This window comes from Candidatus Saccharimonadales bacterium (genome assembly GCA_035317825.1).
Classification (GTDB): domain Bacteria; phylum Patescibacteriota; class Saccharimonadia; order Saccharimonadales; family Saccharimonadaceae; genus DATHGB01.
In genome coordinates this window covers 1-102909 of sequence record DATHGB010000009.1, presented here as the reverse complement: position 1 = coordinate 102909, position 102909 = coordinate 1, and the positions used below count along the sequence as shown (strand labels likewise).

Genomic DNA, 102909 nt, shown 5'->3' with positions numbered 1-102909 from the left:
TATTGTTTACGATGCAGATGCAGCCACTTATCCAAGTGTTCTTGCCAAAATGCGAGCGTCTGACATTGGCTGGGTCTATATTACTGACGATGTATTGCCAAATCCATACGATGGAGCTGTGAGTTATTGGAATACGGAAGTGAGTGATGTTGCAACACTACCTCCAAGCCTAATACCTAATCGTGGTCCAAGTAACGTGCCAACAGGTTGTATCGATTTGCAGAGCGCAGTGTCACAGAACGCGCCTGGTCCTAATACACCTACATCCAGTCTATTAAATGCTAACCTTACGATTGATAATGACGCTGCCGCAGAGCAAATCGCATACAGCTCAAGCCGCGTCGCCTTTACGTTACCGGCTGGCGTAACGCTTGCGAGCGCAAGCGGAACTAGCTGGACGTGTGCTGGAAACTCCTGCACCTACGCTGCAAACCTTGCGCCAGGTGTCTCGTCGACTGCGCTTGCGGCTCAGTTTACGACTGATTGTAGCTTTACGAGCGGGTCAATCGATTACTCGATTACTGGATTTAACAATCAAGTATTTGATACGGGGTCGTTGGCCGTGCAGCCGCCTGCCTGTCCGAATGGAACGATGGCAAACGCTACACTAGCTGAGACGGGCGGGCCACTGTCGCTACCTATTGCTATCGGAGCGGGAATGTTAGCTCTAGGCATGATTATCAAGATACTTCCTGTTCTAAAGCGAAATAATAAATAGTTTAAACCTATGCAAAAAGGCATCCGATTAACGAATGCCTTGTGCATCACCTTCCGCGGTGAATGTTCGTGTCAGTTCATGCTGTCTGTGTGATCCTTCCACTTTCGTGTATGGGCAGAGTGTAATCTGCTGCCTCGTAGTCTTCGTTCGGATCAGGCTGATCCGGAAGATCGACGAGACTACCGTCAGGTAGACGCCCGGGCGTTGGAGGTAGTTTGTCGCTACAACCGAGGTGCTCGGCGATGACGACAAGGCTCAGGACGATCCACCGCGCCCACTGGCAGGTCAGACCCACGACCCAGAACAGCCACTCCTGCTCGCGGTGGGTGAAGACGCTCAGCTTCTTGAAGATCTTCATCAAGATGTGGGCGCCGATGGCAAGCCCGCAGTAGAAGATCCAGAAGTGCTGAAAACCGTCCGCAAGAATTCTGCCGACCGACGTTTTGGGGTAGAAATCGCCGTAGCCGATCGTAAGGGCAGCCACGCCGGACCACCAGTACGCTTCGACAAAGCTCCACTTCTCGACGAAGTGAAATATCAAAATCGCAAGAATGCGTGTCAGGACATACGCTAGGAGGACCCAGCGCAGTTTGCTCGTCATGGCCAGGACGAAGTGCGTGAACTTCTTGGTTGCAGGAAGCTTCGCAATCCGTTCAACTGCCCAGGTAGTTCCCTGGACAAAAGCCATGACAATCCAGGCGACTCCTCGCAGGACCAGTTTTGCTGCATTGACAATGAACATAAACCTCAACCTCTTTTTGTCGTGGTGGAAGGGATGCTTAAGTATTTATAACATTAAAATGCTAAAAAGTAAACAATTCTAAGACGTATCATTGACAAAAATGCTAAAAAATACTACAATACATCAGATTAATTTGTGTTGAAATATGTCAATTCTTATCTGTAATTATGGCGGTGATTACTAATAAGAGGGGATATTCCTCTCTCCCGATGAATATCGGTGCACCTTAACAAGGGAGAACAGTTGATCTAACAACTACCATAGACTTTTAAAACCGACAATCGCTTTACGAAAAGGAAGTGGCATGTCAAAAAAGTTGGGTACATTGAAGCTCGCTGGCGTCTTAACGTCTAGCGCGCTGGTGGCAGCCAGTCTGACTGGCTGTTCACCCTCCGGAAATTCCGATGATGCAGAGGACGAACAGGTCTACTGCGCCCTAGAAGATGGCACGATCCTCGACCCTTCTGAATGCGAGAGGAGGAACAGCTCCGGTGGGGGCAGCAGCATCTTCATCTGGCACGCCCCCGGCGCTACCTACAGGGACAACTTCAAGCCTGGGGACAAGCTGCCGACGGGAGGGAGCAAGTTCCCTTACAACGACTCAGCTTCCCGCACGGCAATGAAGCTTCCCGCGACCGGGAAGATCACTACGGGTGGCTTTGGAACCAAGGTGAGCGGGAGTGGTGGCTTCGGCAAGGGCTTCGGCGTCTCAAGGGGGGGCTGAAATGCAGCGAGTCGACAATGGCAAGATCCGGCCTGGATGGCAGAAGCTCATCTATGACCACGGTCTTGTCTACAACCCCACGGAGATGCCTGACGGAACCGTTAAGTCCTACTGGCGGGAGGGGAAGTTCTACACCTTCACTCTCCCCCAGGTGGAACGAATGGAAAAGGACGCCGTCACCGTTTTCAAGATGGTGGAGGCGGCCGGCTGGTACATTCTGCGTCACCCCGAAATCCTGCGCAAGATGGGAATTCCCGAACTTGCGTGGCCGATGATCAAAAACAGCTGGAGGCGCGAACCCGATTGGGGGAGTGTCTATGGCCGTTTCGATTTTCGGTACGACGGTGAACAGCTGAGTCTGCTAGAGTTCAATGCTGACACCCCAACTTCGCTTTTGGAGTCGGCGATTGCCCAGCATTACTGGCACACTCAGACTGGACAGGGCACTGATCAGTGGAATCGGATTTTCGAAGCCCTGGTCGAAGCCTGGGGGCGTAACCTGCTACAAATCAAGGAACACCTCGGCTACAAGCCCACGGTGGTCTTTGTCTACGACGAAACAGACGAGTCTGGAGAAGACTACGGCAACATTCTCACCAACGAGGATGCCTGCCGAGCTGCGGGGTACAATACTCGCAACATGTCGATCCAAGATATCTGCTACAACTCGGAGGATGGGCGATTCTATGAGTCGGCCGATGGACCCCACCTTGATGTAGTGTTCAAGCTTTACCCGTGGGAAATGATGGTGGAGGATGACTTCGCCGAAGCAGCATTTCGTGATATGGCACGACCAGGTGGAACTATCTGGATCGAGCCACCTTACAAGATGCTGTGGTCAAACAAGGGCATCCTTGCGGTGCTCTGGAAGCTGTTTGGCACCGACCCCGAAAAGAGCCAGCTGCTTTTGCCAGCTTACTTCGAGGACGAAATGCCTGAGGACTGGAAGACCTATGTCCTCAAACCGCTTCTTGGCCGCGAAGGTGCCAATGTCAGGATCGTCAAAAACGGTGAAGTGATTGTTGACATGGAAGGTCCGTACGACGGACCGGCCATCGTTCAGGCATTCGCTCCGTTGCCAAACTTTCCTGGGTTCAACGACAAGGGTGTGCACGAAGCCAACCATCCAGTGCTAGGCATTTGGATGATCGACGGCGTGCCCGCGGGTCTAGGAATCCGTGAAAGTTCTGGCCTGGTGACTGATAACCTCAGTCACTTTGTTCCGCACGTAATCGACTATGAAGACGAAAGTCGTCTTCGGAAGTGGTGGAAATATGTTTCTCGACTTTTTGCGAGCGTTTCGCGAGAGTGCTCCCGGCGTTGCGATTCCGTTCGCAACCGCAACGCTGTTCGTGGTCGTGCTGTGGCACACCGTGAACAAGATCACCCCGTTCAACGTCAACGAAGTGCTGTTCAGCAAGGGCGGCACTGCTTACACCATTCAACGCCTATCACTGGTCGTCGGTCAAGCGATCGGCATGCTCCACATCTTCAAGTACTCCATTCACGACGATGGCTATGGGGTCATCGGATGGATGTTACTGGAAGGTGCGTGGGTATTCGCCGCGCTTTTGTTGGTGCGTCCGGTCGTCGACTGGGTCGTGCTGCGCAAAGTGCGCAATATCGACGAGCTCCTGAAGGGCAACAAGGCTGTCGGGGCGGTCGAGGCAGGGTTCTACATCTGCGCCGGCTTCGCTCTGAACGGTTCGCTTGATGGTCAGGCATCGTCGGTGTTAAAGAGTATGGAAAGCACGGTAGTCTTCGGAGTGCTCGGCTTGCTGCTGGTCGTGGGGGTGTTCGTGTTCATTCACGAACGGATCACCCGCTTTCAGCTCCGTAAGGTTCTGCGAGACGGGGGTAAGCGGTACAACCTGCAAGACGAGATCGCGCAGGGCAACCTGGCGGCGGCCTACGAGGTCGCCGGCATGTTGATCGGCACATCCATGGTGGTACGTGAGGGTGTTGCCGGCGACTTCAGTGGGTGGCGTTCCGGTTTTGCCGGGTTCTTCGCTACGACGTTGGTCGCCGTGATCGGTCTGTACTTGGCCCGCTGGCTCATCGACCGCCTGGTGCTCACCAACTGCACCGTCAAGGAGATCCTGGAGCAGAACCAGATCAACGCCGGCGCCGTCATGATGGCGCTGGTGATCGTGATGGCGCTCTTTCTCTCTACGGCGATCAGGTTGCAACTGTAGCGACCTGACTGTTCTCCCTGCCCAACCTGGGCCCGATTCCTCTTCGTGAGTGAGTCGGGCCCAGGAGGCCTTACAACTTTTGTATGAGTAACTAATTTTAGTTATTGATCTAAGAGCTGAACGAATTTGCTCCTTTGCCTACCTATCGTTTATGATAGGGGTAAGCATGTTCAAAAAAATCATCCAAAAACGTCTTGAAGATTATGTTCGAAAATATTTCCGTAAACACCCGGAGGTAAAACTCGTTGTCGTTACGGGTAGTGTCGGTAAAACCAGCACGAAACGCGCCATTGCGACGCTACTATCTACACGCTATCGGGTTGCACTACATGAGGGAAACCACAATACCGACATGAGTGTCCCACTCGCCATCTTGGGAGTTGAGTATCCTGCATTAGATAAGCTCAAAAATCCTTTTGCATGGCTGTCTATTTTTGCGGCTGCCCGCAAGCGTATCAACCAACCTACGGGAGTAGACGTTATCGTGCAAGAGCTTGGATCAGACAAGCCGGGTGACATTGCCGCATTTGGCAAGTATATGCGGCCGTATATCGGTGTCGTTACTGCTGTTACTGCTGAACACATGGAGTTTTTCAAAACTATGGATGTGGTCGCAGAAGAAGAACTAACAGCTGCTAACTTTTCTGAAATTGCCATCATTAACCGGGACGATGTTGATGGTGGGTATGCAAAATACCTAATCAACTCAAATGTTGATACGTACGGTACGACAGGTCTGGCCGAGTATCGTTTCGAAGAAGAAGATTTTGCTCTGGAAACAGGCTATAAAGGACAGGTAATCACCCCCGAATTCGACCAATCTATACAGGCAACTATTAAAGTTGTGGGCGAGCATAGTCTTCGTCCCGCGATGGGGGCTGTAGCTGTAGCGGTGAAACTAGGGCTAACAATCGACGAGATAGCAAAAGGCCTAGGGCTAATTCGAGCCGTTCCAGGCCGTATGAATTTACTGCGTGGAATTGATGACACGATTATTATTGATGATACGTATAATTCTAGTCCGGTTGCGGCTAGTTCGGCATTACAGACGCTGTACAGTCTTCAAGTTCCTCAACGGGTTGTTATTTTAGGATCGATGAATGAACTTGGTGAGTCTTCTGAGGGCGAGCATCAAAAATTGGGCGCACTATGTGATGCAAGTCTGTTGTCTTGGGTAGTGACCGTTGGCGACGACGCAGAGAAATACCTTGCCCCTGCGGCACGCGCACGGGGATGCCAGGTTAAAAGTTTCAAAAGCGCAATCGATGCTGGTGGTTTTGTCCGTAGCGTCGTAGAACCTGGTGCGGCAATCCTTGCAAAAGGCTCGCAAAATGGCGGCTACGTCGAAGAAGCAGTGAAGGTTTTGTGTGTTCTTAGTGAAGAAGATGAGCTAGTACGGCAATCAGCTGACTGGATGAGAGTTAAGAACGCATTCTTTTCTAAATTCTGATACTCTCCTTTTTGCACATGATATGCTATAAATATAAGCATAATGCGTGTACGTGCAAGGAGTATGCATGAAAAACGACGAATTCAACTCTTTTGACAGACATAGTAGGCAAGAAAAGATACCTATACCTATGCCTTTTCAATCCAATACTCCTGGCGAACCTACTCCTGCGCCCACAGTTCCCAAGCGCCGCAGTAAAAAACTTATTATTATCGGTATCATCATTGCTATTGTTGCCGTTATTCTTGGCGCAGGCAGCGTACTCGCATATAATTTCTGGTATCAGAACCCTGAAAAGGTGGTGGCCGATAGCGTTATGAACGCGATTAAAGCAAAAACACTTACCTTTACTGGGTTAATGGACGTGACAAATGGTGCGACTAAAGTAAAAATAGAGATTGATGGTGCGACCGACCGAGCCAAGGGAAACGTAAACGTTAAGGCTACTCTTGATATGGGAGGACGGCCGGTTACGGTAAATGGCAGCGGGCTCATAGATGGTGAAGGCACTCTTTATTTCAAGGTCAAGAATGTAAAAGATGTCGTTAAGGCATACAGCGGGGTTATTCTTCCAGGGTCTCAAGACGTTTTTGACCAGTTAATTGCTAAAATTGATGATCGTTGGGTCAAGATAAGTGCTGCTGATACGAAACAATTCAGCGTAGCAACCAGCAAAATGCAAAAATGTATCGGCGATACGATCACTAAGTTCCAAAGTGACAAAGCAGCTACGGACGAGGTTGCAAATATCTACAAGAAAAATAAATTCCTAACTATCGAACAAAACCTCGGGACTAAAGACGGCAGCCTCGGGTATACGATTAAAAGCAACAACGAGGGGGCAAAAGGCTTTGCCCGAGAACTAAAAAATACCCGTGTGTTTAAATCGCTGCAGGATTGTGATCCAAACATTACGATTGATGAAAATAATGCGGTAGCATCTGACAAAAATGCCGCGAACGAAACGCGAATGGAAGTATGGGTGAGTCAATGGTCGCACGAAATTACAAAGTTTAGCACCAAGGACGAAACTGGTCCTGAAAAAAGAACCTTCGTTTTTGAACCAGTCTTTAATAAAACAGCTAATGTGACTGTACCAGAAAAATCGGTGACAATTGACGAACTCAAAACCGAAATTGAGACACTTATACAATCCGTCTATGCCGGTATGGCTAAAGCGCAAATACAAAGCTAAGATCTGTAACGCTTTTTCCTACCAGGGGTGAAAAGTTTGTTATACTAGAACGCATGAAGCGTTACAATCCCTCCGATATTGAACCCAAGTGGCAGGTTATTTGGGAAGACCAAAAAACATACGATGTCGAAGAGGATCTTAGCAAGCAAAAACTCTATATTTCCTGTATGTTTCCATACCCAAGTGGCGCAGGTATGCACACGGGCCATGCGTTCGAACATGCAATTGTCGATTCAATCGCTCGCTTTCACCGAGCGCACGGCAAAAACGTTCTTAATCCAATGGGTTGGGACTCATTCGGGCTGCCTGCGGAAAACTATGCTATTAAAACGGGGACAGCACCTGCAGTTGTTACGAAAACGAATATCGCAAACTTCAAAAACCAGCTAAAACGCATGGGCGTCAGTATCGACTGGTCGCGTGAGATTAATACATCCGACCCCGAATATTACCGCTGGACCCAGTGGATCTTTACGAAGTTTTTTGAACGCGGACTCGCCTACCAAAAAGAGAGTTTGCAATGGTGGTGTCCGGTAGATAAAACAGTACTCGCAAACGAACAAGTCGAAGGTGGCAAATGCTGGCGTTGTGGCAGCGAAGTTATCAAAAAATCCATGAACCAATGGTTCTTCAAGATCACGGATTATGCTGACGCGCTTTTAGATGAAATCGAAGATTTAGACTGGCCACAAAAGATTAAAACTGCTCAAACAAACTGGATTGGCCGTTCTCAAGGTGCCGAAATTGAATTTGTGGTTGACGATACGAAAGATATAATCACTGTTTTTTCAACTCGACCAGATACGATTTTTGGTGCGACGTTTGTTGTCCTTGCACCCGAACACGAGCTCGCTAAAAAACTTGCAGCAAGTGAATTTAAAGAATCAGTTGAGAAGTATATTACCGAGTCTGTTAAAAAATCCGAAATCGAGCGCATGACCGATAGTAAAGATAAAACAGGCGTCTTCACGGGAAGCTATGCAATTAACCCGACAACAGGTGAAAAAGTGCCTATTTGGATCGCCGATTACGTACTTGCTGGCTATGGAACGGGTGCAGTTATGGCGGTACCAGCACATGATGAGCGCGACTTTGCGTTTGCAGAAAAATTCAATCTTCCAATCGTTGAAGTTATTGAAAAACCTGAATCTGACGAAGAAATAGGAATATACCACGGCGAAGGCCCACTTATTAACAGCGGAACGTTTGATGGTATGGAAAGTAGCGAAGCTCGCGAAGAGATCGTTGCCTGGCTAGAGCAAGAGAGTAGGGGCAAAAGCAAAGTTACCTACAAAATGCGCGACTGGCTTATTAGTCGTCAGCGCTATTGGGGTGCACCTATCCCGATTATTCACTGTCCCGAACACGGTGCTGTTCCCGTTCCGGAGGATCAATTACCTGTGGTGCTACCAGAACTAAAAGATTTCGCGCCAAAAGGTGATGGCAAATCAACACTTGCCGGTGTAACAGACTGGGTGAACACCGTCTGTCCAACCTGTGGCGGTCCTGCCGAGCGCGAGACCGATACGATGGATGGCTATGCATGTAGCAGCTGGTATCTTTTGCGTTATGCTGATCCACACAATGACAAACAAGCGTGGAATCCTGAAAAAGCCAATTACTGGTCACCTGTTGATTATTACGTAGGTGGCGATCACGCGGTAGCCCATTTACTATACGTTCGTTTTTGGACGCATGTGTTCAAAGACATGGGGCTAACGAATTTCCGTGAACCGGTCAAGAAACTTGTCTACCATGGCTATATTAATGCCGAAGACGGTCGCAAAATGAGCAAGAGCCTGGGGAATGTCATTGATCCGCTTGACATTATCGACCAGGGTTACGGTGCCGATGCACTCCGCACCTATGTGTTGTTCATGGGGCCGATCGAGCTTGATGCACCATGGGACTCGCGTGGAATCGCCGGAATTTACCGTTTCCTTAACCGTGTTTGGGTGCTTAACCAAGAATTCCTAGAAAGTAGCAAGCAATTTACTGGTCACGATGATGAAATAAAGCGTCTGCAGCACAAAACGATTAAAAAAGTGACTGACGATTATCACCGGCTTAGCTTTAATACAGCTATCTCTGCGTTAATGGAATATGTGAACGAACTATATAAATTCAAAGTCGATGGTTTTTCAGATGAAGTATGGCATGAGGCTCTAGGTGCGCTTAACCGTATGCTTGCACCATTCGCACCGCACATAAGCGCTGAATTATGGCAACAGCTCGGCAATGATACGATGATCGAGTCTGCCGGTTGGCCGCAGTGGGACGATGCTTTGACTAAGAGCGAGTCCTCGACGATTATCGTTCAGGTAAATGGCAAATTACGAGCTAAGCTAGAAGTTGCGACGGACGCAACACAGGAAGATGTGACCGCAGAGGCGCTAGAACAAGAAAATGTCACCAAATTTATTGGCGACAAAAAACCAGCCAAGGTGATTTATATCCCTGGCCGGCTGATTAATATTGTCGTTTAGCCTAATGGCTAGAACGGGACACCGTACGAGTGTCAATCTTAGATGTATCCCGACGATGCTTAGGGGCTAGTACATGTTTACCTTTTTTTGGAGTCGTAATCTTATCAAAAGGAAACCGAATAAGAAGTGCTGAGCGACCAATCTGAGCATTTGTTGCCGACGCTAGGGCATTTGCGGCATACGTAAGCTTTTCCGCTACTAGACCTCGCAAGGGTTTGGCTTGATGTTCTGCAGCGTGGGGCAAAAAAGGATTCTCTTGCCCTTGTGCGTAATTTGCATGCGTGTGCGCACTCTGATAATCAAGATCTGTATCGAGCATATCTTGCACTAAGACATATGCCCTGTAGGGTGCTTGTTTCTTAGCCAATGCTAGTAACTGCGTATCTTCACTGCCGAGTTCGATATCAGGAAGAGGGATTGTAGGCGGTACTTCTTCTAAAGCGGGTGGCTCCGAAGAATAGTATCCAGGTAAGGCAAGCTCCCTGAGAGCTCCGCTTGGAGGGAGATTATGCGGAGAAGAGTAGTTTGCGTATTCACTTCTGTTGAAAGTCATTTATATATGATAACACTTATGTATATTTATGTCAATACTCTCTTGAGAAATTTAACTAACTTCGCTATAATAGCACCAAGTTATATAATAAAAACCTGAAAAAGGAGAACTTTACCATGGGACAACCTAAAAAGCAAAGCAGCCCGCGCAAGACTGGTCTACGTCGTAGCCACCTTGTTCTAAAGCTTGCTCGTCGTGTAAACGGCAAATCACCAGTCAAGGTACGCACTACAAAGCGTGAAACTGGCAAAGTCACAAAATAACTCTCGTTTGACTACGAGTGATCTTAAAAAAACCTAAAGATAACGAAAGAACCAAACACTATGGCTTCTAACCGCCACCTTGGACGTATTGTTGCACTTCAAACCCTTTACGAGTATGAGTTTCGTACTCAGTCGGAAGATGCTTCTGTCGATATTGACGAAATACTTGGGCGCAATCTGGAACGTTACGAGACCGCGATTGACGATAAACCGTTTGTTAGTGATTTAGTAAAAGGTGTTATTGCCAACCAGGTGGATTTGGATGAAAAAATTCAGCCGATTGCTCCTGATTGGCCAATTGAACAAATTGCGCGTATTGATCGTTCAGTACTGCGTATTGGCCTATATGAACTTCTCTACCTTGCAACTGTCGTGCCGCCAAAAGTGGCGATTAACGAAGCGGTTGAATTAGCTAAAGCGTTTGGTTCTGATAACTCAAGCAAGTTTATTAACGGAGTGCTGGGGACAGCTTACCGTACACTTGTTGAGGGGGAGTCAGGCGATGCAAAATCCAAAGTTTGAACGCTTTAAAAAATATTTCAACCGCCATCGTGCTTCTATTCAAGAAATCGTTCGCGAACCAACAGCTGGTGGTATAGTATTTCGCCGTAATAAAGCAGGCGATGTAGAAATATTATTAATCCAAGATGCCAAAGACCGTTGGACTATTCCAAAAGGTCATATTGAAGAAGGCGAAACAGCACAGCAAACAGCCAAGCGTGAAATTGGTGAAGAAGCAGGACTCCATGATACGGAAGTCCTTGGCTGGCTGGGCAAAATTCATTTTCGCTACCGTCGGATTGACAAACTTGTCCTTATGACAACCCAAATCTACCTTGTCCGCGCCAAAGGCGACACCGATGCTATCCAAAAAGAAGAGTGGATGAACGGTATTAGGTGGTTCAAATTTCACGATGCACTAGATGAAATTGAATACGAAGATATTGGAAAACTGATGTTACTCGCAATGAAAAAAATTCGCCAGGAGAAGCTATAATGAGCGGGATGCAAACGGCGCCATATCAGGATTTTGCCCTAAAAAATTTTGGGTTTGAGTTTAAGAACATCGATCTTCTTATTACTGCGCTGACACACCGTAGCTACGTTAACGAACATAAAAAGAGTGTTAGTGAACACAATGAGCGTCTCGAGTTCTTAGGTGATGCCGTTTTGGAACTTGTCGTGACCGACTCCTTATTCCGTAATCATAGTGAACCGGAAGGTATTTTAACCAGCTGGCGTGCGTCGCTAGTCCGTACTGAAAGTATTAGCGAAGCTGGCCAAAGCCTTGGGTTCGAACCCTTGATGCGCATGAGCAAAGGTGAAAAAAATGGCAGTACCCGTGCACGCGAGCAAATTCTTGCGAATGCTTTCGAAGCTGTCATAGGTTCGATTTACCTTGAACGTGGTTACGAAGATGCGGCCGTCTTTATTGAAAAGCATATTCTTTCTAAATTGGATTCTATTTTAGAGTCTGGTAGCTGGCGCGATCCAAAATCACATCTGCAAGAAGTATCCCAGCGGATTGACGGCCAAACACCGCAGTATAAGGTGTTAGAAGAGGTTGGACCTGATCACGACAAGATATTTAAACTAGGTGTATTCGTTGGTAATAAGAAAATGGGCGAAGGCAGCGGACCAAGCAAGCAGGTAGCCCAACAGCAGGCGGCCAAGACGGCACTTGAAACATACGAGAAACGCACTAAAACAGATTGACGTACGGCCAAAAGTAGTGTAAACTTGGTCAAGAACTAATACAAATTCTATCGTGAAGTAAAGGAAGTTTAATTTATATGCTCGCAATTCGTTTGCAACGTGTTGGCCGTAAAGGCTACCCAGTCTACCGCCTTGCCGTGCAAGAAGCACAACGCCACCCGTCAAGTGGTCGCGTCGTCGCTTATGTCGGCAGCTACAACCCTCATACTAAAGAGGCCACTATTCAAGCTGAAGTAGCTCAGAAATACTTGGACAATGGCGCTCAGCCATCACCTCGTGTCGTTAAACTGCTAAAAGACGGCGGCGTTAAACTTCCTAAATGGGTTCAGGAAGTAACATCTGACAAGCAAAAAACTATTCGTAACGCAGAAAAGCTACGAAAAAACCAGCCAAAAGAAGAAGTGGTTGAAACTCCGGCTGAAGAGCCAGCAGAAGAATCAGCTGAATAATCAATACGATTTTCCTATAAATACCCGTCGCTTTGGCGGGTATTTTTCGTGCTACAATAGAAATACGATATCAATTACGGAATTTACGTACTGAAGACTAAAGCGGAGGGCCAGATGTCAACAATAGACCAGCAATTTGTAGAATATATCGTGAAGTCACTCGTCGGACATCCAGATGATGTTGTCGTTGAACGATTGATTGACGAAAAAGGAGTACTCCTTACTCTTACGGTTAACCCCGAAGACCTCGGGCGTGTTATCGGTAAACGCGGCGTTACCGCACAAAGTTTACGAACACTTTTACGTGCGCTTGGCACGAAAAACGATGCTCGTTATAACCTAAAAATCGTCAATAATGATGATGAGCGCGAAAACTATAGTATCTCATCAGATACTGCATCTGACGACCTTGTGGAAAACGTAACAGATGAGAGTGTGGACAATGAATCTAGTCTTGCAAAGAATACACGAAAAGAGCTTGCAGAACTAGACGACCTCGATATATAATCATAAACAGTTCAATGACACTGAACTGCGAGAAAGCTCTATGCGAGCAACAAAATCACCATATTTGTTGAGAGCCTTGTATGTGTCACTAAACCCGTCTGTAATATGGCGGGTTTTGTGATTCTTGGAATATTGTCCTATAGGGATAAGACGATAGTAGTAAGAATAGTTCCTGCGACAACAAGGGCGGTAATAACAAGAATAACCTTCTTACTCTGTTTAGTGGCTTGTGGCTCGTCAGTGTGATCTAAGAGCCCAGTCGAAGGCCTGACAGGCACAGAGGCTTGCTCGGTGTCATTAGGCGTGTTTGCAAGTGCTCCCTGCGTGAGGTGACGTGCAACAACCGCTGCGTCAGGTTCATCTTCGGGTGCTAGATCCCCGTGCAATGGCTGAAGTGTTAGTTTTTTCGCCTCTGCCAAGCGCCGATCTTCATCGGATGTTGGTGGTTTTTGTTCAAATTCCATAAATCCTCTAATTTCTATGTTCTAGTATAGCAAAACAAAACCTTCAAAACTACCGACTGGGTTATTTAGGTATGTATCGTCACATATAGACATTAAAGTCAATGTACGTTAAGCTTATACAGATGAAGAAAATCCAAATTATTACCTTATTCCCCGAGATGTTCAGCGGCGTGCTGAATGCTTCTATGATGTGGAAAGCGCAAGATAATAAGATCGTTGAATTCGAGACGATTGATCTTCGCGAATTTGGATTAGGTCCACGTCGTCAGGTCGACGATACGCCTTATGGCGGTGGAGACGGCATGCTTTTAAAGCCAGAACCTCTATTCGCGGCGATTGAAAAAGCCAAAGCAAGTGACCCTGCAGCTAAAGTACTTCTCATGACCCCCAAAGGAGAGCGCTGGAAGCAATCTATCGCAAAAGAGTATGCGATAGCCGATCATGGCTATATCTTCGTCTGTGGGCGCTATGAAGGCTATGACGAGCGCATTCTGACACTTGTTGACCAAGAACTAAGTGTGGGCGACTATGTGCTGACAGGTGGTGAACTACCAGCAATGACGATCGTTGATAGTATCGTGCGCCTTATTCCAGGCGTACTCGGCGGGGAAATGAGTGCCGAGATTGAAAGCTTTAGTGACGGAGAGACATTAGAATTTCCGCAATATACCAAGCCAGCGGAATTTAGAGATATGAAAGTACCCGACGTGCTGCTAAGCGGCAATCACGCGGCTATCGCCAAGTGGCGGGAAGAGAACTCTCCGAAAGCAAAATAAAAACACCTGAAATTTTGTCAGGTGTTTTTAAGTTGTGGTGGGTTATCGTAGAGCGATCTGTCACAACATATGTTTTTTGGAGTTTATGTTTGTTTTTGTAACTTTCGCTACCTAGTACAATAAATTAAATTATCAAAAAGCGCAAGCGAAATGATAAAAATAACAACGCTTTCCGTTAAGAGAAATGAAAGGTATACTACTAACATGAGCTTTTTCGTCAATGCAACAGAGGCCAAACACCCTAAGACTAAAAATAGCCAAGTAGCGGCTATGATACTTGCGGCATTTTTGATCGTTATGGTCGTCGGGCAACTTTTCACTTATGAGAAATTTGCCGAGGTTATTAATGGATTCGATTTTTTCCCTAGCAAAGAAACCTCTACGATTGCCGCAGCACTCATTGTGATATTCGAAGTAGCCTCCCTCCCTTTTCTTTTGAGGATGCGACTTAGCCCGTTGGCGCGTGTTATATCCGTAGTTGCCGGTTGGCTAGTGCTACTGTTTTGGTTTGGTATGTCGATATGGCTTAATATTACGTTTAGTTTAGCGCCCAATAGCGGGGTATTAGGCGACACCGTACATCTGCCTATCGGGGAGTGGATGATATCGTTTTTTGGCGCGCTCATACTACTGGATCTTTGGGCATGTGACGGTCTATGGCCCAGAAAATCCCTTCACAAAAAATAGTTGCTGTAATTATCCTTAAAGCGTATGATAAAAGTAACTAATTCAGGGGGTCAAAGGTTATGGAAACTGTGAATAAGCTTGAGGTGACGATCGCAGCATGGTACAAGGGTTTACCGCATTTGCCAGAGGGCGCACGCAAATGGATCACAAATAACATCTGGTGGATTATTCTTGTAGGTGTTATATTGTCGCTGATGGTAATCATTCCAGCGTTTAGCTGGCTATTTATCGGCGGTTCACTTATTGCCACCTATGGGATGTCGCAGTCGGTGTACTATGGAGCGGCTTTTATTCCCGCTATTATTGCCTTGATAATCCTCGTCGTGGATCTTGCATTATCTATAATGGCGATCTCTCCGCTAAAAGCACATCTTAAACGCGGGTGGTCATTGCTGTTCGTAACGATGCTACTAGGAGTCATTTCAGTGATTTTGACACTCTTTTCCAATCAGGATTTCGGTGCGTTTTTATCGGGGCTCATAGGTACGGCAGTCGGGGGCTACTTCCTGTTTGAAATTAGGGATAACTTTAGTATGGTTGCAACTAAAGTACACCCTAAACTAGCCACTACTACCTCAACTGACGCTCCTAAAAAAGCCTAGTCTAGACGCATACTGAGCCCAATACCGCCAAAGGTTTGGCACACGAAAACAGGCCCGCTAGGGGTGCTGAGCTGCTTGTTATATCTATAGCCAATATCGCTAAATTCCGAGAATTTGGCGATATTTGTTGTCCGGCTAGTGATAAGCCACCGCGCGAATGCGCCGCGCGCGATCTTGGCATGTACGACCACGAATGCCGGATCGCCAGTTTTAGGGTCGGCTGTCAAGAATCTTGGGGTAATAACCCGGTTACTATCCATTAACGGCAGTACGGCCTTTGTGTACTCGACGGAAGATACGTTTACGATCGTGCCCTCCGTAGGCAAGCATCTGGCAATTGCATCGCTCCAATACGCGTAGAGGTTTGTAAACTTTGGATCAGGTAACCGGTAGGCCATTTCCAGCCGGTAAGAGCAGATTCCGTCGTATGGCCGGATTACCCCGTATAATCCCGATAAAATGCGAAGGGTTTTGTCGGCGTAATCCCGATCACTCTTGGAGAGTTCGCTTGCCCGAAGTCCACTATAGATATCCCCAACGAAACTATCTATCGCAATAGATTGTCTGCCGGGGCTGTCAGACCAGTCAGCTATCAGTTTATGCGTCTTGCCGGCTAGGGTCGAAGAAACGTGCATGCATTTTGCGATTTCCTCGGGTGAAAGCGTTTTAAGGTAGATTCCGATTTCTTTTGCCTGCTTGCCTAAGAGGGGTCGATGTAGCGGTTGGGTTTGAGTAGAAGGGCGCATTGTTTTAGACGAATGTAGCAAGATTGTAAGTGGCATATCCATATGTCTATCATATCAGCTGGCGCACACCAGTGTTAACATGAGCAATATAACTTATTTTCCAATTCATCCAAATCATAGTACAGTTATTATTAATGACGTTGACGATAAAAAAGCAACTGCGCTTCAAGCGAAGATCGACAGGGGTAATGATAGGGATGATCGGTACAATTGCTTTATTCGGCGCGCCTTTGTCGCAGGCGATGGTTGTTCGTTCGCCCGCGAAGCTGACAATAGCAGATACGGGGCTGTCAAATTCTAAAAAGAACAATCAATCCACTAAACCCGTTACTGAAAATAAAAAAACCGTACCTAAGACACCTGCAGTACAGATCCGTTCATCTGACTGTCAATCTTCAGCACCAATGCGGCCAGGTTTAAATTCCTCGGAATCTCCGCAACTGAGGAAGCTGTCACAGTATGAGAAAGTATGTGGAAGCGGGATCATAAATCAGCTGTCATTTTTTGTGGCAATGCCCACGACGGCCGGGGAAGCGAGCGAATATGCGCGTAACGTCGCTGCCCAGCTACGGGAGTTCGCAACCTACGGTATTGCGCCACTTGTATTTTTAGAACCAACAACCGCGTCGGGGCTGGTCGACATGAAAGCGTTTCGGGCGGGAAATTATGACACGGTGCTCGATGCCTATTTTAGCGCTTTAAAGTCTGCGCAGATAACGGATCAGATGATGGGGACATGGGTGTCTTTTCCTGAGGGAAATATTCCCGTATGGACAAGCGTTGATCCAGGTGATTTCGTAGCGAGTGTGACAAAAACAGTAACGTTCCAAAAGAAATATTTCCCAAGCAGTAGAGCAAGCATTATGTTGGATACGCTTTCGTATCCTTCTGCGGCTAATTGGAACGACGGGAAAGCCGTTAGCCTATTGCCGTATGTAAGCGGCATTCCCGGCGGGCTTATAGATAGCTTTGGTCTGCAAGGTTTTCCTTGGACTCCGGCTGCCAACGAAACGGGTTCGAATAATGGAGCGCCAAAAAACTATTTGCGAGTTAGCTTGGCTGCAGAGGCAGCAAGAGCATTAAACGTTAAAAATATTTGGCTGAATACGGGCACGTTTGGTGTTAAATATGCTAATCAATCAGGCCGGCAGGTAGGTGTTTCGTCTGCGCAGCGCCTTGCGTCATTAATCGAGACCGTCGCACAAGCAAAAACACTGCAAGCTGGGGGCTTTGCAGTGTCGATGCATCTTTTTGCAGAAGATAAGTCACGCGTACCCGAGGCGACTGACTGGTCGTATTGGCCAAGTGGCCAATCAGGTACGAGTGCTTCAACCACTGCATTCAAGACTTTTGCTCATGATCTTCAGGCTGCGAATATTCCTCTTTGGTTATTCGACGCTGATGAATAGAACTACGGTAACTGGGTGGTGACTTCGTCAAGCGCGTCGTTGTACGTTTTTACGGTAATGCCGCTATTAACGATAGCCTGGACGTGTTGTTGGAATACATTGGTGTAGCTGTCGTAAGGACCTGGGTCATTAGCGATACGGTGGTAAACGAGGACAAGCCATGTTTTATCAGTTTCTGCTTGAGCAATCCAAGCCGCAACTTGTTCGGCAGGTGTTGTATCAAGAATGTTCTGTACGCGGATGTTATAGATGTTAAAGTTATCCTTTGAGTTGTAACCTTCATCAACGCTTCGGTGTGAACGGTAGTATTTTTTAAGTTCGTTCACGACAGTTGCGTTATAGTCTCCGTAAGGTGTCGCAAAGTTAGGGACTGGTTTGCCGATTAGCGACTGCAAGTACTGCTGTGAGTGCTGTGCCTCGTACTTTAAATTAGTTGCATTCAATGTCGTCATGAATGGGTGGGTAACCGTATGTGAGCAGATTTCATGGCCAGTATTCTTGAATGCAAGAACGCCATTGATCACTTGCTGGGACTGTCCTTCAATGAATGATGTTGCAAAACATTGAGTAGTCTTTAGGCCGTATTGATTAAGGATAGGAAGAGCGTTAGTAGCGTTGTCTTCGTGGCCATCATCAAATGTCATAGTAAGAAGCGGGCGAGAAAAACCGTTAGGGTGGTATGTCGTTAGACTGTAGTCATCAGTTTGTAGCCAGCCATTTTGATCAATGTAAAGGAATACTGATGACGACACTGCTCCAGCTGGAACGCTAAACGTATCAGTATATTTTTGCCACTCAGTTGCCCCATTGCTGTTTGGTTGAGCAATTGGCATACCGAAGTATTGTTCCGTACCGTCAGCCATGATGAACATGGCAACGGCATGTGGCGTCACGTTTGTCTTGTACCATGCGGTAAAGCGGTACTGATTACCTGGCTGCATAGTTGTAATTGGGTCAAAGAACCATTTTGCGTCACCATCGACATGATTGGTCATGGTCACTTTGGTGCTTTTAGTTCCGGTGCGGCCTTCGTTTACGTGCTGGAAAGTAGCGTTATTCGTTCCCCAATTATTTTTTTGCCAGTTAGTAGGATTTGCTGTTCCTGTTTCGAGTGAAGCGTTAGGAATAACAGGATCTGTTGGCGTAGGAAGGGCAACGTAGAGACTAGTGTCATCAAGCGTAAGGTAGCCAACGCTGTCAATGACGTGGTATATAGATACTTTTGCTGCGGTAGCAGGTGCGGTGAAGGTTACGCTATATTGCGCCCAGTCCGCTGCGCTTGCTGGTGCGCCAACTAGTTCCTGGTATGTGTAATTACCGGCCGCATCAATAAAGGCGGCAACGACTCGCGTGGCAACGCTTGATTTGTAGTAATCACGATACAGGTAACTTTTTTGTGGAGTAATAGTACTTGCTTCCGCAAACCATTTTGCATCGCCGTCAGAGTAGGCACTGACTGTTACTTTGGCACTGCGTGTTCCTGTACGACCAGTATTTTCATAACTGAACTGAGCTGAGTTTGTTCCCCAGCTATTTTTGTACCAGCTTGCAGGCATGCTGCCGTTTGCTGTTTCGAACGAGTCATTAACAATATAGTTGTCCTGGTCAACAGGAGGTGCAACAACTGTAGCCGCAAGGTTAAAGTCGTCAGTTTGTAGCCAGCCTGGTGCTGCAACGATGTGCATCACGGATACTTTAGCGACATTGGCAGGAGTGACAAACGTAGATGAAAGTTGTTGCCAGTCAGTACTTGGGGCAATGCTATCAACATACGCGTAAGAAACGTTTCCGCTTGTATCGGTGTACTGAAGATCGATTTCAGTCGCGATGCTAGATTTGTACCAGCTTGTGTAGGTGTACGAAGCATTTGGCTGAACGGAAGCTGCCGTATGCATCCATTTTGCATCACCATCAGTTCGTGAAGCCATTGATACGTACAGGCTCTTAGTACCGGTATGGCCTTCGTTTTTGTATTCAAGTGTAGCTGAGTTTGTTCCCCAGCGGCTTTGTGTCCAGTCAGCAGGTAGGTTATTAGCACCTGTGGTTTCGGCAGATTCGTTAGCGATTAGGTTGGGATCAGCTGCGAATGCGGGCACAGCGCTAAAGATAGTGCTGGCAAGTACTGCAAAAATTGATAGATATAGTGTCAGTCGTCTCATTGGTAACTCCACATAAAGTTGTTATGTACCACAATACACGAATTGTCAAATATTGTCAAGTAAAAAATACAACGATCACGCTTATGGTAAAACCTATTCTACTATATACTTTACATTTATGCACAAATAGTGTAATATAACAATAAATTGAGGAGTTGAGAGGTATTTAGGTTAGTCGTCTTAACGACTGCGTAAATAAGCAAGGCTACCAATTTGCATATCAACCATAAGAGAAACAGCGTGGAGCTGTATATCTTATACAAAGGAGAAAAACCTATGTACGGTAAAATCCCAATCGGAACAGGCATCGCTGCGCTTCCATTAACTGGAAACAATAGCATCCTCTTTATCGCTGCTGCAACATTGATTGCAGTCGGCGTGACTGTATTTGCAGTCTCTCTTGTTTTGGCACGTAAAAACCGCCAAGCAAGCGAAATCTAAACAATACAGTTTGTTATATAATGCGGCTATCTTTCTAAAGGGGGTGGCCGCTTTGTATATTTTTGGAAATTATTTTATGAATATTCACAAATACCTTATTGGACTATCAATTCTACTTTTTGGCAGTGGAGTGGCTATTGTTGCGCCAATTGGTTTGTCCTGGTTGGAGCAACAGCAGGCTACTGCTACGACCTCTAATGTGACAATCGCTACGCCTCAGACACCTCTTAAAGAAACCCCAACTCTCGTTAAGGGTATCCCGCGTCATATTTCGGTATCAAGCCTTGGCATTGATGTGAGCATCGCTGACGGTGTATATGACGAGCGAACGGGGGAATGGACACTTAGTGACACCTCTGCCTTTTATGCGACACCAACGAACCCTGTCAATTCAGACAGTGGTAATACGCTCATATATGGCCACAACAGCGACGAAATATTTGGCAAACTGCTTAAAATTCAGCAGGGTGCGGAAGTAACTGTCACCACTGATAACGGATATGTCTTTACCTATGTATATACTTCGACCGAAGCGGTAAGACCTACTGACACTCGTCCGCTTGTGTACGAAGGCAAGCCGCGACTAACGCTCCAGACCTGTTCGGGTATCTGGAATCAAACTCGTCAAATGTTCTACTTTGACTTAAAAGAATACCACAAAGCGTAGACTATTTGGCGACGTCAAGCAGTGCTTGCTTTGATAGCTGGTAACGACGGCCTTCGGTTGACCATCCAGCGGTGTTGTCTCGGAACTTGCGAAGAATGATTACTTCGACAAATGCAATAAGATACACGACTATTTCGCTCCAACGAAGGAAGTAAAAGTAAGGCAACGCTCCGATAAGCATCCAGCGTTTTGCAACGACCGACGCGGTGAGCGCAATCGATCCGTTGACGACAATGTCAGCCGCAATCATCACGGGTATAATCATCCAGTTATGCGTCGAGGCTAATATGACCGGAAGCAGCACGAATGACTGTATGAGAAACAGGATTGTCTGCAGCATCTGAAAACCGAGGCTCATATCGATCCGTTGTCCGTGCAGGCCAATCTTGTATTTTTGAACGCCCTGGAAGAATCCTCGTTGCCAACGGAGGTTTTGCTTGTTGAAATCGCTATACGATTGAGGATCTTGGGTAAAATTAACCGCCTGGGGAATAAAGAGGATGTTACCAAGTTTTTTTCGGTGTACCTGAAGCGTAATATCGAAATCCTCCGTCAAACTAGAGCCGCCAAAATCTAAATGAGTAATAATATCAGTCCTAAAACAGGTTATAGGGCCAGGGAATACGGATATCATGCCAAGTTTAGCTTGAACACGACGCGTCACCTGCTGGCTGTACGTATAGGTCAGTGCTCGGTACGTGCTAATCCAGTTGCCACGAAGGCTTTGGACAAAACCTACGGCAACAGCGTATTTTTTAGGGTCAAGTTTGGCTCGGTAATGCCTAAAGTAGTCCTGTGAAAAAACGCTATCGGCATCGGCAACATGTAACCACGTATAGCGCGATTCTATTTCGAATTTGGTAATTGCTTTTCTGACAGCCAGTGCTTTTCCGCTACGCTTAACGTTCAGGACGTTATTTTTTCCTAGTAGTCTGGTGGCAATTGCTTGGGTATTGTCTGAAGAATGGTCGTTGACTACATAGATATCTTCAATAGACTGACCGGCGGCAATGGCGGAACGAATAGTCGTTTCAATGATAAGTTCTTCATTGTGAGCGGGGAGTAATAAAGCGAGTTGCTTGGGACTATCGGTAGGCTGCTCTGTTATTTCTGGAAGCAAGAGTGTCTGTTGTGGAGGAGCAAGTAAAAGGAGAGGCTTAGGGGTTAGAGGCGTTTCCTTGGCCTGGCTGGCAATATTTTTAGAGGTCACAACTCCACGCTTATGAATATTTAATTGACGACGGTAATTAATATGACGCTGCAAAGAAGAAGCCTGGCGGTCAGGTATAACGAGTGGTCTAAGCGGCTTACTCGATCTAGTATCTCTCACGATCTGTTAATAATACCACATATTACCTTAAAAGTCAATAATATATAGTGATATAAGCCATAGTCATGCTGTTTGAATTCGAACACGCCTTGTAGCTCTGAGCTTCGAGATACTTTATGAATAAGTTCCAGATTTCCTGGATACTACTTTTTGCAAGACGGACTCGATAACGAATAGCTTTTGTTCGTACCGGTGTGTTCATATCGGAAGTATACCATCCCCGTTATGGTTTTGATTGACTAACGAACGCTACTAAACACCTAGAAATTGTAACAGGTGATAGATGACGAAACCTGGCCATACAATTGCCTTGATGAAGGCGAAGAGTACGTCTCCGAAATCATTCGTGAATTGCAGGAAGTAGATAAATGCCCCTACGAATGCGGTGAACATTACGAATCCCATTGGTCCGTGCTGGTTGATGATCTTTACTGATGGCTTATCGCTGTGTGTCATAGTATCCCCTTGTTTGATAGTTTTAGTATAGCACCTGCGTTCGTGTCAGGTTTTTTACTGAATTTCTCAGCCTTTTACGAAGTTAGGCTGGCATAGTCGTAAATTGTTCGCTCAGTGGCTGATTCTGAATCTTTAAACGTATCTGGATTGATAAAAGCTATTTCGTCACCATCTTCACCAGCGCTAAATACCATATCATCTGGCTTTACTTCGAAAATAAGCCGTACTTGCCAAAAGTCGTGCATTTCTAGATATGCCGGGTCATCAACGTCAATGATTTTGTATGTAAAATCTCCGCTAAGATTGACTTCTTCTTTCAATTCGCGGGTAATCGCAAGTTTGATATTCTCGGCATGATCCATACCTCCTCCCGGCAGATCCCAGTAGTTTCTTCCCGTCTCTTTAACGACGAGTACCTCGCCTTTTTCATTCTTAATCAAACCCTTGATAGAAATCCTATAAAGGTAATCTGTTTTTCGGTGTGAGGTTTCGTGATTAATGATACCTAGAGAGTTTTGTTCAGACATATCGCAATTATACCCTAAGTAAGTAGAATCATCATCTTGGCCGGGCATCATATATGATACTAGAGCTGCACTATTGACATCCCGTGTTTCCGCAGGTACTTTCAAGTATAATGAAAAAATGAATACTTACGTGATACTTATGCGCGGCATCAATGTCGGTGGCAAAAATAAAGTACCGATGGCGGCTCTTCGGAAATGCTTAGAAGAACTGGGATTTTCCAATGTCTCAACTTTTATTGCCAGTGGTAACGTGATTTTAGAATCCGACAAACGCCCTGATGAGATAAAAGCTCAGATCGAACAAGTTCTGCCTAAGAGCTTTCAACTTGATAGCGAGCTCATCAAAGTCTTGGTACTGTCTCATAAGCAACTCCAGACTGTTATCGACAGTAGGCCCAAAGGCTTCGGGGATCATCCGGAAAAATATCACAGTGACGCAATTTTTTTGATGGGTATTGATTTGGCCCAGGCTATATCCGTATTCAGTCCCCGAGAGGGAGTCGACAAAGTATGGCCAGGCGAGGCTGTAGTTTATTCGCAGCGTCTCAGTGCTTTGCGGACCAAGAGCCGGCTGAGCAAAATTATAGCATCGCCGCTCTACAAATCCATGACCATCCGTAGCTGGAATACTACAACAAAATTGTTAGAAATACTGGGAAAAATAGACGCGGATAGAAAAGTATAATATAAAAGGACTCAAAACTGAGACCCTTCTTACCGAGCCCCACGCTCATTAACCATGGTAATGCTACGTACACCATCATAGTGAGGCAATATTTACTATTCCGGAAAGTGTATTAAGAGGGTACATCACTTGATAGCGAAATTTTGTAAAATATGGTATACTTACTTAATTCTAATGATAAGTAGCGAAATTGGCAAAGAAAGATGACATCAAATAACAGATCGGTTGAGATCATATCATACCCTAATCCCTGTAGCGACAGGCTTTACGATGATGTTGATCAGTCTGAAGTCTTCCATTTTATAGCAGATGAGAATAAGGCCCGTGATAAGGCTGGCCTCTCTGACTATTTCCTGGATGAAGCACACGATAACGTATTTGAAGGGCCGGGTGAATATTTTCAGAGGAAATATCCAGGTAGTATCGTACGAGTGCCAGCGATTGATGAATGGTATGAAACAGTAACGACCTGGATGCCGCCAGACGTTGAAAATTGGTGGTTAGAACAGTTTAAAACCAACGAACACCTAGACTCTATGCCCCAAGAATGGTGGCGGCAACGAACAAGAAATTTATTTATTGCGCGCGAAAAAGATGGCGGGAATAAGCTAGTCGGAAGCCTCGCACTGACGCTAGTACACTTAGACGAGCGAGATCTTGTGCCTAGCAGAAGAGGACACCTCGATAGTCCGATTTTCTTTGAACCGCGCGTACTTGTCGTCGACCAGGCACGCCGGGGAGAGCACATAGCGCAGAAGTTAATGCAGGCAGCCTTGGATGCGGCAACCATGTCGGATATCTATGTGCCGACAGCGGCTGTAACTACAAACACGGCGGCTGCTAAACTTTTTAAAAAGATGAAGGCCACGACCCAGCCCTCCGATTCTGAAGGCTACACGTATGGAGGCTTCGGGGGTGAGAGATACAACGAGATGGCGTGTTGGTCACGTTATGACGCGGAGCGAGGGCAAATGTATGGACGGTGGGCATGCTCTGGAACGATTCCGTCGTCTTGTGATGCCTGCCCAAAATATGCGAACACCGCATGGTGGTGGCCAACGCACAGTGAAAAGCTTATGAATGAGCTTGGGATACCTGAGGCGGCTTAATATGGGTATTGAAAGCAGAGTCTACACAAGCTGTTTAAGCAGCCGTGCGATACGGGTAATGATATGACAAACGAAATGAATATCGACCAACGGGTGCTGCCTTATTTGCAGACAAATGCCCGGGAGGCTTTAGGCGTCTCCGATTTTACTGGAGCCGACATCGAGAAGCTTGAAGGTGGGGATTACAATTACAATTATCGTGTCCGACAGGATGAGTGCGACGTGGTCGTTCGATTGAATATCGAATCGCAAAGCGGTTCCGCAGACCACATAGTAGATGAGTATAGGGCACTAGAATTCGTTGCGCCTCATGATATAGCTCCAAAGCCGCTTTTCCTCGATAATACCAGGGAGCATTTTCCGTATGGTCTCCTCATCGAAGAATATATCTCCGGCGGTCATATACGGTTCTCAATCCCAGCCGTACAAAGGGCCGCTGATGCCATGTCAAAATTACATATGATCCCGATAGAAAACGCTCCACTGCAGCGGCGAGAGAACCCGCTAAGAGGACAGTATGCAAGTGGTATGGCTGCTCTGGAGCAGTATGAACAGCGACAAAGTCCTGACATGGATCTTTTACGGCTATGCCGGTCTATCATGGCTAAGATGGTCAAGGATATACCTAAACTTGAGGGCCTGTATGCTCCCAGTAGCGTTATCCACGCTGATCTTAATCCTGCAAACATTATAGATAACGGTGAAAGCGTATACTTCGTCGATTGGGAGCAGAGTCGTATTGATGACCCAAGCCAGGATATCGCAGTCTTCTTTTGCGATGCACTAAACCTATGGGCATCACCGCGAGCACTGACGGATACGGAGAAACAAGCTTTTCTAGAAACTTATACGGAAAAGACCGGTGATACTACAATGCCTGATCGGATTCCTCCGCGTCTCTTGCTATACACATTAGGTACGGTTCTTTGGGGCGCGGACCGCATCGCCAATGTGGACGAAGGGACGATTGATCCGCATCTGGGTGATCAAAATTATAGCAGATACCAAAAGTTGGCTGATCCGAGAGTGTTAGAAAAAGCCTTAGAGACGTACTAATCTTCTCCTTTGTTAGTTTTAGAAGGTTAACAAGGAAAGTATATCGCGTCTTTTTATGTCAGGGGAGGGTTTTGAGAGTCAGGTACGTACTACTGTTATTGCAAAAAAGCAAAGGCTATAGCCTCACCGCACCACGCAAGGTTGTATCCAGTAGTCGAAGTTGTATATCTACCCTATTCTACGAACATCTATAGTTCTGCCAAGACGTTGACTAGCTTTTCAAGCTCGTCGGGCACTGTGTACGCATGCATACTTACTCGTACCACGTCTCTGTCGACGAACGCATCATTGACGCAATGATCGGCCGCACGCACATTGATATTATTACTTCCTAGGATCATAGCAATATCCTGCGAACTGTACCCCCCAACCTTAAAAGATACAATACCGTTCCCACTGCAGTTATACTCGCTATTTGCAGAACCTTTAGTAAAAGTAAGTGCATCAACCTGTTCTGCTGCTATCTGGATGAAATGGCTCGTTAGCCGGGTTAGTTTTGTGTCAATATGATGGAGACTTACGGCATTAATAATATCAATCGCCGCACCAAGAGACGTGATAGCAGGCAGAGGCAATGTACTCGGCTCAATGAGATCTATGCTCGCCAACTTGGATGAAGGAGAAATAAAAAGAACACCAGCCCCAGTAATACCGCCAAGTTTTTGCGACGAAAAATACAATGCGTCGCACCCCAACAGCCCTACATTAACCGTTGTGCGCCCTATTGACTGTGACGCATCAATAACTAAAGTTGCCCCAGGAAAAGCTTGACGTAATGCTCGCATATCATTGTCCGCCCCGTATAAATGGTGAATATTACTGGCAAATATCACGGCTTTACTATAATCGGCTGTGCTATCTATAGTGTTCAGGTCGTAAGCACCATTTTGATTATAGGAGAGATGAATTGGCTTAAGCGCGTGCTGCCCCAAAAGATCCGTGACGCTCGTATGGTCCTCAGGTGAGTAAATAATTGTGTCATACTCTTCGGCACGAAGATTATCAGTCAGTTGGCGCGCCGCATCCGAAGCACTATATACAAAATGGATCGCCTTGGGGTTGGCACTAATAAAATCCGCGACGCGCGTGCGTACTTTTTCAACCTCAGCTGATGCCCTAAGCGACCAATCGTAACTCGCTTTGCCCGCAGCACCAACATACCCCATCATCACTCCATTTACAGCTGCAATAACCTTATCATGCAGGGGAAAGGCAGCCGACGCATCAAAATGAATGACCGAGGGATGATTACGCAAGCTTGGATAGCTTTGACGATCCATTAGAGAGCCTTTCGTACTAGCGGCAGCCCAGCGCTTCTCCATGCTAACAAGCCTCCCCCAAGACTATAGGCTTTGACACCGCGCTTACTCAGAACACTCGCCAAAAGCTTGCTGCGATCACCAGTAGGGCAAACAAGCAATACCGGACGATCAGCAAACGGGGTGCCGTTTTCGAGCACTTCCTTGAGCAGGTCTTCTGGGTAGTTTAATGATCCTTCGATATGGAAATTGACAAAAGGTTTTACGCCGCGCGTATCAACCACAAGAACGTTTTCGTCTACGATCCATTGCTGCGTTTCATGACTTGCGGCCCGCGACAACTCTTTTGCCTCCTCGTCAGAAACAGCCGCTGTAAATATATCGGTTAAACGGGTACTGTCAAATAGTTCAGGTTGGCGCTTGGCAATATACGACATATACGTCTCGAGCCGATCGCAGGCAATAAACACCGCCGTTTGACGTGATCCATCCTCGCGAAACGTGTCATGTTCCAAAAGATATCGAGTTGCCGCTGCAAAATTACCCCCCGTTGTGGGACCTGCTAAAACACCTTCGTTTTTAACCAGTATTTGCAATGCTTTTAGCGCGTCTGCCGAAGTGACTTCGATGATATCCAAAAAAGCATCAGCCTCGAATAATCCCGTTTCGAACAGTTCGTTCTTCGTACGGATTCCTGGCAAGAAATCGCTCGGATCGGCTACAACACCAATATGATTCGTATCTAGATGATGATGCGAGGCATAGGCTATCAAGCCACTGCTTGATCCACCCGTACCGATACCACTAATCATGTAATCAATTGTCGGCAGATCCTCGTATAATTCTTTTGCCGTGGTCGTCTCGTGCATTAAAGGGTTGGCGAGGTTGGTGTACTGTGCAGTATGATAATAGTGATTAGGCTGCTGATGTTGCATACTCTCAATAACAGCCACCGTATTGTTCTCGTCATTAGGATCAGGACACTCCGATCGACCCGGCAATGACATAATCTCTGTACCAAGGTAACGAAGCTGTTGCTCGACTTCTGGAACTTTAATACGATTCGTCACACAAATAACAGGCACGCCGTGGCGGCTGGCAAGGACTTGAAGCGATTTTGCCGTATTACCACTTGAACTCTCAATAATATGCTGGTTTTGTCGTTCCAGCTCTTTCCATTTAGTATCTTTTAGTAATCCTAGTGCAGTCCTATCCTTAATAGAACCAAAGGGGTTAAGATATTCTAATTTTACATATAGATCAGTATTCTTCAGTCCGTATCTTTTGCCGTCAAGTTTTAGAAGGGGAGTATTACCGATAACTTGTTCTATAGAGTTATAAATCATGATGTCCTTTCTGAAAGGGTATACGCATTTGCGTTTTCCTCGTAGGTTAATTGTTTTGCAAGTGCATGTCCGATTGCCTGCGATGCACTAAAATGTGCCCGGTAAGCGCCGGTGTGCGTCCAAAGCAGCAGATCTCCTGCCCGAGGGACATCGTCAAAGCGAATTTTACGGTACGTCATCATGTCATTTTCTGCACATAAATTACCGGCAATAAATACATCTGACGCCTGTGAAGATTCTGGATGTTTTTTAATGAGTATTGGGTCAAGCAGCGCTTCGTTATTCTCAAAGCAAACCTGATTACGGTGCGCATCAACAACTACAAGAATCTCTCCATCAAGTTGCTTCACTTCCATGATCTCCGTCACAACAGCGCCTGCTTCACTTAAAATTGCGGCACCCGGCTCAATCCAAATTTCAATAAGGTTTTCATTCAGAAAATTCGCAAGGGTTCCTCCCTCAGCGCTTTCGCGCACCAATACCTCGCGTAAACGATCGACGCCAATAGCACCGGCAGGTGCGTCAATACCGTGTAGCGCGCCACTTATAGCATTTCCAACCCGAGATAATCCATAGGTAAAGTGCTGCCATGTATGCGTATCGCCAGCGTCTAAAATTGCCTGCTTTAACCCGGCCTCAAACCGGTCTACCTGCGAGCGGTTTATGCCATAAAATGCACCATACCCGCCGCCGATGTCTAGCACCGAGGCACTATAACCTTTATCTTGCAAAGCAATGAGTTCCTTGGCCGCTTGCATAATCGCATAGTAGCGCTCATCCGCCGATTGACTATCAAGATGGAAAGATATGCCAAGCAACACGAATCTCTTATCTTCACTAATCGCAGCAAGCGCTTTTTCATATGCCGCAGTATCAAGCCCAAAGCGACTTCGCTTTGTGATCGACGGCATGTTCAATACACTTCGTGTTAACCGTAGAAGTACTTTCACATCTTTTAAGCCATTAGCAAGGAGTAAGCGCAGTCGCAAAAGTTCTTCATGACTGTCGACACATACCGGTATGTCATGGGCTATAAGCTCAGCCAAAAAATGCTGTGATTTTGGCCCGGTCGCAATGATCTCGTCATGCGTATACCCTATAGAAAACGCATGCGCTAGCTCGGCCCGAGAAGCCACATCTATAAAAACCTGCGAACGAAGAGCAGCTAGCGTATCGACGCTATTTGTCGCCTTATGAGCGACAAATACTTTTGACTGCATACGTAATTCTTCAAACAGTGCTTTGAACTTTTCAGCAGCAGTCTGAGCCTCATCAGGTAGGGCAATAGCTAGCGGACCACCATGTCGCTCAATCGCTTCAAATAAAGGAGAGGGCGAAGCAAGAATATGCTTTATTGACGGACCAAAAACAGGCCGCATTATCACGGGGCTTGTAGACGTATCCATAACTATACCGCACTAAACTCAGGATCGATCTGACTTTCCATATGATCATGGTACGATCCAATTACCCAGCCCTCAGTCGATAGTTTACGGTGCAAAGCCACGATTTCATTATAATAATGTTCGGCAGTTTGCACGTGCAGACCAGCTATTTCATGGACTTTATCAAATACTTCTCGCTCATTCATCTGCATACAGTCAACATCAAGTGGTAGATCGGCCAAGCGACGATCAATAATCTGGTCGTTTGTTGTTAAAATACCCAACAACTTATCTGACGGAATTTCTTTTTCCAAAAATGCACGTTGTACGTCTGAGCCAACTTGATTGCCAATAACATATACGCGGTCTGCCACGCCAGCCTTTTCTGCCAAGTCGTAAAATCGACGGAAAACATTTAAACCTTCGCGTTCGGGTTTTACGATGAATACCAGTAAGTCCTGCATGTATAACGTATTACCAAACGTATCATTGCCAGCGACTGAATCAATAACAATTACATCATCATGGGATTGTTCCGCGTGTGACAACAGATTCTCTGCGATATACTGTGTGCTGTGATGACAATCAATTCCAATTGAAGTATCTTTGTACGACCCAATCGTAAAGAGATGAGATAGGAGTCCAAATTTCTGTCCATATGTTTTGGTAACATAATTATCTTTGCCAAGTGTAAAAACACCCGAGCCATTGCCAGGAGGCGTAGAGTTCAAAAAATCGTCAGGGCTAACACGAGGGTTTGTGCCGGCAAGATAACGACGAATATCGGCCGAAGGATCATCCTCGGAAAGATTCTTGTGACTATCCGATGCTATACCGAGCACCTCCGCTGTGTGGCTATTTACATCAACATCAAATAGCCCAACATTTTTATTTTTGCTATCCATATAAAGTGAGAAGAGCGCGCTGATAGTCGTTTTGCCACTACCGCCTTTTCCTACAAAAGCTATTTTCATAATTCATTTTTTCCTTCTTGTATGTAGTATAGGCAGTTGCGATGATTCTGCAATTTTGTTGCAATTAGTGTTACACTAATGCTACATGAAAGAAGAAAAACTTCTGCGGAAGATATTAGAAGATAATCACTATAAGATCACCGCTGCTCGGCTGCTTATTTTTAAGCTACTCCATGATAGTGAGCCTATGACTATCGCTGGTTTGGTGGCAGCGTCTGCCAAAGAGATTGATCGAGTTAGCGTCTATCGGGTCATTGAGCTTTACGAGAAGCTCGGAATTGCAAGACGGATTAATATTGGCTGGAAATACAAGCTAGAGCTAAGTGATATCTTTCTAGAGCACCACCACCATATAAGCTGCATCGGCTGTGGCCGCGTGGTCGCTATTAAAGAAGAGGAAGGGATTGAGAAACTTATTGAAAAGCTTGGTCAAACAAGCGGCTTTGTTATGACCTCCCACCAGCTTGAGCTTTTAGGTTATTGTCATCAATGTCAGCAACAAAAGTACAATACGGTGAAAAATAATAATCTCTAAAGCCAGGTAAGATCAAATCCATCAAGAGCTTTAATAGTTTTTAGTGTTGTCATATTCATATTATGGCATAAACTAGAAAAAATCCTGAGATCTATGTGATCTCAGGATTTTTTCATGGCTGGAGAGGAAGTTCGTTAATTTACCTTTAGCGATGACGAAATAAAACCTTCAACGAGGATGGTGATAGAATTCACCAGAGCTATACAGAAAATAACTTAAACCTCCCTCGGCGCTTCGATCCGAACTTCCCTCTGTGCAGCTGGTATAATGTATCTATATAGCTATCAAACAGGAGGTTAAGATGAGTAAAGTGACTTGTGGGATGACAATGTCCTTAGACGGATTTGTTGCGGGCCTCGATCAGAGTTTTGAAAAGCCTTTTGGTAATATTCCCGATAACCTACTTCATGAGTGGATGTTTAAGGAAGGCAGTCAACATAAAGCCGCGCTAGACGGACTTATGGATGCGGGCGCGTTTATTATGGGTAGCAACATGTTTGGGCCGAAAGAAAAACGCAGTGATGCCGATTGGAAAGGTTGGTGGGGCGATAATCCTCCGTATCATGCCTCGGTATTTGTCCTGTCCGAAGAGCCACGTGAACCGATTAGTATGGAAGGCGATACTAAGTTTATTTTCATAACTGATGGTATTGCATCAGCACTTCGACAAGCCAAAGAGGCTGCGGGAGATAAAAATGTTGCAGTTGCTGGGGGTGCGAATACCGTTAATCAGTATTTAGCTGCACATTTTATTGATGAACTATGGCTTCATATTGTACCTGCTACAATCGGTGCCGGAGCACGATTATTTGAAGGTATATCCGATCTTAGATTAAAACCTATTGAGATTGGTGGCACAAGTCTCGTAACGCACATTCGTTATGAGGTCTTAAAGAACAAGACGTAAGGCCGTCAATATCCTACGCGCAATAGCGGGCATTCATCCTGAAGTTACAAGAACACGAATAACAAAAAGATGTCCAAATTTGGACATCTTTTTTCATTGAATAATCTTGGCTGGTCATATAGTCCGAAATTGGAGCACCATTCGGCCGAGCCTGCTCCTGACATATCAGAAGTTGCAATTACTTAACGACGCGGTATCGTAGGTGGGTTTCGCTCGCAAAGGCCGCTGTTTCTAGCCGCTCCAACTTAATACGCTCTCCGAGCCCGCCAAATAATGAAATACCGTCACCCAGCAGCAGAGGTACTACGTGTAATTGGATTTCATCTACTAGGCCAAGCTTTAGGCATTGCCGAGAGATGCTACCTCCCAAAAGCGCTACGCTCTTATCACCGGCGGCGGCTTTGGCCGCTTCGACTGCGTGCGTAATGTCATCAACGATAAAAGTATAGGTTACGCCGTCTCTTTTAACCGGTTCATGCGCCTCATGGGTCATTTCGTATACCGGAATCTTCAGCATACCACCATAAGGTTCTTCACCTTCTTCGATAGTCTGTGTCTTGTTCGCGCCACCGACTACGGCGCCTAATTCTTCCATGACTTTACTGACGGCCTCTTCATCTTCGTCCACAGATGAAAAGCCGAACATCCAGTCAACACCTCCGTTAGTATCGGCCATAAAGCCATCAAGTGTTATGGTCGCATGAATAATAACTTTTCCCATTTTACTATCTCCCACATTCTTTATTTGTGTTTACAACTGTTATTTTATCAGTCAGAAAGAACTTATGCTACAGCCTGATTTTAGAGGACGTACTTCTGAAATTGCAGATTAATGGTTCAGTATGTTGGGGCGGGGATTCGAACCTATCCACCAGATAAGGAAAACAAAGTAAAAAATAAAGACGTTGAAATTCAAACGTCTTTACCTCAGTAATAATCTCATGGCTGGCGGTAAGTCTCTCAACTGGCACCCCTCGATAGATGATTTCATCCTAGTTGCAAAGCGATTAGATAAGTTGGGTTTTGTGTATCATAAAGACCGAGTTATCCTCGTCGAGGATTACTATGATTAAAACCCTATTCAAAGCGAGCCACGACTATAATTGTCTATATCAGTTTCGAAGAATCAGGCAGCCTGTAATAATCCGAATAGACTACTTGAGCTGTACATAGCTCTTCTGGAGTATTAAATTCACGCGGCATCTTATTCCAAACATATTACAATTGTCCGACTTCTGAATAATGCTCAATAACTTTATTTACATAGAAACATAGTTTATTAATACGCAATTTTATATTGACAGATCAGAGTGATGTATTATATACCTTAATATAGGTTAGAGCAGTCCTGCTCGCCTATCTGCGCAATTCTGGCAGATACGTCCTCTATTTGAGGAGATGTTGTGGTCAGCAGAGAACAACGCGCGAAACGAGGCCTGGGCTGACGAGCACGGTGGGCGCGCCGCTCACCCCGAGTTCTACGGTGGCAGGCCGAAGAAGCGTCGGGAGCCCCGACCGCCACGTTCGAGTGGTGGAACGATGAACTCCACGTCCTTCCAGGACAAGCCCCAGCGCGATGACCCGACCGTGACCAACACGTACTTCAACTCCGGCAAGGAGGATGGAGCCGCCCACGGTCACGTCAAGCACAAGGACAACCCCGACGGCACGACCGACTACCTCTACGCCCGTGATGTCGAGGGCAGCGAGTACGACGTCGACTGACGTCAAGGCCGGTCACATGCCCTAACGGGTAAACATCGACAAGTCCTGGACACGACTACCTCCGCAAGCCAGCGGTTGGAAAAACTGTCCGTTTTTTACTTTAGAGTGTTACTATTACAATAATGAATGAAGCAACTAAAATAATATACGATAATCTATATGAAAATCATGACGCAGCTGCACTGCGATCAGAGTTGACGTTATACTTAAAAAGTTTGCTGTCTATCCTAGCTGATAATCCAGAATTAACTCCCCAAATTGCATACACTATCGCGGGCATGATGGCTACTGATTACGCAAGATCTCTTCAAGATGACGACCCTCTCGCAGAGATCATGACCATTGCGGGAGAATTAGAAACATCTCCAAATAATGCCAGTGAGCTAACTCACGAATTAGCTCAGAAGATTCGGGTTCTATAAATTGCTCTATATCAGCAAGCTTCGATTTTAATTTTTATACTCTGGAAGTTTATGTAGCATGTCAGCTAATCTATCCCATTCTTCGTCTTGATCGGGATGACTTTGGTCCATATGATCCATCCATAAAAATTGCAATACCATAGCTTGATAAGCGTCCTCCTCAGTATGCTCAAATTCCACTACTCCCGTATGTCGAGCTACCTCTGTAGCTACACGTTCTTGAATCTTTTTATTTTGATTCCGTTCAGATAGTGCAAGTTACCATAGACTAACTAACTTCTTTTTCGAGTCTAGTATTCTTGGGTTCTCTCTAATTTTCATACTATTTTAACTATAAGGCAAATTACCTTCTGCATCAGTCGTCGAAGAAGGTATGTGGGATTCGAACCCTTATTAATAGAGGTAGGAACTATAAATGAAATCAAAAACTCCCATCGCTGGGAATTCTCGTATCTGTAATAATCTCATGGCTGGGGAGAAGGTTCTGGAATAGAACTTTTGAAGAACCCAAACAGGGATCGGATATTTTAGAGATACGAAAATTGCTAGATGAGGAGGATGACGATGTTTCGCAATCTTCGACGAAATAAGTCTCAAGACTCTAATCTAGCTGCTTCTCAACTTTTCGACAATGCAACATTCTATGATGGTTTCATAAAAGATTTATCTCGAAGCAAAAAAGAAGTCATCATCGAAAGTCCATTTTTGACTACGCGACGTGTTTCAATGATTCTTCCTGCTCTCGCAAAGTTAAAAAGACATGGGTTAAAGATTATAGTTAACACCCGCGATCCTCTCGAACAAGAAGGTCACATGCAACGAGAAGCAGAACTTTCTATAGATTTGTTGCAAGGTGCTGGTGTTTCCATTTTATTTACGGGCGGTCACCATAGAAAGCTCGCAATTATAGATAGAGAGATATTATGGGAAGGAAGCTTAAACATCCTTTCGCAGAATGATAGTTGTGAAGTAATGCGTCGAATTGAATCTGAACAATTAGCAGCGCAAATGATAAGTTTTATAAAGCTCGATAAGCATCTAGAAATAGCAGCCTAATAGCAGATGGTGACAATATTAAGGCTAAGCCTCTAGTAGCTTAGATAAACTCACGTTAAGAACTTTAGATAACTTTCGTAAGGTTGAAACAGTTGGCTGCTGTTCTCCACGTTCAATCCTGGCGTAAGTATTTGTGCTTATGCCAGCTTTTTTTGCGACTATAACTTGAGTTAAAGCCATTTCATGACGGGCTTCATATAAAATTTCATGTGATTGTTTTGCTTTAGCCATACTGATTATTTTCTGTTTACGCTATCCGTGTATGTATATTTTATCACGATGCTAGAAGTGCTACTAGTTAGCCTATCTATAGACCCTTAAATAATTCATCCACTTTAACGCCTAATCCTTTTGCAAGGGTATGAAGTGTAGTTAGCCTTGCCCAACGTCTTCCCTGTTCTATCGCACTGATCGTATCAGCTGCAAGTGAAGTTCTATCGGCAAGCTGCTCTTGCGTCAACTTTTGTGCACGACGAATTGCCGCTATTCTTTTACCGAATGCTGCTAGGTGCTTATCTTCTTGATTTGGTCTACTCATTTATTTAAGATTATGCAATCGGTACTAGTAGTAACAGTGACTACTAGTCATAGTTAGGATAATCTTGTACACTCATTTATAGATATAAGTCGTACTAGTAGTACTACTTATAAAATGAAATTGTAAGAAGGATAAGTATATAGTGTCGCACACATCAAAAAAAGCTTTATCATCAACCGATTTAAGATCAAAACTGGAGATGGCTCAGTTTATGCACTCTACGACAAGTACACCAGATGATGCATATCCGATTAGTATGGTCGAGGTAAAGTCGAAAGAACAGCCACGCGTATCTCTTGGTACATTTAATGACCACAATCCACCAAAAGGTTTTGCAATACATATAAGCCCTGATCCAGAGCCAGACGCAATTGTTACGCAAGTGACACGTCTTGATGATGGAGAGGACTATGAGTTAGTGTTACATATTGCTAATTACGGCAATAAGACCGTTAGCGCAGAAGTCTGGCAGCTATAGAACTTTATATATGAGTATTCACGTACGAGATATAGAGTATCCAACTAATACACGCCATATATGCCAGTATCCATAGTGTCTCTAGAAATGAGACTTTGGTTCTAGGGTGAAAACTCTTCTTAATGTTTTTCGTGTTCAGTATGCGTTTCGCATTCCATAAGCTCGACTTCAATGGTCGCATGATGAATATTAGCCTCTTTCAATAAACGTGTTTTTACTTCTTCAACAATTTTTCGGCTATTGATGAGTTGCGCTTCATCAATAGCAATATGACAACTTAAAGCATTGTAACCTGATCGTATTGCCCATATGTGCATATCATCTACCCGCAGGACAGCCTCAGTTTTTAAGATGACATCACTAACCAAGCTCATCTCAACGCCTCTCGGCGTGCCTTCAAGTAGTATTCCGACAGCTTCTTTTATAATTTTTATCGTATTGTAAACTAGCAATCCCGCGATCAAAAGACCAACCGCACTATCTATCCACTGTATGTCCGTGAAAAGGATAACGAGACCAGCGATAACCGCACCGAGCGACGAGAGAGCATCAAATGCCATATCAATAAAAGCACTACGCATGTTCAAATCATTCCGCTGTTTATATAGGATATATGCGATTGACCCGTTTACGGCAATACCGACTAACGCCACCATGGCAACGATCCCGCCTTCTACCTCTTGAGGGTGTGAGAGCCGTTGAATGGCTTCTGAAACAATAAAAGCCGCAACGCCAAGCATGATCACCGAGTTTAGAAGCGCGGCTAATATTGTAGCTCTGCCATAGCCAAACGTTTTTGTATCATTTGCTTTACGGCGAGCAATCTTATTAGCGACAAATGAAATAGTTAATGTAAGAGTGTCAGTTAAGTTACGTGAGGCGTCTGCAATAAGGGCAAGACTTCCTGTAAAAATACCGAAGCCAAACTCGACAATTGTATACGCCGTATTGAGTAATAGACCAAACTTTATGCCTTTTTCGCTATGACTTGCATCGTGATCGTGACTCATTAACAAAGATCCTTATATTTAATGGCAACGTAACCTTCTTTAATAAGAATAGCAACAAAGAACAAGCCTGCAATAGGATCAAGCCACGAAATACCAAAGAAATAGTTGGCACCGAGGCTAACGAGAAGGGCGACTGACATCATAATACAAACGAGAGTCTGTTTAGAATCTGCCACAAGACTGTGGCTACCGATTGCCTTACCAGTTTTATTTTTTAAATACGCAAGTCCCGGCATGATAATAAGTGAAAGTACAGCTATAACAATACCGAATAAGCTTGGCTCTACGGCTTCGGGCGTCACTAACGACATTACTGACTCAAATAAAATGTAGGCCGCGAGAATAAAGAAAGTGATACCCACGAGAGTTGCAGCCTTCGCTTCTACTTCCTCCTCCTCTTCCTCGCTAATCTTGCCGTGCTTGCGAAGTCGCCAGATCATAACACTACCAGACATAGACTCAATGAAGCTATCGAGTCCAAAACCGGCAAGCGCAATACTGCCTGTCATTGCTCCTAGAATAACGGACACAATACCTTCCACTACGTTATACCCCACGGTAATATACGAAAGAATTAGGCCGAGTCTATGCGTTTTCTTAAATGTCATTTTTTCTCTCCATTATTATTCTCATCATTCAAGCAGTATGCAGAATCCACATCAAGAACGACTCCTAAAAGATCATTTAGGGCGTGTGAAAGTTTTATATCCGATAGTTCGTAACGAGTTCGTCTTCCTTCGGAAGTAGCTATCACTAAACCGCAGCATTTCAGGCAATAGAGGTGGTTCGACAAGCTTTGTTTAGATACGTCTAGTGTAGCGGCTAGTTCAGCAGGATAACCAGGAGCTGTACGTAGGGCTAATAGAATACGCGCGCGTGTCGGGTCTGAAATGGCATGGCCGAAACGGGCAAGGACTTCACTGTTCTTTATTACTTCCATAGCACAATAGTACACCAAACAATGTACTATTGCCATACAATGAGCTACTAGAATTTTAAACTAATTTTTTGGTACTTTTTCGAGTTCTTTGTCGAGCATGGCAGAGAAGGCTTCGATAGAGTTCTCTGGATTATCAATCTTCTTGCCGTTAAGCACGAAGGTCGGTGTTCCATCTCCCCCTAGTCGTTTTACTTCATCGAGATCAGCGTTAATAGTTGCACGAGTTTCGCTACTGGCGACATCACTCTTAAATTGGTCTGGATTTAGACTCAACTCATTCGCAAAAGAAGCAAAGACTTCATCGCGGTTTGTGTCATTTTCCCACATCTTTTGACGTTCAAAAAGTAGGTTATGCATCTCCCAGAACTTACCCTGCTTTGCCGCCGCTTGAGCCGAGGCTGCCGCAGCAAGTGAGTTAGCATGAGCTGAAGAGATCGGGAAGTTCTTCACCTGAAATTTCACCTGGTCTTTGTATTTCTCTTTAACTGCTTTAACAGTTGGATAGAACGCGTAACACGCCTCACATTGAAAGTCGACGAACTCAGTCAACTGCACTGGACTATCTAGTTTGCCGTAAAGATTATCAGAGCCATTACTTTTCGTTTCAGTCGCGTTCAATTTAGTTAGTGCAACCAAGCCTCCAAAACCCACTATGATAACACCTATGATAATTAGTAAACGTTTATTTTCCATATTTTTCTCCTTGTAAATTTAATAGGTTATTCCACATGTGCAATTTCTCTCATTTCATGTCTTTAACATCCAGTCAATTGAACCTTCAAACGAAAGACTTATAGCTGCAAGAGTATAAAGTACTATGCCTATAGCGGAAGATAGGTAGAATTGTTTTTTAGATAATAATTTGCTACTGAGAACTCTGCGAATGAATAGAAAAGACAAAGGCAGAAGCAGTAATACCGCTGTAAGAATACCAGGGGTAAATTCTTTCGATATGATGCTTGTCCCAATATGAAATAAGCCATTCGCCACAAACTGCACAGCCCATGCTGTTGCCAATATGCGCCAAAACTCACCACCTTTATTCCTTGCAGCAAAGAAGGACGACAGGAAGACGAGTACCAGTACTGGTATGTGGGTATAGATAAAGAATGGAAGTGTTGTCGTTCCAAAATATTCCGTTGCCCAATTAGGAAATCCTGTTACTACTTCGTCAATACTGTGTATGATCAAAAGGATGAGGGGTAGCCAAAAAATCCTCAGATGGTTGCTTTGATCTTTCATTCCTTTATCCTCCACATGTGCTATCACTCAGTGGTTCTAGGTTATTAAAGCGATCTTTAATCTGCTGATCGGTTGGTTTGCCTTTCTGCACAAAGAGTACGACGTTACCGATCAGATTGTTGATACGAGTTAGCTTTTCTTGCTCAGTTTCTTCGCCTGCTTCACCGTCGTTTCCGTCTTCGACGCCGCCATGTGCTGATACCGTGGGAAACATTTTATCTAACAGGCTGGCTTGCTTCTGATTGATCTCGTGGGCGGGTAAATTGCTTGTTTTACCGAAAAACTTTTCAAGATCTTGTGAGGTAAAATCATCAAAATTCTTTTCTTCGTATTTATTTTCATCACCTGTATAGATATAGAACTTGGCATCTTTAGGTCTATCAGGTAAGTAGCTTCCGTGCGTTGTTACTTCTTGAATGTCACTTAGATCATCAAGCTTATATCCTAGTGCGTTATTCATACCGCCAATAAAATTCCAACCATAGTACTTCAAAACCATGCCACCAGTCATGCCTTCCCAGTGGATATGCGTGAATTGGTCTTTATTATCGTGAAAGTGAATAGGTTGCTCGGGCAAGTTGGCGTTACATTGGTCTTTGATGTAACCCGTCTGGTACTTCTTGTCCGCGAAGTTTTCTGCCTTGCCATTTACTACTATCTGCATACGGAAGTGGTAGTGTTCTAATCTAGGAGAACGTACAACGGCAGGTGAAGCGAAGTAGATGTAGGCTACGTAAGATAGCAGGATAGCCACGATTGCTGCGACTACAACGAGTGCAACCTTTACATTCCGAGTAAGGCTACTCCGCTTTCGCTGTTGATTCGATTCTGCTTCACTATGCTTTTCCATAATGTATCCTAGTGATCCATTCCAGGCATTGATGACGGCATATCTTCAGTTCCTGTCGATGATTCCTCGGTAACTGTTTCCTGCTTGTTTTTCTGTGATGATTGAATATCTGTAATGACATACCAAGCACCAATACCGATAACAAGAATGGCCAGAATAATTCCAATAATATATTTACGTTTCACCTAAAGACCCCTTTTAATAAATGTTAATTACTTAAAAGATGGTGAGTTATAGACTCGTAGAATATTGACCACTCAGAAGGATAATATCTGGCGGTTTCCAGCTGCTTTGCTGAAGGAGTGTATCAGGGTTAAGAATCCCTACTCCGATCGTCGCGAGAGTGATACCTGACGGCCAGGCAAAATCAGGAAATTTATCATCATTCTGATCTATATGACTAAGTTTATTTTTCTTATCTTTTAAAACACCCTGACAACTTGTCTTGCAGTCTATGCCTTTTGGATGTTGTTCAGAGGATGAATGATGTATGGATTGTTGCGTAGCTAGGGGCGTGTATATGTGAGAAAAACTAAAAGTAGACCCTATTAGAAGTACCCCGACAATAGCTGCGTATTTCTTAAACATTAGGTTTAATTATATCATGGCTAGGCATATGCTATTTACGCTCTATACGTAGCGCCGTAGCTAACTTTCCAAGCAAATCTCGTGACTTTGGCGGAACATGTGCTTCGCCTTGTTTGCAAATGAGGTAAAAGCCACCGCCATCTCTGTTCTAATCATCTGTCGAAAGTTCACACGGTGTTAAAAATACCGGCGATATTACTGTTAAAACAATTCAGGTTGAGTTGAAAAACTAATCAAAGTATCTGTAAACTCTACAGTGCTTAAAATAATAGAGATGAAAACAAAAGAACAAACCTCAACCAGACTTTAGATTCTACGGACTAGTGTCGAGAAAACAATTTAGTTCTAATTTCATACGTAGCACCAAGTGTAGTTTTCCGAGCGAGTTCTTTGGAAATCTTTATTATGATCCAGGCGTTTCTTAGCTACCTATTAATCCAATAGCCAGCGCCATTCCAATAAATATGGTGAATTCATATCCAGTATTGATCAGTGTGAGCTTGTATGGCTTGTGCTCAAAAGCATTATGTTGCAGTAACGTTGCGGCTGCAAATGATAGCCACAATACAACACCAACTCCTAGAGCAAGCCAGACTGAATCATTCTTGAAGTAAGCCGCCGCAATAGAGATGCTCGCAGTAAGAGCAAGTGCCGTAATGAAATTTGTCACAAAAAGGAGTACAAATGGAGTAGTTCCCCCCTTTGTAACCTTTGTGATCTTAGTCCAAGGATCATTAAATCCTTTTGGGCTATACCATACATAAGCAGTGGCTATGCTAATAATTGTTGCGGCTGCAACCGCCAACCAGTTAATCGTTAATTCCATGACGTACTCCTTTTTTAATTATTCTGTCTTGGCATAAGTATAAATATCTTACTATTATTTTGCAAGCAAGATTGTTATAATAAACTATGTAATGTCAAAGTCAACCAAACTTACTCTTCGCCGTTCTGAATGCCCGATTGCTTTCGGGCTAGATTTATTTGGTGATAAATGGACGCTGCTTATTTTACGTGACCTATTGTTCTACAATGTCACCCGCTTTAGTGATTTTGCAGTACGAGAAAAAATAGCCCCCAACATACTTGCGGACCGGCTGAATCGTTTAGAAAACGCCGGACTCATCACCAAGGAACAAGATAAAGTACTCAAGAATCAAAATGTATACCATATTACCGACAAAGGACATGAGCTACTGCCTGTACTTGCCGAAATGATGGCATGGGGTCTACGCAACGACGAGCAGGCACCTGTGAGCGAGCAATTCCTACATCGCTTAGATGAAGAGCGCAAGCAAGTTGTCGATGAAGTCATTAATGCTACTGAAAATGGTACGATTGAAGATTACCGATCTAAGGAAATGGGTGTGGACCCTAATGTTTACATTAACCACTAATTAACTTGGGTTACACGGATTATTTAATTGAGTAATCGTTAGTTCATGCCATTGAGCGGACATCTTCATTACGCTATACTTTGTATATGAATATACAAGACGAACACCCGGATGATGCAGTAAATATTGCACCTCATCTGCACGCTATTTTATTTGAAGATGACAAGCTACGCGTGCTGAAAGTATCTGTGAAGCCCGGAGATGAGGCTAAAATGCACTGGCATCCCCGAAATATTAACTATGTATTGTCTGCGGGTAAGCTCGGCTTCACAAAGCCTGATGGTAGTTCTGTAGATATTGACTTGTCGGAAGGTCAAGTCACGTCGTCTGTCGAAAGTTCCCATGAGGTTAAGAATATTGGAGATACTATTGTCGAGACTGTTCAAGTTGAGTTAAAAGATTAACGGTGAGTTATTTTATACACCACATAACTCTCATAGCCTAGATCTGTCTCAACGGTGGGAGAGGCTGTCATATCAATTTTAGTACAAAGACTTTCGATATCATACCCGTAACGACTTAACACATCCGAGATAGTCAAATAGCAACGCCCGTTTTTAGCAAGGTGGGCAGGAAGCGACCTTATAAAATCAATCGTGGCCTGCAAGCCCGGATCGAAAAGTGCTGCCGAGAGTGCATCCGAAGGTTCACCTGGTAAAAGCGGTGGATTTGCGATAATGAGATCAAACGTCTCATTTCCGTCAATGCAATCTTGCATCGTACCCAAACGAGCATCGACCTTGTCACTCACGCCATTAAGGGATGCATTGACAGTAGTGCAAGCGACAGCTTCGGCCGCTATATCCACTGTTACTACATCTGCACCGTGCAAGGCCGCGATAATACCAAAGACCCCGCTTCCGGCAAACACATCAAGCACTCGTTCGTCCGACTTGAAATCGATTGCTTTTAGTAATAGCGGAGAGGCATTAGTCAGTGTGGGGCAAAAGACGCCTTCGGTAATGATGAGATCTGCACCACCAAAAGTGCACTCATAGGGATAAGATAGTGCTTGGTGTTTGTCGATAAGCTTTTCGGCAGGCTTCGGGTCGTAGATGGGTGTCTTCATATTGGTAGGGGTTTTTATCACCCTTCTTTCTTGCATGTAGAATATAAGGAAAATGAGCATTGGTCAATTTTGAGACACTTATAGCTACAAACTTCATGATACTTATGCTATTATCACCCTAGGTACGAGTGAGGATCTTACCGAACGGGAGTTGTTGTGGTGGACAATCGTAGTTATGGAAATACTTTCCTCGCTCTACCGCCGAGATGACACTAATAGTGTCTTTTTATTTCATCTTTGTCTTTATACAAACCAAACTGATAAGATATTTATAGAATGATGATAGTTGAAGTTTATTTTAAATTACTTAAGTTGATAGAAGATATCGACTACTTCAAGAAATATCCTACACGCACATATTTACGAGGACTTATAGATCGTGAAGTAACGATCGAAGGAAAGGTACGAACCATACTCAACGACAGTCTTATTCAACGTGAAGTATTTCCGAATTGGGTAGGTCTAGGCCATAAAGTTGACGATCCACTGGCCTACTATCTGAAACTACACGAAACGAAACATTAATAGAATCATACTCGGGAGCTAATATGGAGAACAAACAAAATACTCATAAGAATTCGTCACTTTTATCAGACAAGAAAAAATTGATGCTTATTGCAGGTGCCGGGGTGTTAGTTTTAATTGCAATTGTCAGTATCTTCTTTCTCACTAAACCCGAACGATCAGTAGCTAGTTTCTGTCGTGTGGCGAAAGAACAGAAAGGTAGTTTTGATCCTGATACTGGTATGGAGCAGCTTTTAAGTTCGGTGAAAAAAATGGATGATGTAGCGCCGAGCGAAATACATTCAGACACATCTCTAATCATTAAGGGCTATGAGACGATTATAAATGATCCCTCAAAAGCGACTTCGACAGAACTTGGAATCAGCGGTTCGCAGGTGCGCGTTAGTGACTATATCACTAAAAACTGTCCCGATTACTACTAGTAAGCTATCGGCCAATTAGCATAACCATATTAAAATATATATTTCCTTTAACGTATAATCTGTTACGATATATATAATAGATTTATTTAAAGGGAGAGTATAAGAAATGAAGAATATTAGGAACTTCATCCTAATTGTTGGGGTTATTGGTATCGTAGCGGCGCTATTTAATGCGGATGCAGTATTGGCCATAGACGGTGCAACGCAAACAGAAAACTTTATTAAAAATATTGTTAAGACACTTGTCGGTCTTGCCGGTGCGGTAGCGGTTGTTTTTATGGTAATTGGTGGCTTCCACTACATTACAAGCTCTGGCCATCCAGAGAAACTAGATAAAGCGAAGAAGACTCTTCTGTATTCAGGAGTCGGTCTTGTAATAGTTCTAGCAGCGTATGTTATTGTTGACTTCGTTGCGGGTATAGCAAAATCTTCATTCGGAAGCTAAAAAGTGACGACATCTCTGCTATTTTTCGCGGACGCACAGGCCGCATCTGAAGCGTTGAAATCAAGTATTTCACCTCTATTCTCTACTATGATTACCGTAGCAGCTGTTTTGTGTATTTTGTTCGTCGTATTTGGCGGCTATTATTACATGACAAGTGCGGGTAATCCCGAAAAGCTTGAACGAGCAAAGAAAACATTACGAAATGCATTCATTGGTTTCGTAGTTGTTTTAGGTGCAGGGGCACTCGTAGCGATTATGCAGGGTGCCTATAACGAGAAGACCTCACAGCCTACACCAATTGTGCAAACTCAAGTCCAGGAAGTAAAAAGTAACTGTCCATTGTGTGAGGTAATGAATCAAAGTATTGCTGGGTTTATGAGCGGCATTGTTCAGTCAATTGGCAAGCCGATTGTAGGTGCTCTGAAGCAGTTTACGACAGCTACCCCTCTTATGGCGCAAAATGGAGCCGTCTTTAATTTATGGGTGGTGATAGTAGCTATTGCAGATGTCTTGTTTTTGCTCGTTATTGGGCTTATCGGATTTAGAATAATGAGTTCGTCGGTAGTGGGATTTGAAGACGTCGATATTCGCTCAATCATCCCTCAGATCGTTCTTGTCTTTATAATCGCAAATGTCTCAATATTTGCGATTGATGCCATCATCACTGTTTCAAATGCAATGATTCAAGCTTTGTTAATTGGAATGTCCAACGATATCATATGGGCAGCGTTAGGTGGTCTTATTGCAACTGCGGCACTAGCCAGCACTAACATTGGCGTTCTTCTATTAATAGTCGTTGCTATTATCTTTGCAATAATGCTCCTTATCTATTACCTTAAACGTATCATTATTCTCTATATTGGTGCCGTGCTATCGCCACTCATAGCGCTGCTCTGGCTACTTCCAAGTTTTAGAGATTTCGCGGTGTCTGCGGCAAAAATGTACATAACAACAATATTCGTATTGTTCGTACAAGTAGTCGTCCTCATGCTCGCGGTCTCTCTCTTCTCTGGCTTAATGAAGGGAGAGGGTGATCCCATGATGACGTCATTACTCGTCATTGCTACGCTTTCTGTCCTACTCTCTACAAACCGAACAATGAATCAGCTAACTATGATGAGTGCTGGCGGTCAAGGAATGCGAAAACTTGGCAATACATTTGTACGAGGCGTAAGCCATGTTGCAAGCTCTGTTAAAAAGGCAGATGCCGTAAAGCCAGGTGTGTCAGCAACCCGAACGAGTAGCCCAGCCGTTTCTAGTGCTCGGCCTACTATGTCTGCGAGTACTGCGTTAGCTACGGGTGAGACGCGTCAAGTATCTCCACGAAAAGCCGCCGCCGCTTTAACGGATAAGAAAGCCTCTCAACGTGAAGTTATCGTATCGGGCGGGGCTACAAAACCGAATGTTAATATGACCGAAAAACCTATTAGAAAATCGAAAGGTAAAAAATAATGAGAATATCTATTGTTCCTGCTCAAATCACTACGGTTGAAGATAAAATTGCCGGAAATGTTTCTGTTCAACAGGCGATGCTTCTCGGTATTCCTATCCTTATTGGATTTATTATTGCTCTCGTTTTTCCACCATCAGGACAGTTTGTTACATACAAAATAGTTATTGTCATCAGCCTATTCATTATTTGTGGCTCACTGGCAATCCGTATTAAAGATCGAATCGTTGCTCAGTGGCTTAAATTATTTGTCATCTACAGTGCTCGTCCGCTCTACTATGTCTATGACAAGAACTCAACTTATTTACGTGACACAGATACAACAGAAGTAATTTCAGAGACGGTCGTAGAGGTTCAGTCAACTAAAAAGCAAATTATCACCACAAGCAATATTTCACCTAAAGAGTTCGTTCGATTGGAACAATTTGCAACTGATACGAGGGCTGGAATGAAATTTGAGATTGGAAAGAAAGGAGAGCTCAATGTTCACATTACCGAAGTTAAATAAGAAGGGTTCATCGCGTCATCAAATAGCCATAAAAGGTGTTGAAGACAGTGTCTTAATCCTCCCGAATAATGAATACCGAATTATTATAGAAACCTCATCCATTAACTTTCATTTGATGAGTGAAGATGAGCAAGATGCGGTAGTAGATATCTACAAAGCTTTTCTTAATTCGCTTTCATTTCCAATTCAGATCGTCCAGAAAGTTCGTGCACTTGACCTTGATGATTATCTCCAAAGTTTTGAAGACAAAAAAGATAAAGAGAAAGTCGATGTATATAAGAATCAAATCGATGGCTACACGAAATATGTAAAGTCCCTCGTGAAGACAAATAAAATTCTGTCTAGACAGTTTTACATCATCATTCCATATCAGACTAAAAGTAAGGAAAATATCGAAGTTGCTCGCGAGCAATTAGCCAACAGACTTGCTATCGCAGAAAAGGGGCTCGGAAATGTAGGGATTAAGACCCGTCTGCTGAATAGCCTTGAACTGTTGGATTTATTCTATAACTCGTATAATGCAGCCGACGCGAAACAGCAGCCTCTCACACAACAAACCATTGACTTGCTACAAAGGAATTACCTTTAAGGAGCATTATGAAATTAGCAAATCCTATCACTAAATTCAAAGAAATTCAGCGCGAACGCGATGCAAAGCCAAAGCAGCACACGCTCTCGTTTGGCGAACAAGATCCAATGGATATTATTTCGTATGCCGGAATGGAAGAACAGCCTGATCACCTCATTATTGATGGTCAATTTCGCCGCACTATCTTTCTATCGGGCTATCCATTTACCGCTGAAGTAGGTTGGCTTGATTCACTTACACATTTAAACCACGATATTGACGTGTCATATCATGTTGAGCAAGCAGATTCAAATGAAGCTCTTAAAAAGCTCGAGAAAAAGATTACGCAATTAGAGTCTATGAAACGTTCCAAGTTACGAGATGGCGGTATCATCGGCTCCGAACTTACTGATCCTCTCGATTCAGCTATGGAACTGCGCGATGCTATTCGTCGTGGTCAGCAAAAGCTCTTTCATGTTTCTATTTATGCAACACTTATCGGTAGCTCATTAGAAGAGTTGAACGATATTACGAATAGCTTAAAATCTTCATTGAGCGCTCGTTTGTTTTATATTAAAACCGCTCAATATCAACAAATCGAAGGTCTGCAATCTACTCTTCCGCGTGGTGAGAACGTTCTTGCGCAGCGCCGTAATCTGGATAGCGAAACAGCAGCATTAACCTTTCCTTTTGTGTCATCGGAGCTTGTCCAACCAGGCGGTATTCTTTACGGAGTTAATAACTCAAACAACTCACTGGTCATTATTGATCGTTTTAGTTTGCATAATGCGAACAGCATCACGTTTGCTCAGTCCGGTAGCGGTAAAAGCTATACGACTAAAGTAGAGATCCTTCGTCAGCTCATGCAAGGTACAAAAGTGATTGTTATTGACCCGGAACGGGAATACCAGAATCTTGCAAGTTCAGTCGGTGGTTCTTACATTAAGTTGTCGGCTCAATCAGAACAAAAGATCAACCCATTTGATATGGCCACTACCTCTCGCAGCTCCGAACAGGTATCTGCACACGCTCAAGATTTAACTGATGTCATCGCCTTAATGGTTGACGGTCTAAGTGCTCCGGAAAAAGCAGCTCTTGATAAGGCTATCCTTGCCGTTTATAAAGCGAAGAAGTCTCCTATTCTTGAGGATCTCTACAAGCAGCTGAAGAAAATGAAAGAGGCGGATCTGTGTGAGCGTCTTGAGAAGTATCTCACTGGTACGATGGCGGATGTACTGAACTACCAGACAAATATTGATCTCACAAACCGACTTGTGGTTTTTGATATCAAAGATTTACCTGATTCAATTCGCCAAATCATGATGATGATCGTCGCAAATTTCGTACAAAATACCGTTAAACAAGATCCTCAACGGCGAATGCTTGTTATTGATGAAGGCTGGATGCTTCTTGAGCATGAGGAAACAGCTCGCTTTGTTGCTGGACTGGTACGCCGTGCACGTAAGTACGGACTTGGTGTCTCGATCATTACCCAACAAGCAAATGATTTCTTATCCGACAAATACGGCCGGGCTATTGCATCGCAAAGCTCACTTCGTATTCTTATGCGGCAAGATACGACTACCATTGAACAAGTCACCCGTGAATTCCGACTTAGTGATTATGAAAAGTCGTATCTTCTCACAAGTGATAGAGGTGATGCACTAATTATTGCCGACCAGCAACATGTCTCACTTCATGTCACCGCTTCGGAAGAAGAACACCCACTTATTACGACTAATCCATTGGAGACACTCGCTAAGCGAGACGACTAATATGCAATACATCCGCGTAGCAATGACCGTATACTCATTCCGTCAGGAGATCGGTATTGTTATTGGTGTAATTGTGGCAATAATTCTCCTACCTATATTTGCTACCATCGGACTGCTTAACAACGGTGTTCAGGGCGCGTCAGATGCATTGGTTTCTGTTGATCCCGTAACGCACAAAGTCGAGGTTCGCGACGCTAAGGGAACGCTTATAACGACCATGGACGCGACAACGACATGGCCAATCCGAGGAGTGGTAACACAAGAGTTTGGAGATCCTAATCCACCATACCAGGTAGCCCACAGTGGTATTGATATTGATGGTGGTTTTGGCTCTGCTGTAACAGTTTTCATGCAAGGTAAGGTTATTAAGGCTGGCGATAATGTTCTTGCAGGTTGCGGCTCGCACTGCATTATTGTTGATCATGGCTTCGGGATTACTTCAATTTATGCGCATATGTCTTCTCATAAGGTACAAGTTGGACAGCCTGTAAAACCCGGTGACATCATAGGACTTGAGGGAGAAGAAGGCTGGGCTCATGGTGCCCATCTACACTTCGAGATTAAGATTGCGAACATTCCTGTTAACCCGCGCGTATTTATGATCGGTAACCCACCACCAAGGACTTAATTTTATGGAACATATTTTACGATTAGGCAGTAATGAAGCATTGATTACTTATTTAGTAATTGGTGCTATCGTACTCCTGATACTCCTTCTCTTTATGGCGTATATCCGTTTTGTTGATCTTAAACGAATCTACAAACAGAAGAAGATCTTTATTGAAGTTACTCCATCGCATGAGGCAAGTAAAACGCCTGAGGCAACAGAACAACTATTTCACATTCTCCATGGTGCAGGCGCAACCCAGAAGTTTAAGTACAAACTTTTGCGTCGTAATAATATATTTTCGCTGGAGGTAATCTCAACTCGCAGAGAGGGAGTGCGGTATGTCATCGGGACAAGTGAACGAGAAGCTGATGCAATCGAGCGGAGTATAGCCGCCTTCTTGAGTGGCTCGCGTGTTAAAAGAATCGATGATCCGCTACTGAAAAGGAATGCTTTTACAAAAGTAAAAGAATTTAAGCAAACAAAACACTTTGCGCTACCGATTCGGACACTCGCTACATTTGAGCAACATGACCCGATTGCCTATATTGCAGGCGCTATGAATAGACTTTCCGATGATGAACAGGTAACATTGCAACTCGTTATCTCACCCGCACGTGTTCGCAATATGGCGGCAATTGTTGACCGCTATCACGAATTCTATAAGGTATCTGATGCAACACACAATAAAGGCTACGGCCACCTCTTCCGCTCCGAACTAAGGGTTCGCGTTGTCGCTACCAGCTCAAAAGATAAAGAGGAACGTCTGCACGGTGTCGAATCCGCCATTGCATCATTCAGTATTCCAAAGGTACAAAGTCTTACAACTCGCTATAACTTTCCGCAAGCCTTACGTGGTCGTTATCGTGAGTGGGCGTTTACTCATCGTATGCCATCACTGATAGTGCGTAACTCCAACGTATTCTCGTCTCTAGAGCTGGCCAACCTTTATCATTTTCCAGCAAGTCACACCACGGCAGATAATCTTGTCGTGTCGTTGAGCCGCACACTAGCACCTCCTTTGTCTATAGTTAACAATACTGACTATGACATAGTTCTCGGTCGTAATTTCCATCGTGGCATCTATACCGACATTGGCTTGACTGCAAAAGAGCGGGAGAAGCACATCTTCATTATTGGTGGTACAGGAAATGGTAAAACCACCATGCTTGAGTATGGATTAATTCAGGACATCCGAAACGGCAAAGGCGTTGCGATCGTCGATCCTCATGGTGATCTAGCCGAATCATTGCTTCATTCTATTCCAAAAGAGCGTGAAAAGGATGTTATTTACTTTAATCCTGATGATCTATCGTACCCGGTTGGTGTCAACTTACTTGAACTGACTTCGGGACTTGACGAGGAGAATGCACTACGTGAACGAGATCTTGTGACCGAATCCGTTATATCGATATTCCGTAAGATATTTTCCGAAGATGACAGTGGCGGCCATCGTATCGAATACGTCCTTCGTAATGCCATACATACGGCGCTTAACGTAGAAGATGCGACATTGTTTACTATTTACGATGTACTCAATGATCCAGCTTATCGAAAGAAGGTCGTCAGCAAGCTTGATAATAAAGACCTTAAGAACTTCTGGCGAAACGAGATGGGCAAAGCGGGTGGTATGCAACAGGTCAAAATGGTTGCCGGTATCACCTCCAAGATTGGACGCTTCTTATTCTCTGCGTCGGCAAAGCGTATTTTAGAGCAGCCAAAATCTACGATCAACTTCGACGAAATTCTTAACGGTAAGATTCTCATTTGTAATTTCTCAAAAGGCTTACTTGGCGAGGATACATCGGAGCTATTTGGTATTGCTGTACTTGCTAAATTACAGCTTGCAGCACTGAGACGTGCGCGGCTGTCGCAAAAAAGTCGTATTCCGTTCTATCTGTATGTTGACGAATTCCAAAACTTTGCAACATCCTCATTTGTCCAAATGCTATCTGAAGCGCGTAAATACAGGCTCTACCTTACAATGGCAGAGCAAAGCACTTCACAGCAGGACGATTACCGAATGGTCGATATTATTCTTGCCAATGTCGGTACCGTGATTAGTTTCCGATCTGGCAATCCCACGGATGAGAAAAAACTGCTACCATACTTTCAACCTTACTTAGAAGAGGGTGATATTATCAGTCTTCCTCAATTTAACTTTTACATTCGCATATCCGCAACAAAGATACAAGAAGCATTCTCCGGAGAAACCTTATTAGTTGAACAAGACCCCGATATTAGTATGGCAAAAAATATCATCAAGGCTTCGCGGCATAACTATGCAACCAAGTTTAATACTAACGATAATGTGCCGAAATCAAAGGAGCCTAAAGCAGTCGTTCAAGAGCCAGGTCGTAAAAAGACTCGCAAAATCCCCAACTAAATCCGTTTTCCTTGAAAACGGATCAACTTGCACTTGCAAGCAAGATGCAAGTTCTTAGATAGTATAGCCAACCCACTATGTCTATCTCAATAATGTTAGTCTATTAAAGTATGAAACCTAAGATCAAATTAAATTCTACAAGAGATCCGAACATATACTTTTCTCCCCAAAAGGCCATACGGGAAACCTTGTACTATCTGATGGAAAGAAAAGACGAACTTAGCAATGAATCAACAAAACAAGTAACAGAGATATTCTGTGCTGGAGTTTTTGCTTTAGCATGTACGATACAAGACCACAAGGAGCGATGGATCAAAAACCCACACATTAATGACAATACCCCTGACGCATACATCATGCAGCTTGTATTAGCAAAAGACGGTAAAAATAGAATTATTGGCGAGCATGATCTTGAAATTGTTACATTAGGAGAATACTCTGATGATGATGTGGTAGAGTTTCTGAAGCACACCAAGCTTAGTCCTAAAAAAGCCTACCCAAAAGATTCTTCGATTCTTTGCCGCTTAGACAGAGATATGCACTTAACGAGCTGGAAAGATTTACACCGCAAATTATTACCGCACATGGATGGACTAGACATGTCTTTTCTATGTAGAACTAAAGAGATGCCAACTAGCTTCAAGGTTGTGTGGATGGGTCAAAGTGAGGATGCATTTGTTGAAGGTGAAGAGTTTGAACTGCTTAGGGCAATCAATATACCAACCCTCGATGTCGTGATGGTGCGAAAGAAATTAGGTTTAGGTGTTCAATCTGGGGAGACAACAGATCTTACCATGTTTTCAGAGTAATTCCACCTTTTGATTTTGAAAACCGATATCTTCTCTTGTTTTTATATCTTCAGATGCAAACATAGTGGCCATATTACCATCAGGCCAACCAGTTACACTTTTCTGTATATATGCCCAAACCCTGTCCTTAAATTCATCTAACGTGGTACAGTCGCTTGCTTGGAATAGGGTTTTTACAAATGAAGGCTTCTTGAATAGCTTAATAAATTGTGGTTGATAATGTTGACTATAATCATCGTCAACTAAAAGGTAGACCATCCAAGATGTACTATCTACCAAGAACCACATTAATAAAGAACCATCTATATACGCTTGGAGTAAGTCATCGTCAGAAGAATGGCGTTTCTCGATCAGGATACTAATTGAGCGAATATTTTGCTTCTTTATAAAGCCCTCAACTCCTTGCGGAAAGTGACGTAATCGTTCTAGCCTAATCGGCTTGTCTAGTTTATTGCCCCGCTTAAACTTCTGGGAGGTAAGTGTTGGCAAAACAGACCACCAATCCTCCTTAGCAGCGCTACCGACTATTATCGAAGCAAGCTCATACACGACAAGACCATGATACTCTTTCGATGCCTCACTCAATCCCCCTATATCGTCAAGGAGGACATCGAAGTATTTTGATAAATTCTCTAGCTTCTTGTATGCAGCGAGTAAAACATCTTCCTTCTTATATTCCGTTGCCATACTAATGATCTGGTAGAACTCTTGAATGACAGGTAAGGTCTTTTCATAGGCTTCTACGATTTTAGCGTAGTACTCGCCGCTATCTTCTCCATATTTATATCTCCCCGGATAAATTTTATTTATGTCTCCATAAAGATTGGTGAAGTATGTCTCGGCCAAACGTCGTGCTGGCTTGCTGTTTTCGATCGCATCTACCAATTTATCTTGAATAGACTCAGCTTGAACGGACTCTAATTTTGCTTTGATATCTTGTAAATGCTCCTTGAGTATACCTTCGAGTGTTTTTGTTAGTTTTTCACCCTTTTTGTCATTTTCAAGTGAGAAGTCCACGACACGGTTTTGTGCGATATCAAATGGCAGTAATTTTTTACCACCTAAGTCCGAATTGAGCAGGACGACCGTCGCCTCATCAGATAGTTTCCCGGCGGCGTATCCAAGTTCGTACATGACGTTTTGATTTACCATTGCTCGACCTGATTTGCCTTCATCAACTAAGGTCATATCAGCAACAAAGACATCAGCTAGGTCAATCTTTTTTCGTATAGTTGTAGGTATATTAATTGACCCAACTTTACCTTGAGTGTCTTTGTCAAAGCGCGGCGCTAGTTCAATATCCGGATTCTCAGCGAGATTCTTAATAGCAGCTCGAAGTGCCGCTTCGATAAAGTATCGTGTTTTAGTATGGTCGGATTGCCATGAATAAAAGATTGTCGGATTTTCATTTTTCATTTTCTTTATTACCTCTCACGCTACTTGCTATCTCTATCATATCAAACTAATACTAGCTACTTTTTACTGTTTGTTCGTAAAGTCTTAAGGTGTTTGCGACGTTTTCTGTACACTGATAGCATCGTAAATTTATGCTTTATCCTGCGGAGCAGAGTTTTGATAACTCGCTTTTTGCGTTTGTTCTTTTTTAAGTGTACTTTATTTGCAAGGTGATATTCCTCTTCGACAGTAACGGCTTCAAAGTCATCGGCATATAATTTCCATTTGTAGTATTTGTACTTGGTGTAGAAAACAGGTTCGTTGTAGTCTGCCCAATCTGAATTAAAGTCATAGCCTAGTATGTTTGCAAAAGGTATGCGTTTTACGAGTTGCTTATGCTTGAGCTGTTTATACTTCCTGAATTTGAGACCCTCTTTATCAATAAACCATTTTTCGCTTTTGGAGTTATAGTAGATTGCATTGCTAAAGTGCCCTAAATACCCCATTACGTATAAGCCTGTAGTCGATATATAGCCACTTGCTTGGTGGCCTTCGGATAGAAAGTAATAATAGAGCATCTGACTATAACCATCGTTTTCGAGCTTATAAGGATAGTTTTTGATATATAGTAGCTTAATTGCTATATCTCGACGATTTTTCGAAGTGGCGTCTTTGTAGCTATCGACAAAAGCCTTTAGGCCGCCTTGTACTTCTTTATACATCTTGGCATCGTTTTCCATTTCTAAGCGTTTGTTTAATGCTCCTCGTTGTGTGAGGAATTTTAAAAATTTGAAGTATCCATATAATGTCGCAATTATTCCTACCGCAAAAAGAACGTCTTTTATGAAATCAGAATAGTTCTTCTGTTGAGCGTACCAGTTAACGATATTAGTGAAAGTCTCCATATGCCTATTCTACAGCTTCTAGGCTTTTTAGCTGATCTAACGAGTAAACATCATCAGGCTCGTCGGCATCACGCCACACGCGACCGTCTGCGTTATTCATGATATCGTCTTTCAGAGCTGTGTAGGCTTTTAAGCCGTTCGTTTGCTTGCGCAGCAGTTTATGAACTCTATTTTGAACCAAGCTACTATCCACAATGAATAAAAGCACTGGAAAATCTGTGCCCGTATCATCCCACGCACCGTTCTCAAAATAATCCAAATAACGTTTGACAGCTCGTGTTGCTACGAAGAATGGTTGATGCTCATGATGTACTTGCAAGAAGTAATGCTTTCCATCTTGGAGCTTCATGTATGCATCAGGAAGTGGATGCGGAAAGTAGTCATAATCTTCGTGACCTAAGTATGCCTTGGTAAAAAACTTAATGCCAGAGTTGTGTGATCGCAGCGTGATATAAATATCGAAAATATCTAGACATTCCTGTATGAATTGCTCGGACACGGTTTTGTCTTTATAAATTGCTTTGATGCGGGCTGTGGACTCTTGGACTTTTTTATCTTCTTGTAGTTTGCGTGCGCCTTCGGGTAATAAATAGTACGCTGCGGGCTTGCCTTGAATTCGATAGCTTCCATCATAGCGCTTAGCAACATAGCCTTGCTCTTCCAATATCTTCATACGTTTAAAAACAAAAGCTCCGCTCGGCTTGTCAAAATAACGAGCAATAATATCACTACTACCAAATCTAAACTTATATAGTAATTCTAGAACTTGTGTTTGGTTGTTATTTAAAGGCAGTCTGTATTTTGCGGTATTAGTATTCATGACAAGGTAGGAGCTATAAGCAAATTATTAATATCATCTTCTATATATTTATATATTAAGAAGGGAGAAAAGAAAAGGTAATATATAGAGGTAAAAGAGATAAAGTAGGTTTAATTACGATAATAAACTAAGTTTAGAGTAAATGTTTCTTAGTTCTTGTCGTTTTCAGAGCGAGTTTGTAGGGCATCTAAGAATCTCGATAGCCATGATTCACTACCAGAATCTTCGATCGATTTTTGGTTTGCTTCAACCCACATGCTAGGAGTAACAATAGGCTCGTGAACGCCTCTATACGTATCTGCGATAGTTATTGCAGATACAGGATTCATGACAGAATCAATTTCTCCTAATGGCGCATCCTCTGACAATACAGCCAGTAATTTTTCCAGCCATGTCTTTATACCTATCTTATTCATAAGGTCAGCATTCTTTAAAACCCAATCCTCTTTAGCAAATTGAGGGCTGCTATTTACAAATAAAGTGTTTCTAAAATTAATCGCATAATATGGGTTTAGAATAATTTCTCTAATCTCGTCTTCTGTATATGATCTCACATAATCCAGTATAACTTAGATGCGTCTATGGGGGTTGATAGTACAACGAATTGAGGCATATTATATATTGCAACTATACGAGGACGTATAGTATAATTATACGTAGATGGATAGTAGAAATAGCATGGTATATGAAATAGTAGGTCAACCTGTCGCAGAAGACAGAGTGAAATCACTTCAGCTCATATTAGGACGTGAACAGAATAGGGCAATATCATATGACGAGGCAAAAGAGATCGGCGAAGATCTGATTGGCCTTTTTGAAATTCTCGCAGAAGATACAAACGAATAGGAGCTAGGGGTATGGCGCAGCAATCAAACGCAGTGATACTTGCAAGGGTGTCGAGTAAAGCACAGGAGGACGAGGGCTATTCCCTAGACTCTCAACTCAAACTCCTCAGTGGATATTGTGAGAAAAAAGGCCTTACTATTGTCAAAGTATTTAAGATTGCCGAAACTGCATCCAAAGAGCAAGGTCGGAAAACATTCCATGAAATGCTCGAATATATTGAAAAGAATAACGTCTTTCACCTTGCTGTAGAAAAGACTGATAGGTTTACACGTAACTTTCGTGATTCAGTTGCTATTGATGAATGGCTTGAACAAAACGAAAATCGCAGACTACACGCAGTCAAAGAAGGCTTGCAGCTTCATAAGCACGCGTCCTCAGACGTAAAATTCATGTGGAGTATCCACGTTTCGGTTGCTAAAAAATATACAGATAATCTACGAGAAGAAGCTATGAAAGGGTGGGCTGAAAAACTCGCTCAAGGGTGGCTTCCAGCCCCTCCACCTCCCGGCTATAAGACTGTTGTAGTTGGCAGCAAAAGAATCCATGTTCCCGATCCCGACACTAAGAGCTTAATACAGAAAGCATTTAAGCTTTACACAGAACCGAACCACTCAATCGCTTCGGTTGCTGATGAGATGAAATTGATGGGTCTTAGAACTCGTAAAGGCAGACCTTACTACAAAAGCCAGGTACAGCGCATACTCAATAATCCTTTCTACATAGGAATTAATCGCCATAACGGCAAGGATTATCCGGGAGCTCAAGAAAAGCTAATCAGTAAGGACTTGTTCGATAGCGTACAAGCCAAGATGCATAAAGGCAGACCAACTGTTCTTAAGCGACACAATCCTGTTTTTAAAAATATGATCACCTGCGACGGATGTGGCGGTGTGGTCACATGGCAAAAGCAAAAAGGCCGCTACTACGGTGCATGTCAAAGAAAAAGCGACGCGTGTAAGCAAAGAAAGTTCATACGCGAGGATAAGATTGAAGCCATCATCGCAGACAAGCTCTCGAAGCTCATATGTCCATCCCCTGAAATAATCGAGTGGGTCGCTGATGCTATGAAAAAAGAATACACGGATACGATGGAAAACAAAGAGAAGCTTGTAGCATCAATACAAATGCAGATTGACCGTATTCAACGAATGGACGACGGCTTATATGACGACAAGCTATCAGGCGATATAACGCCAGAAAGATACAAGGAAAAACATGAACAGTTCGTGAGCCAAAAGGCAGAATTAGCGCATCAACTAAGCAAGGTAGACGTCGCCTCAGCTCATAGGTTGGAATACAGCCTTGTGGTGCTAGAACTAACGCAGAAAGCAGGTTTTATATACGCGAAAAAGACACCGGGCCAGAAACGGCTCATTATAACCAAACTTTTTACCAATTTAACATTCAGTGATGGAGGCATATCTGTTAAATACACAAAATTCGCTCATGCTATAGCCGAAAATGTTCAATTAACCCGTAATTTACTAGGAGAATAAAAATGGTTAACCAAACTTCTGAAAACGACGAAAATAACAGTGGTAAGCAAAGTAAAAAGGACCTCGAAAATGAGATCCGTTCTACATGGCTGGGGTTAAGGTCCTGGAATAGAACTTTTATGCCGGAGGAAATGTCGACATCAATGAGATCTGTGAACAGCTCGATAGCTATCCGTAGCCCCTTAAGGGAGTAGCTGTAACAATTCAGTAAAGTCATCAAAAGAGTAATCGGCTTCTTGAGACTGACCCCACACCATAACTGTAACGAGCCCAAGTCGCTTCGCGGGAATAATATCGACATCTTCCCGGTCACCCACGAAAACTAATTCATTAGAATTGGCATTACTGCGATTAATCATCAGCTCGAAACCTTGCGGGTTTGGTTTCGGTTCGGAAATATCATCACTTGTGAGGATGTGAGTAAACCATGAAGGGTCGATGTTCACCGTACGTAATGTACGCTCTACTCGCTCTGGCCTGGAGTTGCTAAGCAAACCAATCGGCAGTACTTTGCGGATCGCGTCAACTGTCCTGTAGATTCGCTCATCTGGCTGGTAATATTCAGATTCGTCAAGCTGACTAAAGTAGTTTGGCCAAAAATCTTTGGGCATACCGAGTGATTTAAAAACGGCCGATTTACTTCCATATTTTTTGTATGCACGACGATATTCGTCCTTAACTTTATCCCCTGTAGGCTGACGGGTTGCTTCTGCATAGGCTTCAAAGCATAGTGCGTCTAAGGCATTTAGGAATTCGGCTGATTGGAGCGTGAGTGTGCCGTTAAGGTCGAACCAAATTTCTTTAATCATGGGTCTATTATATAACAACGACTATTTTGTAATGTAAAACAAAAAGAACTCCTCCGCGGAGTTCTTTAAGCATAATCATCTTGGCTGGGATGGAGGGATTCGAACCCCCGAATGCTGGTACCAGAAACCAGTGCCTTACCACTTGGCGACATCCCATCGATGCCTAGAAATTGTAACACTTTACGCTGCGATGCTCAAGGGTGAGCGGCTATCTTTCTAGAGGCTCAGATACGGGGCCGTCAAAAGAAATAACGCTTCCATCTGGATATGCTTGCCAGATCTCTGGAGCTACCCGAACTGTATCGTAATTGGAGTCGTTATAGACTTCGCCAACTTTTGGGTCGAAAGACTGAGTTTGGATGCCTTCTTTGGCGGCTTCAATATCCTTATGGTTTTGTTCAAGCCCAAGATAATAATTGTAACCCCATGCTAGGCAGATAGCATTCTTACCGTAAGCTCTACATACATGTTTATAAGAATGAGATTCTACTTGTGCTGGGACTCCTCGCACAATTTCACTTTTTGGATATATCGCTTCATCAAGCTCGGAAATAGCTTTCGGGCCAAACATAACAGCAGTAGCTCCTAGAGCTATGGTGGCAGCTATGCCTTTTTTATGTTTCTCTATAAAACCAGGATTTTTCTCTGTCATGTGACATATACTATAGTACTATTTATAAGAAAAGTCAATAAATATGGCGTAATACTAAGTCCCATTGTTCAGAATATTCTCTAGAAGTTATAATACAAATATAACCATAAGGAGGGTGATATGGCATTTGATATGAAACTAGAACTTATACCGGTTTCGGTGACCGATGTAGACCGTGCAAAAGATTTTTATGTTAATAAGATTGGTTTTAACGCTGATCACGACCAACGAGTTAATGAAAATCTTCGTTTTGTGCAACTGACTCCCCCTGGATCTGCGTGCTCGATTTGTATTGGCGAGGGGCTCACTGAAATGACCCCTGGATCACAAAAAGGCCTACAGATGGTTATCGAGAATGCAGACGTTGCCCACGATGAATTAGCATCGCGTGGTGTGGAAGTGAGTGACGTGGAGGACATGGATTGGGGACGTTTTGTCTATTTTAGCGATCCTGACGGTAACACATGGGCTCTTCAGGAACTGCCTGATTATAGCGCTGCTAAAAAGTAGAGATTTTACTCTGCAATCTTTTGATTAACGTGTGACTGCAGGTATTGTTTGGAGAGTTGCCGATAATATTTTGAGCTAAGCGCAATCAGGGTGATAACCAACCCAATAATTCCGGTAAGGGTAAATACGAGTGCCAAACCGCGGTTCATACCTGTGCCGAACCAGTCACCTATAAGATCAACACCTGCCCCAGTTGTCATAAATGGAATAAAGATGAATTGAGCGATTGGTCCAATTACGAAAGCTGTTAACGGGGAAGCAGATTGCTCAACACTCTGAGCAAAGCCGAATACCCGACCCTGGCGTTCGTAGGGCACTACCCGCTGCAGAATTGTTTGTTCAGATGCTTCGATATAAGGCATAAGAAGCATGTAAATATACATGCCAACGGCTAGAAGAATAATTGACGCTTGGATCGTAAATAGGCTGCTGATAATCCATAGAACAACATTAGCAAGAAGCATGGCACGCACGGGGTTTTTACCAAGTCCTGTTTTAGCAATAATCAAGCCCCCGATAATAAAGCCAGTGCTGAGTAGCCCCCACAAGAATCCCCATACTTGAACTGGAACAAGCGATAGTCCATAGGCGTCCATAAGTGCCATAAATACTCCACCTAGGAAGTTATTGAACGTTGTAAATAGGATGAGCGCCATGAGACCGGGGACGCCACGAACAAGCTTGAACGTGCCTTTTAGATCTACTTTTTTTGATGGGGCAGGAGCACCCTCTACATGAACCACGCCTTTTTCTGGTACCTTTATAAACCAAAGGTGAATGATGGCCAATATTTGAATTGCGGCTGCAAGTAGTAATACATAGAACATTCCGTTTATAGCAACCAACACTCCGCTAATTACCGACGTTACTAAAAAGCCTACTCCGGATATCGTCCCAACTAGCCCATTAGCTTTGTCGCGACGATCTTCGGGGATTAAAATTGTTACCAGGGTTGGCATGGCGATATTGCGAATGTTTCCCGCAATAACGCCCACCATTAATAGTGTCACGAATACCCATAACATAACGCTAGACGGATCTTTGAAAACATCATGAGGTGTTGTCTGATAAATAGCAAAACAGATAAGATATAAAACAAAAGAAGCGGCGGTAGAAAGTAGCATCATCGTTTTCTTTTTATGATGATCCACTAGACTGCCAAACCAGATTCCTGTAAGTGCGGTCATAACTAAAAATATTCCGGCAATAATAGCAGTAGCGGCTACGGAGTTTGTTTGTAAGAAGGTATAGAACGTAATTGCAAACCATACGGTGTAGTCAATAACAGACACAAAAAGGGTATTACCAAGTAGTTGAAAGAATGTTTTCACCCGAGGTTCATGAATGTCAAGTTCGGTTGAATTCTTTTTTTCAGTTTTAGATTTTTTCATCAATAGCCTTATTATACATTTCCGAAACGTTTAAGTGCTCGTTCGTGAGCTTTTGCAGATTCTTCCTCGCGGTTTTTTGGGTCTGCATTTGTGACGAGTGAATCTAACAGCTTTTGTGCAGCCATCATAACGTCTTCAACTGCATGATTGAACGCATGTTCGTTAACCTGCGATGGGGTATTGTAGCCGGAAATCTTGCGCACAAATTGAAGGGCTGCACCGCGCACTTCGTCTTCGGTTGCGTTGGGTTCAAAATTAAATAACGGTTTGATATTCCGGCACATATTACCTCCTTGGGCTATTGGTCGTTTTCAACAAATTCTGCTAGGCGATCCCAGGTTTCGGAGAAGCCTTGTTCCATACCCATATCCGTGACAGCCTGTAGCTCTTCTGGCTTGTCATACTTTGTACGACTAACGAGACGTGCTTTGCCGTCTTCATCGTGGAACTCGAGCGTGGATACGCCGGTGGGCATCGAATCGTTAATATTACCATCGGCATCCGAGAATGAATCACGATACACGATCTTTTCAGGTTCATTGATTTCTTCGAATATCGCTTTGCCCCAAGATTCCTGGTTATAAAATTCACCTTGATTTTCGTCGACACATTTCATGCCGTAGAGCCAAACACCCTGTGGTCGGAACTCGAACGTTTTAATAGTCGTTTCCCAGCCATTTGGACCCCACCATTTAGCAAGTTGTTCTGGATTTGCAAATGCCTCCCATAGCCGCGTGCGAGGCGCATCAAAGACGCGTTCTGCAATAAATTCGTTTGTTTCTTTGTTTACGCTGATATTGTTCTTGTTCATTTGGTGTCCTCCATTATTAATTCTTCTAATGCGTCGAAACGCTGGCTCCATAAGGCTTCGTAGTGTTTTAAATACTGCGAAGCATCTTGAAACGCACTGGGTGATATATCCACGATCCGCTCCTTTCCACGCTTACGTTTCGTTATCAGGTGGGCGTTTTCTAAAACTTTAAGGTGTTTCGAGATAGCTGCGAAGGTAAGGTTGTAGGATTTTGCTATTTCTCCAACTGTTAATGGCGTGGTGGCGACGCGTTGCAGAATATCACGACGAGTAGGATCGGCAAGTGATCCAAAGATTGTGTCTAACTGTAATCTATATTCAACCATTTGGTTTAATGATAGAGCATAGTGAATACCGTGTCAAGAAAAATATACCGCAATAACATCTTTTACGTTATGTATCAGTGGTACTATTAGACCAGAAATGATTGACCTAGTTGAACCTACCAACCAGCTTTTAAATCAAAAAGCCAACATAGTGCTTGTTGACGACATTACTTTACCTGATGTTCAAGATACCATACGGCGTATGATCCAGCTTTCAGCAGGAAAGGGCCATGACGATGAGGACACGCGTCAAATGGTAGGGCTAGCGGCAGTTCAACTGGGTATCAACAAGCAAATCATAACAATTGATCTTTCAGCTGACGGCTCAAATAAAGAGCAAAAGTTACAAGCCATTATCAATCCTAAAATTACGTCTTATTCTGATGAAAAGGTAAATGGACGTGAAGGCTGTTGGTCTTGTGGGGACATCTGTGGCGCTGTTATGCGTTCTAAGGACGTTGTCCTGGAAGGCCTAGATCAAACAGGAAAACCGATCACATTACACCTGATGGGTTTTGTAGCTAGGATTGCCCAACATGAAGTAGATCACTTGCACGGAATTCGTTTCCCGGATCGTATCCCCCTAGACCAGCCAGGGCGGCTTCACTTAGTAAAACCGAGTGAGTTTGAAGAATACAGAAAAAACTGGAGAGACTGGTCCGTACTGTGTCCTCGAGAGAAGTGGGAAGAAATGAGATCAGGAGTTATGGTAAACTAAATATATAACCTACGCAAACACAAAAAGGATGAGATAAATGAATCAAGAAGAAGATAGTCAATTGCTTGCAAAGCGCGCACTTCAAGTGCAGCGGGGGGCAGCAAGAGCGGCTGTTTTAGGAGTTAACGATGGACTAGTGAGTGTTCTGTGCATCGTACTTGCTGTCGCGGGTGCCGGGTCGGCTGCTCATAACGTACTTTTGGCTGGATTCGCAGGTTTAATTGCCGGTGCAGTAAGCATGGCTGCAGGCGAGTGGATTTCCGTTAAAGCACAGGCAGAGTTATTCGGAGGTATCCTAAAAGATATCAGAAAGTTGATCCTCGAAGATCGAGAACTGTTAGTTAAGCAAGTCGAAGACGGTCTGTCTAAAAGTGGGCACGGCGACAAAACTGCCGAAACTGCGGCAAATGAAATCGCCGAAGATGATCGTCATTTGACGGAAGTCTATGCTAGGCAGGTCATGGGTTTTAATCCCGACGAGCTTGGTTCACCCTGGGTTGCCGCAATCTCTTCGTTCGCACTTTTTACGCTAGGCGCGCTTGCGCCACTTGCTCCGTGGTTCTTTCTTGAAGGATCAGTTGCGATATGGATATCGATCATTCTCACCTGCATAGGAGGGCTTATTGTAGGGGGTTATATTAGTACTTCAAGCGGCAAGTCTGTCGTATACGGAGCTCTGAGGCAATTAGGAATCATTGTTTTGGCATCGGTAGTCACGTATGGTGTTGGATACTTATTCGGCGTAAGCGTCAGCTAACCTCTTATGCTATAATTCAAGTGATATGAAGCCAACACCAAAACTAAATGTCAGCAAGGTTTTTCGCCGTACGCATGACCCGATTTGGCAGCTGCAATTTGGGGTAATTGTTATTATGGCTCTTCAGTTTTTGACAGGCGATGCGTTCTTACCGTATAACAAATTCATTATTATTGGGTTCGAGGCGGTGTTATTAGTTGCCCTAGCTATTGTGACAAGCGAAGGTTATAACCGGGTGTCTAGAGCTCGGCGATTGCTCGCGCTTGCTTTAATTGGTATCGTTGCCACAATCAATATTTTTTCACTTATTTTACTTGTAGATGCACTGACGTTTCAGCAAACAAGTAGTACCGATGGCCATACGTTATTATTAAGTGGTTTTACGATCTATGTAACGAATATTTTTATGTTTGCTTTGCTGTATTGGGAAATCGATGGTGGCGGACCGGATAAACGCGTTACCGAAGAAAAGGAACGAGATTTTGTATTTCCTCAGATGATCCACCCTAATATTAGTGGCCCTATGTGGCTACCGGGTTTTACGGATTATCTTTATCTCTCAACAACAAACGTAACGAACTTTGCGTCTGCGGACACTATCCCAATTTCACACAAGGCTAAGCTTTTGATGATGGTTCAGGCGCTTGTATCTGTCGTGACCGTTGTTCTCGTTGCTACTCGAGCTATTGGTATCCTTGACTCATAATCATTGTAAAAAATACATTCTTTTCACATATTTTCACGTCTTATACTAAAAACGTAAGAACTTTAGCGTTTATAAGGAGGTTAATCTATGCGGTTATCAACCAAAACACTGGCATCACTTCTACTTGTGACGGCAGTCGCGGCGACAGTGCCGGGTATCACTAAAATACCGGGAAGGAAGCGTCGGCATGGATCGCAGTTTGACCGGCTTCTACAACGTCACGATCGAAAAGGCGACTTGCGCGCTGAGATTCTAGGAATTAGTGCAGCGGATTTTAGGGCTAAGCAAAAAAAGCATTCATTTGATGAGATTACACGTGCGAGTGGTTTCTCTAGCCCTCGCGCTTTTCGTTTAGCGCTGTTAGGGAAGTTAAAAGAAGAACTTCATCAAAAGGGTTGGTCGTCTGGACGGATTGACAAGTTTGTCATAGCTAGACGTAACCGCGTAAGTTAAACCCGCTTATGGCAGACTAGCTGTATACTGGTACTATGACAATCCAGACTATTATTAAGCTACTTGCTGATGGTGCAGTTATTCCTATTATTGTCATTGCAGGATACGCATTACTATTTCGCGTACCAAAAGGTCATCGATATGAAGCGTATGTTCGGATTTTAATGGCGGGGCTTACGTCGTATCTTTTCGCAAAACTACTCGGGTCCATTTACCAGCCAAGTGGCGAGCGTCCATTCGAGATATTAGGTGTTGCGCCTGGTGCGTCGTATTTGAATAACCCTGGCTTTCCCTCGGACCATGCACTTTTTACAGCATTCCTGACACTGGCTGTTTGGTTTGAGACGCGTCAAAAAATCCTTAGTGTCATACTCGTCGTCCTAACACTTCTCGTTTGTGTTGGCAGGGTACTTGCACTCGTACACACTCCACTAGATGTTATCGGGGGGTTGTTGGTTGCTAGTGTCGGTGCACTTTGGTATTTGCAAGCCGATAGGGGCAAATCCGGCGCAGAAACTCGCGCTAAAAGCAAAAAGCTAGTACAATAACCTTATATTAAGGGAGTACTAAGATGAACGAAACACCAGTTGACGAAACACCATCGACATTTACATCGATGGCGATGCGAGATTTTATTTGGGTATTGCTGCTGGGTGCTGGGGCTGGACTGCTGGTATGGGGGTTGTCATATCTTTTGGACGTATACGTTTTTCAGGCGATCTTTTGTAAAGGTGACGTGACGGTTCAGTGTAGTGCCGCTCCTCAATACGGTGCTGCTACCGCTTCAATCGTGACGGCTATCTTGATGCTGTTAGGACTGGTTCGTTTGGGCGTGTACCGTCCGCTTCTGGTGGTGCTTGCGGTGACAATCAGCCTTTGGGGCTTGACGGAATTCCTTTTGGACGCGACATGGTATGTCAGTGCACTTTGGACGATACTTTTATATGCACTTGCATATGCTGTATTCACTTGGATTTCACGGGTTCGAATGTTTTGGCTGGCGGTCATTATATCTTTCGGGCTACTCCTTGTGATGCGATTTCTCATGACAAGCTAATGCTATACTAAAGCATATGGAACAAACAATTCTGATTATTTTACTTGTCGTTATTATTATCGCAATCGCGGCTTTTGCATTTACGCTAAATCAACGGCTTCGCGAAATCAAAAACAGTAGTGCGGTTGAGCTCATGAAGACCGATGTAACCGAACTTACGCGTACAATTGCTAACTTACAGCAGAACATGGGCGCTACGCTTGAACGCAGTAATATGGCCGTCCAGACATCTGTCCAAAAACAACTGGGTGAAAGTGCAAAGCTGGTCGCCGATGTAACGCATAGACTTGCAAAACTCGATGAAACTAATCGCCGGGTTGTTGATGTGGCTGACGAGTTAAGAACTTTGCAAAATGTTTTGCAAAACCCAAAACAGCGCGGTGTGTTTGGTGAATATTATTTGCAGTCCGTTTTGGAAAACGTCATGTCTCCGGCGCAGTTTCAGATGCAGTATAAGTTTAATGACGGCGAGATTGTCGACGCGGTAATTTTTCTAGAAAAAGGCCAAATTCTTCCAATCGACAGTAAATTCAGCCTTGAGAATTACAATCGTATGATTGAAGCAACCGACAAGCTTGAACGTGAGCGTTTGTTGCTAAAAGTAAAAGCAGACCTAAAAGCGCGCATTGACGAGACGAGCAAATATATTCGTCCGAGTGAGAAAACGATGGATTTTTCATTCATGTTTATTCCCAGCGAATCGCTGTATTATGATCTACTCATCAGCAATGTAGGTGTTGGCGGGAGTTCTCGCAATTTGATTGAATATGCCTTTCGGGATAAGAAAGTCATCATTGTCAGCCCTACGAGTTTTATGGCGTATCTGCAGACAGTTTTGCAAGGACTTCGTAGTTTGCAGATTGAAGAACAAGCCAAAGATATTCAGATACGCGTAGGTAAGCTGGGGCTGCATATCGGTAAGTTTGAAGAGTATATGCAAAAGCTTGGCGCATCACTAGGCACAACGGTTAATCACTACAATAGCGCCCATAAAGAGCTAGGCAAGATAGATAAAGATGTCGTTAAGATCGCAGGCAATGATTCGAATGTCGACGCGCTTTTATTAGACCGCCCGCACAAAGACGACGAATACTAAAAAACACCCCGCTAGCTAGCGGGGTGTTTTTGCGTAACGAGAAACTTAAGCTTCTTCGGTACTTGTCTTTAGGACGTCCTGCAGGAAGAATCCAGCAACACCACCGATGAGTGGGGCAACGATATAAATAGCAACTGACCACCATTTAAAATCAGACCAGTCAAAGGCACTTAGTGTAAAGGCAACTGCTGGGTTAACAACAGCGTTTCCACCAACATATCCTGCAGCAACACTGGCGATAACTAGGGCGCTAAATAGGCCTAGACCAACAGTAAATGCGGCTGCGATACGTTCTTTGTTTTCGCGTAGTGCACTTGCAACAGCAAATCCAAGAACGCTAGCACCAAGTAGTTCTGCAAAGAACAAGAACCATTCTTTTCCGTCTACGAGTTTTGCAACCTCGAATAGTGTTGCTGCTTGTTGGCCATATGCGGCTGCGTCTGCTGATAGCTTTGGAGCACCACCAATGAAGGCGCTAATGATACCAAGTGCAGCAAGACCACCGAGGACCTGCGCAACAAGGTAAGCCGCGGCTCGCATGCCTGTGATACGACGTGTTGCCCATGCACCTACGGTGACAAGAGGGTTAACGTGTGCACCTGACATCGCACCAACGGCAAGTACAATACCAATTAGGGCGAAACCAACGTATAGTGGGTTGCCTTGTGTTAGTAATGCGACACTTGCTAGTAGGAACGTGCCGATGAATTCGGCAATCATTGCTGCTGCTAGAGGCACGTTGAAACGCGCACGCTTATTAGCCGTAGAACTAGTTGTTGGACGTGATTCAACAGCTTTTACGGTTGTTACTTTTGTCGCTGCAGACGACTTGTTTGCAGCCGACTTTTTCTTTGCTGACGACGCAGCGGATTTAGTAGCCATGTTATTTCCCTCCTTATAGTGAAATATGGGGTTAGTATAACATATTCTACTGACAATAAACACGAGTGCTATAATGAGAGCATGGCATTATTTGTAAATCAAAATAGCAATCGCACTAAATTACAGGAACGGTTAGCGGCTGAGCTAACGGAAAAAGCAAAGCAAAAAGCTAAAATGGAAGCTGTTGATCGACCTGATGGCGTGTCCGACTCTAACTATTTAAAAGATACTAAAACAACCACAAGCCTTGCATGGGTTTGGATCGTTATTGTCATTATTGTCGTAGGTCTGATGGTCTGGTTAATGACTAGACCCAACTAATTTGAACTCTCATAAGGACTTTGACATAATAGATAATATGAAACAATTTTTATCAAAACCACTTTATTTAATATCCGCTGGCATTATAGTAATTGTCATTATTTTAGGCGTAACATTAAGTGTCAAAAATGCTAATGACCAGGCTAGTGTCAAGAAGGCTGATGAAATTGCAGCCACTTACCAACCTGACATAACGGACTATAGTAAATTAGCAAATGAAGAAATTAAGACGCAGATAGCAAAAGTTAATTCTGAGCAAACTGCAAAGGAATTTGCTAACGTCGTAACCGCAAAAATAAAAGCAATACCAGCATTAGATTCAGTTAATGTATATGGTGCTGAGCATTCTGAAGCATATAAAAAAGCGGCTGCATCGAAAGATCAATTAACAGCTTTATATCAGGATTTAGCCAAATATGCCGGTGGAGAGCTAGCTATAACCTATGCATTTGCCGACTCAGTTCAGGGCTTATTGAATATGAAAGTCAATGACTATATCGGTGGTGGGGCTGTCATGGACGGTTCGCCAGTACGTGAAAAGCTTATCCCGGCTTATCAAGCTGCTCTTGATAAATTTAAAAATGTCCAGGTGCCAAAGGGACAAGAAGAGCTTGCTAAGAACACGACTACAACCTATACGAATTTTATTGTAGCGGCAAACGATGCAGCTAAAAAGCTAGATGCGCATGAGTCGTTCTCATTTGATTTTTCTGAACAATTTGCAACGCTTCAGAATCAATTAAATACATTAAAAACAACTACTCAAGCTAACTTTATGACTGCCGTTCAAAAAGCGACAAAATAAACCAGTAGAAAATCTAACGGCCAAAAGCTATACTTAGGAACAGATGACAACATTTGCTGAAATTACCGCTGCGCGAGATTTACTTCTTGAACGAATGCAAACACCCGAACTAAGGGCGAATGTTTTACGCGGGCCAGAACTCAAGAAGCTTTTTGGAGCAATCAGAGACCAGTCAGCTGAAACCCGTGCTGAATTTGGACAAGCAGTCAACCAATTGCGACTCGAAATTGAAGCAAAACTCCAAGAATATGAGAGTCAAGATGAAGAGGTTGAGACACTTGACGTAACCGCACCATGGGATGTGAACACAAAAACACCCAAGCTTTTACCGACAGAAACAGGAACGCAGCATCCCCTTACCCGGGAACTAGAAAATGTTATTAATATTTTTACGCGTATGGGATTTGAGGCGGTTGAATCCCGCCAGCTTGACGATGATTATCATATGTTCGAATCGCTTAACTTCCCCGAAAACCACCCGGCACGCGACGGCTACGATACATTCCGTACTGAAGAGGGTTTCATTCCACCAGCACACACCAGTACTATGCAAAATCGAATTCTAAAAGAGGGTCGCGAAAAATTAGAGGCTGGCGGTAACATTGCGGCAATTAGTTATGGCCGTGTATTTCGTAACGAAGATGTCGACGCGACACATGAACATACGTTCTACCAATGCGAAGGCGTGTTTGTGAGCGACGATGCAACGCTTGGACAAATGCTCGGAACACTTCGAAGTTTCTTCGAGGTATATTACGGACAAAAGTTGAAGATTAAAACTCAGCCAGGTTATTTTCCGTTCGTCGAACCCGGGCTTGAATTTTTAATCGAACGACCAGCAGCGCTTGGCGGCAAACCTGGCGAATGGCTAGAAATGCTTGGATGTGGCATGATTCACCCGAATGTTCTAAAAATGGCAGATATTGACCCGCAGAAATATCGTGGTTTTGCATGGGGCGGCGGCATTGATCGTCTAGTCATGCTGAAATACGGCATAGAAGACGTCCGTCATTTTGAATCAGGAAAATTGGCATTCCTAAGGAAATTCGTATGAACAATGAACAGATAGAAGCGATTATTCGTGAGTATATTCCTCAGATTATTCATATGTCGCTTGCAACGGTTGAAGACAATAAGCCATGGGTTTGTGAAGTACATTTTTCATATGACGATGAACTTAATTTATATTTCATGTCGAGTACAAAAACCCGCCACGCACAGGAAATTGCGAAAAATCCACACGTTGCTGGAAATATTGTTACGCAGCATCACAAAAACCAAAAAGTTCGCTGTGTAGATTTTGAGGGCATAGCGGAAATACTAAGTAGCGCGGATGCGGAACAAATCGCATACCCCGCGTACGTTAAAAGGTATGGTGAGTCAGAAGGCCTGTTAAACGAAATTCGAAAAGATGGCGACGCACGATTCTTTAAGATCAGTGTGAAAGATTTTTATCTTTTTGATAGTTACGGCGAAGGCCGGGCCAAACATCATCTTCCATGGCATAGCGAGGAGCAATCATGATAGTTTCAATTAATTGGCTGAAAAAATTTACTGAAATTAACATGCCGAATGACGAACTTGCGACGTTAATCGGTGCGCGTTTAGTTGAAATCGAAGAGATCATTGATCTTGAAGAAAAATACAAAGACATAGTGATTGCGCGTGTTGCTGAGTGTGTAAAATTAGAAGGATCTGACCATCTAAATGTGACAAAACTTGATGATGGCGGTGCGGCTAAGGATGTTGAGCGCGATGAAAACGGACTAGTTCAGGTTGTTTGCGGTGCGCCGAATATTCGATCAGGTCTTTTGGTTGCGTGGCTTCCGCCTAACTCGGTCGTTCCCGATACGTTCGGCACGAAAGACCCTTTTGTTTTAGGCAGTCGTAACCTCCGGGGAGTGATGAGTAATGGAATGGTCGCAAGTAGTAAAGAACTAGGCCTCTCTGATGATCACGAAGGTATTCTAGAAATAACCGTTGATGCCCAACCGGGTAGCAAGTTTGCGGATGTATACGAACTTAATGACAGTCTTTTAGATATTGAAAATAAATCACTCACACATCGTCCGGATACATTCGGTATTATTGGGTTTGCCCGCGAAGTTGCCGGAATTACCGGCCTGCCGTTCGAAACGCCCGACTGGCTAGCGAATACAAAACCCGAACTGAATGCCGACCAAGAAAATACATACGATCTGTCAGTTGCTATAGATAATCCAGAATTGTCTGCTCGTTATCAAGCAATATTACTAACGGGTGCTGACGCGAAAAAACAGTCACCACTTGAAGTTCAGTCTTATCTTACGCGCGTCGGCGTACGACCTATAAATGCTGTAGTAGACGTAACGAATTACCTGATGATGCTTACCGGACAACCACTCCATGCGTTTGACTACGATAAAGTTGTTGCAGTGTCTGGCGGCAAGGCAGATATTCATGTGCGTGCAGGACACCACAAGGAAACACTGGAACTGTTAGATGGACGGGTTATTGAGCTTGCGCCAGAAGATATTGTTATTGCTGCAGGTGAAACGGCTATTGGCCTAGCTGGTGCGATGGGTGGTAAATCAACAGAAATCGATGAAAATACGAAAACAATTATTTTAGAGAGTGCAACGTTCAACTTGTATAACCTGCGTGCAACGCAAATGCGCCACGGCATTTTTAGTGAAGCTATTACGCGTTTTACGAAAGGCCAACCAGCCGAACTTACCGCACCAGTCCTCGCAAGAGCAGTTGAATTAATGGGCGAATACACCAGTGCTAAATTAGCGAGCGGCGTCTTCGAGGCATATCCGGGTAAGGTTGAACCTCAAACTATCGACATAACTGCAGCGAAAGTGAATGCCGTTCTAGGTACAAACTATACGATCGAAGATATGGCGGACAGCCTAAAGAACGTTGAGTTTAATATAACAATGACCGATGAGAACGACGGAACTCTTCATATCGAAGCGCCTTATTGGCGCGCGGATATACATATTGACGAGGATGTTATCGAAGAAATTGGCCGGCTCAATGGGTTTGACTCGATTACTCCTACGCTTGCAGAGCGTGACTTTACTGCCATTATGCCAACTGACTTTGACGAGCTTCGCTCGCAAGTTCGTAAAGTATTAGTACGGGCAGGTGCTAACGAAGTGCTGACATATAGTTTCGTGCATGGCAAAGTTTTAACAAACGCCGGGCAAAAAACAGAGGACTCATATCGGCTTACCAACTCTATAAGTCCTGAACTGCAGTATTATCGTCAAACATTAACACCAAGCTTATTAGGATTAGTACATTCAAACATTAAGGGTGGCTATAATGAACTTGCCGTATTCGAACTGAATAAAACACATAATAAAGTCCATGGATTGAATGACGAAGGCGTTCCAGGTGAGCTTAATATGTTGTCGCTTGTCATTTCGCATAAAAAAGCAAGTCAAGGCGCACCGTTTTACGCAGCTAAAAAAATGCTGGACTTTCTCGCTCATTCGTTAGGGCTGGAACTTATATATGAAACGATAGTCAACAATCCTGGCTATCCGGTCACTGCTCCATTTGAACATCGTCGTTCGGCTACTGTACGCGACGCAGCATCCGGTGTATTTTTAGGCGTTGCGGGCGAATATAAACGGACTGTTACTAAGAATTTTAAGCTCCCTGAATATACGGGTGGTTTTGAAATCGAAACAGAGGCGTTGCTTACTGCAATTCAGAAAAATGGCCGATCGTATACGCCGCTAAGCCGCTACCCGTCAACGGAACGCGATATATGTTTCCAAGTTAAAAAAGAAATTACCTATAGCCAGATAGTCACAGCAGTTCAAAAAAGTCTTACGGAAAGTGGTCTGGAATTTAATGTTTCACCGGTAGATATCTACACTCCGGATACTGGCGAGACTAAAAATATCACCATTCGTATCGGTCTTACGTCGCACGCTAAAACACTGACGGGTGATGAAGTTACTGCGGTAATTGATAAAGTTATAACGGTTACTACCCAAGCAACCGACGCAACCGTTATTTAACCATTTATCAAACACCGTAAAACGTGTATTATGAGGGCAAGTGGTTATGCTTATGTCTGAAAGAAATCTAGGGTGAATAAAAAAATACAAGTCTTGCTGCTATTAGTGGCGATAGCGGGACTTGTAGGTATCATTACCGTTGTATTGCAGGGTCATAATATTGCCGTTCTAAATCCCCAAGGAACGATTGCGAACAAAGAACGAGATTTGATTATTTTTACAACCGTTCTAGGTCTTGCTGTAGTCATTCCTGTTTTTATTATGCTGTTTGGGATTGCATGGAAATATCGTGAAAGCAATACCAAAGCAAACACAAAATATTCACCGGACTGGGATGGTAGTCGTCTTTACGAAACAATTTGGTGGGGTGTGCCATGTGTGATTATGCTTGTCTTGGGAGTTGTCATATGGCAATCTAGCCATGAGCTCGATCCCTATAAGAAGCTGGAGTCGAACGTAAAACCTATACGAGTACAAGTCGTCGCCCTACAGTGGAAGTGGCTTTTTATTTACCCAGAGCAGAAGATAGCAAGTGTTAACCTTGTGCAGTTCCCTGAAGACACACCTGTTAATTTTGAGATAACAGCAGACGCTCCAATGAATTCTTTTTGGATTCCAAGCCTTGGCGGGCAAGTATACGCGATGACGGGTATGACAACCAAGTTGCATTTGCAAGCTGATAATATAGGAAGTTACAATGGCTCTTCGGCAAATATTAGCGGAGAAGGGTTCGCTGGTATGAGGTTTATTGCCAAAGCTACTTCGCAGGCTGATTTTGACACGTGGGTACGCTCTAACCAGAACAGCTCAACAGGTTTAGGTATGACTGAATATAGTAAGTTGGCCACGCCAAGCAAGGACGTCCCAGCAGCGACCTATTCGCTAAAGCAGGCTGACCTGTATGATAAGATAGTCATGAAATACATGACTCCCGAGGGTGGAAATGAGACAATGGATCATGAACAGATGAATATGGAGATGCACTAAATGTTTGGACGATTAACCCTTGATGCATTACCAAGCGATCCGATAACAATTGGCGGAGTTGTCATGATGACGCTCGGCGGCCTGACGGTTGTCGCAGCACTCTTTTATTTTAAACGCTGGACATGGCTATGGAAAGAATGGCTGACATCACTTGATCCTAAACGGATCGGCATTATGTATATTGTCATTGCTGCACTAATGCTTCTTCGAGGTGTTGCCGATGCTCTAATGATACGTACACAACAGGCGCTTTCAAGTGGTGACGCGCATGGAATTGTGTCGTCGGATTTCTTCCAACAAGTATTCTCGGCCCATGGAACGATCATGATCTTTTTTGTAGCGATGGGATTTATATTTGGTCTATTAAACCTGATCGTACCGCTTCAGATAGGGTCGCGCGACGTAGCGTTTCCGTTTCTTAACTCAGTAAGTTTTTGGCTTTTTGCAGCCGGATTCATTTTGATTAATATATCGCTTGCAGTGGGCGAGTTCTCTGCCGCGGGGTGGCTAGCGTACCCGCCGCTTTCGGAAGTTGAATATAGTCCGGGCGTCGGGGTCGACTATTGGATATGGGCCTTACAGATTGCCGGTGTCGGAAGTTTGTTATCAGGAATCAACTTTATCGTGACTATCCTAAAGATGCGCGCTCCCGGTATGACACTTATGAAAATGCCAATATTTATCTGGAGCGTACTGGGGAGCATGACTCTTGTGATTTTTGCGTTTCCAATTTTGACCGCTACGCTCGGTATGCTATCACTGGATAGGCTTTTTGACATGCACTTCTTTACATCGGACGGTGGAGGAAATCCAATGATGTACATTAACCTCATATGGGCATGGGGTCATCCTGAAGTATATATTTTAATACTGCCAGCGTTCGGTATTTTTTCAGAAGTCGTACCAGCATTCTCAGGCAAAAGATTATTTGGTTACAAATCAATGGTATGGGCCATTTGGGCGATCGTATTTCTTTCATTTACCGTATGGCTGCATCACTTCTTTACGATGGGGGCAGGAGCGAACGTAAACGCGTTCTTTGGTATTATGACGATGGTTATTGCTATTCCGACAGGAGTAAAAGTATTCAACTGGATATTTACGATGTATCGGGGGCGAATTAGGTTTACGACGCCGATGCTGTGGTTTATGGGTTTTGTGGTTACCTTTACGCTTGGTGGCGTTGCGGGCGTACTCATGTCAGTACCTGCAATCGACTTCCAGGTCCATAACAGCCTATTCCTCGTTGCTCATTTCCATACCATGATTATTGGTGGAGTTATATTCGGTATATTTTCTGGGTTTACGTACTGGTTTCCTAAATTTGCCGGCTTTAGACTTAACGAGACGCTTGGCAAGTATGCATTCTGGTGCTGGCTAATTGGCTTTTTGACGGCGTTTGTTCCGCTCTATATCCTTGGGTTTATGGGTGCGACACGCCGGCTTGATCATTACGATGCATCGATGGGTTGGCAGGGATTGTTCGTCGTTGCAGGGCTTGGCGTGATGCTTATTTGTCTAGGAATTGCCTTCCAGCTTTTACAGATTGTCGTCAGCGTTATTCAACGAAAAAAGAACTTGGATACAACCGGTGACCCATGGAACGGACGAACTCTTGAATGGGCTACTTCGTCGCCTCCACCTGAATATAACTTCGCCAGGATACCTGCCGCTACTGAGCGTGATGCATTCTGGGCATTCAAACAGCATCGTCCGCAAGGAGCGAAACTGCCGTACCAAGACATTATTGTTCCTAAAAATACTTCAATCGGAATTTTCATTGCAATGTTTGCATTTATGATTGGCTTTGGCGCAATATGGCATATGGCATGGCTAGCGATTGTCGGGCTTGCCGGTGTTATTATTTCGCTTATCGTACGATTATCGACTGACGACACCGAACGAACGATACCAGCTTCAGAAGTAGCGAGAATAGAGGATAAAGGATATCTAGTATGACAAAATCTGAAGTAGCTCAAACTGAACCACTCGTAAAACAGAATTCAAAAACCATGCTGGGATTTTGGATATACTTAATGACAGACTGCGTGTTATTCGCGAGTCTTTTTGCAACATACGCGGTGCTACAGGGAAGCACTTTTGGCGGACCATCCGGTAAAGAATTGTTTGACTTGCCGTTTGTCCTTATTGAAACCCTTCTGCTTTTGACAAGTAGTTTCACGGTTGGTCTTGCAATGCTTGGATTGCATCAGCGCAGCCGCAAACAAGTACTTGTTTGGCTTGCGGTTACGTTTGTACTTGGCGTGTCTTTCCTCGTCATGGAACTAACCGAATTTGCGACACTAGCGGGTGAAGGTAATAGCTGGTCGCGGAGTGGATTTTTATCAGCATTCTTTACGCTGGTAGGTACGCACGGACTCCACATTGCCACCGGATTATTATGGATGGTAGTCGCAGGCTATCAGATACTGACACGCGGATTAACGGAATCAATTTCACGCCGTCTGACGCTACTGAGTCTGTTTTGGCACTTCCTGGATATTATTTGGATCTTTATCTTTACAATCGTTTATTTGATGGGAGTGATTTAGTATGGAACGATCCAACCAATCTCGTGTGATGTCATATGTCGTAGGTTTTGTATCGTCGATCGTACTCACCTTTGTAGCGTATATCCTTGTTGTTAATCATGTTCTGTCCGGTGTTGGTTTGGTGGCGGTAATCGTTGGGCTGGCGATCATACAACTTTTTGTCCAGCTCTTTTTCTTCCTTCACCTGGGCAACGAAGCAAAGCCTCGCTGGAACTTAATGGCGCTTTTATTCGCAGCCATGGTTGTCGTTATTGTCGTGTTTGGTTCGCTTTGGATTATGAATAATCTAAACTACAATATGATGACTGATATGAACAGCGAAACAGACTTACAGGATCAGAAGGGTTTCTAGGGATTCATGACTCGTTCCGTAATTAAGACATACTATTCGTTAACGAAGCCCGGAGTACTGTATGGTAATGCCTTAACGGCTGCTGCTGGGTTTTTACTCGCAAGCAAGGGCAATATTGATTTTTGGCTTTTTATCGCGCTATGCGTAGGGAGTACTTTGATTATTGCCTCGGCCTGTGTGCTAAATAACTATCTTGACCAGGATATAGACAGTAAAATGGCGAGAACAAAGAAACGGGCGCTTGTTCAAGGTGAAATCAAGGGTCGAAATGCGGTTATATTCTCTATTGTTCTTGGCTTGGTCGGCGTTGCTATACTTCTTGCGTGGACGAATTTGCTTGTTGTTTTGATCGGCATCGGTGGCTTTATCGTTTACGTTGTTCTGTATGGAATGTTATCGAAGCGTCTCTCGATACACGGAACATTAGTAGGAAGTGTCTCGGGTGCTGCGCCAATTCTTGCAGGATATTGCGCGGTGACAGGTACGGTTGATGTCGGAGCAATACTAGTTTTCTTGATTCTTTTCTTGTGGCAGATGCCTGAATTTTATTCAATTGCTGTATATCGTCAAAAAGAATATGCGGCAGCAGGTGTGCCGGTTATGTCCGTCGTCAAAGGTATTAAAAACACCAAAATACAGATATTTATCTATACGGTCCTATTCGTCATTGCAACGCTTCTCCTGCCGGTATTCGGTATAACGGGTTACCCTTACCTGATAGTAATGGGCGTACTGGGAGTCTATTGGATATGGTTAGGGCTAAAAGGATTATCAGCACGCGATAGTGATGCCTGGGCTCGTAAAATGTTTAGATTTTCACTTATAATTCTACTTGTATTTTGTGGGCTTATATCTGTAGACGCTTGGTTACCATAAGTGTTATACTTTTGACATGATAGTCATTCTTCACGTAATAATTGCTCTTGCTAGCATTGCCCATATTACCTATACGTATACGCGTCCCGCGCGTAAACAGCTGTATGCAAGTTACGGGCTAGTCGGCCTCACGCTTTCAAGTGGAATTTTCCTTGTCGTGGCTTCGCCATCGCATATGATTGAGGCATGTACGGTCGGACTTGTATACCTAGGGGTTATGACGCTTGGGATTGTTGCTACGAACGTTAAACTAGCACGAGTAAAAAGTACTAACTTCTAAATAAAAAGGCTCGTTCTATGAATATTACAATTGTCGGTGGTGGGTTTGGAGGAGTAAAGACTGCTCTAGAGCTTGCCGAGGATAAATCCAATCAGATCACTCTTATTACCGATAAGCCTGATTTTCAATATTATCCTGCGCTCTATAGTGCCGCAACGGGCCATAGCCACCTTGAATCTTGGGTACCGTTAGGGACAATTTTTGCTGGAAAACATAATGTGCATGTTCATATTGATTCAATTGAGTCTATTGATCCAAAAGCAAAGACCCTCAAGGGTGATTCCGGCGTTGTTTACGATTATGAGCGCTGCATTTTGGCACTGGGTACGGTAACGACTTACTTTGGTATTAAAGGCCTAGAAACCTATGCGTATGGAATTAAATCAGCTCCAGAAATTAAGAGACTAAAGCAACATGTATACGTTGATATTGCGGAAAACCATACAACGGACAAGCATTATATTATTGTTGGCGCTGGGCCAACAGGTGTTGAGCTTGCTGCAGCACTTGGGTCATATCTTGCGCGCATGTGTGAACATTACGGAATTGAAAAACCTGATCTTAAAATTGATTTAATTGAAGCGGCTCCACGAATTTTACCTAGAATGAGCGAAAAATCGAGCAAAAAGGTACAAAAACGACTTGAAAAACTAGGGGTGAATGTTCAGACAGGCAAGACTGTCGAAGCAGCCTCGGCTGACGATCTGACAGTGAGCGGCAACTCGATCAATAGCCGTACGATTATTTGGACATCCGGTGTAGCTAATCACCCATTCTACAAAAACAATGCTGAACATTTTGAATTTGCAAAAAATGGTCGCATTGTCGTAGACAAATACATGCAGGCGGGTAAAAACATTTATGTTATTGGTGATAATGCTGCCACACCATATACGGGTCTTGCGCAAACGGCGCTTCACGATGCGATGTTTGTGTCTGGCAATTTAAAACGCCAAGCAAAACATAAGAAACCACGGACGTATAAGGCGGTCATGCCGCCTGTTGTTGTGCCTGTCGGCGAAAATTGGGCTGTCTTTGAATGGCACGGGCTAAGACTGTATGGATGGATGGCATCTTTGCTGCGTAGAGCAGCTGACATTATTGGCTATAGTGACATGTTACCTTTGGGTCAAGCATTGGGCGTATGGCGTGCTTCCACTATTATGGAAGACGATTACTTTACACCAACCTCACCTGGAAAATAGCCCTCGAAACAAAAAGCTTATTTTGATATACTAAAGCGAGTAAATCAAAGAGGGAAATGAGTTTATATGGCGACACCAAAAAGTCAGCGTATTGGTATTTGGATTATTGCGATCGTAATGCTAGTCGGGACAATCGGATCTTTTGCGGTAATGATCCTAGGGACTAACAATAATAGTGCTGATCAAGCAAACATCAAACAATTAACAGATGCATATCAAAAAGACTATACGGCTTACCAAGCCAAGGTGAATGATCAAGCAACGCAGCTTTCGGCTAAATATTTTACCGAATTTAACCAGTATGCAACGCAACCGGCTGTGTTCGATAGAGACAGCGTAAAAACGCTTACAACGACCGACTTGAAAGTTGGCGATGGAGATGTACTTGGCAAAGATGCTACGTTTACAGCCTATTATCTTGGCTGGACACCAAACGGCAAGGTTTTTGACGGTTCGATTGACGGTACTAAACTAAAAGCGCCATTTACCGCTTCTGCCGGAGGTGTTATTGCAGGATGGACCAAAGGTGTTGAAGGTATGAAAATCGGAGGTGTTCGCGAGCTAACTATTCCGTCAGAAGATGCTTACGGTGAAAAGGGCAATGGAGATTCCATTCCTCCAAATACGCCGTTGAAGTTTATCATTATGGTTATTCCTACTCCGGAAACCATTCCCCAACCTGAAATGCCTCAAGCATTACTAGATTACTACAGCAAGAATGCGAGCTAATGCTATACTAGGTATAGTAAAGGAAATTCTATGGACGATAAGATTAGAGATGTAGTTATGATTGGTGCAGGTCCAAGCGCGCTATCGGCTGCTATTTATACGACACGTGAAGACATCGATACGGTTTTATATGAAAAAGCGGTTATCGGTGGACTTGCCGCGGTCACTGATAAGGTAGATAACTACCCTGGTTTTCCTGATGGCGTTGAAGGTTTGGTTTTGGCTGAGCAGCTAGAAAAACAAGCCGAACGATTCGGCGCGAATATCGAATTTGGCGACGTGTCAGAGGTTCGTGACGATGGAGATGTGAAAACGGTTGTCGTGGACGGAGCCGAAGTCAAAGCCAAAACGGTCCTAATTGCAACAGGAAGCGATTATAACAAGCTTGGAATTCCCGGTGAATTAGAATACTATGGCCGCGGCGTGCACTACTGTGCGACATGTGACGGCGCATTGTATCGCGACAGGCCACTAGTCGTCGTGGGCGGCGGCAACTCAGGCGTACAGGAGGCTCTATTTCTAACTCGCTACACCAGTCACATTGACCTTTTAGTCCGAAGTACGGTAAAGGCAAGCGAAGTGTTGCAGCATGAACTAAAAAAAGCTGCCGACGAGGGTAAGATCACTATCCATCTTCAGACTACAGCAACGGAGATTGTTGCAGATGATGGAAAAATAATTACAAAGGTAGAAGGTATCAAAGAAGGCAAGCCTACGACATTCGCGACTGATGGAGTCTTTGTTTTTGTGGGTCTAAAACCTAATACGCAGTTCTTAAAAGACAGTAATATCGAACTAGACGAGCAAGGACTAATTAAAACAAATGCTCATCTAGAAACGACAATGCCAGGAGTTTTCGCAAGCGGCGATGTTCGTAGCGGCGCAACAATGCAAATTGCCAGTGCGGTTGGCGAAGGCGCTACGGCAGCCCTTAGCATTCGTGAATATCTTGATAAGCAAAAACAACAAGCTATTTAGGCTTGTCGGTATTTCGCTCAACTTCTTTTAGTATGTCGCCAGGTCGGTCGGTAACAACACCGTCGATACCTTGCTGGGCTAGCATGAGCGCCGTCCGAGGCCTATTAACGGTGTAGGCATAGACAAATAGCTTTGCTCGTTTTGCGATTTCAAGCGCAAAGGCATTGATGTAAAGGCGATGAAAGCCGACGGCGGTCAGCCGGAGTCTTCGGTGGTAAGCAATGAATAAAAATGGATTCTCACTATGGAGCAGTGCTAAGCTTGCATCTTTACTGATGTTTCGGACGGCTTGTAACTCGCTGCCTCGAAATGATGAAATAAGGACATTGTCCCATCGCTTTGCTGACTTGGCGTAGCTTTTTGCGAGCAGTTCCGCGACTACTTTGCCCGTACCGCGGCCTTTAAGCTCAATATTAAGCAAAATAACGCCAAAAAACTCATCTAACACCTTAAATAAAGGAGTAATCGGAAGTTTTTCGGTGCGTTTTACGAGTTCTTCTAGGGTCAGGCGGCTAATGATCGATGGGTCGCGGTGTGTTCGGAGCGTGTGAAAATCATGCACGACGACAGGTATTTTATCCTTGGTGAGCCGAACGTCAAATTCTAAAATATCGGCGCCTGCCTCTAACCCGGCCCGCAAAGCTTCAAGGCTGTTTTCGCGCGCAAGTCCTGCCGCACCCCGGTGTCCGATTATTAACATAATTGCTCTTAGTATAGCAAATTTGTTACAATGAAGTGTAGTCAAATAACGGAGGCATACATGGCTGATTTTAACCAGATTCTTACACCCGGTAATGTTGACGGCGGCGTCGTAAACGTTGTTGTCGAGATCCCGACCGGCAGTTCGCACAAAATTGAATGGAACCGCGAGCTTGCAGTGATGCAACTTGATCGTGTTGATCCTAAGATTTTTGCAAAACCAACAAACTATGGATTTATTCCACAAACCCTTGATGAGGACGGCGACGAACTTGATGCGCTTATCATTACTGACGATCCTCTTGCTACGGGTATCTTCCTCGAAGCAAAAGTAATCGGTGTCATGAAGTTCGAAGACGACGGTGAAGTCGATGATAAAGTCGTCGTCGTTCCTGCCGATGACCGAAACACGGGAAATGCGATTAATTCGCTTTCTGATCTCCCAAAACAATTAATTGCCCAAATAGAATCTCACTTTACACACTACAAAGACCTTAAAAAACCAGGTAGTACTATCGTAAAGGGTTGGGGTGACGCCGAGGAAGCGAAAGCTATCATTCACGAATCAATTGAACGATGGAATAACAAGGGCTAGATCGTCCACCTGATTAAAATAACCCGGTAGAACGGGTTATTTTTTTCGGCGAGTCGCCTTCTGTCTAATAATAGCTGCCGCACCTGTGATAGTTTCGAGCACATCAATCTTTTTTAAGTGAGATCGTAGTTTTTCGCGGGCATGGCTTGTCTTGACCATACTTAACCACGCTCGTTTTGGCTGAACTAGTTTACGTGTCACGACTTCAACGACATCTCCGTTATGAAGGGGCTTATCAAATGAATGAATGTTGCCGTTTACCCTAAAACTATAGGCGTGATTACCAACGTCACTGTGAACAAGATAGGCAAAGTCGAGTGGCAATGCGCCCTCGGGTAAATTGTAGATGTCGCCTTTTGGTGAATAAACGAAAATACGATCCCCGAATAGATCAACATCCAATTGGTCCTGAGAGATTTCCGCTCCGCTCCGTAACCGTTGAGCCACCTCTTGCAGCTGGACAATCCACTGAAGGTGAGCAGGCAGGTTGGCGCTTTTTAGTTTCTTTTTAGCATAATCTTTCGTATCTTTTTGTTCATGGTAATGAAAACTAGCCGCGAGTCCGCGTTCGGCGTATTCGTGCATGCCGTATGTCCTAATCTGGAATTCGACAATTTGTTCGTTAGGCGTAATAACCGTGGTGTGCAGACTTTGATAGCCATTTGGTTTTGGAATGGCGATGTAATCTTTGATACGGCTAAGCATTGGCTGGTACATAGAGTGAAGAATACCCAGAACCTTATAACAGTCTTCCTTGGTTTTGACCACTACACGAAGCGCCATAAGGTCGTAGATATCGTCCATGTTACCATCAACTTTTTTCAACTTTTTATACAAACTATAGATACTTTTGACGCGCCCATCTATCTCACCTTGTAAATGATTGGCGACAAGCGTCTTCTCGACTTCTTTACGAACAACTCCAAGTTTTCGCGTACTTCGGCCCAAGCGTTTTTTCATAGCGACGTTCAAGCGCTTGAATTCATCGGGTTCCAGATAGCTAAAGGCGAGTTCTTCGATCTGCATTCGCACGCGTCCCATACCTAGACGGTCAGCCATAGGGGCGAATACTTCCAAACTCTCCCTGGCAATTTTGATCTGTTTATCGCGGTTCATGTATTGGAGCGTTTCAAGGTTATGCAGACGGTCGGCGAGTTTAATGATAATAACTCGTACATCCTGACCTACGGCAATTAGCAGTTTTGATAAATTGTCTTTCGTCTGAGGCAAATAGCTTTCAAGGTCGCGCATACCTGCACGTGCCTGCGAGACTTTTGTGACGCCGTCAACTAAAAAAGCAACATCACGGCCAAAAAGCGTTTCTATCTGCTCAAGCGTTGCGTTGGTATCTTCAACGGTATCATGCAGCAGACCGGCAAGGACTGAATCGATATCCATACCCCAGTCAATAAGCGTGTCGGCAACGGCAAGCGGGTGGACAATGTACGGCTCGCCGCTTTTACGAGTTTGGCCTGAATGTGCTTCCGACGCAAAATCAATGGCAAGGTCAAGCTCTAGGAGCTGATCCTCGTCATAATGCGGCGTAGCATGGTCTAAAACATCGTGCCTCTTCACTTTATTAGTATAGAACAGAGGGGGGAAATAAAAAACCACTCGTATAAAGAGCGGTCGTAGCGAGGCGATGGAATCCGGAGATCTCATCGCCTCGCCGTGTGTTGTCAGTCTTCGCGTCAGAAGAGATAAATCAGCTGTTCTGGGAGCTGGAGGTTGTCGAAGGCTTCGTTGCAGTCCAACTCTCCTGATACCTTGACTACATTGGACGTCATCGGTATCTCCCACGTCGACTTCCCGATGCGAGAAATGACGAAATAGTAGTAGACGAAGTGGCCCGGGCGATCTTCGATACCATCCTTGGTTGATAGTACGGCCATGTCGCCTTTGTACCACAAGGGATAGAGATGCGCTTGGAGGCAGGTCTCGTTGACGAAGACCGTGACTTCTCTGGTTTCGTCAGGCGTGCGTGCGACTAGCTCCGAAGCATGTCCCACTGCACTCTCCTTGTATACCGCATCGACTTCTTCCGGGTCGAAGATGCCAACCTCGATCCCGTTCGTACCGTTAAGGAATGGCGTGATGTCCGACATAATCTCTCCCATAATCGAGGTTGACTAACCAGTAAACTATATAATTTAATACAAAAATAGTCAATTCTCTACAATATGACGCAAAGAGTATATAATGATTTAAGAAATGTTAATGCTTATCATAAGAGGGGTAGAAAATTCATGGCTCAAGTGAATGTCGCAATAAATGGCTTTGGCCGCATAGGTCGTAATGCCTTTAAAATTGCATTTGAACGAAGTGACGTTAATATCGTTGCTGTCAATGATCTAACAGATACAAAAACATTGGCTCACCTATTAAAACACGATTCATCATACGGCACATATCAGCATGAGGTTGGTTTTGACGACACCGGTATTATTGTAGATGGCAAACATATCGTTGTTCTAGCCGAAAAGGACCCAGCTGCTCTTCCGTGGAAGCAACACGATATTGACGTGGTGATTGAAAGCACGGGCTTTTTTGTCGATCCAGCCAAAGCTAGAGCGCATATCGATAGTGCAGGGGCAAAAAAAGTTATCATCTCTGGTCCTGCCAAGGGTGAAGGTGCTGATACGATCGTACTTGGAGTAAATGAAGATAAAATTGAAACTGCAACTGATGTCATTAGTAATGCTAGCTGTACGACGAACTGTATTACGCCGGTGATGGCTGTACTTGAAACGCATTTCGGCGTTGAAAAAGCACTTATGACCACCGTGCACAGTTATACTGCTAGCCAAAAGCTTCTGGATGCTCCAGCAAAAGACATTCGCGAAGCTCGGTCGGCTGCTATGAATATTGTTCCAACAACAACCGGTGCAAGTATTGCTGCCGCAAAAGCACTCCCAGCGCTTGAAGGTATCTTCGGCGGGATGAGTATTCGCGTACCGACCCCTGTTGTAAGTATGAGTGACTTCTCGGTCCTTCTAAAGAAAGATACAACGATCGAAGAGCTTAATAATGTCTTCAAAGAAGCCGCGAAGCAGCCTTTTTATCAAGGTATTTTGGATGTGACCGAAGAAGAACTCGTCAGTAGCGACTTCAAGGGTAACAGCCACAGCGCGATTGTTGACTTGCCGCTTACGAACGTTGTCGGTGGTAACCTAGTGAAAGTTGTTGCTTGGTATGACAACGAGTGGGGTTACAGTAACCGACTTGTTGAACTTGTTGCCGATGTTGGTCGGGCTCTTAAAAAATAGCTGCTAACCTTTTGTTTTAGACAGAAAGTGCTTATACTTAAACTATGAAGATTTACTTGGGTGCGGACCATCAAGGTTTTGCTATGAAAGAAAAAGTGTTTGCGTACCTTGCGAAGCAAAGTTATGACATTGAAGATGTGGGTGATAAAGAACTCGACCCGAATGACGATTTTCCACAATTTGCCCAGATGGCAGCACTGAAAGTGCTTGGCGATGATGATTCGCGCGCTATCCTTATATGCGGTGGTGGCCAAGGGATGTGTATGGCGGCTAACCGGTTTCGTGGTATTCGCGCCAGTGTTATCTGGGATGCGTATGAAGCAAAAATGACGCGAAACGACAATGACAGCAATGTGCTGTGTCTACCATCGCGTATTCTTGATCAAGATGACGACCCGTGGAAAGACATCGTGGATACATGGCTAAAAACACCGTTTGCCTCCGCGCCAAGATATAAACGCCGTAATGCAGAGATTGACGAGCTGTAGACATGAGTGTGATCGCCCCTGCAGTTCTTGCCGAAAGTCCTGATGACTACAAAGCTCAAGTGGAGCGTATCCATCCCTTTGCAGAACGTGTCCATATAGATATTACCGACGGTGAATTCGCCCCAACCTTTACGGTTAATGCCGCTCAAGTTTGGTGGCCTCAAGAATGGATTGTTGATATCCATGCAATGGTAGCGAGGCCAAGTGATCACTTAGAAACACTTATTAGCCTAAAACCTCACATGATAATATTCCATGTTGAAGTGAGTGAAGACATCGTGCCGGTTTTGCAGCACATCAAGAAGTTTGGTATTAAAGCGGGTATTGCCTTGCTGCGCCCAACCGTTCCAAGCACGGTTGACGCAGCAATTAAAGAGGCGGATCATGTCATGATCTTCAGCGGCGAACTTGGAAAGTACGGCGGAACAGCTAATTTAATGCAGCTTGAGAAGATCCGTTTAGTGAAAGGGATCAACCCGAACGCAGAGATAGGTTGGGACGGAGGCGCTACACCTTTAAACGCCTTTAGCATAGCGCAAGGCGGCGTAGACGTGCTAAATGTAGGAGGCGCCATTGCAAAGGCCGAAGATCCTCAAAGCGTTTATGCTACACTGGTAAGTGAAATTAATAAGCATGGGATTATTTAACGTGAGTGGGCAATTAACAATTACACAGCTTGAGAAAAAAGCAGCTGAGGTCCGTAAGGATATCCTTAGTATGCTAGAGGCCGCAGGGAGTGGTCACAGTGCAGGTCCGCTAGATTTGGCAGATATTGTCACAGCGCTTTACTTTAATATTATGAACGTTAATCCGGACCGGCCGGACTGGTCTGAGCGCGATGTCTTTTTCCTTAGTAATGGACACACGGTTCCTGTCCAGTATGCAGTAATGGCCGAACGGGGTTATTTTCCAGTTGAAGAGTTAAAAACACTTCGAAAACTAGGCAGTCGCCTGCAAGGGCATCCGGAACGTACAAAATTACCAGGTCTTGAAAATACAAGCGGACCACTGGGGAGTGGGCTTAGCCAAGCAGCTGGATATGCGTATAGCTTGCAGTACCTTGATAACGCCAAGCATCGCTGGGTGTATGCGATTACCGGTGACGGTGAATTAAATGAAGGTAATATTTGGGAAGCAGCAATGTTTGCTGGCAAATACAAACTTTCGCAACTAGTTGTATTCATTGACCGAAACAACATTCAGATCGATGGATCAACCGAAGACGTCATGCCGCTCGAAGACCTTCGCGGCAAATGGGAAAGCTTTGGTTGGCACGTACAAGAGATTAATGGGCACAGCATGGAGAGTATTATCGATGCCGCTAGTATGGCTCGGGCAATTACGAATCGTCCGAGTGTTATCATTTCACATACTATTCCCGGAAAGGGCGTTGATTTTATGGAATATGACTATCATTATCATGGCTATTTCTTGAACTCAGATGATGGTAAGAAAGCGTTAAAGAAACTCAGAACACTAGACGGCAAGATTACAGGAGAACACGAATGAGCGATTTTCATCTCAATCCTGATATCTATAATGACGATGTCAAGCAAGAACCGACCCGTGCAGGTTTTGGCCGTGGCCTAAAAGCAGCTGGTGAAGCTGATGAAAACGTCGTAGCACTATGTGCAGACCTTACCGACAGCACCCAGATGTCATTGTTCAAAGAGGCTTTCCCGAATCGTTTTATTGAAATGGGCGTGGCTGAACAGAACCTTGTTACCGTCGCAAGCGGCCTAGCCCGGGCTGGCAAAATTCCATTTACGAGTAGCTATGCAGCATTTAGCCCTGGCCGAAACTGGGAACAAATCCGCACCACGATTGCACTCAATGACCAACCAGTTAAGATTATTGGATCACATGCCGGTGTAAGTGTTGGGCCGGACGGTGCCACGCACCAAATGCTTGAAGATATTGCCCTTATGCGCGTACTTCCAAACATGATTGTCATTGCACCAGGCGATAGTATTGAGGCCGAAAAAGCGACACATGCGATTGCGACGAACGGCAAACCTAGCTATTTGCGATTGGCTCGTGAAAAAACACCAATTTTCAGTACGGATGAATCACCATTTGAAATTGGCAAGGCATACGTCCTACGCGAAGGCCACGATATTAGCCTGCTGGGTACCGGAACGATGACCTACCAGCTTCTAGCGGCGGCTAAAAAGCTCGAAGAGCATGGTATTCATGCCGAGGTAGTTCACGTCCCAACGATTAAACCGCTTGATGAAGAGACTGTCCTAAATAGCGTTCGTAAAACAGGACGCGTATTAACAGCCGAAGAGGCTCAAGCCGCAGCTGGTTTCGGGGGAGCTATCGCAGAACTCTTGAGTGAAAAATTACCAACACCACTTATACGTGTCGGTATGCAGGATCGTTTCGGCGAAAGTGGTTCTCCGACAGAACTCATCGAGCATTTCAAGCTTGATAGTAAATCAATCGTTGAGCGCGTTAAACAATTTATTTCAGATCAACCAAAATACCATCAAGGATTCTAAGGAGAAATATGGGCTTATCAATCAAAGAAATTCGTGAAAATACGCTAAGAGCGCGCCATTTAATGCAGCGTTCTCGCAGCCAGAATTTTGCAGTCGGTGCGTTTAATGTCGATAACCAAGAAACGCTTATTGCAGTTTGTCGTGCGGCGCAAAAACTAAACTCTCCTGTTCTTGTTGAAGTCAGTGATGGCGAAGTGAAAGCACTTGGCCTCGAAAACATCCGTGACATGGTAGATAACTACAAGGCTGAATATGGGATTGAAATGTACATCAATCTTGACCACAGCCCTACAGTCGAAGATTGCAAACGTGCAATCGACGCTGGATTTGAATTTATTCATATCGATATTTCACAGGCCAATCATGATGCCTCAACCGAAGACATTATTGAGAAGACCAAAGAAGTGGTCGAATACGCTAAATTTACTGGTGCACTTGTTGAAAGCGAACCCCACTATTTTGGCGGTTCATCTAATGTGCACACTGAAAATATCGACTACGAAGAAATCAAAAAGACATTCTCCACACCCGAAGGTACGAAGCAATTTGTTGAGGCGACAGGTATAGATACATTCGCTGCCGCAGTAGGCAATCTACATGGCAAATATCCCGTACCAAAAGAGCTTGATCTTGAGCTGCTTCAAAAAATTCGCGACAGTATTCAATGTCAGATTAGTCTTCATGGTGGAAGCGGCACACCTCTTAATTACTTTGAAGAAGCTGCACGAATTGGCGTAAGTAAGATCAATATCAACAGCGACATGCGCTATGAATTCCGCAAAACACTCGAAAAGGTGCTTGCAGACAATCCCGACGAATATGCAGTCGTGAAATTAATGCCCGAAGTATATGGTGCGGTGCAGACTGTTGTTGAAGAAAAGATTAAAGCTTTCGGTAGTAGCGGCAAGGCTGTCGTGTAATAATGGCAACCGTTCCTCGTATTCTTGCAATCGGTAAAGCGACGCAAGACGTCTTTTTAAAGAGTGATGAATTTGACCCACATACGGAAGGTAAAATCGCCTATACGCATCTACCGCTAGGTGTAAAAATGGAAGTAAGCGAAGTGACCTTTGCAACTGGCGGTAACGCTAGCAATGTCGCGGTTACATTCGCAAGGCAAGGGCTGCATGCCGAGTATATGTGGACTCTAGGACACGATCCTGCATCTGAAACGATCTTACGTGACCTTGATCAAGAAGGAGTCGCTACTTCGCGTGTCGTACGCAAGGATCATTACCAGGCTGGATACTCGACAATCCTTATCGCAACAAACGGAGAGCGAACGATTTTAAATCACCGGGGTGTTTCGACAGATAAAAAAGGAACGGACATCGATTTTAAAGCCGTTGAAGAAGCAGATTGGGTATATCCTACCTCACTTGCCAATGGTGGCATAGACCTTCTTCGGCATATCGTTGATCATGCCGAAAAACATGGTACAAAAGTGATGCTAAACCCGGCTGGGCCAGAATTAGCTGATCCTGCGAAGCTCAAGAGCCTTCTGGAAAGTGTCGAAGTGCTCTGCATGAACAAAGAGGAAATGCAACAAATCGTTGAAGGCGAAACACTTGAAGAGCTTGTTCGCCATGCGCTTAATTACGTACCTGTTGCTATTGTGAGCGATGGACCTAACGGTGTCGTTGCGAGTGACGGCAAGACAATTGTGCGAGCTGGTATGTATGAGGATGTTCCTGTTATAGATCGAACAGGCGCTGGTGATGCGTTTGCCTCTGGATTTTTGAGTCAGTGGGTGAAGGGTAAAAGCCTCAAACATTCTATTATCTTTGCAAGCGCTAATTCTACATCCGTTGTGACGAAAATTGGTGCGAAAGTAGGCATTCTTCATGGCGATGTTCGACTTCATGAAATGCCACTTCACGAAAAACCTTTCTAGTATGTAACGTCTAGCGGTGATAAGCATGAGCGTGATATACTACGGGTAATAAAACAAGAGTGGAGTAGTACAGACGTGGCAAAATTTTTACAAGATTTACTTGGTGCAAAAGATCCATTATTCAGCGCGTCCTTGCAAAAGCTTGAACGCGCGACTGGTCAGACTGGCGTTGATGTTAAATTGATTGGCGATATCAGGCATCATGCTCACGCCGTAATGCGTAAATTAGGACTCGATCCAGCAGATACTACTAAAGAAGAACTTGAAAATGCACTAAATGCTCATGCTGACAGTGAAGTTCTATACGAAAAAACAGCCTACGCGGGTCTTATCCTTGATGGAGAGGCCATCTCATTCAACCAAGCAGATATTCGCGAGAACGCAAAACATGCTGCCGGACATGGAACGCGTTCGTTAGAGCATTTGCAATGTGAGTTATCCAAAGAAATCATCCATCGCTATACGGGTGTTGCAGGTACTGACGTTGCAGTCGTTGAGCAATTTCTTGACGATGCCGATATTAAAATGTGTGATCACCCGGAGCATATTGCAGAACGTGAAAAAAGCAACACAGCCCCTGCGCCGTCTATTTTGAGTATAGGTGATATCTTCACAGATGCATTCATAAAGTTACGTGAGGATAAAGCACGAATAGATACCGATCCTGATGGAAGCAAGCGACTCAGTATGGAATTTGGTTCAAAACCACCATATGAGCGCGTTGATATCGTCCAAGCAGTCGGACCTTCCCCGAACGCCGCAGTTGCTTTTAGCCGACTTGGGCTGAACTCTAGTCTAATGGCTTTTCTTGGTGATGACGTCCCCGGCAAAGAGTCAATCGTTTATCTGCATTCAGAAGAAGTAGATACGAGCATGATATCCGTGCAGGAGAATACTAAGTCAAATTATTATTACGTTCTTCGCTATGGCGCAGACCGCACTATTCTTGTAAAAAATGAAGCGTATGATTACAAATGGCAAGAACCTCTCCAGGTGCCCGATTGGATATATCTTGCGCTCGTTAGCGAATCGTCTTGGCAGCTTCATGAGGACATGCTTGAATACCTTAACCAGCACCCTTCAACCAAGCTAGCATTCCAGCCCGGTACATTCCATTTTGAATGGGGACCTAAAAAGTTGGCTGAGGTGTATCGACGCAGTCATATGGTTGTCATGAACCGCGAAGAAGCAGTGCTGGTCACCGGGAAAGATATATCATCAATTGCAGATCTAACTGGTGCGCTTCATGAGCTAGGACCGGAAATTGTTGTTATTACCGATGGTCCAGACGGCGCCTACGCATCTGACAAAAAGAAGGTTATTAAAATGCCGAATTACCCAGATCCAGCACCTCCATACGACCGAACTGGTGCGGGCGATGCGTTTGCTTCAACTATCGTGGCAGCCCTTGCACAAGGCGAGTCGCTTGAAACCGCACTAACATGGGCACCTATCAATAGCATGAGCGTCGTACAAAAACTTGGCGCACAAGCAGGACTCTTACACCGAGAAGAGCTTGACGAGTACCTTAAAGGCGCACCAAAGGACTATCATTCACAGGAGTTACAATAAATGCGATATCAAATCTGCGTCTCCGGAGCTGCGTCGGGTGACACGGTTCAATCCTCTCACCAATTAGCTTTTGAATTAGGAAAAGCCATTTCCGAAGCAGGGAAGACACTTCTAACCGGCGCGACAATTGGCTTGCCGCATTATGCCGCTATGGGCGTTGTCAGCGTTAAGGGAAAACGTGGTTTTTCTGTTGGATTTTCGCCGGCTAGTTCATTCCGAGAACATGTGGCAACCTATCGTTTACCAACGAAAGAGTTTGATTATATTAATTTCACAGGCATGGAGTACGTTGGCCGGGACGTTCACTTGGTTCGTAGCTGTGACGCGATTATCACTGTCGGTGGACGAATGGGAAGTTTACATGAACTATCAACCGCGCTTGAAAGCCGCAAAGTATGCGGCGTGTTACTTGGTAGTGGTGGTCTAGCAGACTATGCACCGACGCTTCTTGAACATATTGAAGCACCCGGCGCTAAAGAGATTATTTATGATACCGATCCAAAAAAACTCGTGACTCGAGTAATCGAAGCGCTCGACAAGAAGTACGCTGATTTCGTCCACGATGGTACTGACAGCCAGATCAGCGCAAAGCGTGCTGGTTGGGGATAATCGTTTTAGCGTATAATAGAGGGAATGAGTCAAGAATTTCGTCTTCAAACCAAATACCAGCCAACTGGTGATCAGCCGAGTGCTATCAGCCAGTTAATCGCTGGTCTTGAAAGCGGTGAACGTAAACAAACTCTTTTGGGGGTTACCGGATCAGGTAAAACATTCACGATGGCGAATATTATTCAAAATCGCCAGGCGCCAACGCTTGTATTGGCGCACAACAAAACCTTGGCCGCACAGCTGTTTAGTGAATTTAAAGCCTATTTTCCCGACAACGAAGTCCATTATTTTGTTAGCTACTTCGATTATTATCAGCCAGAAGCGTACATCAGTAGCAGTGACACATACATCGAAAAAGACAGCAAGATCAATGACGAGATTGATCGTTTGCGTCACGCCGCAACAAGTGCGCTTTTAACCCGCCGCGATACCATTATTGTTGCAAGTGTCAGCTGCATCTATGGCATTGGATCACCTGACGACTATGCTGAGATGTCAATTACCATCACGAAGGGCGAACGCCGTCAACAAGACAAGTTTGTTCGCCTGCTGACCGACATTCAATATCAACGAAATGACATAGATTTTCACCGTGGGACATTCCGAGTAAAAGGCGATGTCGTTGACGTTTTTCCAGCAGGCGATGATGTGGCTTACCGAATTGAATTTTTTGGCGATGACATCGATCGTATTACACGGATCGATCCATTGACGGGTGAGATTTTGGGCGAGCCTGATAGCACGACAATCTTTCCGAGCAGTCACTATGTTACGCCTAAACAAAAGCTTGCAGTTGCTATTGAAAACATCAAACGCGAATTCGAAGAGCGTGTGGAGTGGTATGAAAAACACGACAAACTGCTCGAGGCACAGCGACTTTCACAGCGAACCAAATACGATATTGAGATGCTGGAAGAAACAGGCTTCGTAAAGGGAATCGAAAATTATAGCCGATATTTAACCAATCGTGAACCAGGTGAACAGCCTGCGACACTTATGGATTATTTTCCAGACGACTTTTTGCTACTCGTTGATGAAAGCCACCAGTCACTCCCTCAGGTGCGAGGTATGTATAATGGTGACCGTGCGCGAAAAGAAGTGTTGGTTGAACATGGATTCCGCCTGCCGTCAGCTCTTGATAATCGCCCGCTTACTTTTGCTGAATTTGATAATCACATCAACCAAGCAATCTATGTATCGGCAACACCTGGTGACTACGAACTTGAACACAGTCCAGCCCCCGCAGAGCAAATTATTCGCCCAACCGGACTATTAGACCCGGAAATTATTATTCGCCCAACTGAAGGCCAAATCGATGACCTGATAGCCGAAATTCGCGATAGGACAGCCAAAAACCAGCGTGTTCTTGTAACCACGCTCACAAAGCGCATGGCTGAGGATTTATCGGCCTATCTTTTAGAGATTGGTATTAAAACGGCATATATTCACAGTGATGTCGATACGCTTGAACGTGGCGATATTCTAAAAGATCTTCGTATGGGTGTGTACGATGTGCTTGTCGGAATCAACCTGCTCCGCGAAGGATTAGATCTTCCCGAGGTAAGCATGGTAGCGATTATGGATGCTGATAAAGAAGGCTTTTTACGTAGTGAAAGTGCCTTGATTCAAACAATTGGACGTGCCGCTCGCCACGAAGAAGGCAAAGTATTTATGTATGCCGACCGTATCACGAGGTCGATGCAAGCAGCAATCGACGAAACGAAACGCCGTCATGCAATTCAAAATGCATACAACCTGGAACATGGTATTACGCCGACGAGCATTGCCAAAGAAATTGACGAAGGCCTGCGTGCGATTATTCCAGATAAAGATAAGGACAAAAAACCGAAACTTGATCTTAGAAAGATTCCAAAAGATGAATATAAATCTCTGATTAAAGACCTGACAGGCCAAATGGAACTTGCAAGTGCCAATCTTGAGTTTGAAAAAGCTGCGGAGCTCCGTGATCAGATTGCTGACATAAAAGAAAAGCTATAACCATGAAGATTGCGTCCTGGAATGTTGAAGGCCGGTTGACATTGATGACAAAAAAGCGTCGTGGCACACCTGAGAAAATCTTAAATATGATCGAAACAATTAATGCTGATGTATTTATTCTGCCGGAAGCATATATGGGACAACCCGCCACAGGAGTTAATGAACGTCTGCAGAAAATGGGATATGAATGGCAAGATGCAAGGTATGATGAGCGTAACGACGAAGATCATCCAGATGATATTTATATTCGGGTGTTAAGCAGGTTCAAAATTCTTGAAAATAAGCAATTAAGATGGAACGATGTGCGCGGTCTTTTGGCTGTTGTTATTGAAGATCCGAAATCTGGCCAAAAAATACGTTTTATCGCGACTCATCTTGACGAACGGACAGAAACGCGACGATTAGCGCAGTTAAAAGATGCTGTATCATTTATAAATTCTAGTAATATGCCCACGGTGATGCTCGGTGATTTTAACGCTATGCACCTTGATCAAAAAAGTCAGTTTATCCAAAATAAGGTAGTAAAAGGTATGACTTTTCTCATTCCTCATAAACGCATAAAAGGACGTGCGGGAATGTTAATTGAAATGGCAACAGGTACTTCCTTACGATTTTTAGAGTCAGAAACAAATCTGCGCGATATCGATCTATTGCATATACCTACGACGACACCAAAACTTCGGGAAATGGAATGGATGCCAAGTATCCGCATGGCACAGATTGACCATATATTTGCATCACCAGAGATCCAGGCTGTAGGTTTTTCAGTATCTAAAGATGGTGGTTCTGACCACCGAGCTATTTCTGCAAATATTACTATAAAATCTATCTGATACTAGACAAATTGACATAAGTGTGCTATTATTAGCATATTGCATTCATTGAATGTCGAGCCTCTTTCAAAGACCAGCGCCTGAAGATAAATAAGTAACCTGCGCGGCCACCGAAACATCATCTCGCTGTTCTTCCAAGGATATATCTATCCTTTAGTCTGCATATACAGCTATCAACTACATAACGAAAGGGTTATTTTTTCTATGGCATTTCAACAAAGACGAACAGGTCGTCCAAACAATTCACGTCCACAAGGTGGAGGATTCCACAGTGGCGGTGGTGGCGGACGCCGAGGCGGCGGTAATCGCGGCCCAGCTAAAAAATATATTAATCCAGCTAAGTTTATTAACAAAGCCGGCGCATACGAAGAAAACGTTTACGAATCTAAAAATAAATTCGCGGACTTTCCTTTTGGCGCTCAATTGCACCACAATGTTGCAAGCAAGGGTTACATAACACCTAGCGCAATCCAGGACCAGGCAATCCCACATATCGTTGAAGGTAAGGACGTTATCGGCCTAGCTAACACCGGTACGGGTAAAACCGCAGCATTCTTGCTTCCAATTATCGAACGCCAAAGTGGTATTACACTTCGCCCAAGCGTGCTAATCATGGCTCCAACACGTGAGCTTGCTCAGCAGATTGACGAGCAATTCCGTGAGTTTGCAAAGGGCCTAAACCTTTATTCAGCACTTGTTGTTGGTGGTGTGAGCGTTGATCGCCAGATCCGTGATCTAAAACGTCGCCCACACTTTATTATCGGTACGCCAGGTCGTCTAAAAGACCTTATGCAACGCCGTATATTGCAGCTTAACAACATGACGACTCTTGTTCTTGATGAAGCTGACCGTATGCTTGACATGGGCTTTTTGCCTGACATTCGCCAAATTGTTGGCGAAATGCCTAAAGATCGTCAGACACTATTCTTTAGTGCGACAATTACCCCTGAAATTGAATCACTTGTTCATGCATTCCTGAACAACCCTGTGACTGTTTCTGTTCGTACGAGCGAAACAAGCGACCACGTCGAACAAGACGTTATTGAAGCCCGTGACAAAAACCACAAGGTTGAATTACTGACTGAAATGCTTAGTAACAAAGAATACGACAAGGTTCTTGTCTTTGGTGAAACGAAGTTTGGTGTACAGCGCCTATCTGACCACCTTGATAATGTCGGAATTCCATCCGCTGCAATTCACGGTAACAAAAACCAATCACAACGTCAGCGTGCTTTAAAGCAATTTAAAGACAACCGCGTGAAAGTATTGGTCGCAACCGATGTTGCTGCTCGTGGACTGGACATTCCAAATGTGAGCCATGTGATTAACTTCGACACGCCACAAACGTACGAAGATTACATTCACCGTATTGGCCGAACTGGCCGTGCTGGTGCAGGTGGTCACGCACACACATTTATCGAACGACGTTAATCGTCATTGAGATAATAAAAAGCACTTCCCCGCGGGAGTGCTTTTTATTTTTGTGCCATCTTACCTAAGCTAGCAGACTTAAATCCTTCGGGTAAAAGCTCAGCTGAGTTGGTTATCATGACGTCTTTAAGTTCACTTGTCGTAGAAAAAATTTCAATAGAGTCATTGTTCAAGTGGGAAAAATCATGGAGCATTTGACGGCAGTTACCACAAGGCGAAATAATAGCAGGTATTTTATCCGCTCTACCCACTGCAAGATATAGTTTTGTAATTTTATGATCATTTGCTGCAACGGATGCCGCGAGCGCAACGGCTTCGGCACAGAACAAAGTACAGTTTGAAAGAAAGATATTATTTCCATAGTGACGACTATTCTTGGTTACTGCAATTGCACTTGTTTGAGGATTGCTAACTTTATTAAGAGAGCGAGACAAGCGCTCAACGGCCTCTTGCAGCAAAGACTGATCGCTTCGGCTAAGTTCATCGAAAGCTTTTATACGCATATATGATCATTGTAGTATTGATCGCTGTAAAAGCAAAGTAATTCACAGGAGTTATATGCTAAAATAATACGATGAATGCAATGATAGAAGTAAAAAATCTTAAGAAGCGCTACGGCGATAAACAAGCTGTTGACGGAGTTAGTTTTTCAGTTAAAAAAGGTGAGATATTTGGTATCCTAGGACCAAATGGCGCCGGTAAAACAACAACTCTAGAAATGATGGAAACGCTGCGCCCGATTGACGACGGCGAGGTCTTCATTGATGGCATTAATGTTGCCGAGAATCCGAACAAAATCAAGTATCTGATTGGCGTACAGCCGCAAACTCCTGCGTTTCAGGACAAAACAAAACTTGTTGAGATAGTAGAAATGTTTGCAGCCGCATATGGTGAGCGTGTAGATCCTATGGAATTTCTTCGTGATGTTGAACTGGAAGAAAAGGCAAATAGCTTTGTCGAGGCCCTATCTGGAGGTCAAAAGCAGCGCCTAAGTATTACGACCGCGCTTGTTCACGGACCAAAAGTGTTCTTTTTAGACGAACCAACAACAGGTCTTGATCCACAGGCTCGTCGTCATCTTTGGGAATTAATCGAAAAGGTTCGCGCAAAGGGTATTAGCGTCATTATGACGACACACTATATGGATGAGGCTGAAATTCTTTGCGATAGGATTGCTGTCATGGATAACGGTAAAATTGTGGCGATTGATACACCCAAAAATCTTATTCAACAACTTCTGAAGCGTGGTTTTTCAAAGAAACAACACGTGGAACAGGCTAATCTGGAAGATGTATTTATTGATCTTACTGGTAAAGGCCTAAGGGGTGAAAAGTAATATGAAACGATCATTATTTACCGTCGCGACATTCGTTAAGATTAATACGCGTAGGTTTTTCCGTGATAAACTAGCAATCTTTTTTACAATCGGTTTCCCGTTAATTTTCCTGTTTGTCTTCGGCGGTCTAAACAGCGGCAGTGGTGACGTATCATTTAACGTTGCACTGATCAACGAATCAAACAGTTCGTTCGCTAAGGATTTTACAAAACAAACTCAGGACAGCAAAGTCTTAAAAGTCGACAAGGAAGTAACGACGCTTGATCAAGCAAAAGACAAGATGAGTCGTTCTGAACTTGATGCCGCCATTATCTTGCCAAAAGATTTTGGTTCAGTTCAAAAGGATGCCAAATTTCCAAGCGGTCAGGCAAAAGTTGTCTATACGCAGAACAACCAGCAGTCTGGCCAAGCACTCGGAAGCATTCTTGATGCTGAATTCAAGGGAATTAATGCGAAGTTCGTAAAGAATGATACGCCGTTTACCGTTGCTACCGAGCAGTTGAACGAACGAAGCCTTTCGGCCTTTGACTACACCTTCGCGGGCCTACTCGGGTTTGCCATCATTGGCATGGGCATCTTTGGACCGGTTAACGTATTTCCTGAACTAAAGAAGATGGGAATACTACGTCGTCTGAGCACAACGCCCCTTAAGGTATGGCAATACTTCCTTGCGACGATGATCGGACAGGCGATTATAGGCCTTATCTCGCTTGGTGTGATGTTTGTGGTTGCTATTAGCGTATTTCATCTGCAGGTTGTCGGGAATTATCTGGAGCTCGCGATATTCTTGATATTTGGTATCATCACTATCCTGGGTATTGGTTTGGCACTTGGTGGATGGGCGAAAAACGAACGCCAAGCCGCGCCTCTTTCCAACATCATCGTATTTCCAATGATGTTCTTGTCGGGTACATTTTTCCCAAGATTCTTGATGCCAGAATGGCTACAAAACATCTCTGCTTTCTTGCCTCTAACACCGATTATCGATGGTATTCGCTTGATTGCTACAGAGGGCAAACACTTTATTGATATCCTGCCGCAAATCGGCCTAATTGGTGTGTGGATGATCGTTATTTACTTCATCGCCTTTAAGGTATTTCGTTGGGAATAGTTTTACCTCGGTAACGATTTTAGGTTATAATAGATCATATGACACAAATAACTCGTGACGATGTGCAGCATCTTGCACAGCTCAGTAGTCTGCAGTTAAATCCTGACGAAATTGATGGCTTACAGGCTGATATTGAAGGTATTCTAAAGTATGTCGAACAACTAAGCGAGCTCGATACATCTGGTGTTGAGCCAACCTACCAAGTAACTGATCTTGAAAATGTCTGGCGTGACGATACGGTGATTTCCAGTACCGTTACTCGCGAAGAGTTGCTCGCACGCTCGCCAGCATCCGAAAAACACCAAGTAAAGGTGCCGAAAGTTTTATAATGAGCCATATTTCCGAAATTACAGAGCGTATCAAAAATGGAACAAGTACCGCTGCTTCCGAAGTCGAAGCGGCGCTTGGTCGAGTTAACCAAATTAACTCTCATCACGCAGTTCTTAGTACGACAAGCGAACGAGCACGGCAACGTGCCAAGGATATTGATGCACGATTGGCGAAGGGTGAAAATGTCGGTAGGCTAGCAGGCGTACCGTTTATCGCAAAAGATAATTTTTTAACATTCGAGAGCAAGACAACAGCTGCGAGTAGAATGCTTGAAAATTTTGTCGCTCCTCTTCAGGCTACGGCAATTGAAAAACTAGAGCTTGAGGGTGCAATCTGTATTGCAAAAGCCAACCTTGACGCATTTGCGCATGGCGGAAGTACGGAAAATTCATATTTTGGTCCTACGACAAATGCATTCGACGAATCAAAAGTTGCGGGTGGGAGCAGCGGCGGTTCAGCAGTAGTAACGGCTCTCGATGTCGTTCCTTTTGCGCTAGGCACCGATACTGGCGGGTCAATCCGTCAACCAGCAGCGTTTAACGGAGTAGTGGGCGTAAAGCCTACCTATGGTACCGTCAGCCGTTACGGCGTAGTTGCTATGGCAAGTAGTACCGACACGATCGGGTGTTTTACGAAAGATGTTGCAGATGCGGAACTGGTCATGAGTATCATGAGTGGAAAAGACGACCACGATATGACAACGCTTCCTGATTTTTTCGTTCCGGAAAGCACTGCAAAACCTTCTCAAAAAATTGGTATTATCAAAGAATTTATGAGCGAAGACGTTGACCCAGAGGTTCTAAAGCGAACTTTAGAGTATATTGATAAACTGAAGGCTGCAGGACACACCGTTGAAGAAGTCAGTATGCCGATTGTAAAGTATGCGCTGGCGATGTATTACATCATTGTTCCTGCAGAAGTGAGCAGTAACCTTGCTCGCTATGACGGTATTCGCTACGGACATCGCGCCGAGGGAGTCAAAACCCTTGCGGAATTATACGGCCAAACACGTGACGAAGGTTTTATGACAGAAAACAAACGGCGTATTATGATCGGTAGCTATGTGCTCTCCAGCGGTTATTTTGACGCCTACTACCAGCAGGCTCAAAAGGCGCGAACACTGTTAATTAATGCATACAATGATCTGTTCAAGACATACGATGTGCTTGTCGGGCCGGTGACGCCAACTCCGGCATTCGGGCTAGGCGAAAATGTTAACGATCCAGTAAAAATGTACCTCGCAGACATTATGACTGTTCCGTCTAGCCTTGCAGGGCTTCCTGCGATCAGTGTTCCTGCCGGCACAAGTGAAGCCGGACTCCCTATCGGAGTTCAGCTTATCGGTCCTCGCAAAAGCGACGCGCAGATACTGGCTTTAGCAAGAGAAATGGAGACTAAATAATATGGATACGGCACTCATATTCTTTTTTGCAGCAATTCTTATCGTCGCCGGTATGCTATTTGCGGTTATTACGCTAAGCAAAAAAGGCAATCGTAACCTAAACGTTGATAAATACCGTCTAAAATGGCTGCAGATCGAACAGCAACTGAAAAAAGATAATCCTTCAAGCTACCACTTGACTGTATTAAATGCTGACAAGCTGCTGGATCAGGCGTTGCGCGAAAAAGGTGTTCGGGGTACAACAATGGGCGAGCGCATGAAAACAATTAAAGACACATGGTCGAATGCTAATAACGTTTGGACCGCGCATAAGCTGCGTAATCAAATTGCGCATGAAACTGATGTAAACGTAAGTTACGATGATGCTAGGCGTGCTTTGTCTGGATTTAAACAAGCACTTAAAGATTTAGGGGCAATCTAATGACAAACGAAGAAGCGTTGCGAAAATATGACATAACAATTGGTATTGAATGTCATGTTCAGCTTGCGACGGCCACAAAATTATTTAGTGGTGCTGACAATGACGCACGCGATAAATCACCAAACAGCGTCGTTAGTCCGATTGATTTTGGTTTACCTGGAATGCTACCGGTCCTTAACCGTCAAGCAGTCACACTAGCAATTAAAGCCGGAAAAGCATTGAACGCTAAAATTGCGAACATCAGCCGATTTGATCGTAAACATTATTTCTACCCAGACCTTCCAAAGGGATACCAGACAACACAGATGTACCAGCCGATTATCCTAGCGGGCTATATCGACGCTCCGCTTGAAGACGG

The 102909-nt window shown here is 44.2% G+C and carries 122 protein-coding genes, 1 tRNA gene and 1 pseudogene; 83 read left to right on the top strand and 41 right to left on the bottom strand.

Features of this window, described 5'->3' with window-relative positions:
* A partial coding sequence (locus VK497_01345; GenBank protein ID HMI09027.1) for a hypothetical protein occupies nt 1-718 on the top strand: 718 nt, incomplete at its 5' end.
* Between the two features lie 76 nt (nt 719-794).
* Here the strand turns inward: VK497_01345 and VK497_01340 are convergent.
* A complete protein-coding gene (locus tag VK497_01340) occupies nt 795-1460 on the bottom strand; it encodes a potassium channel family protein (protein ID HMI09026.1) in 666 nt (221 codons plus the stop codon).
* A 304-nt stretch (nt 1461-1764) separates the two neighbouring features.
* Here VK497_01340 and VK497_01335 point away from each other — a divergent pair, with 304 nt between their 5' ends.
* The 6 genes and pseudogenes from VK497_01335 to leuS all read left to right on the top strand — a co-directional run bounded on the left by VK497_01335 (nt 1765) and on the right by leuS (nt 9510).
* Entirely contained in the window at nt 1765-2184 is a 420-nt protein-coding gene (locus VK497_01335) for a hypothetical protein (protein ID HMI09025.1), read from the top strand.
* A 1-nt stretch (nt 2185) separates the two neighbouring features.
* Nucleotides 2186-3406: pseudogene (locus VK497_01330) on the top strand (glutathionylspermidine synthase family protein).
* Nucleotides 3407-3719: 313 nt separating this feature from the next.
* Entirely contained in the window at nt 3720-4379 is a 660-nt protein-coding gene (locus VK497_01325) for a DUF350 domain-containing protein (GenBank protein HMI09024.1), read from the top strand.
* 166 nt (nt 4380-4545) lie between these two features.
* On the top strand, nt 4546-5829 hold the full coding sequence (locus tag VK497_01320) for a Mur ligase family protein (protein ID HMI09023.1): 1284 nt from the start codon (nt 4546-4548) through the stop codon (nt 5827-5829).
* 67 nt (nt 5830-5896) lie between these two features.
* Nucleotides 5897-7024 (top strand): hypothetical protein, encoded by a 1128-nt coding sequence (locus VK497_01315; GenBank protein HMI09022.1) that lies wholly within the window; start codon nt 5897-5899, stop codon nt 7022-7024.
* 53 nt (nt 7025-7077) lie between these two features.
* Entirely contained in the window at nt 7078-9510 is a 2433-nt protein-coding gene (gene leuS / locus VK497_01310) for a leucine--tRNA ligase (GenBank protein HMI09021.1), read from the top strand.
* A 1-nt stretch (nt 9511) separates the two neighbouring features.
* Here leuS and VK497_01305 read toward each other — a convergent pair whose 3' ends face one another.
* Nucleotides 9512-10063 (bottom strand): hypothetical protein, encoded by a 552-nt coding sequence (locus VK497_01305; GenBank protein ID HMI09020.1) that lies wholly within the window; start codon nt 10061-10063, stop codon nt 9512-9514.
* Nucleotides 10064-10179: 116 nt separating this feature from the next.
* On the opposite strand from VK497_01305, the gene VK497_01300 reads away from it, so the two are divergent.
* From VK497_01300 to VK497_01275, 6 genes are all read left to right on the top strand, one after another.
* Nucleotides 10180-10326, top strand: a complete 147-nt coding sequence (locus tag VK497_01300) for a hypothetical protein (GenBank protein HMI09019.1) — start codon at nt 10180-10182, stop codon at nt 10324-10326.
* Between the two features lie 60 nt (nt 10327-10386).
* Nucleotides 10387-10848 (top strand): transcription antitermination factor NusB, encoded by a 462-nt coding sequence (gene nusB / locus VK497_01295; protein HMI09018.1) that lies wholly within the window; start codon nt 10387-10389, stop codon nt 10846-10848.
* Complete coding sequence (locus VK497_01290; protein HMI09017.1) at nt 10829-11323, top strand: NUDIX domain-containing protein; 495 nt, start codon at nt 10829-10831, stop codon at nt 11321-11323. Before nusB ends, VK497_01290 begins: the two co-directional genes overlap by 20 nt.
* Nucleotides 11323-12042: a ribonuclease III gene (rnc, locus tag VK497_01285; protein ID HMI09016.1), complete on the top strand. Its 720-nt coding sequence runs from the start codon at nt 11323-11325 to the stop codon at nt 12040-12042. The genes VK497_01290 and rnc overlap by 1 nt, the downstream gene beginning before the upstream one ends.
* Nucleotides 12043-12119: 77 nt before the next feature.
* The gene (gene rpsP / locus VK497_01280; protein HMI09015.1) at nt 12120-12491 is read left to right on the top strand and encodes a 30S ribosomal protein S16; all 372 of its coding nucleotides are present in this window, start codon (nt 12120-12122) and stop codon (nt 12489-12491) included.
* A gap of 114 nt (nt 12492-12605) precedes the next feature.
* A complete protein-coding gene (locus VK497_01275) occupies nt 12606-12998 on the top strand; it encodes a KH domain-containing protein (protein HMI09014.1) in 393 nt (130 codons plus the stop codon).
* A gap of 137 nt (nt 12999-13135) precedes the next feature.
* On the opposite strand, the gene VK497_01270 is transcribed toward VK497_01275, so the two are convergent.
* Nucleotides 13136-13462 (bottom strand): hypothetical protein, encoded by a 327-nt coding sequence (locus VK497_01270; protein ID HMI09013.1) that lies wholly within the window; start codon nt 13460-13462, stop codon nt 13136-13138.
* A gap of 122 nt (nt 13463-13584) precedes the next feature.
* Here VK497_01270 and trmD point away from each other — a divergent pair, with 122 nt between their 5' ends.
* The 3 genes from trmD (at nt 13585) to VK497_01255 (ending at nt 15527) form a co-directional block, all read left to right on the top strand.
* Nucleotides 13585-14238: a tRNA (guanosine(37)-N1)-methyltransferase TrmD gene (gene trmD / locus VK497_01265; GenBank protein ID HMI09012.1), complete on the top strand. Its 654-nt coding sequence runs from the start codon at nt 13585-13587 to the stop codon at nt 14236-14238.
* A 204-nt stretch (nt 14239-14442) separates the two neighbouring features.
* On the top strand, nt 14443-14925 hold the full coding sequence (locus tag VK497_01260; protein ID HMI09011.1) for a MauE/DoxX family redox-associated membrane protein: 483 nt from the start codon (nt 14443-14445) through the stop codon (nt 14923-14925).
* 59 nt (nt 14926-14984) lie between these two features.
* Nucleotides 14985-15527: a hypothetical protein gene (locus VK497_01255; GenBank protein ID HMI09010.1), complete on the top strand. Its 543-nt coding sequence runs from the start codon at nt 14985-14987 to the stop codon at nt 15525-15527.
* Here the strand turns inward: VK497_01255 and VK497_01250 are convergent.
* Nucleotides 15524-16315: a YaaA family protein gene (locus VK497_01250; GenBank protein HMI09009.1), complete on the bottom strand. Its 792-nt coding sequence runs from the start codon at nt 16313-16315 to the stop codon at nt 15524-15526. The two genes, VK497_01255 and VK497_01250, sit on opposite strands and share 4 nt — an antisense overlap.
* A gap of 155 nt (nt 16316-16470) precedes the next feature.
* On the opposite strand from VK497_01250, the gene VK497_01245 reads away from it, so the two are divergent.
* Nucleotides 16471-17682, top strand: coding sequence for a hypothetical protein (locus tag VK497_01245; GenBank protein HMI09008.1), 1212 nt, complete (start codon nt 16471-16473; stop codon nt 17680-17682).
* A 2-nt stretch (nt 17683-17684) separates the two neighbouring features.
* On the opposite strand, the gene VK497_01240 is transcribed toward VK497_01245, so the two are convergent.
* Nucleotides 17685-19841, bottom strand: coding sequence for a polysaccharide deacetylase family protein (locus tag VK497_01240; GenBank protein ID HMI09007.1), 2157 nt, complete (start codon nt 19839-19841; stop codon nt 17685-17687).
* 276 nt (nt 19842-20117) lie between these two features.
* Here VK497_01240 and VK497_01235 point away from each other — a divergent pair, with 276 nt between their 5' ends.
* Both VK497_01235 and VK497_01230 read left to right on the top strand, forming a co-directional pair.
* On the top strand, nt 20118-20282 hold the full coding sequence (locus VK497_01235; protein ID HMI09006.1) for a hypothetical protein: 165 nt from the start codon (nt 20118-20120) through the stop codon (nt 20280-20282).
* Between the two features lie 76 nt (nt 20283-20358).
* On the top strand, nt 20359-20949 hold the full coding sequence (locus VK497_01230) for a sortase (protein ID HMI09005.1): 591 nt from the start codon (nt 20359-20361) through the stop codon (nt 20947-20949).
* 1 nt (nt 20950) lies between these two features.
* On the opposite strand, the gene VK497_01225 is transcribed toward VK497_01230, so the two are convergent.
* The 3 genes from VK497_01225 to VK497_01215 form a co-directional block, all read right to left on the bottom strand.
* Nucleotides 20951-22279, bottom strand: a complete 1329-nt coding sequence (locus VK497_01225) for a glycosyltransferase family 2 protein (GenBank protein HMI09004.1) — start codon at nt 22277-22279, stop codon at nt 20951-20953.
* A gap of 252 nt (nt 22280-22531) precedes the next feature.
* On the bottom strand, nt 22532-22735 hold the full coding sequence (locus VK497_01220) for a hypothetical protein (GenBank protein HMI09003.1): 204 nt from the start codon (nt 22733-22735) through the stop codon (nt 22532-22534).
* A gap of 74 nt (nt 22736-22809) precedes the next feature.
* On the bottom strand, nt 22810-23262 hold the full coding sequence (locus tag VK497_01215) for an NUDIX hydrolase (protein ID HMI09002.1): 453 nt from the start codon (nt 23260-23262) through the stop codon (nt 22810-22812).
* A gap of 118 nt (nt 23263-23380) precedes the next feature.
* Between VK497_01215 and VK497_01210 the strand changes: the two genes are divergently transcribed.
* From VK497_01210 to VK497_01200, 3 genes are all read left to right on the top strand, one after another.
* Nucleotides 23381-23947: a DUF1697 domain-containing protein gene (locus VK497_01210; protein HMI09001.1), complete on the top strand. Its 567-nt coding sequence runs from the start codon at nt 23381-23383 to the stop codon at nt 23945-23947.
* Between the two features lie 203 nt (nt 23948-24150).
* A complete protein-coding gene (locus VK497_01205) occupies nt 24151-25056 on the top strand; it encodes a GNAT family N-acetyltransferase (protein ID HMI09000.1) in 906 nt (301 codons plus the stop codon).
* A gap of 75 nt (nt 25057-25131) precedes the next feature.
* Nucleotides 25132-26112 (top strand): aminoglycoside phosphotransferase family protein, encoded by a 981-nt coding sequence (locus VK497_01200; GenBank protein ID HMI08999.1) that lies wholly within the window; start codon nt 25132-25134, stop codon nt 26110-26112.
* 188 nt (nt 26113-26300) lie between these two features.
* On the opposite strand, the gene VK497_01195 is transcribed toward VK497_01200, so the two are convergent.
* The 4 genes from VK497_01195 to VK497_01180 are packed head-to-tail and all read right to left on the bottom strand — an operon-like array spanning nt 26301 to nt 31076.
* Nucleotides 26301-27434: an aminotransferase class V-fold PLP-dependent enzyme gene (locus VK497_01195; protein HMI08998.1), complete on the bottom strand. Its 1134-nt coding sequence runs from the start codon at nt 27432-27434 to the stop codon at nt 26301-26303.
* The gene (locus tag VK497_01190; protein HMI08997.1) at nt 27392-28717 is read right to left on the bottom strand and encodes a pyridoxal-phosphate dependent enzyme; all 1326 of its coding nucleotides are present in this window, start codon (nt 28715-28717) and stop codon (nt 27392-27394) included. Before VK497_01190 ends, VK497_01195 begins: the two co-directional genes overlap by 43 nt.
* Nucleotides 28714-30123 (bottom strand): alanine racemase, encoded by a 1410-nt coding sequence (locus tag VK497_01185; protein HMI08996.1) that lies wholly within the window; start codon nt 30121-30123, stop codon nt 28714-28716. Before VK497_01185 ends, VK497_01190 begins: the two co-directional genes overlap by 4 nt.
* Nucleotides 30124-30125: 2 nt before the next feature.
* On the bottom strand, nt 30126-31076 hold the full coding sequence (locus VK497_01180) for a hypothetical protein (protein HMI08995.1): 951 nt from the start codon (nt 31074-31076) through the stop codon (nt 30126-30128).
* An 85-nt stretch (nt 31077-31161) separates the two neighbouring features.
* On the opposite strand from VK497_01180, the gene VK497_01175 reads away from it, so the two are divergent.
* Together VK497_01175 and VK497_01170 are read left to right on the top strand one after the other, a co-directional pair.
* Nucleotides 31162-31611: a transcriptional repressor gene (locus tag VK497_01175; GenBank protein ID HMI08994.1), complete on the top strand. Its 450-nt coding sequence runs from the start codon at nt 31162-31164 to the stop codon at nt 31609-31611.
* A 301-nt stretch (nt 31612-31912) separates the two neighbouring features.
* Nucleotides 31913-32518 carry a dihydrofolate reductase family protein gene (locus tag VK497_01170; protein ID HMI08993.1) on the top strand — a complete coding sequence of 202 codons (606 nt, stop codon included), beginning with the start codon at nt 31913-31915 and terminating at the stop codon, nt 32516-32518.
* A gap of 178 nt (nt 32519-32696) precedes the next feature.
* On the opposite strand, the gene VK497_01165 is transcribed toward VK497_01170, so the two are convergent.
* Nucleotides 32697-33239, bottom strand: a complete 543-nt coding sequence (locus VK497_01165; protein HMI08992.1) for a dihydrofolate reductase family protein — start codon at nt 33237-33239, stop codon at nt 32697-32699.
* A gap of 818 nt (nt 33240-34057) precedes the next feature.
* On the opposite strand from VK497_01165, the gene VK497_01160 reads away from it, so the two are divergent.
* From VK497_01160 to VK497_01150, 3 genes are all read left to right on the top strand, one after another.
* Complete coding sequence (locus VK497_01160; GenBank protein HMI08991.1) at nt 34058-34243, top strand: hypothetical protein; 186 nt, start codon at nt 34058-34060, stop codon at nt 34241-34243.
* Between the two features lie 122 nt (nt 34244-34365).
* A complete protein-coding gene (locus VK497_01155; protein ID HMI08990.1) occupies nt 34366-34665 on the top strand; it encodes a hypothetical protein in 300 nt (99 codons plus the stop codon).
* Nucleotides 34666-35229: 564 nt separating this feature from the next.
* Complete coding sequence (locus VK497_01150; protein ID HMI08989.1) at nt 35230-35721, top strand: phospholipase D-like domain-containing protein; 492 nt, start codon at nt 35230-35232, stop codon at nt 35719-35721.
* A 24-nt stretch (nt 35722-35745) separates the two neighbouring features.
* Here the strand turns inward: VK497_01150 and VK497_01145 are convergent, their stop codons facing one another.
* Together VK497_01145 and VK497_01140 are read right to left on the bottom strand one after the other, a co-directional pair.
* Nucleotides 35746-35952, bottom strand: coding sequence for a helix-turn-helix transcriptional regulator (locus VK497_01145; GenBank protein HMI08988.1), 207 nt, complete (start codon nt 35950-35952; stop codon nt 35746-35748).
* A 76-nt stretch (nt 35953-36028) separates the two neighbouring features.
* Nucleotides 36029-36259, bottom strand: a complete 231-nt coding sequence (locus tag VK497_01140) for a helix-turn-helix transcriptional regulator (protein HMI08987.1) — start codon at nt 36257-36259, stop codon at nt 36029-36031.
* Nucleotides 36260-36470: 211 nt separating this feature from the next.
* Between VK497_01140 and VK497_01135 the strand changes: the two genes are divergently transcribed.
* The gene (locus tag VK497_01135; GenBank protein ID HMI08986.1) at nt 36471-36737 is read left to right on the top strand and encodes a hypothetical protein; all 267 of its coding nucleotides are present in this window, start codon (nt 36471-36473) and stop codon (nt 36735-36737) included.
* A gap of 119 nt (nt 36738-36856) precedes the next feature.
* Here the strand turns inward: VK497_01135 and VK497_01130 are convergent, their stop codons facing one another.
* The 9 genes from VK497_01130 to VK497_01090 all read right to left on the bottom strand — a co-directional run bounded on the left by VK497_01130 (nt 36857) and on the right by VK497_01090 (nt 42193).
* The gene (locus VK497_01130; protein HMI08985.1) at nt 36857-37747 is read right to left on the bottom strand and encodes a cation diffusion facilitator family transporter; all 891 of its coding nucleotides are present in this window, start codon (nt 37745-37747) and stop codon (nt 36857-36859) included.
* A complete protein-coding gene (locus VK497_01125; protein ID HMI08984.1) occupies nt 37747-38355 on the bottom strand; it encodes a cation transporter in 609 nt (202 codons plus the stop codon). Before VK497_01125 ends, VK497_01130 begins: the two co-directional genes overlap by 1 nt.
* Entirely contained in the window at nt 38352-38687 is a 336-nt protein-coding gene (locus VK497_01120) for a metalloregulator ArsR/SmtB family transcription factor (GenBank protein ID HMI08983.1), read from the bottom strand. The genes VK497_01125 and VK497_01120 overlap by 4 nt, the downstream gene beginning before the upstream one ends.
* A gap of 60 nt (nt 38688-38747) precedes the next feature.
* Nucleotides 38748-39380, bottom strand: a complete 633-nt coding sequence (locus tag VK497_01115; protein ID HMI08982.1) for a thioredoxin domain-containing protein — start codon at nt 39378-39380, stop codon at nt 38748-38750.
* Between the two features lie 54 nt (nt 39381-39434).
* Complete coding sequence (locus tag VK497_01110; GenBank protein HMI08981.1) at nt 39435-39929, bottom strand: HXXEE domain-containing protein; 495 nt, start codon at nt 39927-39929, stop codon at nt 39435-39437.
* Nucleotides 39930-39933: 4 nt separating this feature from the next.
* Entirely contained in the window at nt 39934-40779 is an 846-nt protein-coding gene (locus VK497_01105) for a hypothetical protein (protein HMI08980.1), read from the bottom strand.
* Nucleotides 40780-40787: 8 nt separating this feature from the next.
* Complete coding sequence (locus VK497_01100) at nt 40788-40964, bottom strand: hypothetical protein (protein HMI08979.1); 177 nt, start codon at nt 40962-40964, stop codon at nt 40788-40790.
* A gap of 46 nt (nt 40965-41010) precedes the next feature.
* On the bottom strand, nt 41011-41367 hold the full coding sequence (locus VK497_01095) for a hypothetical protein (GenBank protein HMI08978.1): 357 nt from the start codon (nt 41365-41367) through the stop codon (nt 41011-41013).
* A 421-nt stretch (nt 41368-41788) separates the two neighbouring features.
* Nucleotides 41789-42193, bottom strand: a complete 405-nt coding sequence (locus VK497_01090) for a DUF1761 domain-containing protein (protein ID HMI08977.1) — start codon at nt 42191-42193, stop codon at nt 41789-41791.
* Between the two features lie 91 nt (nt 42194-42284).
* Here VK497_01090 and VK497_01085 point away from each other — a divergent pair, with 91 nt between their 5' ends.
* Nucleotides 42285-42764 (top strand): helix-turn-helix domain-containing protein, encoded by a 480-nt coding sequence (locus tag VK497_01085; GenBank protein ID HMI08976.1) that lies wholly within the window; start codon nt 42285-42287, stop codon nt 42762-42764.
* A gap of 86 nt (nt 42765-42850) precedes the next feature.
* Entirely contained in the window at nt 42851-43168 is a 318-nt protein-coding gene (locus tag VK497_01080) for a hypothetical protein (GenBank protein ID HMI08975.1), read from the top strand.
* On the opposite strand, the gene VK497_01075 is transcribed toward VK497_01080, so the two are convergent.
* The gene (locus tag VK497_01075) at nt 43165-43833 is read right to left on the bottom strand and encodes a methyltransferase (protein HMI08974.1); all 669 of its coding nucleotides are present in this window, start codon (nt 43831-43833) and stop codon (nt 43165-43167) included. The genes VK497_01080 and VK497_01075 overlap by 4 nt on opposite strands.
* 276 nt (nt 43834-44109) lie before the next feature.
* Between VK497_01075 and VK497_01070 the strand changes: the two genes are divergently transcribed.
* The 10 genes from VK497_01070 to VK497_01025 all read left to right on the top strand — a co-directional run bounded on the left by VK497_01070 (nt 44110) and on the right by VK497_01025 (nt 53328).
* A complete protein-coding gene (locus VK497_01070) occupies nt 44110-44358 on the top strand; it encodes a hypothetical protein (GenBank protein HMI08973.1) in 249 nt (82 codons plus the stop codon).
* 23 nt (nt 44359-44381) lie between these two features.
* Nucleotides 44382-44780 (top strand): hypothetical protein, encoded by a 399-nt coding sequence (locus VK497_01065; protein ID HMI08972.1) that lies wholly within the window; start codon nt 44382-44384, stop codon nt 44778-44780.
* 106 nt (nt 44781-44886) lie between these two features.
* The gene (locus VK497_01060) at nt 44887-45225 is read left to right on the top strand and encodes a pilin (GenBank protein ID HMI08971.1); all 339 of its coding nucleotides are present in this window, start codon (nt 44887-44889) and stop codon (nt 45223-45225) included.
* 3 nt (nt 45226-45228) lie between these two features.
* Complete coding sequence (locus VK497_01055; protein ID HMI08970.1) at nt 45229-46677, top strand: pilin; 1449 nt, start codon at nt 45229-45231, stop codon at nt 46675-46677.
* Nucleotides 46677-47183 (top strand): hypothetical protein, encoded by a 507-nt coding sequence (locus VK497_01050; protein HMI08969.1) that lies wholly within the window; start codon nt 46677-46679, stop codon nt 47181-47183. Before VK497_01055 ends, VK497_01050 begins: the two co-directional genes overlap by 1 nt.
* Nucleotides 47158-47772, top strand: coding sequence for a hypothetical protein (locus VK497_01045; protein ID HMI08968.1), 615 nt, complete (start codon nt 47158-47160; stop codon nt 47770-47772). The genes VK497_01050 and VK497_01045 overlap by 26 nt, the downstream gene beginning before the upstream one ends.
* 8 nt (nt 47773-47780) lie before the next feature.
* Nucleotides 47781-49526 carry an ATP-binding protein gene (locus VK497_01040; protein HMI08967.1) on the top strand — a complete coding sequence of 582 codons (1746 nt, stop codon included), beginning with the start codon at nt 47781-47783 and terminating at the stop codon, nt 49524-49526.
* 1 nt (nt 49527) lies between these two features.
* The gene (locus tag VK497_01035) at nt 49528-50154 is read left to right on the top strand and encodes a M23 family metallopeptidase (protein ID HMI08966.1); all 627 of its coding nucleotides are present in this window, start codon (nt 49528-49530) and stop codon (nt 50152-50154) included.
* 4 nt (nt 50155-50158) lie between these two features.
* Entirely contained in the window at nt 50159-52519 is a 2361-nt protein-coding gene (locus VK497_01030) for a type IV secretion system DNA-binding domain-containing protein (protein HMI08965.1), read from the top strand.
* Nucleotides 52520-52629: 110 nt separating this feature from the next.
* Nucleotides 52630-53328: a hypothetical protein gene (locus VK497_01025; GenBank protein HMI08964.1), complete on the top strand. Its 699-nt coding sequence runs from the start codon at nt 52630-52632 to the stop codon at nt 53326-53328.
* Here VK497_01025 and VK497_01020 read toward each other — a convergent pair.
* From VK497_01020 to VK497_01005, 4 genes are all read right to left on the bottom strand, one after another.
* On the bottom strand, nt 53320-54744 hold the full coding sequence (locus VK497_01020; protein HMI08963.1) for a hypothetical protein: 1425 nt from the start codon (nt 54742-54744) through the stop codon (nt 53320-53322). The two genes, VK497_01025 and VK497_01020, sit on opposite strands and share 9 nt — an antisense overlap.
* Nucleotides 54745-54800: 56 nt before the next feature.
* The gene (locus VK497_01015) at nt 54801-55628 is read right to left on the bottom strand and encodes a hypothetical protein (protein HMI08962.1); all 828 of its coding nucleotides are present in this window, start codon (nt 55626-55628) and stop codon (nt 54801-54803) included.
* Between the two features lie 4 nt (nt 55629-55632).
* Nucleotides 55633-56448 (bottom strand): replication-relaxation family protein, encoded by an 816-nt coding sequence (locus VK497_01010; protein ID HMI08961.1) that lies wholly within the window; start codon nt 56446-56448, stop codon nt 55633-55635.
* A gap of 149 nt (nt 56449-56597) precedes the next feature.
* A complete protein-coding gene (locus VK497_01005) occupies nt 56598-57002 on the bottom strand; it encodes a hypothetical protein (protein HMI08960.1) in 405 nt (134 codons plus the stop codon).
* Nucleotides 57003-57108: 106 nt separating this feature from the next.
* Here VK497_01005 and VK497_01000 point away from each other — a divergent pair, with 106 nt between their 5' ends.
* On the top strand, nt 57109-57294 hold the full coding sequence (locus VK497_01000; protein HMI08959.1) for a hypothetical protein: 186 nt from the start codon (nt 57109-57111) through the stop codon (nt 57292-57294).
* Nucleotides 57295-57305: 11 nt separating this feature from the next.
* The gene (locus VK497_00995; GenBank protein ID HMI08958.1) at nt 57306-58790 is read left to right on the top strand and encodes a recombinase family protein; all 1485 of its coding nucleotides are present in this window, start codon (nt 57306-57308) and stop codon (nt 58788-58790) included.
* A gap of 182 nt (nt 58791-58972) precedes the next feature.
* On the opposite strand, the gene VK497_00990 is transcribed toward VK497_00995, so the two are convergent.
* The 3 genes from VK497_00990 to VK497_00980 form a co-directional block, all read right to left on the bottom strand.
* Nucleotides 58973-59599 (bottom strand): HAD family hydrolase, encoded by a 627-nt coding sequence (locus VK497_00990; GenBank protein ID HMI08957.1) that lies wholly within the window; start codon nt 59597-59599, stop codon nt 58973-58975.
* An 81-nt stretch (nt 59600-59680) separates the two neighbouring features.
* A tRNA-Gln gene (locus tag VK497_00985) sits at nt 59681-59755 on the bottom strand.
* Between the two features lie 52 nt (nt 59756-59807).
* The gene (locus tag VK497_00980) at nt 59808-60251 is read right to left on the bottom strand and encodes a hypothetical protein (protein HMI08956.1); all 444 of its coding nucleotides are present in this window, start codon (nt 60249-60251) and stop codon (nt 59808-59810) included.
* A 120-nt stretch (nt 60252-60371) separates the two neighbouring features.
* Between VK497_00980 and VK497_00975 the strand changes: the two genes are divergently transcribed.
* Nucleotides 60372-60761, top strand: coding sequence for a glyoxalase superfamily protein (locus VK497_00975; GenBank protein HMI08955.1), 390 nt, complete (start codon nt 60372-60374; stop codon nt 60759-60761).
* 5 nt (nt 60762-60766) lie between these two features.
* Here VK497_00975 and VK497_00970 read toward each other — a convergent pair whose 3' ends face one another.
* The 4 genes from VK497_00970 to VK497_00955 are packed head-to-tail and all read right to left on the bottom strand — an operon-like array spanning nt 60767 to nt 63289.
* Nucleotides 60767-62152, bottom strand: coding sequence for an MFS transporter (locus VK497_00970; protein HMI08954.1), 1386 nt, complete (start codon nt 62150-62152; stop codon nt 60767-60769).
* A gap of 11 nt (nt 62153-62163) precedes the next feature.
* A complete protein-coding gene (locus tag VK497_00965; protein ID HMI08953.1) occupies nt 62164-62436 on the bottom strand; it encodes a DUF2277 domain-containing protein in 273 nt (90 codons plus the stop codon).
* Nucleotides 62437-62450: 14 nt separating this feature from the next.
* The gene (locus VK497_00960; protein HMI08952.1) at nt 62451-62963 is read right to left on the bottom strand and encodes an SRPBCC domain-containing protein; all 513 of its coding nucleotides are present in this window, start codon (nt 62961-62963) and stop codon (nt 62451-62453) included.
* Nucleotides 62960-63289 carry a metalloregulator ArsR/SmtB family transcription factor gene (locus tag VK497_00955; GenBank protein ID HMI08951.1) on the bottom strand — a complete coding sequence of 110 codons (330 nt, stop codon included), beginning with the start codon at nt 63287-63289 and terminating at the stop codon, nt 62960-62962. Before VK497_00955 ends, VK497_00960 begins: the two co-directional genes overlap by 4 nt.
* A gap of 97 nt (nt 63290-63386) precedes the next feature.
* Between VK497_00955 and def the strand changes: the two genes are divergently transcribed.
* The 7 genes from def to VK497_00920 all read left to right on the top strand — a co-directional run bounded on the left by def (nt 63387) and on the right by VK497_00920 (nt 68076).
* On the top strand, nt 63387-64007 hold the full coding sequence (def, locus tag VK497_00950; GenBank protein HMI08950.1) for a peptide deformylase: 621 nt from the start codon (nt 63387-63389) through the stop codon (nt 64005-64007).
* 37 nt (nt 64008-64044) lie between these two features.
* Complete coding sequence (locus VK497_00945; protein ID HMI08949.1) at nt 64045-64764, top strand: VIT1/CCC1 transporter family protein; 720 nt, start codon at nt 64045-64047, stop codon at nt 64762-64764.
* A gap of 25 nt (nt 64765-64789) precedes the next feature.
* Nucleotides 64790-65470 (top strand): hypothetical protein, encoded by a 681-nt coding sequence (locus tag VK497_00940; protein ID HMI08948.1) that lies wholly within the window; start codon nt 64790-64792, stop codon nt 65468-65470.
* Between the two features lie 87 nt (nt 65471-65557).
* On the top strand, nt 65558-65923 hold the full coding sequence (locus VK497_00935) for a hypothetical protein (protein HMI08947.1): 366 nt from the start codon (nt 65558-65560) through the stop codon (nt 65921-65923).
* Nucleotides 65924-65958: 35 nt separating this feature from the next.
* The gene (locus VK497_00930) at nt 65959-66471 is read left to right on the top strand and encodes a phosphatase PAP2 family protein (GenBank protein HMI08946.1); all 513 of its coding nucleotides are present in this window, start codon (nt 65959-65961) and stop codon (nt 66469-66471) included.
* A 23-nt stretch (nt 66472-66494) separates the two neighbouring features.
* Nucleotides 66495-66980, top strand: a complete 486-nt coding sequence (locus tag VK497_00925; GenBank protein HMI08945.1) for a hypothetical protein — start codon at nt 66495-66497, stop codon at nt 66978-66980.
* A 16-nt stretch (nt 66981-66996) separates the two neighbouring features.
* Nucleotides 66997-68076: a DNA recombination protein RmuC gene (locus tag VK497_00920; GenBank protein HMI08944.1), complete on the top strand. Its 1080-nt coding sequence runs from the start codon at nt 66997-66999 to the stop codon at nt 68074-68076.
* Between the two features lie 45 nt (nt 68077-68121).
* Here VK497_00920 and VK497_00915 read toward each other — a convergent pair whose 3' ends face one another.
* Nucleotides 68122-68958: an aquaporin gene (locus VK497_00915; GenBank protein ID HMI08943.1), complete on the bottom strand. Its 837-nt coding sequence runs from the start codon at nt 68956-68958 to the stop codon at nt 68122-68124.
* An 81-nt stretch (nt 68959-69039) separates the two neighbouring features.
* Here VK497_00915 and VK497_00910 point away from each other — a divergent pair, with 81 nt between their 5' ends.
* The 14 genes from VK497_00910 (at nt 69040) to VK497_00845 (ending at nt 82062) form a co-directional block, all read left to right on the top strand.
* Nucleotides 69040-69279: a hypothetical protein gene (locus VK497_00910; protein ID HMI08942.1), complete on the top strand. Its 240-nt coding sequence runs from the start codon at nt 69040-69042 to the stop codon at nt 69277-69279.
* A gap of 37 nt (nt 69280-69316) precedes the next feature.
* Entirely contained in the window at nt 69317-70084 is a 768-nt protein-coding gene (locus tag VK497_00905) for a hypothetical protein (GenBank protein HMI08941.1), read from the top strand.
* A gap of 43 nt (nt 70085-70127) precedes the next feature.
* Nucleotides 70128-71138, top strand: a complete 1011-nt coding sequence (locus tag VK497_00900; GenBank protein HMI08940.1) for a phenylalanine--tRNA ligase subunit alpha — start codon at nt 70128-70130, stop codon at nt 71136-71138.
* Entirely contained in the window at nt 71135-71608 is a 474-nt protein-coding gene (locus VK497_00895) for a pyridoxamine 5'-phosphate oxidase family protein (GenBank protein HMI08939.1), read from the top strand. The genes VK497_00900 and VK497_00895 overlap by 4 nt, the downstream gene beginning before the upstream one ends.
* Nucleotides 71605-74103, top strand: a complete 2499-nt coding sequence (gene pheT / locus VK497_00890; protein HMI08938.1) for a phenylalanine--tRNA ligase subunit beta — start codon at nt 71605-71607, stop codon at nt 74101-74103. Before VK497_00895 ends, pheT begins: the two co-directional genes overlap by 4 nt.
* A gap of 72 nt (nt 74104-74175) precedes the next feature.
* Nucleotides 74176-75090: a ubiquinol oxidase subunit II gene (gene cyoA / locus VK497_00885; GenBank protein ID HMI08937.1), complete on the top strand. Its 915-nt coding sequence runs from the start codon at nt 74176-74178 to the stop codon at nt 75088-75090.
* The gene (gene cyoB, locus VK497_00880; GenBank protein ID HMI08936.1) at nt 75091-77049 is read left to right on the top strand and encodes a cytochrome o ubiquinol oxidase subunit I; all 1959 of its coding nucleotides are present in this window, start codon (nt 75091-75093) and stop codon (nt 77047-77049) included. It begins immediately after the preceding gene.
* On the top strand, nt 77046-77642 hold the full coding sequence (gene cyoC / locus VK497_00875) for a cytochrome o ubiquinol oxidase subunit III (protein ID HMI08935.1): 597 nt from the start codon (nt 77046-77048) through the stop codon (nt 77640-77642). Before cyoB ends, cyoC begins: the two co-directional genes overlap by 4 nt.
* Before the next feature lies 1 nt (nt 77643).
* Nucleotides 77644-77994 (top strand): cytochrome o ubiquinol oxidase subunit IV, encoded by a 351-nt coding sequence (gene cyoD / locus VK497_00870; GenBank protein ID HMI08934.1) that lies wholly within the window; start codon nt 77644-77646, stop codon nt 77992-77994.
* Between the two features lie 6 nt (nt 77995-78000).
* Nucleotides 78001-78870: a heme o synthase gene (gene cyoE, locus VK497_00865; protein ID HMI08933.1), complete on the top strand. Its 870-nt coding sequence runs from the start codon at nt 78001-78003 to the stop codon at nt 78868-78870.
* Nucleotides 78871-78886: 16 nt separating this feature from the next.
* Nucleotides 78887-79150 (top strand): hypothetical protein, encoded by a 264-nt coding sequence (locus VK497_00860; protein ID HMI08932.1) that lies wholly within the window; start codon nt 78887-78889, stop codon nt 79148-79150.
* 17 nt (nt 79151-79167) lie between these two features.
* Nucleotides 79168-80355: an FAD-dependent oxidoreductase gene (locus VK497_00855; protein ID HMI08931.1), complete on the top strand. Its 1188-nt coding sequence runs from the start codon at nt 79168-79170 to the stop codon at nt 80353-80355.
* A 66-nt stretch (nt 80356-80421) separates the two neighbouring features.
* Complete coding sequence (locus VK497_00850) at nt 80422-81084, top strand: FKBP-type peptidyl-prolyl cis-trans isomerase (GenBank protein ID HMI08930.1); 663 nt, start codon at nt 80422-80424, stop codon at nt 81082-81084.
* Between the two features lie 30 nt (nt 81085-81114).
* The gene (locus tag VK497_00845; protein ID HMI08929.1) at nt 81115-82062 is read left to right on the top strand and encodes an FAD-dependent oxidoreductase; all 948 of its coding nucleotides are present in this window, start codon (nt 81115-81117) and stop codon (nt 82060-82062) included.
* Here VK497_00845 and VK497_00840 read toward each other — a convergent pair.
* A complete protein-coding gene (locus VK497_00840) occupies nt 82055-82762 on the bottom strand; it encodes a glycerophosphodiester phosphodiesterase (GenBank protein HMI08928.1) in 708 nt (235 codons plus the stop codon). The genes VK497_00845 and VK497_00840 overlap by 8 nt on opposite strands.
* Before the next feature lie 60 nt (nt 82763-82822).
* Here VK497_00840 and VK497_00835 point away from each other — a divergent pair, with 60 nt between their 5' ends.
* The gene (locus VK497_00835) at nt 82823-83356 is read left to right on the top strand and encodes an inorganic diphosphatase (GenBank protein ID HMI08927.1); all 534 of its coding nucleotides are present in this window, start codon (nt 82823-82825) and stop codon (nt 83354-83356) included.
* A gap of 36 nt (nt 83357-83392) precedes the next feature.
* Here VK497_00835 and VK497_00830 read toward each other — a convergent pair whose 3' ends face one another.
* Together VK497_00830 and VK497_00825 are read right to left on the bottom strand one after the other, a co-directional pair.
* Nucleotides 83393-84931 carry a RelA/SpoT family protein gene (locus VK497_00830; GenBank protein ID HMI08926.1) on the bottom strand — a complete coding sequence of 513 codons (1539 nt, stop codon included), beginning with the start codon at nt 84929-84931 and terminating at the stop codon, nt 83393-83395.
* A 116-nt stretch (nt 84932-85047) separates the two neighbouring features.
* On the bottom strand, nt 85048-85461 hold the full coding sequence (locus tag VK497_00825; protein HMI08925.1) for a hypothetical protein: 414 nt from the start codon (nt 85459-85461) through the stop codon (nt 85048-85050).
* 141 nt (nt 85462-85602) lie between these two features.
* Between VK497_00825 and gap the strand changes: the two genes are divergently transcribed.
* The 12 genes from gap (at nt 85603) to VK497_00765 (ending at nt 97951) form a co-directional block, all read left to right on the top strand.
* A complete protein-coding gene (gap, locus tag VK497_00820; GenBank protein HMI08924.1) occupies nt 85603-86622 on the top strand; it encodes a type I glyceraldehyde-3-phosphate dehydrogenase in 1020 nt (339 codons plus the stop codon).
* Between the two features lie 44 nt (nt 86623-86666).
* Entirely contained in the window at nt 86667-87110 is a 444-nt protein-coding gene (locus tag VK497_00815; protein ID HMI08923.1) for an RpiB/LacA/LacB family sugar-phosphate isomerase, read from the top strand.
* Between the two features lie 2 nt (nt 87111-87112).
* Entirely contained in the window at nt 87113-87757 is a 645-nt protein-coding gene (locus VK497_00810; protein ID HMI08922.1) for a hypothetical protein, read from the top strand.
* Entirely contained in the window at nt 87744-88619 is an 876-nt protein-coding gene (locus VK497_00805) for a transketolase (GenBank protein ID HMI08921.1), read from the top strand. Before VK497_00810 ends, VK497_00805 begins: the two co-directional genes overlap by 14 nt.
* Entirely contained in the window at nt 88616-89614 is a 999-nt protein-coding gene (locus tag VK497_00800) for a transketolase C-terminal domain-containing protein (GenBank protein ID HMI08920.1), read from the top strand. Before VK497_00805 ends, VK497_00800 begins: the two co-directional genes overlap by 4 nt.
* An 8-nt stretch (nt 89615-89622) precedes the next feature.
* Nucleotides 89623-90534, top strand: coding sequence for a class II fructose-bisphosphate aldolase (locus tag VK497_00795; GenBank protein ID HMI08919.1), 912 nt, complete (start codon nt 89623-89625; stop codon nt 90532-90534).
* A 2-nt stretch (nt 90535-90536) separates the two neighbouring features.
* Complete coding sequence (locus VK497_00790; GenBank protein ID HMI08918.1) at nt 90537-91508, top strand: carbohydrate kinase family protein; 972 nt, start codon at nt 90537-90539, stop codon at nt 91506-91508.
* Between the two features lie 75 nt (nt 91509-91583).
* Entirely contained in the window at nt 91584-93080 is a 1497-nt protein-coding gene (locus tag VK497_00785; GenBank protein ID HMI08917.1) for a carbohydrate kinase family protein, read from the top strand.
* Nucleotides 93081-93689 (top strand): hypothetical protein, encoded by a 609-nt coding sequence (locus VK497_00780; GenBank protein ID HMI08916.1) that lies wholly within the window; start codon nt 93081-93083, stop codon nt 93687-93689.
* A gap of 24 nt (nt 93690-93713) precedes the next feature.
* On the top strand, nt 93714-95687 hold the full coding sequence (gene uvrB, locus VK497_00775) for an excinuclease ABC subunit UvrB (protein ID HMI08915.1): 1974 nt from the start codon (nt 93714-93716) through the stop codon (nt 95685-95687).
* Between the two features lie 2 nt (nt 95688-95689).
* Nucleotides 95690-96520, top strand: a complete 831-nt coding sequence (locus VK497_00770; protein HMI08914.1) for an endonuclease/exonuclease/phosphatase family protein — start codon at nt 95690-95692, stop codon at nt 96518-96520.
* A gap of 204 nt (nt 96521-96724) precedes the next feature.
* Nucleotides 96725-97951, top strand: a complete 1227-nt coding sequence (locus tag VK497_00765) for a DEAD/DEAH box helicase (protein HMI08913.1) — start codon at nt 96725-96727, stop codon at nt 97949-97951.
* Nucleotides 97952-97995: 44 nt separating this feature from the next.
* On the opposite strand, the gene VK497_00760 is transcribed toward VK497_00765, so the two are convergent.
* Nucleotides 97996-98454, bottom strand: a complete 459-nt coding sequence (locus VK497_00760; GenBank protein ID HMI08912.1) for a hypothetical protein — start codon at nt 98452-98454, stop codon at nt 97996-97998.
* A 71-nt stretch (nt 98455-98525) separates the two neighbouring features.
* Here VK497_00760 and VK497_00755 point away from each other — a divergent pair, with 71 nt between their 5' ends.
* From VK497_00755 to VK497_00730, 6 genes are all read left to right on the top strand, one after another.
* Nucleotides 98526-99287 carry an ABC transporter ATP-binding protein gene (locus VK497_00755; protein HMI08911.1) on the top strand — a complete coding sequence of 254 codons (762 nt, stop codon included), beginning with the start codon at nt 98526-98528 and terminating at the stop codon, nt 99285-99287.
* A gap of 1 nt (nt 99288) precedes the next feature.
* The gene (locus VK497_00750) at nt 99289-100398 is read left to right on the top strand and encodes an ABC transporter permease (protein HMI08910.1); all 1110 of its coding nucleotides are present in this window, start codon (nt 99289-99291) and stop codon (nt 100396-100398) included.
* Between the two features lie 38 nt (nt 100399-100436).
* Nucleotides 100437-100727, top strand: coding sequence for an Asp-tRNA(Asn)/Glu-tRNA(Gln) amidotransferase subunit GatC (gene gatC / locus VK497_00745; GenBank protein ID HMI08909.1), 291 nt, complete (start codon nt 100437-100439; stop codon nt 100725-100727).
* Nucleotides 100727-102130 (top strand): Asp-tRNA(Asn)/Glu-tRNA(Gln) amidotransferase subunit GatA, encoded by a 1404-nt coding sequence (gatA, locus tag VK497_00740; protein HMI08908.1) that lies wholly within the window; start codon nt 100727-100729, stop codon nt 102128-102130. The genes gatC and gatA overlap by 1 nt, the downstream gene beginning before the upstream one ends.
* 1 nt (nt 102131) lies before the next feature.
* Nucleotides 102132-102551, top strand: coding sequence for a hypothetical protein (locus VK497_00735; GenBank protein ID HMI08907.1), 420 nt, complete (start codon nt 102132-102134; stop codon nt 102549-102551).
* Nucleotides 102551-102909 (top strand): Asp-tRNA(Asn)/Glu-tRNA(Gln) amidotransferase subunit GatB (locus VK497_00730; GenBank protein ID HMI08906.1); only part of this gene is annotated, 359 nt, incomplete at its 3' end. The genes VK497_00735 and VK497_00730, both read left to right, overlap by 1 nt.

Excerpts from the sequence above, each read along its gene's own strand:
- VK497_01130 (HMI08985.1), bottom strand. The coding sequence starts at position 37,747 with ATGAGTCACGATCACGATGCAAGTCATAGCGAAAAAGGCATAAAGTTT.
- VK497_01200 (HMI08999.1), top strand. The coding sequence starts at position 25,132 with ATGAATATCGACCAACGGGTGCTGCCTTATTTGCAGACAAATGCCCGG.
- VK497_00995 (HMI08958.1), top strand. The coding sequence starts at position 57,306 with ATGGCGCAGCAATCAAACGCAGTGATACTTGCAAGGGTGTCGAGTAAA.
- VK497_01235 (HMI09006.1), top strand. The coding sequence starts at position 20,118 with ATGTACGGTAAAATCCCAATCGGAACAGGCATCGCTGCGCTTCCATTA.
- VK497_01250 (HMI09009.1), bottom strand. The coding sequence starts at position 16,315 with ATGGATATGCCACTTACAATCTTGCTACATTCGTCTAAAACAATGCGC.
- VK497_01340 (HMI09026.1), bottom strand. The coding sequence starts at position 1,460 with ATGTTCATTGTCAATGCAGCAAAACTGGTCCTGCGAGGAGTCGCCTGG.
- VK497_00980 (HMI08956.1), bottom strand. The coding sequence starts at position 60,251 with ATGACAGAGAAAAATCCTGGTTTTATAGAGAAACATAAAAAAGGCATA.
- nusB (HMI09018.1), top strand. The coding sequence starts at position 10,387 with ATGGCTTCTAACCGCCACCTTGGACGTATTGTTGCACTTCAAACCCTT.
- VK497_01185 (HMI08996.1), bottom strand. The coding sequence starts at position 30,123 with ATGGATACGTCTACAAGCCCCGTGATAATGCGGCCTGTTTTTGGTCCG.
- VK497_00765 (HMI08913.1), top strand. The coding sequence starts at position 96,725 with ATGGCATTTCAACAAAGACGAACAGGTCGTCCAAACAATTCACGTCCA.
- VK497_01090 (HMI08977.1), bottom strand. The coding sequence starts at position 42,193 with ATGGAATTAACGATTAACTGGTTGGCGGTTGCAGCCGCAACAATTATT.
- VK497_01020 (HMI08963.1), bottom strand. The coding sequence starts at position 54,744 with ATGAAAAATGAAAATCCGACAATCTTTTATTCATGGCAATCCGACCAT.
- VK497_00825 (HMI08925.1), bottom strand. The coding sequence starts at position 85,461 with ATGTCGGACATCACGCCATTCCTTAACGGTACGAACGGGATCGAGGTT.
- leuS (HMI09021.1), top strand. The coding sequence starts at position 7,078 with ATGAAGCGTTACAATCCCTCCGATATTGAACCCAAGTGGCAGGTTATT.
- VK497_01255 (HMI09010.1), top strand. The coding sequence starts at position 14,985 with ATGGAAACTGTGAATAAGCTTGAGGTGACGATCGCAGCATGGTACAAG.
- VK497_00840 (HMI08928.1), bottom strand. The coding sequence starts at position 82,762 with ATGTTAATAATCGGACACCGGGGTGCGGCAGGACTTGCGCGCGAAAAC.
- VK497_01180 (HMI08995.1), bottom strand. The coding sequence starts at position 31,076 with ATGAAAATAGCTTTTGTAGGAAAAGGCGGTAGTGGCAAAACGACTATC.
- VK497_00970 (HMI08954.1), bottom strand. The coding sequence starts at position 62,152 with ATGAAAAAATCTAAAACTGAAAAAAAGAATTCAACCGAACTTGACATT.
- cyoE (HMI08933.1), top strand. The coding sequence starts at position 78,001 with ATGACTCGTTCCGTAATTAAGACATACTATTCGTTAACGAAGCCCGGA.
- VK497_00780 (HMI08916.1), top strand. The coding sequence starts at position 93,081 with ATGCGATATCAAATCTGCGTCTCCGGAGCTGCGTCGGGTGACACGGTT.
- VK497_01190 (HMI08997.1), bottom strand. The coding sequence starts at position 28,717 with ATGATTTATAACTCTATAGAACAAGTTATCGGTAATACTCCCCTTCTA.
- VK497_00940 (HMI08948.1), top strand. The coding sequence starts at position 64,790 with ATGAAGCCAACACCAAAACTAAATGTCAGCAAGGTTTTTCGCCGTACG.
- VK497_01230 (HMI09005.1), top strand. The coding sequence starts at position 20,359 with ATGAATATTCACAAATACCTTATTGGACTATCAATTCTACTTTTTGGC.
- VK497_01245 (HMI09008.1), top strand. The coding sequence starts at position 16,471 with ATGATCGGTACAATTGCTTTATTCGGCGCGCCTTTGTCGCAGGCGATG.
- VK497_00900 (HMI08940.1), top strand. The coding sequence starts at position 70,128 with ATGACAACATTTGCTGAAATTACCGCTGCGCGAGATTTACTTCTTGAA.
- VK497_01260 (HMI09011.1), top strand. The coding sequence starts at position 14,443 with ATGAGCTTTTTCGTCAATGCAACAGAGGCCAAACACCCTAAGACTAAA.
- VK497_01025 (HMI08964.1), top strand. The coding sequence starts at position 52,630 with ATGAAACCTAAGATCAAATTAAATTCTACAAGAGATCCGAACATATAC.
- VK497_01270 (HMI09013.1), bottom strand. The coding sequence starts at position 13,462 with ATGGAATTTGAACAAAAACCACCAACATCCGATGAAGATCGGCGCTTG.
- rnc (HMI09016.1), top strand. The coding sequence starts at position 11,323 with ATGAGCGGGATGCAAACGGCGCCATATCAGGATTTTGCCCTAAAAAAT.
- VK497_01300 (HMI09019.1), top strand. The coding sequence starts at position 10,180 with ATGGGACAACCTAAAAAGCAAAGCAGCCCGCGCAAGACTGGTCTACGT.
- VK497_01205 (HMI09000.1), top strand. The coding sequence starts at position 24,151 with ATGACATCAAATAACAGATCGGTTGAGATCATATCATACCCTAATCCC.
- VK497_01065 (HMI08972.1), top strand. The coding sequence starts at position 44,382 with ATGGAGAACAAACAAAATACTCATAAGAATTCGTCACTTTTATCAGAC.
- VK497_00850 (HMI08930.1), top strand. The coding sequence starts at position 80,422 with ATGGCGACACCAAAAAGTCAGCGTATTGGTATTTGGATTATTGCGATC.
- cyoD (HMI08934.1), top strand. The coding sequence starts at position 77,644 with ATGGAACGATCCAACCAATCTCGTGTGATGTCATATGTCGTAGGTTTT.
- VK497_01035 (HMI08966.1), top strand. The coding sequence starts at position 49,528 with ATGCAATACATCCGCGTAGCAATGACCGTATACTCATTCCGTCAGGAG.
- VK497_01175 (HMI08994.1), top strand. The coding sequence starts at position 31,162 with ATGAAAGAAGAAAAACTTCTGCGGAAGATATTAGAAGATAATCACTAT.
- VK497_01170 (HMI08993.1), top strand. The coding sequence starts at position 31,913 with ATGAGTAAAGTGACTTGTGGGATGACAATGTCCTTAGACGGATTTGTT.
- VK497_00975 (HMI08955.1), top strand. The coding sequence starts at position 60,372 with ATGGCATTTGATATGAAACTAGAACTTATACCGGTTTCGGTGACCGAT.
- VK497_00755 (HMI08911.1), top strand. The coding sequence starts at position 98,526 with ATGAATGCAATGATAGAAGTAAAAAATCTTAAGAAGCGCTACGGCGAT.
- cyoC (HMI08935.1), top strand. The coding sequence starts at position 77,046 with ATGACAAAATCTGAAGTAGCTCAAACTGAACCACTCGTAAAACAGAAT.
- VK497_00790 (HMI08918.1), top strand. The coding sequence starts at position 90,537 with ATGGCAACCGTTCCTCGTATTCTTGCAATCGGTAAAGCGACGCAAGAC.
- VK497_01115 (HMI08982.1), bottom strand. The coding sequence starts at position 39,380 with ATGGAAAATAAACGTTTACTAATTATCATAGGTGTTATCATAGTGGGT.
- VK497_01145 (HMI08988.1), bottom strand. The coding sequence starts at position 35,952 with ATGGCTAAAGCAAAACAATCACATGAAATTTTATATGAAGCCCGTCAT.
- VK497_00915 (HMI08943.1), bottom strand. The coding sequence starts at position 68,958 with ATGGCTACTAAATCCGCTGCGTCGTCAGCAAAGAAAAAGTCGGCTGCA.
- VK497_01120 (HMI08983.1), bottom strand. The coding sequence starts at position 38,687 with ATGGAAGTAATAAAGAACAGTGAAGTCCTTGCCCGTTTCGGCCATGCC.
- VK497_00855 (HMI08931.1), top strand. The coding sequence starts at position 79,168 with ATGAATATTACAATTGTCGGTGGTGGGTTTGGAGGAGTAAAGACTGCT.
- VK497_01315 (HMI09022.1), top strand. The coding sequence starts at position 5,897 with ATGAAAAACGACGAATTCAACTCTTTTGACAGACATAGTAGGCAAGAA.
- VK497_00895 (HMI08939.1), top strand. The coding sequence starts at position 71,135 with ATGAACAATGAACAGATAGAAGCGATTATTCGTGAGTATATTCCTCAG.
- cyoB (HMI08936.1), top strand. The coding sequence starts at position 75,091 with ATGTTTGGACGATTAACCCTTGATGCATTACCAAGCGATCCGATAACA.
- VK497_01125 (HMI08984.1), bottom strand. The coding sequence starts at position 38,355 with ATGACATTTAAGAAAACGCATAGACTCGGCCTAATTCTTTCGTATATT.
- def (HMI08950.1), top strand. The coding sequence starts at position 63,387 with ATGATTGACCTAGTTGAACCTACCAACCAGCTTTTAAATCAAAAAGCC.
- VK497_01325 (HMI09024.1), top strand. The coding sequence starts at position 3,720 with ATGTTACTGGAAGGTGCGTGGGTATTCGCCGCGCTTTTGTTGGTGCGT.
- gap (HMI08924.1), top strand. The coding sequence starts at position 85,603 with ATGGCTCAAGTGAATGTCGCAATAAATGGCTTTGGCCGCATAGGTCGT.
- gatA (HMI08908.1), top strand. The coding sequence starts at position 100,727 with ATGAGCCATATTTCCGAAATTACAGAGCGTATCAAAAATGGAACAAGT.
- VK497_01165 (HMI08992.1), bottom strand. The coding sequence starts at position 33,239 with ATGGGAAAAGTTATTATTCATGCGACCATAACACTTGATGGCTTTATG.
- VK497_01045 (HMI08968.1), top strand. The coding sequence starts at position 47,158 with ATGTTCACATTACCGAAGTTAAATAAGAAGGGTTCATCGCGTCATCAA.
- VK497_01140 (HMI08987.1), bottom strand. The coding sequence starts at position 36,259 with ATGAGTAGACCAAATCAAGAAGATAAGCACCTAGCAGCATTCGGTAAA.
- uvrB (HMI08915.1), top strand. The coding sequence starts at position 93,714 with ATGAGTCAAGAATTTCGTCTTCAAACCAAATACCAGCCAACTGGTGAT.
- VK497_00810 (HMI08922.1), top strand. The coding sequence starts at position 87,113 with ATGAGTGTGATCGCCCCTGCAGTTCTTGCCGAAAGTCCTGATGACTAC.
- trmD (HMI09012.1), top strand. The coding sequence starts at position 13,585 with ATGAAGAAAATCCAAATTATTACCTTATTCCCCGAGATGTTCAGCGGC.
- VK497_01080 (HMI08975.1), top strand. The coding sequence starts at position 42,851 with ATGAATATACAAGACGAACACCCGGATGATGCAGTAAATATTGCACCT.
- VK497_01110 (HMI08981.1), bottom strand. The coding sequence starts at position 39,929 with ATGAAAGATCAAAGCAACCATCTGAGGATTTTTTGGCTACCCCTCATC.
- VK497_01290 (HMI09017.1), top strand. The coding sequence starts at position 10,829 with ATGCAAAATCCAAAGTTTGAACGCTTTAAAAAATATTTCAACCGCCAT.
- VK497_01030 (HMI08965.1), top strand. The coding sequence starts at position 50,159 with ATGGAACATATTTTACGATTAGGCAGTAATGAAGCATTGATTACTTAT.
- VK497_01075 (HMI08974.1), bottom strand. The coding sequence starts at position 43,833 with ATGAAGACACCCATCTACGACCCGAAGCCTGCCGAAAAGCTTATCGAC.
- VK497_00795 (HMI08919.1), top strand. The coding sequence starts at position 89,623 with ATGGGCTTATCAATCAAAGAAATTCGTGAAAATACGCTAAGAGCGCGC.
- VK497_01085 (HMI08976.1), top strand. The coding sequence starts at position 42,285 with ATGTCAAAGTCAACCAAACTTACTCTTCGCCGTTCTGAATGCCCGATT.
- VK497_01305 (HMI09020.1), bottom strand. The coding sequence starts at position 10,063 with ATGACTTTCAACAGAAGTGAATACGCAAACTACTCTTCTCCGCATAAT.
- VK497_00800 (HMI08920.1), top strand. The coding sequence starts at position 88,616 with ATGAGCGATTTTCATCTCAATCCTGATATCTATAATGACGATGTCAAG.
- gatC (HMI08909.1), top strand. The coding sequence starts at position 100,437 with ATGACACAAATAACTCGTGACGATGTGCAGCATCTTGCACAGCTCAGT.
- VK497_00835 (HMI08927.1), top strand. The coding sequence starts at position 82,823 with ATGGCTGATTTTAACCAGATTCTTACACCCGGTAATGTTGACGGCGGC.
- VK497_00760 (HMI08912.1), bottom strand. The coding sequence starts at position 98,454 with ATGCGTATAAAAGCTTTCGATGAACTTAGCCGAAGCGATCAGTCTTTG.
- VK497_01040 (HMI08967.1), top strand. The coding sequence starts at position 47,781 with ATGAAATTAGCAAATCCTATCACTAAATTCAAAGAAATTCAGCGCGAA.
- VK497_00750 (HMI08910.1), top strand. The coding sequence starts at position 99,289 with ATGAAACGATCATTATTTACCGTCGCGACATTCGTTAAGATTAATACG.
- VK497_00990 (HMI08957.1), bottom strand. The coding sequence starts at position 59,599 with ATGATTAAAGAAATTTGGTTCGACCTTAACGGCACACTCACGCTCCAA.
- VK497_01000 (HMI08959.1), top strand. The coding sequence starts at position 57,109 with ATGGATAGTAGAAATAGCATGGTATATGAAATAGTAGGTCAACCTGTC.
- VK497_00920 (HMI08944.1), top strand. The coding sequence starts at position 66,997 with ATGGAACAAACAATTCTGATTATTTTACTTGTCGTTATTATTATCGCA.
- VK497_01335 (HMI09025.1), top strand. The coding sequence starts at position 1,765 with ATGTCAAAAAAGTTGGGTACATTGAAGCTCGCTGGCGTCTTAACGTCT.
- pheT (HMI08938.1), top strand. The coding sequence starts at position 71,605 with ATGATAGTTTCAATTAATTGGCTGAAAAAATTTACTGAAATTAACATG.
- VK497_01195 (HMI08998.1), bottom strand. The coding sequence starts at position 27,434 with ATGGAGAAGCGCTGGGCTGCCGCTAGTACGAAAGGCTCTCTAATGGAT.
- VK497_01105 (HMI08980.1), bottom strand. The coding sequence starts at position 40,779 with ATGGAAAAGCATAGTGAAGCAGAATCGAATCAACAGCGAAAGCGGAGT.
- VK497_00945 (HMI08949.1), top strand. The coding sequence starts at position 64,045 with ATGAATCAAGAAGAAGATAGTCAATTGCTTGCAAAGCGCGCACTTCAA.
- VK497_01215 (HMI09002.1), bottom strand. The coding sequence starts at position 23,262 with ATGTCTGAACAAAACTCTCTAGGTATCATTAATCACGAAACCTCACAC.
- VK497_00815 (HMI08923.1), top strand. The coding sequence starts at position 86,667 with ATGAAGATTTACTTGGGTGCGGACCATCAAGGTTTTGCTATGAAAGAA.
- VK497_01160 (HMI08991.1), top strand. The coding sequence starts at position 34,058 with ATGAACTCCACGTCCTTCCAGGACAAGCCCCAGCGCGATGACCCGACC.
- VK497_00960 (HMI08952.1), bottom strand. The coding sequence starts at position 62,963 with ATGAACAAGAACAATATCAGCGTAAACAAAGAAACAAACGAATTTATT.
- VK497_00770 (HMI08914.1), top strand. The coding sequence starts at position 95,690 with ATGAAGATTGCGTCCTGGAATGTTGAAGGCCGGTTGACATTGATGACA.
- VK497_00955 (HMI08951.1), bottom strand. The coding sequence starts at position 63,289 with ATGGTTGAATATAGATTACAGTTAGACACAATCTTTGGATCACTTGCC.
- VK497_00845 (HMI08929.1), top strand. The coding sequence starts at position 81,115 with ATGGACGATAAGATTAGAGATGTAGTTATGATTGGTGCAGGTCCAAGC.
- VK497_00935 (HMI08947.1), top strand. The coding sequence starts at position 65,558 with ATGCGGTTATCAACCAAAACACTGGCATCACTTCTACTTGTGACGGCA.
- VK497_01320 (HMI09023.1), top strand. The coding sequence starts at position 4,546 with ATGTTCAAAAAAATCATCCAAAAACGTCTTGAAGATTATGTTCGAAAA.
- rpsP (HMI09015.1), top strand. The coding sequence starts at position 12,120 with ATGCTCGCAATTCGTTTGCAACGTGTTGGCCGTAAAGGCTACCCAGTC.
- VK497_00910 (HMI08942.1), top strand. The coding sequence starts at position 69,040 with ATGGCATTATTTGTAAATCAAAATAGCAATCGCACTAAATTACAGGAA.
- VK497_01210 (HMI09001.1), top strand. The coding sequence starts at position 23,381 with ATGAATACTTACGTGATACTTATGCGCGGCATCAATGTCGGTGGCAAA.
- VK497_01275 (HMI09014.1), top strand. The coding sequence starts at position 12,606 with ATGTCAACAATAGACCAGCAATTTGTAGAATATATCGTGAAGTCACTC.
- VK497_01070 (HMI08973.1), top strand. The coding sequence starts at position 44,110 with ATGATGATAGTTGAAGTTTATTTTAAATTACTTAAGTTGATAGAAGAT.
- VK497_00930 (HMI08946.1), top strand. The coding sequence starts at position 65,959 with ATGACAATCCAGACTATTATTAAGCTACTTGCTGATGGTGCAGTTATT.
- VK497_00965 (HMI08953.1), bottom strand. The coding sequence starts at position 62,436 with ATGTGCCGGAATATCAAACCGTTATTTAATTTTGAACCCAACGCAACC.
- VK497_01150 (HMI08989.1), top strand. The coding sequence starts at position 35,230 with ATGTTTCGCAATCTTCGACGAAATAAGTCTCAAGACTCTAATCTAGCT.
- VK497_01010 (HMI08961.1), bottom strand. The coding sequence starts at position 56,448 with ATGAATACTAATACCGCAAAATACAGACTGCCTTTAAATAACAACCAA.
- VK497_01135 (HMI08986.1), top strand. The coding sequence starts at position 36,471 with ATGCACTCTACGACAAGTACACCAGATGATGCATATCCGATTAGTATG.
- VK497_01220 (HMI09003.1), bottom strand. The coding sequence starts at position 22,735 with ATGACACACAGCGATAAGCCATCAGTAAAGATCATCAACCAGCACGGA.
- VK497_01240 (HMI09007.1), bottom strand. The coding sequence starts at position 19,841 with ATGAGACGACTGACACTATATCTATCAATTTTTGCAGTACTTGCCAGC.
- VK497_01050 (HMI08969.1), top strand. The coding sequence starts at position 46,677 with ATGAGAATATCTATTGTTCCTGCTCAAATCACTACGGTTGAAGATAAA.
- VK497_00905 (HMI08941.1), top strand. The coding sequence starts at position 69,317 with ATGAAACAATTTTTATCAAAACCACTTTATTTAATATCCGCTGGCATT.
- VK497_01095 (HMI08978.1), bottom strand. The coding sequence starts at position 41,367 with ATGTTTAAGAAATACGCAGCTATTGTCGGGGTACTTCTAATAGGGTCT.
- VK497_00925 (HMI08945.1), top strand. The coding sequence starts at position 66,495 with ATGAACGAAACACCAGTTGACGAAACACCATCGACATTTACATCGATG.
- VK497_00735 (HMI08907.1), top strand. The coding sequence starts at position 102,132 with ATGGATACGGCACTCATATTCTTTTTTGCAGCAATTCTTATCGTCGCC.
- VK497_01015 (HMI08962.1), bottom strand. The coding sequence starts at position 55,628 with ATGGAGACTTTCACTAATATCGTTAACTGGTACGCTCAACAGAAGAAC.
- VK497_00860 (HMI08932.1), top strand. The coding sequence starts at position 78,887 with ATGATAGTCATTCTTCACGTAATAATTGCTCTTGCTAGCATTGCCCAT.
- VK497_01060 (HMI08971.1), top strand. The coding sequence starts at position 44,887 with ATGAAGAATATTAGGAACTTCATCCTAATTGTTGGGGTTATTGGTATC.
- VK497_01155 (HMI08990.1), top strand. The coding sequence starts at position 34,366 with ATGAATGAAGCAACTAAAATAATATACGATAATCTATATGAAAATCAT.
- VK497_00805 (HMI08921.1), top strand. The coding sequence starts at position 87,744 with ATGGGATTATTTAACGTGAGTGGGCAATTAACAATTACACAGCTTGAG.